The sequence below is a fragment of the Eubacterium callanderi genome (assembly GCF_900142645.1).
GTDB classification, from domain to species: domain Bacteria; phylum Bacillota; class Clostridia; order Eubacteriales; family Eubacteriaceae; genus Eubacterium; species Eubacterium callanderi.
Genome location: NZ_FRBP01000003.1, coordinates 228,416 through 343,758, shown reverse-complemented (window position 1 = coordinate 343,758; position 115,343 = coordinate 228,416). Strand labels below are relative to the sequence as shown.

General features: G+C 44.3%; 112 protein-coding genes (2 of these 112 running past the window's edge). 100 read left to right on the top strand and 12 right to left on the bottom strand.

Annotation, left to right across the window (positions count from 1 at the left end):
- From BUC22_RS05560 to BUC22_RS21260, 52 genes are all read left to right on the top strand, one after another.
- A protein-coding gene (locus BUC22_RS05560) for a sigma factor-like helix-turn-helix DNA-binding protein (RefSeq protein WP_073382551.1) crosses the window boundary here: on the top strand, window positions 1-33 show its end. The gene continues 384 nt to the left of window position 1, outside the view; 33 of the gene's 417 nt are visible here — the last part of the coding sequence; its start codon lies off the left edge, out of view; the stop codon is at window positions 31-33.
- 234 nt (window positions 34-267) lie between these two features.
- The gene (locus tag BUC22_RS05555) at window positions 268-1,278 is read left to right on the top strand and encodes a DUF6076 domain-containing protein (RefSeq protein ID WP_073382548.1); all 1,011 of its coding nucleotides are present in this window, start codon (window positions 268-270) and stop codon (window positions 1,276-1,278) included.
- Between the two features lie 68 nt (window positions 1,279-1,346).
- Window positions 1,347-1,538: a hypothetical protein gene (locus BUC22_RS05550; RefSeq protein ID WP_073382546.1), complete on the top strand. Its 192-nt coding sequence runs from the start codon at window positions 1,347-1,349 to the stop codon at window positions 1,536-1,538.
- A gap of 458 nt (window positions 1,539-1,996) precedes the next feature.
- Window positions 1,997-2,527, top strand: a complete 531-nt coding sequence (locus tag BUC22_RS05545; RefSeq protein ID WP_083591106.1) for a sigma-70 family RNA polymerase sigma factor — start codon at window positions 1,997-1,999, stop codon at window positions 2,525-2,527.
- 260 nt (window positions 2,528-2,787) lie between these two features.
- Window positions 2,788-3,096, top strand: coding sequence for a hypothetical protein (locus BUC22_RS05540; RefSeq protein WP_073382543.1), 309 nt, complete (start codon window positions 2,788-2,790; stop codon window positions 3,094-3,096).
- Window positions 3,086-4,210 carry a DUF2800 domain-containing protein gene (locus tag BUC22_RS05535; protein WP_073382542.1) on the top strand — a complete coding sequence of 375 codons (1,125 nt, stop codon included), beginning with the start codon at window positions 3,086-3,088 and terminating at the stop codon, window positions 4,208-4,210. Before BUC22_RS05540 ends, BUC22_RS05535 begins: the two co-directional genes overlap by 11 nt.
- 4 nt (window positions 4,211-4,214) lie before the next feature.
- Window positions 4,215-4,787 (top strand): DUF2815 family protein, encoded by a 573-nt coding sequence (locus BUC22_RS05530; protein WP_073382539.1) that lies wholly within the window; start codon window positions 4,215-4,217, stop codon window positions 4,785-4,787.
- Between the two features lie 57 nt (window positions 4,788-4,844).
- Entirely contained in the window at window positions 4,845-6,836 is a 1,992-nt protein-coding gene (locus BUC22_RS05525) for a DNA polymerase (protein WP_073382537.1), read from the top strand.
- Window positions 6,837-6,978: 142 nt separating this feature from the next.
- Window positions 6,979-7,197, top strand: coding sequence for a hypothetical protein (locus tag BUC22_RS05520; protein WP_073382534.1), 219 nt, complete (start codon window positions 6,979-6,981; stop codon window positions 7,195-7,197).
- Complete coding sequence (locus BUC22_RS05515; protein ID WP_073382532.1) at window positions 7,184-7,561, top strand: DUF7768 domain-containing protein; 378 nt, start codon at window positions 7,184-7,186, stop codon at window positions 7,559-7,561. The genes BUC22_RS05520 and BUC22_RS05515 overlap by 14 nt, the downstream gene beginning before the upstream one ends.
- On the top strand, window positions 7,530-9,875 hold the full coding sequence (locus BUC22_RS05510) for a virulence-associated E family protein (protein ID WP_073382529.1): 2,346 nt from the start codon (window positions 7,530-7,532) through the stop codon (window positions 9,873-9,875). The genes BUC22_RS05515 and BUC22_RS05510 overlap by 32 nt, the downstream gene beginning before the upstream one ends.
- 246 nt (window positions 9,876-10,121) lie before the next feature.
- Window positions 10,122-10,394, top strand: a complete 273-nt coding sequence (locus tag BUC22_RS05505; protein WP_073382527.1) for a VRR-NUC domain-containing protein — start codon at window positions 10,122-10,124, stop codon at window positions 10,392-10,394.
- Window positions 10,384-11,748, top strand: coding sequence for a DEAD/DEAH box helicase (locus BUC22_RS05500; protein WP_073382524.1), 1,365 nt, complete (start codon window positions 10,384-10,386; stop codon window positions 11,746-11,748). The genes BUC22_RS05505 and BUC22_RS05500 overlap by 11 nt, the downstream gene beginning before the upstream one ends.
- A gap of 56 nt (window positions 11,749-11,804) precedes the next feature.
- Entirely contained in the window at window positions 11,805-12,233 is a 429-nt protein-coding gene (locus BUC22_RS05495) for a DUF1492 domain-containing protein (protein ID WP_073382521.1), read from the top strand.
- Between the two features lie 155 nt (window positions 12,234-12,388).
- Entirely contained in the window at window positions 12,389-12,754 is a 366-nt protein-coding gene (locus tag BUC22_RS05490; RefSeq protein WP_073382518.1) for an HNH endonuclease, read from the top strand.
- Window positions 12,755-12,868: 114 nt separating this feature from the next.
- Window positions 12,869-13,441: a P27 family phage terminase small subunit gene (locus BUC22_RS05485; RefSeq protein WP_200805535.1), complete on the top strand. Its 573-nt coding sequence runs from the start codon at window positions 12,869-12,871 to the stop codon at window positions 13,439-13,441.
- Between the two features lie 3 nt (window positions 13,442-13,444).
- The gene (locus tag BUC22_RS05480) at window positions 13,445-14,227 is read left to right on the top strand and encodes an S-adenosylmethionine synthetase N-terminal domain-containing protein (RefSeq protein ID WP_073382513.1); all 783 of its coding nucleotides are present in this window, start codon (window positions 13,445-13,447) and stop codon (window positions 14,225-14,227) included.
- 12 nt (window positions 14,228-14,239) lie between these two features.
- Window positions 14,240-15,475, top strand: coding sequence for a site-specific DNA-methyltransferase (locus BUC22_RS05475; protein WP_073382510.1), 1,236 nt, complete (start codon window positions 14,240-14,242; stop codon window positions 15,473-15,475).
- Complete coding sequence (locus BUC22_RS05470) at window positions 15,468-16,946, top strand: DNA cytosine methyltransferase (protein WP_073382508.1); 1,479 nt, start codon at window positions 15,468-15,470, stop codon at window positions 16,944-16,946. Before BUC22_RS05475 ends, BUC22_RS05470 begins: the two co-directional genes overlap by 8 nt.
- Window positions 16,947-17,020: 74 nt before the next feature.
- Window positions 17,021-17,677 (top strand): virulence protein, encoded by a 657-nt coding sequence (locus tag BUC22_RS05465; RefSeq protein ID WP_073382505.1) that lies wholly within the window; start codon window positions 17,021-17,023, stop codon window positions 17,675-17,677.
- Window positions 17,661-17,891, top strand: a complete 231-nt coding sequence (locus tag BUC22_RS05460) for a DUF4314 domain-containing protein (RefSeq protein WP_073382503.1) — start codon at window positions 17,661-17,663, stop codon at window positions 17,889-17,891. The genes BUC22_RS05465 and BUC22_RS05460 overlap by 17 nt, the downstream gene beginning before the upstream one ends.
- Window positions 17,881-18,060 (top strand): DUF5049 domain-containing protein, encoded by a 180-nt coding sequence (locus tag BUC22_RS05455; protein WP_073382500.1) that lies wholly within the window; start codon window positions 17,881-17,883, stop codon window positions 18,058-18,060. Before BUC22_RS05460 ends, BUC22_RS05455 begins: the two co-directional genes overlap by 11 nt.
- A 154-nt stretch (window positions 18,061-18,214) precedes the next feature.
- Complete coding sequence (locus tag BUC22_RS05450) at window positions 18,215-18,460, top strand: hypothetical protein (protein ID WP_073382497.1); 246 nt, start codon at window positions 18,215-18,217, stop codon at window positions 18,458-18,460.
- 1 nt (window position 18,461) lies between these two features.
- Window positions 18,462-18,740, top strand: a complete 279-nt coding sequence (locus tag BUC22_RS05445; RefSeq protein ID WP_073382495.1) for an Nmad4 family putative nucleotide modification protein — start codon at window positions 18,462-18,464, stop codon at window positions 18,738-18,740.
- Window positions 18,741-18,817: 77 nt separating this feature from the next.
- Entirely contained in the window at window positions 18,818-20,410 is a 1,593-nt protein-coding gene (locus BUC22_RS05440) for a terminase large subunit (RefSeq protein WP_073382492.1), read from the top strand.
- Window positions 20,411-20,707: 297 nt separating this feature from the next.
- Window positions 20,708-22,027, top strand: coding sequence for an ATP-binding protein (locus tag BUC22_RS05435; RefSeq protein ID WP_073382491.1), 1,320 nt, complete (start codon window positions 20,708-20,710; stop codon window positions 22,025-22,027).
- Window positions 22,028-22,104: 77 nt separating this feature from the next.
- Entirely contained in the window at window positions 22,105-23,430 is a 1,326-nt protein-coding gene (locus BUC22_RS05430; protein ID WP_073382488.1) for a phage portal protein, read from the top strand.
- On the top strand, window positions 23,351-24,088 hold the full coding sequence (locus BUC22_RS05425) for a head maturation protease, ClpP-related (RefSeq protein WP_200805534.1): 738 nt from the start codon (window positions 23,351-23,353) through the stop codon (window positions 24,086-24,088). Before BUC22_RS05430 ends, BUC22_RS05425 begins: the two co-directional genes overlap by 80 nt.
- Window positions 24,089-24,094: 6 nt before the next feature.
- Complete coding sequence (locus BUC22_RS05420) at window positions 24,095-25,291, top strand: phage major capsid protein (RefSeq protein ID WP_073382486.1); 1,197 nt, start codon at window positions 24,095-24,097, stop codon at window positions 25,289-25,291.
- A 20-nt stretch (window positions 25,292-25,311) separates the two neighbouring features.
- Entirely contained in the window at window positions 25,312-25,590 is a 279-nt protein-coding gene (locus tag BUC22_RS05415) for a head-tail connector protein (RefSeq protein WP_073382483.1), read from the top strand.
- A gap of 100 nt (window positions 25,591-25,690) precedes the next feature.
- Window positions 25,691-26,023, top strand: coding sequence for a phage head closure protein (locus tag BUC22_RS05410; RefSeq protein ID WP_073382481.1), 333 nt, complete (start codon window positions 25,691-25,693; stop codon window positions 26,021-26,023).
- Complete coding sequence (locus tag BUC22_RS05405; protein ID WP_073382478.1) at window positions 26,020-26,400, top strand: HK97-gp10 family putative phage morphogenesis protein; 381 nt, start codon at window positions 26,020-26,022, stop codon at window positions 26,398-26,400. Before BUC22_RS05410 ends, BUC22_RS05405 begins: the two co-directional genes overlap by 4 nt.
- Window positions 26,393-26,725 (top strand): hypothetical protein, encoded by a 333-nt coding sequence (locus BUC22_RS05400; protein WP_073382475.1) that lies wholly within the window; start codon window positions 26,393-26,395, stop codon window positions 26,723-26,725. Before BUC22_RS05405 ends, BUC22_RS05400 begins: the two co-directional genes overlap by 8 nt.
- A complete protein-coding gene (locus tag BUC22_RS05395; RefSeq protein ID WP_073382473.1) occupies window positions 26,715-27,305 on the top strand; it encodes a major tail protein in 591 nt (196 codons plus the stop codon). The genes BUC22_RS05400 and BUC22_RS05395 overlap by 11 nt, the downstream gene beginning before the upstream one ends.
- Window positions 27,306-27,316: 11 nt before the next feature.
- Window positions 27,317-27,682, top strand: coding sequence for a hypothetical protein (locus tag BUC22_RS05390; RefSeq protein ID WP_073382470.1), 366 nt, complete (start codon window positions 27,317-27,319; stop codon window positions 27,680-27,682).
- Between the two features lie 228 nt (window positions 27,683-27,910).
- Window positions 27,911-28,378 carry a hypothetical protein gene (locus tag BUC22_RS05385; RefSeq protein ID WP_073382468.1) on the top strand — a complete coding sequence of 156 codons (468 nt, stop codon included), beginning with the start codon at window positions 27,911-27,913 and terminating at the stop codon, window positions 28,376-28,378.
- 122 nt (window positions 28,379-28,500) lie between these two features.
- On the top strand, window positions 28,501-31,326 hold the full coding sequence (locus BUC22_RS05380) for a phage tail tape measure protein (RefSeq protein ID WP_073382465.1): 2,826 nt from the start codon (window positions 28,501-28,503) through the stop codon (window positions 31,324-31,326).
- 2 nt (window positions 31,327-31,328) lie between these two features.
- On the top strand, window positions 31,329-32,000 hold the full coding sequence (locus BUC22_RS05375; protein ID WP_073382463.1) for a hypothetical protein: 672 nt from the start codon (window positions 31,329-31,331) through the stop codon (window positions 31,998-32,000).
- A complete protein-coding gene (locus tag BUC22_RS05370) occupies window positions 32,001-34,826 on the top strand; it encodes a phage tail protein (protein ID WP_200805533.1) in 2,826 nt (941 codons plus the stop codon).
- A gap of 11 nt (window positions 34,827-34,837) precedes the next feature.
- Window positions 34,838-35,020, top strand: coding sequence for a hypothetical protein (locus BUC22_RS05365; RefSeq protein ID WP_073382460.1), 183 nt, complete (start codon window positions 34,838-34,840; stop codon window positions 35,018-35,020).
- Window positions 35,001-35,288 carry a toxin gene (locus BUC22_RS05360; RefSeq protein ID WP_073382457.1) on the top strand — a complete coding sequence of 96 codons (288 nt, stop codon included), beginning with the start codon at window positions 35,001-35,003 and terminating at the stop codon, window positions 35,286-35,288. Before BUC22_RS05365 ends, BUC22_RS05360 begins: the two co-directional genes overlap by 20 nt.
- A gap of 64 nt (window positions 35,289-35,352) precedes the next feature.
- Window positions 35,353-35,763: a phage holin family protein gene (locus BUC22_RS05355; protein ID WP_073382455.1), complete on the top strand. Its 411-nt coding sequence runs from the start codon at window positions 35,353-35,355 to the stop codon at window positions 35,761-35,763.
- 1 nt (window position 35,764) lies between these two features.
- Window positions 35,765-36,751 (top strand): N-acetylmuramoyl-L-alanine amidase, encoded by a 987-nt coding sequence (locus BUC22_RS05350; protein WP_073382452.1) that lies wholly within the window; start codon window positions 35,765-35,767, stop codon window positions 36,749-36,751.
- 136 nt (window positions 36,752-36,887) lie between these two features.
- Window positions 36,888-37,100 (top strand): SHOCT domain-containing protein, encoded by a 213-nt coding sequence (locus BUC22_RS05345; RefSeq protein ID WP_073382450.1) that lies wholly within the window; start codon window positions 36,888-36,890, stop codon window positions 37,098-37,100.
- A gap of 65 nt (window positions 37,101-37,165) precedes the next feature.
- The gene (locus tag BUC22_RS05340) at window positions 37,166-38,707 is read left to right on the top strand and encodes a recombinase family protein (protein ID WP_073382447.1); all 1,542 of its coding nucleotides are present in this window, start codon (window positions 37,166-37,168) and stop codon (window positions 38,705-38,707) included.
- A gap of 1 nt (window position 38,708) precedes the next feature.
- Window positions 38,709-39,134: a hypothetical protein gene (locus tag BUC22_RS05335; protein WP_073382444.1), complete on the top strand. Its 426-nt coding sequence runs from the start codon at window positions 38,709-38,711 to the stop codon at window positions 39,132-39,134.
- On the top strand, window positions 39,131-40,702 hold the full coding sequence (locus BUC22_RS05330; RefSeq protein ID WP_073382441.1) for a recombinase family protein: 1,572 nt from the start codon (window positions 39,131-39,133) through the stop codon (window positions 40,700-40,702). Before BUC22_RS05335 ends, BUC22_RS05330 begins: the two co-directional genes overlap by 4 nt.
- Window positions 40,703-41,107: 405 nt before the next feature.
- The gene (locus tag BUC22_RS05325) at window positions 41,108-41,866 is read left to right on the top strand and encodes an SRA domain-containing endonuclease (RefSeq protein WP_013379844.1); all 759 of its coding nucleotides are present in this window, start codon (window positions 41,108-41,110) and stop codon (window positions 41,864-41,866) included.
- Window positions 41,867-41,882: 16 nt separating this feature from the next.
- Window positions 41,883-42,014 carry an NUDIX domain-containing protein gene (locus BUC22_RS22515; RefSeq protein ID WP_337926961.1) on the top strand — a complete coding sequence of 44 codons (132 nt, stop codon included), beginning with the start codon at window positions 41,883-41,885 and terminating at the stop codon, window positions 42,012-42,014.
- A 642-nt stretch (window positions 42,015-42,656) separates the two neighbouring features.
- Window positions 42,657-43,142 (top strand): hypothetical protein, encoded by a 486-nt coding sequence (locus tag BUC22_RS05310; protein ID WP_013379847.1) that lies wholly within the window; start codon window positions 42,657-42,659, stop codon window positions 43,140-43,142.
- Between the two features lie 406 nt (window positions 43,143-43,548).
- On the top strand, window positions 43,549-43,758 hold the full coding sequence (locus BUC22_RS22200; protein ID WP_013379850.1) for a hypothetical protein: 210 nt from the start codon (window positions 43,549-43,551) through the stop codon (window positions 43,756-43,758).
- Window positions 43,759-43,984: 226 nt separating this feature from the next.
- Complete coding sequence (locus BUC22_RS21260; RefSeq protein ID WP_013379852.1) at window positions 43,985-45,007, top strand: GNAT family N-acetyltransferase; 1,023 nt, start codon at window positions 43,985-43,987, stop codon at window positions 45,005-45,007.
- A 49-nt stretch (window positions 45,008-45,056) separates the two neighbouring features.
- Here BUC22_RS21260 and BUC22_RS05290 read toward each other — a convergent pair whose 3' ends face one another.
- The gene (locus tag BUC22_RS05290) at window positions 45,057-45,263 is read right to left on the bottom strand and encodes a hypothetical protein (protein WP_013379853.1); all 207 of its coding nucleotides are present in this window, start codon (window positions 45,261-45,263) and stop codon (window positions 45,057-45,059) included.
- Window positions 45,264-45,478: 215 nt separating this feature from the next.
- Between BUC22_RS05290 and BUC22_RS05285 the strand changes: the two genes are divergently transcribed.
- Complete coding sequence (locus BUC22_RS05285) at window positions 45,479-46,915, top strand: MFS transporter (RefSeq protein ID WP_013379855.1); 1,437 nt, start codon at window positions 45,479-45,481, stop codon at window positions 46,913-46,915.
- A gap of 57 nt (window positions 46,916-46,972) precedes the next feature.
- Here the strand turns inward: BUC22_RS05285 and BUC22_RS05280 are convergent, their stop codons facing one another.
- Window positions 46,973-50,170 (bottom strand): UvrD-helicase domain-containing protein, encoded by a 3,198-nt coding sequence (locus BUC22_RS05280; RefSeq protein WP_013379856.1) that lies wholly within the window; start codon window positions 50,168-50,170, stop codon window positions 46,973-46,975.
- Between the two features lie 197 nt (window positions 50,171-50,367).
- Between BUC22_RS05280 and BUC22_RS05275 the strand changes: the two genes are divergently transcribed.
- The 28 genes from BUC22_RS05275 to BUC22_RS05135 all read left to right on the top strand — a co-directional run bounded on the left by BUC22_RS05275 (window position 50,368) and on the right by BUC22_RS05135 (window position 86,178).
- A complete protein-coding gene (locus BUC22_RS05275; protein ID WP_013379857.1) occupies window positions 50,368-53,406 on the top strand; it encodes a diguanylate cyclase domain-containing protein in 3,039 nt (1,012 codons plus the stop codon).
- An 11-nt stretch (window positions 53,407-53,417) separates the two neighbouring features.
- Window positions 53,418-53,933 (top strand): C-GCAxxG-C-C family protein, encoded by a 516-nt coding sequence (locus BUC22_RS05270; protein WP_013379858.1) that lies wholly within the window; start codon window positions 53,418-53,420, stop codon window positions 53,931-53,933.
- A gap of 103 nt (window positions 53,934-54,036) precedes the next feature.
- The gene (locus BUC22_RS05265; RefSeq protein ID WP_123876043.1) at window positions 54,037-55,350 is read left to right on the top strand and encodes an HdeD family acid-resistance protein; all 1,314 of its coding nucleotides are present in this window, start codon (window positions 54,037-54,039) and stop codon (window positions 55,348-55,350) included.
- Between the two features lie 101 nt (window positions 55,351-55,451).
- Window positions 55,452-56,144 carry a tetratricopeptide repeat protein gene (locus BUC22_RS05260; RefSeq protein ID WP_013379860.1) on the top strand — a complete coding sequence of 231 codons (693 nt, stop codon included), beginning with the start codon at window positions 55,452-55,454 and terminating at the stop codon, window positions 56,142-56,144.
- Window positions 56,145-56,154: 10 nt separating this feature from the next.
- Entirely contained in the window at window positions 56,155-56,364 is a 210-nt protein-coding gene (locus BUC22_RS05255) for a hypothetical protein (protein WP_013379861.1), read from the top strand.
- Window positions 56,365-56,441: 77 nt separating this feature from the next.
- Window positions 56,442-57,290, top strand: a complete 849-nt coding sequence (locus BUC22_RS05250) for a class I SAM-dependent methyltransferase (RefSeq protein ID WP_013379862.1) — start codon at window positions 56,442-56,444, stop codon at window positions 57,288-57,290.
- A gap of 131 nt (window positions 57,291-57,421) precedes the next feature.
- Window positions 57,422-58,336, top strand: coding sequence for a YitT family protein (locus BUC22_RS05245; protein ID WP_013379863.1), 915 nt, complete (start codon window positions 57,422-57,424; stop codon window positions 58,334-58,336).
- Window positions 58,337-58,344: 8 nt separating this feature from the next.
- Window positions 58,345-59,427 carry an FAD:protein FMN transferase gene (locus tag BUC22_RS05240; RefSeq protein WP_013379864.1) on the top strand — a complete coding sequence of 361 codons (1,083 nt, stop codon included), beginning with the start codon at window positions 58,345-58,347 and terminating at the stop codon, window positions 59,425-59,427.
- 98 nt (window positions 59,428-59,525) lie between these two features.
- Complete coding sequence (locus tag BUC22_RS05235) at window positions 59,526-60,017, top strand: hypothetical protein (RefSeq protein ID WP_013379865.1); 492 nt, start codon at window positions 59,526-59,528, stop codon at window positions 60,015-60,017.
- A 148-nt stretch (window positions 60,018-60,165) separates the two neighbouring features.
- A complete protein-coding gene (gene kdpF / locus BUC22_RS22590; protein WP_073382438.1) occupies window positions 60,166-60,255 on the top strand; it encodes a K(+)-transporting ATPase subunit F in 90 nt (29 codons plus the stop codon).
- Complete coding sequence (kdpA, locus tag BUC22_RS05225) at window positions 60,252-61,937, top strand: potassium-transporting ATPase subunit KdpA (RefSeq protein ID WP_013379866.1); 1,686 nt, start codon at window positions 60,252-60,254, stop codon at window positions 61,935-61,937. Before kdpF ends, kdpA begins: the two co-directional genes overlap by 4 nt.
- A 17-nt stretch (window positions 61,938-61,954) precedes the next feature.
- Window positions 61,955-64,015 (top strand): potassium-transporting ATPase subunit KdpB, encoded by a 2,061-nt coding sequence (kdpB, locus tag BUC22_RS05220; RefSeq protein ID WP_073382434.1) that lies wholly within the window; start codon window positions 61,955-61,957, stop codon window positions 64,013-64,015.
- 10 nt (window positions 64,016-64,025) lie between these two features.
- On the top strand, window positions 64,026-64,598 hold the full coding sequence (locus tag BUC22_RS05215) for a potassium-transporting ATPase subunit C (protein ID WP_073382432.1): 573 nt from the start codon (window positions 64,026-64,028) through the stop codon (window positions 64,596-64,598).
- A 103-nt stretch (window positions 64,599-64,701) separates the two neighbouring features.
- On the top strand, window positions 64,702-67,425 hold the full coding sequence (locus tag BUC22_RS05210; protein WP_013379869.1) for a sensor histidine kinase: 2,724 nt from the start codon (window positions 64,702-64,704) through the stop codon (window positions 67,423-67,425).
- Window positions 67,415-68,110 (top strand): response regulator, encoded by a 696-nt coding sequence (locus tag BUC22_RS05205; RefSeq protein WP_013379870.1) that lies wholly within the window; start codon window positions 67,415-67,417, stop codon window positions 68,108-68,110. The genes BUC22_RS05210 and BUC22_RS05205 overlap by 11 nt, the downstream gene beginning before the upstream one ends.
- Before the next feature lie 140 nt (window positions 68,111-68,250).
- Window positions 68,251-69,456, top strand: a complete 1,206-nt coding sequence (locus BUC22_RS05200) for a BaiN/RdsA family NAD(P)/FAD-dependent oxidoreductase (RefSeq protein ID WP_013379872.1) — start codon at window positions 68,251-68,253, stop codon at window positions 69,454-69,456.
- On the top strand, window positions 69,449-71,011 hold the full coding sequence (locus BUC22_RS05195; RefSeq protein WP_013379873.1) for an NAD(P)/FAD-dependent oxidoreductase: 1,563 nt from the start codon (window positions 69,449-69,451) through the stop codon (window positions 71,009-71,011). Before BUC22_RS05200 ends, BUC22_RS05195 begins: the two co-directional genes overlap by 8 nt.
- 113 nt (window positions 71,012-71,124) lie before the next feature.
- On the top strand, window positions 71,125-71,337 hold the full coding sequence (locus tag BUC22_RS05190) for a hypothetical protein (protein WP_013379874.1): 213 nt from the start codon (window positions 71,125-71,127) through the stop codon (window positions 71,335-71,337).
- Window positions 71,338-71,683: 346 nt separating this feature from the next.
- On the top strand, window positions 71,684-72,400 hold the full coding sequence (locus BUC22_RS05180; protein ID WP_013379876.1) for an isoprenyl transferase: 717 nt from the start codon (window positions 71,684-71,686) through the stop codon (window positions 72,398-72,400).
- Between the two features lie 13 nt (window positions 72,401-72,413).
- On the top strand, window positions 72,414-73,217 hold the full coding sequence (locus BUC22_RS05175; RefSeq protein ID WP_013379877.1) for a phosphatidate cytidylyltransferase: 804 nt from the start codon (window positions 72,414-72,416) through the stop codon (window positions 73,215-73,217).
- A gap of 11 nt (window positions 73,218-73,228) precedes the next feature.
- Complete coding sequence (locus tag BUC22_RS05170) at window positions 73,229-74,047, top strand: M50 family metallopeptidase (protein WP_013379878.1); 819 nt, start codon at window positions 73,229-73,231, stop codon at window positions 74,045-74,047.
- Between the two features lie 143 nt (window positions 74,048-74,190).
- Complete coding sequence (ispG, locus tag BUC22_RS05165) at window positions 74,191-75,255, top strand: flavodoxin-dependent (E)-4-hydroxy-3-methylbut-2-enyl-diphosphate synthase (protein ID WP_041689843.1); 1,065 nt, start codon at window positions 74,191-74,193, stop codon at window positions 75,253-75,255.
- On the top strand, window positions 75,256-79,365 hold the full coding sequence (locus BUC22_RS05160; protein ID WP_013379880.1) for a PolC-type DNA polymerase III: 4,110 nt from the start codon (window positions 75,256-75,258) through the stop codon (window positions 79,363-79,365). It abuts the gene before it with no gap.
- A gap of 226 nt (window positions 79,366-79,591) precedes the next feature.
- Entirely contained in the window at window positions 79,592-81,799 is a 2,208-nt protein-coding gene (locus BUC22_RS05155) for a bifunctional diguanylate cyclase/phosphodiesterase (protein WP_013379881.1), read from the top strand.
- A 9-nt stretch (window positions 81,800-81,808) separates the two neighbouring features.
- On the top strand, window positions 81,809-82,816 hold the full coding sequence (locus tag BUC22_RS05150; protein ID WP_013379882.1) for a sugar ABC transporter substrate-binding protein: 1,008 nt from the start codon (window positions 81,809-81,811) through the stop codon (window positions 82,814-82,816).
- 222 nt (window positions 82,817-83,038) lie between these two features.
- Entirely contained in the window at window positions 83,039-83,935 is an 897-nt protein-coding gene (garR, locus tag BUC22_RS05145) for a 2-hydroxy-3-oxopropionate reductase (protein WP_013379884.1), read from the top strand.
- Window positions 83,936-83,944: 9 nt separating this feature from the next.
- Window positions 83,945-85,378 (top strand): four-carbon acid sugar kinase family protein, encoded by a 1,434-nt coding sequence (locus tag BUC22_RS05140; protein ID WP_041689844.1) that lies wholly within the window; start codon window positions 83,945-83,947, stop codon window positions 85,376-85,378.
- A gap of 134 nt (window positions 85,379-85,512) precedes the next feature.
- Complete coding sequence (locus BUC22_RS05135) at window positions 85,513-86,178, top strand: cyclase family protein (RefSeq protein WP_041689845.1); 666 nt, start codon at window positions 85,513-85,515, stop codon at window positions 86,176-86,178.
- A gap of 206 nt (window positions 86,179-86,384) precedes the next feature.
- On the opposite strand, the gene BUC22_RS05130 is transcribed toward BUC22_RS05135, so the two are convergent.
- From BUC22_RS05130 to BUC22_RS05095, 8 genes are all read right to left on the bottom strand, one after another.
- On the bottom strand, window positions 86,385-87,101 hold the full coding sequence (locus BUC22_RS05130; RefSeq protein WP_013379887.1) for a FadR/GntR family transcriptional regulator: 717 nt from the start codon (window positions 87,099-87,101) through the stop codon (window positions 86,385-86,387).
- A gap of 150 nt (window positions 87,102-87,251) precedes the next feature.
- On the bottom strand, window positions 87,252-87,878 hold the full coding sequence (locus BUC22_RS05125) for an ABC-2 transporter permease (RefSeq protein WP_013379888.1): 627 nt from the start codon (window positions 87,876-87,878) through the stop codon (window positions 87,252-87,254).
- An 11-nt stretch (window positions 87,879-87,889) separates the two neighbouring features.
- Entirely contained in the window at window positions 87,890-88,525 is a 636-nt protein-coding gene (locus BUC22_RS05120) for an ABC-2 transporter permease (RefSeq protein WP_013379889.1), read from the bottom strand.
- Window positions 88,522-89,388 (bottom strand): ABC transporter ATP-binding protein, encoded by an 867-nt coding sequence (locus tag BUC22_RS05115; protein ID WP_013379890.1) that lies wholly within the window; start codon window positions 89,386-89,388, stop codon window positions 88,522-88,524. The genes BUC22_RS05120 and BUC22_RS05115 overlap by 4 nt, the downstream gene beginning before the upstream one ends.
- On the bottom strand, window positions 89,388-89,765 hold the full coding sequence (locus tag BUC22_RS05110; RefSeq protein ID WP_013379891.1) for a GntR family transcriptional regulator: 378 nt from the start codon (window positions 89,763-89,765) through the stop codon (window positions 89,388-89,390). Before BUC22_RS05110 ends, BUC22_RS05115 begins: the two co-directional genes overlap by 1 nt.
- A 69-nt stretch (window positions 89,766-89,834) precedes the next feature.
- Window positions 89,835-90,680: an ATP-binding protein gene (locus tag BUC22_RS05105; protein WP_013379892.1), complete on the bottom strand. Its 846-nt coding sequence runs from the start codon at window positions 90,678-90,680 to the stop codon at window positions 89,835-89,837.
- Window positions 90,677-91,393: a helix-turn-helix domain-containing protein gene (locus BUC22_RS05100; RefSeq protein WP_013379893.1), complete on the bottom strand. Its 717-nt coding sequence runs from the start codon at window positions 91,391-91,393 to the stop codon at window positions 90,677-90,679. Before BUC22_RS05100 ends, BUC22_RS05105 begins: the two co-directional genes overlap by 4 nt.
- Window positions 91,394-92,009: 616 nt before the next feature.
- The gene (locus BUC22_RS05095; protein ID WP_013379894.1) at window positions 92,010-93,125 is read right to left on the bottom strand and encodes a glycerol dehydrogenase; all 1,116 of its coding nucleotides are present in this window, start codon (window positions 93,123-93,125) and stop codon (window positions 92,010-92,012) included.
- A gap of 144 nt (window positions 93,126-93,269) precedes the next feature.
- Here BUC22_RS05095 and BUC22_RS05090 point away from each other — a divergent pair, with 144 nt between their 5' ends.
- The 12 genes from BUC22_RS05090 (at window position 93,270) to BUC22_RS05035 (ending at window position 106,528) form a co-directional block, all read left to right on the top strand.
- Window positions 93,270-93,833: a GNAT family N-acetyltransferase gene (locus tag BUC22_RS05090; protein ID WP_013379895.1), complete on the top strand. Its 564-nt coding sequence runs from the start codon at window positions 93,270-93,272 to the stop codon at window positions 93,831-93,833.
- A 60-nt stretch (window positions 93,834-93,893) separates the two neighbouring features.
- Window positions 93,894-94,661, top strand: a complete 768-nt coding sequence (locus BUC22_RS05085) for a DeoR/GlpR family DNA-binding transcription regulator (RefSeq protein ID WP_013379896.1) — start codon at window positions 93,894-93,896, stop codon at window positions 94,659-94,661.
- Between the two features lie 185 nt (window positions 94,662-94,846).
- On the top strand, window positions 94,847-95,416 hold the full coding sequence (locus BUC22_RS05080; RefSeq protein WP_013379897.1) for a glycerol-3-phosphate responsive antiterminator: 570 nt from the start codon (window positions 94,847-94,849) through the stop codon (window positions 95,414-95,416).
- A 16-nt stretch (window positions 95,417-95,432) separates the two neighbouring features.
- Complete coding sequence (locus BUC22_RS05075; protein WP_013379898.1) at window positions 95,433-96,581, top strand: uroporphyrinogen decarboxylase family protein; 1,149 nt, start codon at window positions 95,433-95,435, stop codon at window positions 96,579-96,581.
- A gap of 33 nt (window positions 96,582-96,614) precedes the next feature.
- Window positions 96,615-98,159, top strand: coding sequence for an FGGY-family carbohydrate kinase (locus BUC22_RS05070; protein WP_013379899.1), 1,545 nt, complete (start codon window positions 96,615-96,617; stop codon window positions 98,157-98,159).
- Between the two features lie 19 nt (window positions 98,160-98,178).
- Window positions 98,179-98,811 (top strand): cobalamin B12-binding domain-containing protein, encoded by a 633-nt coding sequence (locus BUC22_RS05065; RefSeq protein ID WP_013379900.1) that lies wholly within the window; start codon window positions 98,179-98,181, stop codon window positions 98,809-98,811.
- A 243-nt stretch (window positions 98,812-99,054) separates the two neighbouring features.
- Window positions 99,055-100,548, top strand: coding sequence for an FGGY family carbohydrate kinase (locus BUC22_RS05060; RefSeq protein ID WP_013379901.1), 1,494 nt, complete (start codon window positions 99,055-99,057; stop codon window positions 100,546-100,548).
- Between the two features lie 101 nt (window positions 100,549-100,649).
- The gene (locus tag BUC22_RS05055; RefSeq protein WP_013379902.1) at window positions 100,650-102,371 is read left to right on the top strand and encodes an FAD-dependent oxidoreductase; all 1,722 of its coding nucleotides are present in this window, start codon (window positions 100,650-100,652) and stop codon (window positions 102,369-102,371) included.
- A complete protein-coding gene (locus BUC22_RS05050; RefSeq protein ID WP_013379903.1) occupies window positions 102,368-103,612 on the top strand; it encodes an NAD(P)/FAD-dependent oxidoreductase in 1,245 nt (414 codons plus the stop codon). Before BUC22_RS05055 ends, BUC22_RS05050 begins: the two co-directional genes overlap by 4 nt.
- A gap of 6 nt (window positions 103,613-103,618) precedes the next feature.
- The gene (locus BUC22_RS05045) at window positions 103,619-103,984 is read left to right on the top strand and encodes a DUF1667 domain-containing protein (protein ID WP_013379904.1); all 366 of its coding nucleotides are present in this window, start codon (window positions 103,619-103,621) and stop codon (window positions 103,982-103,984) included.
- Window positions 103,985-103,994: 10 nt separating this feature from the next.
- Window positions 103,995-105,404 carry an FAD-binding oxidoreductase gene (locus tag BUC22_RS05040; protein ID WP_013379905.1) on the top strand — a complete coding sequence of 470 codons (1,410 nt, stop codon included), beginning with the start codon at window positions 103,995-103,997 and terminating at the stop codon, window positions 105,402-105,404.
- The gene (locus BUC22_RS05035) at window positions 105,401-106,528 is read left to right on the top strand and encodes a hypothetical protein (protein ID WP_013379906.1); all 1,128 of its coding nucleotides are present in this window, start codon (window positions 105,401-105,403) and stop codon (window positions 106,526-106,528) included. Before BUC22_RS05040 ends, BUC22_RS05035 begins: the two co-directional genes overlap by 4 nt.
- Window positions 106,529-106,543: 15 nt before the next feature.
- On the opposite strand, the gene BUC22_RS05030 is transcribed toward BUC22_RS05035, so the two are convergent.
- A complete protein-coding gene (locus tag BUC22_RS05030; protein ID WP_073382429.1) occupies window positions 106,544-107,698 on the bottom strand; it encodes an FtsW/RodA/SpoVE family cell cycle protein in 1,155 nt (384 codons plus the stop codon).
- A gap of 128 nt (window positions 107,699-107,826) precedes the next feature.
- Window positions 107,827-109,044 carry an iron-containing alcohol dehydrogenase gene (locus BUC22_RS05025; RefSeq protein WP_013379908.1) on the bottom strand — a complete coding sequence of 406 codons (1,218 nt, stop codon included), beginning with the start codon at window positions 109,042-109,044 and terminating at the stop codon, window positions 107,827-107,829.
- Window positions 109,045-109,195: 151 nt separating this feature from the next.
- Here BUC22_RS05025 and BUC22_RS05020 point away from each other — a divergent pair, with 151 nt between their 5' ends.
- From BUC22_RS05020 to BUC22_RS04990, 7 genes are all read left to right on the top strand, one after another.
- On the top strand, window positions 109,196-110,002 hold the full coding sequence (locus BUC22_RS05020) for an amidohydrolase family protein (RefSeq protein ID WP_013379909.1): 807 nt from the start codon (window positions 109,196-109,198) through the stop codon (window positions 110,000-110,002).
- Window positions 110,003-110,425: 423 nt separating this feature from the next.
- Complete coding sequence (gene abc-f, locus BUC22_RS05015; RefSeq protein WP_013379910.1) at window positions 110,426-111,916, top strand: ribosomal protection-like ABC-F family protein; 1,491 nt, start codon at window positions 110,426-110,428, stop codon at window positions 111,914-111,916.
- 152 nt (window positions 111,917-112,068) lie between these two features.
- Window positions 112,069-112,290, top strand: a complete 222-nt coding sequence (locus tag BUC22_RS05010) for an acyl carrier protein (protein ID WP_013379911.1) — start codon at window positions 112,069-112,071, stop codon at window positions 112,288-112,290.
- 45 nt (window positions 112,291-112,335) lie between these two features.
- Window positions 112,336-112,785 (top strand): acetyl-CoA carboxylase biotin carboxyl carrier protein, encoded by a 450-nt coding sequence (accB, locus tag BUC22_RS05005; protein WP_013379912.1) that lies wholly within the window; start codon window positions 112,336-112,338, stop codon window positions 112,783-112,785.
- Window positions 112,782-114,146, top strand: a complete 1,365-nt coding sequence (accC, locus tag BUC22_RS05000; protein ID WP_013379913.1) for an acetyl-CoA carboxylase biotin carboxylase subunit — start codon at window positions 112,782-112,784, stop codon at window positions 114,144-114,146. Before accB ends, accC begins: the two co-directional genes overlap by 4 nt.
- The gene (gene accD, locus BUC22_RS04995) at window positions 114,130-114,999 is read left to right on the top strand and encodes an acetyl-CoA carboxylase, carboxyltransferase subunit beta (RefSeq protein ID WP_013379914.1); all 870 of its coding nucleotides are present in this window, start codon (window positions 114,130-114,132) and stop codon (window positions 114,997-114,999) included. Before accC ends, accD begins: the two co-directional genes overlap by 17 nt.
- Window positions 114,999-115,343: the 5' portion of an acetyl-CoA carboxylase carboxyltransferase subunit alpha gene (locus tag BUC22_RS04990; protein ID WP_013379915.1), read on the top strand. The gene runs 462 nt beyond the window's last position; 345 of the gene's 807 nt are visible here — the first part of the coding sequence; the start codon lies at window positions 114,999-115,001; its stop codon lies off the right edge, out of view. Before accD ends, BUC22_RS04990 begins: the two co-directional genes overlap by 1 nt.

The window sequence follows — 115,343 nt, the reverse complement described above, 5'->3', positions numbered from 1 at the left end:
TTAAAGAAACTTTTGGAAGAGCTATTGGGTTAAGTACCTTGTAGTAGGGGGCAGATTTTCCTTTATAAAGTGAAAGGAGATCTGTCCTTTTTAATTTTGAAAGTTAATATGAACTAGCCCTGTTATCAATCAATAAAGTTGAATTTCAATTGTTGTACTGTTACAGATTATAGGGTATAATGTTATCAATATAAAATATAAACAGTAATTGTTAACGAGTTGTGAAATGAAAAGTAAAATATCAATTGATAACAGGAGGTTAATACTATGGAGATGGATGGATTAATAGTAGATTTTGATGGAGAAAAAAATGTTGTTATGTATTGTGGGATAAAAGAATATCCGATTGGAGGCATGATTGCTGAATATGCCAGATTACATCCTACAGAATTAAAAGAAGTAATATTGGAGTATTCTCACTTAGAGGAAAAACCGTCGGAGAAGACATTAGCAGAGTTTTTCCCTTGGTTTGTTGATAAACTAAAAGAAAAAATTGGAATAGTTGCAGCAGTTATTATTACTTTTGAATTCATGGATTTAGTTGCAGACATGTGTAAGAAAGAAATGTCAAATCCTGATGAATTTTTCATAGAAATAAAGGAAGAAGATTCTATAGGAAAGTTTATATTTGAAGGTAGTGGATATAGTAAATTAGGAAAATCCACGAATAAGCAGGCATTGCTTTCTGCATATTACTGGTATGCACAGTCATATGTTGCATTTAAACATAGCTTTTTGATGCTGGCTAGTGAAGATGAATATGATGAAGATCAAGTAAATGCATTTTGGTCTATGTTTAGTGAGAATATAAATTTTCAGCACATTGATTTTCGTATAGCAAATTATGAAGGAAAGTTTCATTCTCTATATACAATCAAATCATCAATGTCATTGTTGTTATTTGAAGCAGCACATTGTATGGACAATGATGTAAAGTTTACGAAATGCGCTAACTGTGGAGAGTACTTTGTTCCTGAAGGCAGAATAGATGCAATTTATTGTGGTTATCCATCTCCACAAGATCCAAAGAGGTTATGTAGAGATATAGGGGCACAGGTTACACGAGCAAATAAGGAAAAAAATGATATTGCAACTAAAGAATACAGAAAAGTTTATATGAAATATAAGATGATAACAATAAGACATCCACAGAATCGTGATGCAAAAGAAAAGCTTTTATATCTTACGTCTGAAGTTAAGATATGGAGGGAAAAAATGAAAAATGGAATTGTCACAACCGAAAGTTTTTTGCAATGGCTGGAGCAGTTTAAAGAGTAATATAAATATGTCCAAATGGAAAGTTATTTTATTTAACTTTAGACTTTTTTAAGAGAGGAGGTTTATTAATGACAAAGAATGATTATCCAATTTATGCTGATGATGGAACTAAATTTTGTATGCGTTATCAAGGTGAAGATGGAGATCCTGTTATTGAAGGTCCGAAAGGAAAAAGATTAACAATATCTAATTTTTTAAAACAGGTATATAATCCATCAATTGCTAATAAAAATCGTGGTAAATTTAAGAAAGCACGATAACAGATGATACTAGAAATCCCTGCAATATGGCCATAGGAAGTATGAGGATTATTCCACCGAAGAAACCTATGCTGGAACGCAAGATTGCAATCCATAATCATATTGGTAAATCAGAGGAAATCAGTAAAGTAAAATTTAATATATGCGAATACTTAAGAGCAAACCGTGTGGCATGGAAACCATAGCAGAGGGAGCCTGAGTAGTTTAACCATTGGAGAAGTCCATTGATGAAACTACTTAGGTTCTTTTTTTATAAATTGTATTTGATAATCAAAATTTGTCTTAAAGTTCATCGTCTAGCTAACGATGCCCAGAGCTTTGAGACATAAACAACAAAATAAAGTCAACCCACTGGGACGGTTGGCCAGTTAAGAAGTGAGGATTCATTCTTATGGCCAATATTAGGGAAAGTCTCGTGTGGATTCTCACTTCGGTTTTTAGACCGAAGGAGGGTCTGCATGATGACAAATTTAGACAAAGAAAAGAAAAACAGTGATAAGCAGTATTTTATTCCAATGGAAGTAACAAAGGAGACAATGGATGCCTTTGGGATTAATCGTGATGATGTGGTGTGGAAAAAAATAGGGAACAAACCTGTCAGAGTAGTTATGATACCCGCTACTAAGGAGCAGTACTATGAATATATGCGCCCTTTATGGAGGGACGATAAAAAAGAACAAAGACAGGTTGAAAAGAGGATGAATGGAGAGGGGGATATTTCTCTTGATTCTCTTTATGACAAAACTGAATTCGAGTTTGCAGATTCATGTGATATCGAGGAAGACCTAATAAAAAGGGAGCTTCTAGAAGCTTTAAGAAAAGAACTTAGTGCTTTAGAAGAAATTGATAGGAAAATTATGAAGTTATTTGGTGAAGGTTATTCTGAATCAGCCATTGGTAGTGAGATAGGTATGAGTCAAAAGGGTGTGAATAAGAGAAAACAAAAGATTTTCCTGAAATTAAAAGATAAGCTTATACCATATAAATAAGCAAGATGTCTGCATCACAAAAAGTGGTGCAGATTTTTTTATAAATTTGGTACTTAAAGAATTCATTCATGTCCTTTCACTAGCAGAGGGGCAAGAAAGCTACTCGGATAGGAGGTCAAACATGACAAACAAATGTAGATCTGAAACTAAAAAATGCGTAAGTGATATCGATAGAGAAATCGTAGATACACTTCTTACCATTCAGATAGTTACAGAGAAAATCACAAGAAACTTAAGTCAAAGGAAAGGAGATGACCCATATGGTAAAAGACAAAGAACTATGTGCTCTTGCAGATGAACTTCATAAGTGTAGTGACATTCTAAAAGTAATTTCAGAAAAGTTAAGAGAGACCTTGAAATCGAAAACGGAAGCTCAAGAAACTAAGCCAGAGAAAGAACTAACCTTAGAAGATGTAAGAGCTGTATTAGCTGAAAAATCACGTAATGGATTTACAAAAGAAATTAAAGAAATTCTGGAAAAACACGGAGCAAATAAATTATCTGAAGTAGATCCAAAAGAATATTCTGAGCTACTAAAAGAAGTGGAGGTAATAGGAAATGCCAGATAAACATGCAGTGCTTTCTGCATCATCTTCAGCAAGGTGGATTGAATGCCCACCATCAGCACTTCTTTGTAAAGAGATAAATGATATTCCAAGTGAATATGCTAGGCAGGGAACTGATGCACATAGCTTAAGTGAATATAAGCTTAGGAAAATACTTGGAGAAAATGTTAAAAATCCAAAGGATAACCTAGATTATTATGATGAAGAAATGGAAGAGTCATCAGAAGAGTATGCGAGCTATGTAGCGTGCCAGTATGAAGAGGCTAAAAATTTATGTAAAGATTCAATCATATTAATCGAGCAGCACTTGGATTTTTCTAAATGGGTTCCGGATGGCTTTGGAACAGGAGACTGCATCATTGTTTCTGATGAGAAGCTGACTGTAATTGACCTAAAATACGGTCTAGGAATCCTTGTAGATGCAAATAATAACCCTCAAATGATGTGCTATGCCCTAGGAGCATTAGCTATATTTGATGGAATTTATGACATTAAAGAAATTACTATGACTATCTTCCAGCCAAGAAGAGAGCATATAAGCACTTATACCATCTCAAAAGAGAAACTTCTTTCTTGGGCAGAGAAAACTTTAATGCCACAGGCAAAACTTGCAGCTATTGGTGAGGGTGAATTTAAAGCCGGAGAGTACTGTCAGTTTTGTAAGGTGAAAGCTACATGTAGAAAACGAGCAGAATATAATCTTTTGCTTGCAAAGTATGATTTCGAGATGCCGGAGAATCTTGAAGATGATGAAATTGAAATCATCCTAGAAAAGGTAGATGACTTAGTAGCTTGGGCAGGAGATATTAAAGAATACGCCCTGAAAAAAGCGGTGGAAGGCAAGAAATGGAATGATTGGAAAGTCGTAGAAGGAAGAGCGACTAGAAAATATATTGATGAATCAAAAGTTGCAGAAAAAGTAGAAAAAGCTGGCTTTGATCCATATGAGAAAAAGGTTTTAGGCATCACTGCTATGACAAAGCTACTTGGAAAAGCAAGATTTGAAGAAATGCTTTCAGGATTAATAAAGAAACCTCAAGGTAAACCAACACTTGTGAAAAGAACAGACAAAAGATTAGAACTTAATTCAGCAAAAGAAGATTTTATGGAGGAATAAAAATATGACAATGAATTATAAGAACCCAACAAAAGTTATTACAGGACCAAAGACAAGATGGAGTTATGCAAATGTATGGGATCCAAAATCTATTAATGGTGGTACACCTAAATACAGTGTAAGCCTTATTATACCAAAGTCTGATACTAAGACAGTTGCAAAGATTGAAGCGGCAATTAAGGCAGCTTATGAAGAGGGGGAATCTAAGCTCAAAGGTAACGGAAAGAGCGTACCTGCACTTAAATCTATTAAGACTCCACTTAGAGATGGAGATTTAGAAAGACCGGATGATGAGGCATATAAGGATAGCTATTTTATTAATGCGAATAGTATAGCTGCACCTGGAATTGTAGATGCCAACCGTGAAGAAATCATTGACCGTAGTGAAGTATATAGCGGTGTATATGGACGTGCGAGTATCAACTTTTATGCCTTTAATTCCAATGGAAACAAGGGCATCGCAGTAGGGCTTAACAATCTGCAGAAGATTTCTGATGGAGAACCTCTTGGTGGAAAATCCAGAGCAGAAGATGACTTTGCAGATTATGATGAAGATACAGATGACTTTTTAGGTTAGTTAGGGTGCGGAGGAGAAAGTAAAAAGCGGACTCCTCCGCTATTTTTAGGAGGCGAAATGGAAACGATAAAAACGATGAGTATCGATATTGAAACCTTTTCTGATGTGGATCTTTCCAAATGTGGGGTTTACAGGTATGTAGAATCTCCTTTATTTGAAGTGCTCTTATTTGGATACTCTGTAAATGGAGGTGAAGTAGCTGTAATTGATATAGCAAATGGAGAGGCGATTCCTGAAGAAATAGTAGATGCACTCACAAATGAAAATATTATAAAGTGGGCATTTAACAGTCAGTTTGAAAGAATATGTCTATCAGAGTATCTAAGAAGAAATTATCCGCAGAAGTTTATAGAGTGTAGTATATCTGAAGATAGTACATCAATATATTTAGATCCTAGGTCTTGGAAATGTACGATGACCTGGTGTGCGTATATGGGATTACCATTATCACTAGAAAATGCTGGAACAGTACTAGGGCTTGAAGAGCAGAAGCTAAAAGAGGGAAAGGATTTAATAAAATATTTTTGTGTGCCTTGTAAGCCTACAAAGACAAATGGCTATAGAGATAGAAATTTACCATGTGATGCTAGGGAAAAATGGAATATATTTATAAAATATAATGTTCGTGATGTTAGATCTGAGATGGAAATTCAAACTAAATTAAAAAAGTTTCCAGTTCCAGAATTTGTCTGGAATGAGTTTTACCTAGACCAAGAGATAAATGATAGAGGAATTAAAGTTGACCTTAACATGGCAAAAAATGCCATAGCCTTTGACTCCTCTACTAGGCACACTCTAATTTCAAAACTAAAAAGTATAACAGGTCTTGATAATCCCAATAGTGTGATGCAGATGAAAAAATGGCTAAAAGAACAGGGAATTCTAGCAGAAAGTTTAGATAAAAAATCTGTAGCTAGTCTACTTGAAACAGTACCTAATAATATAAAAGAGGTCTTAGAAGTTAGACAAAAGTTAGCTAAATCATCAGTGAAGAAATATCAGGCTATGGAAAATGCAGTATGTAAGGACCAAAGAGCAAGGGGAATGTTTCGATTTTATGGAGCAAACCGCAGTGGAAGATGGGCAGGTAGACTTATTCAGCTCCAGAATTTACCACAAAATCATTTGCCAGATTTAAAAGAGGCTAGAGACTTAGTCGATATAGGAAATTATGAAGCAATGACTATGCTCTATGCTGATATTCCAGATACCTTGTCACAGCTTATTAGAACTGCTTTTATACCAAAAGAAGGTATGAAATTTATCGTAGCAGACTTTTCTGCTATAGAAGCAAGAGTCCTATCCTTTTTAGCTAATGAAAAATGGAGACGTGAGGTATTTGAAAATAACGGAGATATTTACTGTGCATCTGCATCAGCCATGTTTGGAGTTCCTGTAGAAAAGCATGGGGTAAACGCAGAACTTAGGCAAAAAGGAAAAATTGCTGAACTTGCTCTTGGATATGGTGGAGGTACTGGAGCGCTAACTTCAATGGGAGCCCTTGAAATGGGACTTTTAGAAGAGGAACTTCAGCCACTTGTAGATTCTTGGAGAGCAGCAAATTCTAATATTGTTAGGTTTTGGTGGGAAGTAGATAAATGTATAAAGACTTCTATAAAAGAAAAGACTACTACTGAAACTGGAAATATAAAATTCATATATCAAAGTGCCATGCTTTTTATTGAACTTCCAAGTGGCAGGAGGCTTTCCTATGTGAAACCAATAATAGGTGAAAATAGGTTCGGAGGAGAAAGTGTTACCTATGAAGGGATAACTACAGGGAAAAAGTGGGGAAGGATAGAAAGCTATGGACCAAAGTTTGTAGAGAATATTGTTCAGGCTATAAGCCGTGATATTTTAGCTTATGCTTTGAATAATTTATCCTACTGCCTTATATGTGCTCATGTCCATGATGAAATAATTATTGAAGCAAGTATGGGTGTGTCAGTAGATGATATTTGTAAGAAGATGGGAGAAACTCCTCCGTGGATAGATGGACTCCTTCTTAGAGCAGATGGCTATGAATGTAATTTTTATAAAAAAGATTAGACCTATTGGTTCTTAAAAGCTAGGGTTTTGTCCTTTCACTATTAGAGGGCAAAGCCCTACTTTTATATTTTTTATGAAAGAGTTAATACAAAAAAATATAAGCCCCATATGGAAGCAACTAAGATGAAGGAGGATAAATAGTATGTTTTATGTGAAAGAAAAGATAAGCGATACAGCAGAAACAAAGATTGAAATCAACGATGAGAATGTATTTTGTATATGTCCTAAATGCGGTAGAGAGGTTCAGGTAAACCTTGAAGATGTGATATCTGATGGAGAAAGTGACCTTTGTAGCACAGCTGTACTTTGCGAGGAGTGTAGTAAGAAAATGATAGGAGGGATGTCCTATGAAGAAAAATAGTAAATTTATGCCACTTATATATGTGTGTTCTCCATTTGCCGGAGACACAGATAAAAATATTTTGTCTGCAAGAAAGTATTCAAGGTTTGCTGCAGATGAGGGATATATTCCAATCACTCCACATCTTTTATTTCCACAGTTTCTTGATGATAACATTCCAAAAGACAGAAAGCTTGGTCTTAAATTCGGAAATGTGCTAATGGATAAATGTAGTGAAGTTTGGATCTTTGGAGAGCATATCTCAAAAGGAATGGAGTGTGAAATAAAGAGGGCGATAAAAAGAAAGTGCAAAATAAGATATTTTTCAGAAGAGCTGAAGGAGGTAGAAAGCAGTGCAGAAACTAAAAATTGCATATGGAAGTAGCTGCTTTGCTAAGAAGTGGACCAATAAAGAGATAAGCTTTGATGATTTATGTAAAAGACTATCTACAACAATTTATACTTCAGAGACAAAAGAAGAATACCCTAAGCTTCCAAAAAGTGAAAAGGACAGGGTTAAGGACAAAGGTGGATTTGTTGGAGGAAGCCTTAAAGGTGGAAGCAGAAAGGGTGAAAATGTAGAATGTCGCTCTATGCTTACCTTGGATGTTGACCAAGCGGATGTTGACTTTATTGATAGATTTACCATGCTTTGTTCTTTTACCTGCTGCCTTTATACAACCCATAGCCATACAAAAGAAAGTCCAAGACTTAGAATAATTGTGCCCTTATCTAGAAATATTACACCAGAAGAGTATGTAGCGGTATCCAGATATTTTGCAAGTGACTGGGAGATAGATATGTTTGATGAATGCTCCTATAGACCACAGCAACTTATGTATTGGCCGACCACACCCTCTAATGGTGATTTTGTGTTTGAAAAAGTAAGTGGTACTATTCTAAATCCAGATGATATTTTATTAGCTCATCCAGAATGGACTGATCCAACGCTTTTACCAACATCTTCTAGAGAAAGTGTAGCAAGAGGCATCAGCGATAAAAAGCAGGCAGACCCACTTGAAAAAGAGGGAATAGTAGGTGCTTTTAATAGAGCTTTTTATCCCATAAATACTGTAATCGAAGAACTGCTTTCTGATATTTATGAAACATCTGATATGGAAAATAGGTATAGGTATTTTGAATCACAAAGTCAGCCCGGTCTTTTAATTCATGAAGGGAAGTTTGCCTATAGCCACCATGCAAAAGATCCAGCCTATCTTAAACTTTTAAGTGCTTTTGACCTAGTTAGAATCCATAAATTTTATGATGATGACCCCAAGAAATCTTTTAACGCTATGTCTGAATTTGCCATTACTTTAGATAGTGTGAAACTGCAGATTGCAGAAGAGAAGAAAAAACAAGCAGAAGATGATTTCAAAAGTTTAGATGAAGAAGATGGAGACTGGAGATTAAAGCTGAAATTACAGCCTAGAAGTAAGGTTTTAGAAAATAGCGTCTGGAATGAAATGCTCATATTAAACAACGATCCTGACTTTGCGAATTTTGGATATAATGAAATGGCAAGTAGAATACAGGTCACTGGTTCTGTGCCTTGGGAAAGACCAAGAGATAATAAGTTCTGGAGGGATGCTGATACTGCTCAGATGAAAGCCTTGATTGATGTAAAGTATGTAACCTTTTCTACTAGAAATCATGATGTAGCTTTTACAAAAGTTGCAGACGATAGAAGATTTCATCCTATAAGGGATTATCTGAACAATCTTCCTGAATGGGACGGGGTTTCAAGGATAGATACTATTCTCATGGATTATTTTGGTGCAGAAAATACAAATTATACAAGGGAAGTTAGTAGAAAAACACTTGTTGCAGCAGTTGCAAGAATATATAAACCGGGGACTAAATTTGATAGCGTTTTAATTCTAAATGGTGCTCAAGGGATAGGTAAATCCACCTTCTTTTCAAAGCTTGCAGGAAATTGGTTCTCTGATAGTTTGACCTTAACAGATATGAAGGATAAATCTGGAGCAGAAAAACTTCAAGGTTACTGGATATTAGAACTTGGAGAACTTGCCGGCATGAAAAAAGCTGATATCGAGTCGGTAAAATCATTTATTAGCCGTACAGATGACGAGTATAGACCATCCTATGGAAAAACTGTAGAGAGTCATCCCAGACAGTGTATCATTGTTGGGTCTACTAATTCTGAGACAGGTTTCCTTCGTGATATCACAGGCAACCGTAGGTTTTGGCCAGTTAGTGTTAATGGTAAATCAAAGAAAAAATCATGGGAGATAACAAAGGATGAAGTGGAGCAGATATGGGCAGAGGCTGTTCATTTATATAAAATAGGTGAAAAATTATATCTTGAAGGTGATACGGCAGTACTTGCTAGATCTAAGCAAGCGGATGCTATGGAATCTGATGAAAGAGAAGGTCTTGTTCGTGAGTATTTAGACACGCTCCTTCCAGATGACTGGGACGATATGGATCTATATGAAAGAAGGAATTATCTTAGCGATAGCGGAGTATCCGGTATAGCTAAAAAGGGGATTGTGAGAAGGACTACTGTTTGTAATATGGAAATATGGTGTGAGTGCTTTGGAAAAGATGCATCTGTTATGAAGAAATCCGACTCCTATGAATTAGGTGGTATCATGCAAAAAATTGAGGGGTGGAGTAAGGCAAATATGAAGGCGGTAGCCTTTTATGGTAAGCAACGAGTTTACATTCGAACTTAATAGCTTGTTACAAAGATAAGGAACAAGAAATGAGCTTGTTCTATGGTTGTTCCAAAACTTGTTCCATCAGTAGAGTTAGTAAATTCAATAGTTATAGAGGTTGGGAACAAGTGGAACAAGAAATACCTATATAATTATTTTAGTTAATATATAGCCTAATAGTAGCTTGTTATTACGTATATACGCGCGTATAGGAATATAGAAAAACTTGTTCTACTTGTTACCTTGTTCCAGAGAGGATTAAAAATGAGAGAAAAATTTATAGAAAAAAAGCTGGTTTCAGAGGTGAAAAAGCAAGGTGGGTTATGTCCCAAATTTGTATCACCGGGGTTTGATGGTATGCCAGACAGAATTATATTAATGCCAAAAGGGAGAATTGCCTTTGCAGAGTTAAAAGCAAAAGGTAGAAAACCAAGACCTCTTCAGTTATCAAGACATAGACTTTTAAGAAAGCTTGGGTTTAAGGTTTATGTGATTGATAGTGTGACTCAGATAGGAAGTGTTCTTGATGATATATAAGCCTCATGATTACCAAAATTATGCGAGAGAATATATTGAGTCTCATAAAATATCTGCAGTATTTTTAGACTGTGGTCTTGGAAAAACGAGCATTACACTTACAGCTTTAAATAATCTACTGTTTGACTATTTTGAAGCACATAAAATTTTAGTGATTGCACCTCTTAGAGTTGCAAGAAATACATGGTCTGCTGAAATAAAAAAGTGGGATCATTTAAAAGATTTACAATTTTCCATAGTTGTAGGTAATGAAAAAGAAAGAATATCAGCACTTGAAAGTAAGGCAGATATCTATGTGATAAACAGAGAAAATATTCAATGGCTTATAGAAAAATCAAAAGTTAAATTTGATTTCGACACTGTGGTAATTGATGAACTTAGTTCCTTCAAAAATCATAAGTCTCAAAGGTCTAAATATTTTATGAAAATAAGACCAAAAGTAAGAAGAGTGATCGGTCTTACTGGTACGCCATTACCAAATGGTCTCATGGATTTATTTGGAGAATATAAGGTGCTTGATATGGGAGAAAGACTTGGCAGATTCATTGGTCAGTATAGAAATGCTTATTTTAAACCGGATAAAACGAACGGTCATATTGTTTATAGTTATAAGCCACTTGAAGGAGCAAAAGAGAGTATTTATGAAAAAATATCTGATATTACAATTTCCATGAAAGCAGTAGATCATCTTAAAATGCCAGAAATAATCAATTCAAAATACATGGTCTATTTATCAGAGAAAGAAGAAAAAAAGTACAAGGCTCTAAAAAAGGATTTGATATTATTCCTTCCAGATGGAGAAATAACAGCAGCAAATGCAGCAAGTTTATCAGGTAAGTTATCCCAAATGGCAAACGGTGCAGTGTATGCAGACAATGAAGAAGTTACAGAATTTCATGAAAGAAAGCTTGATGCTTTGGAGGATATTATTGAAGCAGCAAATGGGAATTCTGTTTTAGTAGCCTACTGGTATAAACATGATCTTAAAAGGATATCGGAAAGATTAAGAAGTAAAAAAATAGAATTTGAAAAGCTAGATACAGATGAAAGTATAACAAGATGGAATAAAGGAGATATTCCAGTTGCACTTATCCATCCAGCATCAGCAGGTCATGGTCTAAACCTTCAAGAAGGTGGTTCTATTTTGGTCTGGTTTGGTATTACATGGAGTTTAGAACTATATCAGCAAACAGTAGCCAGACTTTGGAGGCAAGGGCAGAATAATAAAACAGTTAGTGTCATTCATATACTTACAAAAAATACTGTGGATGAAAAAATTATGAACGCTTTATCAGAAAAAGACAGCAGCCAAGCATCCATTATAGATGCAGTAAAGGTAAATATGAAAATCTAAGACAATCAAAGTCAAAAAGTGACAATCCGAGAATTACGAAATCGGAGGTTATGATAATGACACCAAAAGAATATCTAAATCAAGCGTACCGTCTTGATAAAAGAATAAAGGCTGATTTAGAAGATGTTGAAAATCTTCGTGCATTGGCATCCAGCGTTTCATCACCAAGATTTGATATAGATAGGGTACAAACAAGTAGAAATCAGGAAGCTCCATTTGTTAGATCGCTTACAAAAATTATGGATTTAGAAGCAAAGATAAATGATGAACTTACACTGCTTATAAGCTTAAAAGAGCAAATGCTTGAAATGATTTCAAAATTAGAAAACATGGATGAGCAAATGGTTCTTAGATACAGGTACTTAAAAAGCATGACTTGGGAAGAAATAGGAAGAGAACTTCACGCAGGAAAAACTACTATTACAAGATGGCATGATAAGGCAATGGAGAATGCTGTTTTACCCGAAAATCCTATATGGTTATAAATTTAGGGAAAAATGGTGCGTTTTGGTACGGTTTGGTATGGTGCGAACCTATGGCTAAATGTGATATTATATAATCAGCAAAAAATATAAATAAGCCAAGCCTTGAGGGAGAAATCCTTCAGGGCTTTTCTTATGCAAAAGAGGAGGTGGAAAGCTTGCCAAGAAAGCCAAAGCGTCCGTGTTCTTATCCTGGATGTCCTAACTTAACTGATGGTAGGTTTTGTGAGAAACACCAGAAACAAGAGAACAAACGCTACGAGAAGTACGACAGGGATCCTGCTGTACGCCGTAGATACGGACGAGTGTGGAAAAGAGTAAGAGACTCGTATGTGAAGGAGCATCCATTTTGTGAAGAGTGCTTTAAGAAAGGAATTATAGTTCCTGTGGAAGAAGTACACCACATCAAGCCACTAGCAGAAGGTGGAACGCATGATAAAAGTAATTTGATATCTTTATGCAAATCATGTCATGCAAGAATACATGCCAGTCGTGGTGATAGATGGAATAAAAATAAGGGGTAGGGGGATAAAAATCTTTACCAATATAGCCCTTGGGGAACGGGCGTGGGGTCTCATGCACAAAAAGAGAGGTTCAAACAGGGTATTAAAGAAAGTAAAAATTTAAGGAGTGATAATTTGGCTAAAGACGGAACATATAGAGGAGGAAGAAGGGTCAGAGCTGGAGATAAGCCAAAGCCAGTAGCTAAAAAAATACAAGCTGGGGAAATGGTAAAGATACTAGCAAATGATATACCAGATGAATACTATGCAGAACTGGAATCAGTAGATTTACCGGAAGGGGTAGAACTTGAAGGCATGGATATGCCAAAGCCAAGTGAGTATCTATCTGCAAAGCAAAAGAGTGGCATTCCGCTTGGAGCAGACCGCATATATAAAGAAACATGGCAATGGCTTAAGGAAAGAAAGTGCGAAAAACTTGTAAATAAAAGATTGATTGAATCCTATTCACAGGCTTTTGCAAGATACATCCAGTGTGAGGAAGCTATCAGCAGATATGGAATGCTTGGGAAACATCCGACAACCGGGGGTGTGATTGCCTCTCCATTTATACAGATGTCATCAAGTTTTCAAAAGACAGCGAACCTAATTTGGTATGAGATTTATGACATTGTAAAACAAAATTGTACAGAAATTTTTGAAGAAGAAAGTAATGACCCTATGGAAAGGTTACTTAGAGGAGGAAGGTAGAAAATGATAGAAAAAGTAAATCCAATGCATCCTGATAAAATAGCAGATAGGATAGCAGGTGCAATAGTAGATTTAGCATATAAGGAAAATGAAAATCCTAAGATTGCAGTTGAAGTGTTAATTGGACACGGTGTGTGCCATGTTATTATAGAAACAACAGAAAAACTCTATCAGGCGCCAATTGAAAAAATCATTCATCGTATTGCAGGCGATGTGAAGGCAGATATTGTGATTGTTCCTCAAGATGTATATTTGACAAATAATCAAAAGGACAAGGTGCGCTGTGGAGATAATGGTATTTTTAAGGGAGTGTCTTTAACAGATCAACAGAAAGAACTATCAAAAATAGCAAGAGAAATTTATGATAAGTATCCATTTGATGGAAAGTATATTTTAGATGAAACAAGGCTTATTATCTGTCAGAGCAATGCTAAAACATTAGAACTTAGAGAAACCTATCCTCATGCAGAAATAAATCCACTGGGAGATTGGAGTGGTGGAACTGATGTAGATACAGGAGCTACCAACAGAAAACTTGGTTCAGATATGGCAGACTCTGTAACCGGTGGAGGACTTCATGGAAAAGACTTATCCAAGGCAGATGTATCTGTAAATATCTATGCTTTCCTAAAAGCACAGGAAACTGGAGAAGAAGTTAACCTCTGCTGTGCAATTGGAGATAGGGAAATTGATGGTAAGTCTTATGATGAGATTGTAAGACTAGCGAAAGAATATATTGACTCCGTAGGTGGATTTGAAAAGTTTGCCGAGTGGGGTCTTTTTTAATGGGAGGAGTTTATGGAAAAAGAAATGCAGTATTACCTAGCAGAGGTTAATGACCTTATTCCATATATAAGAAACGCTCGTACTCACTCAGAAAGTCAAGTTAATCAGATTGCTGCAAGCATAAAAGAGTTTGGATTTCTATCTCCGATACTCATAGCTGAAGATAATACAATTTTAGCAGGGCATGGTAGACTTGCTGCAGCAAGGAAACTTGGGTTAAAGCAAGTACCATGCGTTAAGGAAAGCCACCTAACCGAAACTCAAAGACGGGCATATATTATTGCAGATAATAAACTGTCTCTTAATGCAGGTTGGGATGAAGATATGCTTGCGATTGAACTTTCTGAATTACAAGGAGCAGATTTCGATTTAGACATACTTGGCTTTGATGAAAGTGAACTTGCCAGTATTTTTGAAGATGATAAAGAAGTAGAAGATGACGATTTTGATGTTGAAGAAGAACTAGCAAAGTCTCCATTTACTAAAGCAGGTGATATATGGACACTTGGTAGACATAGACTTATCTGTGGTGACTCAACAAAAGAAGAAATATACAACCGTTTGATGGATGGAAAGAAAGCAAATCTTGTAGTCACAGATCCACCTTACAATGTCAACTATGAAGGCAGTGCCGGAAAGATTAAAAATGACAATATGGATACAGACAAGTTCTATAACTTCCTACTTGATACTTTTTCTAATATGGAAAAAGTGATGGCAGATGATGCATCAATCTATGTATTTCATGCAGATACGGAAGGCTTGAATTTTAGAAAAGCATTTAACGATGCAGGCTTTTATCTATCCGGATGTTGCATATGGAAGAAACCGTCACTTGTGCTTGGCAGAAGTCCCTATCAGTGGCAGCATGAACCTTGTCTATATGGATGGAAGAAGAAAGGAAAACACCTGTGGTATTCAGGAAGAAAAGAAACCACTATATGGGAGTTTGAAAAAACAAAGAAAAATGCTGACCATCCTACTATGAAACCAATACCACTGCTTGCCTATCCGATTAATAATTCAAGTATGAGCAATACCCTTATACTTGATCCATTCGGAGGAAGTGGTAGCACCCTTATAGCTTGTGAACAAACAGACCGTTCCTGTTACACCATTGAACTCGATGAAAAGTTCTGTGATGTTATCATCAAAAGATATATTGAACAGGCAGGAACGGATAAGGATGTATTCGTATTAAGAGATGGAAAAGAATATCTATATAGTGAGGTGACTGCCGATGAGTAAGGAATTAACTCTTGGCAGTCTTTTTGATGGGAGTGGTGGTTTTTCGCTTGGAGCAAAGCTAGTAGGAATTAAACCTATCTGGAGTTCAGAAATTGAGCCCTTTCCAATTAGAGTTACCACAAAAAGGATGCCGGAAGTAAAGCATCTTGGTGATGTATCAGAAATTAAGGGAAATGAAATAGAGCCGGTGGATATTATAACTTTTGGAAGTCCCTGTCAAGATATGTCTATTGCAGGGAAAAGAGCGGGGCTTAACGGTTCACGCTCTAATTTATTTTATGAAGCAACCAGAATTATTAAAGAAATGAGGGAGAAAACAAATGGAACAAAACCAAGATATACGCTATGGGAAAATGTCCCAGGGGCATTCTCCTCCAACAAAGGGGAGGACTTCTTCTCGGTCCTTAAAGAAATCTGTGAAATCAAAGGATATAAAATTGATGAGGCTAGACCTTATAGATGGCAAAATGCAGGACTTATCATGGCAGATGATTTCTCACTCGCATGGAGGGTACTTGATGCTCAATACTGGGGAGTTCCCCAGAGAAGAAGACGCATCTATCTTGTCTGCGATTTTAATGGAAAAAGTGCCGGAAAAATATTATTTGAGTCCGAGGGCATGCCTTGGCATCTTGAAAAGAGCAAATGCCCGTGGAAAAGAACTGCCGGAGATTCTAAGAATTGCGCTCGAAGCGGGATCGAAAACCTGTGCTTAAATGACCAAGGCGGTCAGAGAATGGATGTTCATGAAGATAGATGTGGAACAATTACTGCGAGTGTAGGAAACCATCCGCCCCTTGTATTTGAAAATCATGGACAAGATTCTAGGTTTAAAGGACCGATTGATATTAGTAATACCATAGGAGCAAGCCTTGGAACTGGTGGAAATAACCAGCCTTTTGTAGTTGAAGATAAAGTGGATATATTTGATGTAAGAATCACATCAGAAAATACAAAAAATCATAGGGCTAATATCTATGAAACAGATGTGGCAAGAACAATAAATACTGGATTAAATTCACCGGATGCCAATCAAGGAGGACTTGCTATTGTCTACTCAACAAGTAAAAATTCACATCATACTGAGGCAGTGGAAAATATAGCTAATACTTTAGTTGCAAGTGACTATAAGGATCCTCCGGTGGTAAATGATACAGATGGAAAAAGATATATTGTAAGAAGACTTACTCCAAAAGAATGTGGTAGACTTCAGGGTTTTCCTGACGATTGGTGCGATAATCTTGAAAGCGAAAATCCAACAGAAGAAGAGATGAAGTTTTGGGCAGAAGTTTTTGAAACCTATAGAAAAACTGTAACCAAATCTACTAAACCAAGAAGTGAAAAACAGATAAGAAAATGGCTAGCTAATCCTCATACAGATTCAGCAGAATACAAAATGTGGGGTAATGGTGTAGCACTTCCTAATGTATGCTTTGTACTTGCAGGAATTAAGCACTTTTACTTTGAATAAAGAACAGATATAACTTGATAAATCTCTGATAGTACGGGAATATACACATACCAAAACTAAAGGAGGAAAGATAAGTGCAAGTAAAATTTAATGTTACAGGTAAAGAAAGAAAAGAGCTTGTCAAAGGGATTGAAAGAATCACAAATGAAAAATCCAAGTATTTAGGAATGCCAAGCATGGCGTATGAAATTGGAATCTTTACAATTGATAAGACGGGGACAGTTTTATGTGAAGATGATTTTGCATTAGAAAAATTGGTGCATAATCTTATCGGAGACGGCTTTATACCCGAGGAAGAAAGTAAAAGCGAACACGACGCCACACAAAGCCTTACAGTAGCAATACCAAGGGAAAAGGTAGATTTAGCCAAACTCAATAAAATTCTTGAAAATAAGGGGGATTTAATCAAGAAGACACTGGGAGTTACAAGCCTTGAGATAGAGGAAGATGAAGAAAAGATAAGTTTTCCCTGGTTTGAAAATATCGATAACGAACATCTAATGACATATACAAAATTTATTGCTGCACTTTGTAAGATGAGTGTGGGTGCGAAACGCATTAACGAATTTTCCAAAGAAGTTATAAATGAAAAATATGCCTTTAGATGTTTTCTTTTAAGACTTGGTTTTATCGGAGATGAATTTAAGAAGGATAGAAAATTACTTCTTGAAAAGCTTTCAGGATCATCAGCTTTTAGAAATGGAGGTCATAAAGATGAAGTTTCCAAGTAAAGAGGTTGTTGAAGAATTAAGAAAAAGGTATCCAGTTGGAACTAGAGTAGAGCTTGTCTTTATGGAGGATATCCAGGCACCGCCTATTGGTACAAAAGGAACAGTAAGGGGGATTGATGATATTGGCTCTATTATGGTTTCTTGGGATAACGGAAGTAGCCTAAGTGTAGCTTATGGTGAAGATTCCTGTAGGAGGGTTTCAGATGAACGATAAGGTTAAAGAACAAATCCTAGCAATTAGAAAAACAGGTCTAACAAATATGTTTGATGTAAAGGCTGTTCAGAAAATCGCCTTTGAAATGGATTTTTACGAGTTAGTTGATTTTTTAGAAGAAGATAGAAAAGCCTATGTCAATTTCATTTTGTATGGAGATGAGAAGTAGCTTTACTATGAAATTTATATTATTTATGTAATTTCCATAAGTAAAAGATGGTGTAAATTGCTATAAAAATACTACACTTTTCTTGGAAAATGACTTGCTATATCCTTCAAAGTACGGGAATATAAATATACCAAAACAAGAGGAGGAAAAAACAATGACAAAGCAAGAAATTTTTAGAGAAGCGACAAGAAAGCTAAACGAGAAGAAAGCAGCCCTTTATAAAGGAGAGCCTGAAAGAAAACTTTATGATGAAGGCAAGATTGGCTGGAACGAATACCTAAAAAGAGCCAAAGCAAGGGAAGAAAAAGAAAGAGAATTCTATAAGGAAAATGAAAACTATGAACTCTACGATGCAGGTCTTATCACCTACGATGAATTCTTAGAATTGGAGGGAAAATAAGATGAACAAAATGATATATTTAGCAAATAATTATAAGATACCAACACAGGCAACACCGGAAGATTTAGAAACGAGATGGGGTAAGGTCATAACCTTTGGAGATAGGGTGATTCTTGTAGGACACTACTATCACCCAGATGGAAATTGCTACTTTGCAGCAGTTTATGAATTCCTAGATGATGACCATTCATGCGAAGGTTTTATTGGACTAAGGGAAGTAAGCGAAGAAAGATTTGAAGATGATGGTCACGCAATTGAGTGGGCATTAAAACAAAACTGAATTTCAGAGCCTAGGCTCTGTTTCTCGTAGTAGCAGCCAAAGGGCTGTATTTTTTATGCCTAAAAGGGGGTGAGTTGATGGCAAAATACAAGACTACAAAATTTAAATTAAAAGATTCTATTTATAGCAAAGACCATGCAGATTATGCTGTAAATTTCATTGAATGCCTAAGCCATACCAAAGGCACATGGGCAGGTAAGCCATTTCATTTACTTCCATGGCAGGAGCAAATCATACGAGATTTATTTGGCGTATTAAAACCAAATGGATATAGGCAGTTTAATACAGCCTACATTGAAATCCCAAAGAAGATGGGTAAGAGTGAGCTTGCAGCTGCTGTTGCCTTACTTCTTTGTTGTGGTGATGGGGAAGAACGAGCTGAAGTATATGGATGTGCAGCAGATAGACAGCAGGCAACAATCGTTTTTGATGTGGCTGCCGATATGGTTCGTATGTGTCCGGCATTAAATAGAAGAGTAAAGATATTAGCATCACAAAAGAGAATCATATTTCAGCCAACGAATAGCTTTTATCAAGTTTTGTCTGCAGAAGCATATTCCAAGCATGGGTTTAATATTCATGGCGTTGTGTTTGATGAACTTCATACTCAGCCCAATCGTAAGCTTTTTGATGTAATGACAAAAGGTTCAGGGGATGCAAGAACACAGCCTCTATATTTTTTAATCACAACAGCAGGAACAGATACACATTCCATTTGCTATGAAACTCATCAAAAGGCTAAGGATATATTAGAGGGAAGAAAAATAGATCCTACTTTTTATCCTGTAATTTATGGAGCAGATGAAACTGACGATTGGACAGATCCAAAAGTATGGAAGAAAGCAAACCCATCACTTGGAGTTACTGTTGGAATTGATAAAGTCAAAGCAGCCTGCGAATCGGCAAAGCAAAATCCGGGGGAGGAGAATTCATTTAGACAGCTAAGACTTAACCAGTGGGTAAAACAAGCGGTAAGATGGATGCCAATGGATAAGTGGGATGCCTGCTCCTTTGTAGTAAATGAAGATGAGTTTGAAGGAAGAGTGTGTTATGGAGGACTTGACCTTTCCTCTACAACAGATATCACTGCATTTGTACTTGTATTTCCACCAATAGATGAGGAAGATAAATTTATAGTTCTTCCTTATTTTTGGTTACCGGAAGATACACTTGATTTAAGGGTAAAGCGTGACCATGTTCCTTATGATATTTGGGAAAGACAAGGATATATTCAAACGACTGAAGGCAATGTTGTGCACTACGGATATATAGAAAGTTTTATAGAAAAACTTGGAGAAAAATTTAATATCAGAGAGATTGCCTTCGATAGGTGGGGTGCTGTTCAGATGGTACAAAATCTAGAAAATATGGGCTTTACCGTAGTTCCTTTTGGACAGGGCTTTAAGGATATGAGTCCGCCTACCAAAGAACTTATGAAATTAACACTAGAACAAAAACTTGCTCACGGTGGTCATCCTGTACTTAGGTGGAATATGGATAACATATTTATTAGGACAGACCCTGCAGGAAATATCAAAGCAGATAAAGAAAAATCCACAGAAAAGATTGATGGTGCAATTGCCACCATCATGGCACTTGATAGGGCGATTAGGTGTGGGAATCAAAATACAGAAAGTGTATATGACAGCAGAGGTATTTTGTTTATGTAGTTTCAAAACTTGCTTTTGTCCGTTATTTTTGCTTTTATAATGCACAGAAGAAAGTACTAAATATAAAATAATCGCCTAAACTCTTAACAATCGCCTAAAAATATGCTGCAATTAGGCGAAAGAAAGAGGGAGTGTATTTATGTAGGTATCTGTTTTTGAAATATAGATAGGGAAGAGTCATCCTTATTTCAGAAAAATTGATTTTCTGAAATAAGATTAAGTTTAGGGAATTGATACCTCAAACTTGATAAAAATAAAAGTTTAGGGTATAATGTAATCAAAAAGGAGGGATATGGTATGTTGCACTATGAGAGAAAGTTAAAAACTAGAAATATATACCTGAATCAATTGATTGCATTTAAAGACAAAGAACCCGTAAAGATTATAACAGGAATTAGAAGATGTGGAAAATCAAGTTTATTAAAACTAATGCAGGAATATCTTTTAAATTCTGGAGTTAAACAAGATCAGATTATTGCAATAAATTTTGAATCCCTTGAATTTCAAGAGATGAATTACAAAGAATTATATGAATATGTAAAGAAAAAAATTCCAACTACAAAAAGGGCTTATTTATTTTTTGATGAACTTCAAAGGATAGAAAGATGGGAAGATGCTATAAATTCATTTCGAGTTGATTTTGACTGCGACATATATATAACTGGATCCAATTCATATCTATTGTCATCGGAATACTCTACATATTTATCTGGCAGGTATGTAGAAATAAAAATGTATCCATTATCATTTAAGGAATTTATAGATTTTCATGGATATAAATTAAAGGAATATAAAACACCAATTGGAGAAAAGAAAAAAAGAGCCGTAAATGAGAATGATGAAATTGTTGAAATCAGAGACTTATTTGATGCATATATGCGATATGGTGGTATGCCTGGGATAGCAGATGTTGGGCTTGAACAAGACAAAGCGATGACTTTACTCGATGGAGTATATTCAACTGTAGTTGTTAGAGATATCCTTGAACGCGAAAAAAGAAGAGGAGTAAGACAAATTACAGATGCAGAATTACTTAGAAAAATCATATTATTTTTAGCCGATAATATTGGGAATAATACATCTCTTAATTCGGTAAGCAATACGCTTGTATCTGAAAACATGATTCAAAATCGTGAAAGACAAGGAAAACCGGCAACGCAAACTATTGCATCATATGTAGGGGCATTAAAAGAATCATACATGTTTTATGATGTTAAGCGATTTGATATAAAGGGAAGAGAGTATCTAAGAACACTTGGCAAGTATTATATAGTGGATATTGGACTAAGAAATTATTTACTTGGGTTTAGAGATAGAGACAGAGGACATGCTTTAGAGAATATGGTTTACTTTGAATTGCTAAGACGTGGGTTTGATGTGGCAATTGGAAAAATTGATAATTTAGAGGTCGATTTTATTGCTACAAATGCAAATAAAAAAATGTATATTCAAGTAACTGAAAGTATGAAAAATGAATCGGTCAGAGAAAGAGAATTAAAACCTTTACAAAAAATCCATAATAATTATAAAAAAATGGTTATTACTTTAGATAAAGCACTTGACGATGAATATGATGGAATTCAATCTATTGATGTAATTGAATGGCTATTAAAATAAAGTAATGAGAGAACATAACGATAAGCATCTACTTCAGTAGTAGGTGCTTTTTCTATGAAAAAATAGGAGGGATGTGAATGGGAATATTAACCGGATTATTCAAAAGTAGAGATAAGCCAATAAATAGAACAAATGGAAGTGCATATAGCTTTCTAATGGAGGGTTCATCATCCGGGAGAAGAGTAAATGAACGCTCTGCTATGCAGATGACAGCAGTATATAGCTGTGTTCGTATTTTATCAGAGGCAGTCGCAAGCCTTCCACTTCATGTCTATCTACGGACAGATTCAGGAACTGAAAAAGCAATAGACCATCCGCTATATAAAGTTCTTCATGATGAACCAAATCCTGAAATGACAAGTTTTGTATTTAGGGAAACCATGATGACACATCTACTTTTATGGGGTAATGCCTATGCTCAGATAATAAGAAACGGAAAAGGTGAGGTGTTGGGTCTTTATCCACTTATGCCTGACAGGATGAAAGTAGATAGGGATGATAAAGGCAGTATCTATTACGAGTATCTGGTAAGTGATGGAGATTCCAATCTTGGAAAACAGGGAACGGTTAAGCTAAATCAAAGTGATGTTCTTCATATTCCGGGACTTGGTTTTGACGGGCTTGTCGGATACAGTCCGATTGCAATGGCTAAAAATGCGATAGGTATGGCAATAGCTACAGAAGAATACGGTGCTAGTTTCTTTGCAAATGGAGCAACGCCATCTGGAATACTTGAGTATCCAGGAACAGTAAAAGACCCACAGGCAATGAGAGAAAGCTGGTCTAAAGGTTTTTCAGGAAGTAACTCACATAAGGTAGCAATCTTGGAGGAAGGAATGAAGTATACACCGATTTCCATATCTCCCAATGAAGCACAGTTTTTAGAAACAAGAAAATTTCAAATCAATGAGATAGCTAGAATATTCAGAGTTCCACCTCATATGGTAGGTGACCTTGAAAAGTCCAGCTTTTCTAATATCGAGCAACAATCACTAGAGTTTGTAAAATACACCCTTGATCCTTGGGTGGCAAGGTGGGAGCAAGCTATTGTCAGAAGGCTATTTAGTGAAGAAGAAAAGAAAAAATACTATGTGAAGTTCAATGTGGATGGCTTACTTCGTGGAGACTACCAAAGTCGTATGAATGGTTATGCTATCGGCAGGCAAAATGGATGGATGTCTGCAAATGATATTAGAGAATTAGAAAACCTAGACCATATTCCTAGTGAAGAAGGAGGGGATTTATATCTCATAAATGGAAATATGCTCCCACTAAATCGTGCAGGAGCATTTGCAGGTGATAGAGTAAAGGAGGAAGAACCTAATGAAGAAGTTTTGGAAGTGGAAGAATCAAATGAAAAACCAAAACGAAGAGGAAGTGACAGAACGCATCCTATTCCTTAATGGAACGATAGCAGAAGAGTCATGGTTTGATGATGATGTTACACCACAGCTTTTTAAGGAAGAGTTAAATGGGGGAAATGGAAATATTACTGTTTGGATTAATTCTCCAGGAGGTGACTGTGTAGCAGCAGCTCAAATCTACAATATGTTAATTGATTATAAGGGTAATGTCACAGTCAAGATTGATGGCATAGCAGCAAGTGCTGCATCGGTTATTGCAATGGCAGGTACAAAGGTTTTAATGAGCCCGGTATCCATGCTGATGATTCATAATCCTATGACTATAGCTTTTGGGAATAAGGGTGAGATGGAAAAAGCAATCTCGATGCTAGATGAAGTGAAAGAATCCATCATCAACGCTTATGAAATTAAGACTGGAATGTCTAGAGCAAAACTATCCCATCTAATGGATTCGGAAACTTGGATGGATGCACATAAAGCAGTGGAGCTTGGCTTTGCAGATGACATCTTAAAAAGAAGTGATGCAAAGGACATGGAAGTTCCACAGGTAAGTATGATGTATTCAAAAGCGCAGGTGGTTAATTCACTTATGGATAAGTTAGCTGCTAAATGCAAGATAGAAAGTAAAGAAACAAATACAGGTATCAAGGCGGACAAGTTAATGGACCGTCTTTTTTTAATGAAAAATTGGAGGTAAAAAACTATGAGTAAGATTTTAGAAATGATTGAAAAGAGAAATAAGGCATGGGAAGGTGCTAAGGCTTTCCTTGAAAGCAAACGTGATAAAGATGGGCTTATTTCTGAAGAAGATGCAAATACCTATGATGAAATGGAGAAGAAAGTAAAAAATTATAGCTTAGAGATTGAAAGACTTCAGCAGATGGAGGCGATGGAACAAGAATTATCTAAACCTATCAATTCAGCCATTGTATCTAAACCTATGGATGGAAAAGATGATAAACCAGAGAAAAAAGGCAGAGCATCGGACGAATACAGAAAGGATATGCTTAAGGCAATCAGAAGTAACTTTAAGCAGGTCACTAACCTTTTGCAGGAAGGGGTAGATACCGATGGAGGCTATCTTGTTCCGGAAGAATATGATGAGAGACTTATTGATGTTCTAAAAGAAAACAACATTATGAGAACTCTTGGAACAAAGATTACAACATCAGGTCTTCATAGAATTACAGTAACGGCAACAAAGCCTGCAGCCCTTTGGGTTGAAGAAGGTGGTAAAATTCCATTTTCAGATGCAACATTCGGACAGATTACCATTGATGCCTTTAAACTTGTTGTAGGGGTTAAGGTAACAAATGAACTTCTTCATGACAGTATGTTCCCTCTTGAAAGCTATATTATAGAGCAGTTTGGTAAGGCAATGGGTAATGCCGAGGAAGATGCCTTCCTTAATGGAGATGGTAAGAAAAAACCTCTTGGAATTTTCCATAAAGATGGCGGAGCTATGAGCGATGTAACAACAGCAGGTGCAGTTATTTCCTCTGATGATATTATCAGTCTTGTGTATGCTCTTGGAAGACCATACCGTCAAAAGGCAAAGTTCATCATGAATGACCAGACCATTGCTATCATTAGAAAACTCAAAGATGGAAATGGAAACTATATGTGGCAGCCTTCCGTTAAGGAAGGAGAGCCTGATAGACTTCTTGGTTATCCGGTATTTACTTCAGCGTATGCACCAATAGTAGAAGCAGGAAAACCTGCTATTGCATTTGGTGATTTTTCATATTACAACATTGCAGACAGAGGAACAAGGTCAATGCAGGAACTTACTGAACTTTATGCAGAAACGGATACTACAGGATTTATCGCAAAGGAAAGAGTAGACGGGAAACTCATTCTTCCGGAAGCTGTTCATCTTCTTACTGTAAAAGCAAAATAAAGGAAGGGAGGGTGCTAGTTATGGTTGTAAGTCTTGAAGAAATGAAAAACTATCTGAGGGTGGACACAAGTGAAGATGATGATTTAATTAGCACCCTTATAAAGTCTGCTGAAAAAATGTGTCTTTCCATTGTAAGAAAAGAGGAAGATGAAGTTATCAAAGATAGTTTTGACGAATATAAGGTGGCAGTACTATACGGGACTGCCTATCTTTATGAACATAGAGAAGAAGCTGACCATCATGAACTAACGATTACGCTAAGGTCTATGCTATTTGGAGTAAGAAAGGCGGGATTCTAATGTACCCTTTCGATGAAACAAAACGAAATCAAAGATTTCTGTGTTTCTATCGCTGGGCACAAGAACATTTTTCTTTGATTTGTGTAACGGAGGTAGAAAAATGAATATAGCTTTATTAAATAAACGTATTATCATAGAAAAAAGCATAGTGGAAGTAGATAAAATCGGAAACCACAAAAATGTATGGAGTAAATATTACTCTTGCTATGCAACTATCAGCAGTGAAAGCCCAAAGGAAGAAACAAGCAGTGGTGCTATCTGGGATGAAAGTAAAATTGACTTTACTATTCGCTACAGTAAGGAAGTATCGATCTTATCTTCCATTGGTTATAGGGTTATTTTTTATGATGATATTTATGAAATTGAAGGAATTGACCACATGAACTACAGGAAGAAAAGCATAAAACTTCATTGTAAGAGGTGCGAGAGATGAGCAAGGTAAAAATTGATAGTCTTTCATCTGAAGTGATGAAGGAGCTTGAAAAATATGCTGATGTTACAACTGAAAATGTGAAAAAAGCAGTTCAAAAAGCTGGAAAGACAGTGCGTGATGAAATCAGTACTAATGCACCAAGTGATACAGGAAAGTATGGTAAAAGCTGGACGGTAAAAACTGTGAGAGAAACATCAAACAGTCTGGAACTTGTAGTTCATTCTAAAAATAGATATCAGCTCACCCATCTTCTTGAGTTTGGTCATGCAAAGCGTGGTGGAGGTAGAGTGTCTGCTAGACCACATATTGCAGCTGCTGAAGAAAAGGCTATAAAAGTATTTGAAGAAGAGATTAAGGAGGCTATTTCAAATGGATAGGTTACTTGAAATCATAAAAAGAATTGGACTTCCTAGTGCATATCATCACTTTGCTGAAGGTGAATCACCTAAGCCACCTTTTCTTATTTACATCTTGCCAGCAAGCGATAACTTTTCAGCAGATGGAAGGGTCTACTTTAAAGCAAATGAAGTTCATATTGAAGTCTATACGGACTACAAGAGTCCTGAGATAGAAGAAAAGATAGAAGCTGTGCTCGATGAGCATGGCATTTTTTATAACAAATCAGAAGTCTTTATAGAGTCTGAAAAGCTCTATGAAGTCTTATATATATTTGAAATGGAGGTAAAGACAAATGGGAAATAAAGTAAAATATAACCTTAAAAATGTTCATGCTGCAAAGCTGAAAAAAGATACAAGTGGTGCATTTACTTATGAGAGTCCAAAGCGGGTGCCGGGAGCCGTCAGTATCAGTCTTGATGCAGAAGGAGAATCAAGTCCATTTTATGCTGATGGCATTGTTTATTTTAGGTCTACTGCTAATAACGGATATAGTGGTGACCTTGAGATAGCACTTATTCCAGAATGGTTTAGAACAGAAATTCTGAAAGAAGAACTGGATAAAAATGGAGTGCTTGTAGAAAAGGCGAATGTGTCAGAAACAGAAAAGTTTGCACTATTATTTGAGTTTGATGGTGATATCAATGCAATTAGGCACGTCCTATATAACTGTTCTGCATCTCGTCCATCAATTGAATCTGAAACGAAGGAAGATACGATTGAACCTGGAACAGAAACACTATCGCTTACAGCAGATCCAAGAGAGGATGGTCTTGTAAAATCAAGAACAGGGGATACCACATCTGCTGATACCTATGCTAATTGGTATAAGAGCGTTTATGTACCACAGGCTAATTCTGAAACACCTAAGCCTTCAGGAAAATAAGGAGGAAAGTTATGCTTGAGAAAACAGTAAGAGTAGGAGAACTTGATGTAAAGTTTCGCTCATCTGCGACCATTCCAAGGCTATATAGAATTAAATTTAAGAGAGATATTTTCAAAGACCTTTCAAAGCTTGAAAAAACTTTCAAAGCACATGAGGGGTCTTTTGAAATTGATGACCTTGAGATATTTGAAAATGTAGCATACATCATGGCTTATCATGCGGATAGGAGTATTCCGGGGAATATTGATGATTGGCTTGATCAGTTTGAAATGTTTTCTATTTATGAAATCTTGCCTGAAATTCTTGAACTTTGGGGAGCAAATCTTGAGACAGAAGTTCAGTCTAAAAAAAACTTCCAAAAAGTAGCAGGGAAATGACAACGGCCCTATTTCTACTAAGGTGCGTGGAAATAGGGCTAAGTATTTCTGAACTTGATTTACTAACCATAGGTATGGTACTTGATATTTGGACAGAGAAAGCAAATGATGGAGTAAAATACAGTAAGGTTGCGGGGCAAGCTGAGTTTGACAGATTCTAATTTATCGTAAAATATGCTATAATAATCAATAAGATAAATGTGAATTTGGGGGAGGTGAGTCAATATAATGCCGCAAATGAATAAAGGTGGTAAGTTTATTTTTGGGAAGTCAACTATTCGTTTAGATGGTACTATTCAATTTCCAACGCAGGCAATAGAAGAATATAAAATTACCAATGATGATAAGATTTATTTGTTTACTGGAAGTAAAAGAACTGGTGGATTCTGTGTTACTACAAAAAAATTACTTTATCCTTCAAAATTAGGACATATATTGCAAGAAACACCATTACTTTTAGAATATACAACTAATTCAGGTGAGTTTGTGAAGTATAAAGGTAGATGGTACTGTTGGATAAGCATATCACCGGATGGTAAAATAAAATTAACAGAAGAAATGATGGGATTTTTGGGCTTACAAATAGGTATGGAATTACTCTCTATTCGAAGTAGTGATATTGCATTTACTATGGGAGCAAAAGGACCTTTATTGGAAAAATCTCTAAATTATAAAGGAGAAATTCCTATATTTTGAGAAAAGTAAAAAAAGAAATATAGATCAGAGATTCGTCTAATTAAATATTAAATTGTTTTTATGGCACTTACGTAACAGTAGGTGTCTTTTTTATCCCCATTTTTTAGAAGGGAGGTGACGGGGTGGCCAATAGAATAAAGGGAATTACTGTTGAAATTGGTGGAGATACAACAGGTCTTGATAAAGCCTTAAAAGGTGTAAACTCTACAATAAAAAATACGCAGTCACAGCTCCGTGATGTGAATAGGCTACTTAAACTTGATCCTTCCAATGCAAAGTTGCTTGCTCAAAAGCAGCAGTTACTGCAAAAGGAAATCTCTGAAACAAAAAATAAACTGGATGCTTTAAAAGAAGCAGATAAGCAGGCAAAAGTACAGCTAGAAAATGGAGAACTTGGACAAGACAAATATGATGCTCTGCAAAGAGAAATTATTGAAACAGAAAACAACCTAAAGGCACTTGAAGAAGAGGCAAAAAAAGTACCGTCAGCCTTATCTGTTTCTATGAAAGAGACAGGAGATAAAATTAAAGCAGTCGGGGATAAGACTACCGAAGTTGGTAAAGGTCTATCCACTCATGTCACAGCACCTATCGTAGCGATGGGTGCTGCTTCACTGTCTGCCTTTAATGAGGTAGATAAGGGAATGGACATTATCACTCAAAAGACGGGTGCATCCGGTAAGGCTTTAAAGGAAATGCAAGATAGCATGAAAAACCTTGCCACATCCATACCTACAGACTTTGAAACAGCAGGTGCTGCAATCGGAGAGGTAAACACCAGATTTGGTCTTACAGGTCAAAAGTTAGAAGACTTATCTGGAAAGTTTATTAAGTTTGCCCAACTTAATAATACGGATGTATCCACTGCTATTGATAATACCCAAAAGGTCATATCTGCTTTTGGCCTTAAGGCAGAAGATGCAGGAGCGCTTCTTGATACTATGAATGCTGTCGGACAAAGAACCGGCATCAGCATGGATACCCTTGCAAAGAGCATGGTAACAAACTCTGCAGCCTTACAGCAACTTGGGTTTTCAGCAAGTGATGCAGCTAATTTCTTAGGCAATGTTGAAATGTCAGGAGCAGATACATCACAGGTTATGACAGGTCTGACAAAGGCGCTTGCCAATGCGACTGCAAATGGAAAGCCTATGAAAGAGGCACTAAAAGATATCCAAGATAGCATGGTTAATGCAAAATCTGATACAGAAGGGTTACAAGTAGCCTATGAACTCTTTGGTAAAAGGGCAGGCGGAGCAATTTATCAGGCTTGTAAAAACGGCTCTCTTTCCTTTGAAGAACTAGGCACATCTCTAAAAGATAACATTGGAAATGTGGATAAAACTTTTAATGAAACCTTAGATCCTATAGATAAGTTTAAGACATCAATGAACAGTCTAAAGATTGTAGGTGCTGATGTTGGAAATTCACTGATGACAGTTCTTCAGCCAATGCTTGAAAAATTTGCTGAAACAATGAAGTCTTTAAATGAAAAGTGGAATAGCCTATCTCCGGGTATGCAACAGGCTATTGTAAAGATAGCACTTATTGCTGCAACGGTAGGACCGGTACTTGTAGTTATTGGAAAAGTCATCACTGCAGTTGGGACAATTACATCTGCTCTTGGAGGTCTTATTGGATTACTTGGAGGAACAGCAACAGCAACCACAGCGGTAGGAGTAGCAGGTGGTGCAAGTGCAGCCGGAACAGCAGCCGCTGGTACTGCAGCAGGAGGGGCAGCAGTAGGCTTTGGTGCTCTTAATGTATCCCTTCTTCCAATCATAGCTATTATCGCAGCTATTATTGCAGCAGTTGTAGCCATCATAGCAATTATTAAAAACTGGGGTGCAATTACAGAGTGGTTTAAAGGCTTATGGGAAACAGTATCAACTGCAATTATGAGTATCTGGCAAAGTATATCAGATTTCTTTAAGGGAATATGGGAAGGCTTAGTTAATATTTTTACTACAGTTTGGGAAACGATAAAAAATGTACTGACTGTAGCACTGATGTTTATTGTGGAACTTATAAAAAGTTATTTTGAACTCATAACTTTACCATTTAGGTTTATTTGGGAAAACTGTAAAGAAACCATTATGGCTGTGTGGGAGGCAATAAAGACTGTAGTAATGACGGTATTAAATGTAATTAGCACCTTTATATCTACAGTTATGAATGCCATAAAAACTGTCATTACGACTGCATGGAATGCAATCAGTAATATGATTTCAACAGTACTTAATGCTATAAAAACTGTAATTACTACAATCTTTAATGCAGTAAAAACAGTTGTAACAAATGTATGGAATGGAATCAAAAGTATAATCGGTTCTGTGGTGGATGGAATAAAGTCAAAGGTATCATCAGTATTTAATGCAGTATCAAGTACAGTAAGTGCTATCTTTAATGGAATAAAAAATACAGCCGTTTCTATTTGGAACGGTATCAAGAGTGCCATTGTTACACCGATTGAGGAGGCAAAGAATAAAGTCAAAAATCTGGTTGATGCCATTAAAGGTTTCTTTGCTGGCATTAGCCTAAAGTTACCACATATTAAACTGCCTCATTTTAGCATTAGTGGACACTTTTCTTTAGCACCACCATCTGTGCCGCACCTATCTATTGACTGGTATAAAAAGGCTATGAATAAGCCAATGCTTTTAAATGGAGCAACTATTTTTGGTAGTAAAGGTGGACATCTCCTTGGAGGTGGAGAGACGGGTCCGGAAGTTATCATGGGACTTGATACTCTTCAAAATATGACAGCCGGAGCAAATGGAGATTTGTTAAGTGTGATGAACAGAGTATTAGCCATCATGGATACCTATTTTCCACAATTTGCAGAAACAAGTATTGTACTTGACTCTGGAGAACTTGTAGGAGGAATTGCACCACAGATGGATATGGCACTTGGTAAACTGCAAAATAGAAAGGCAAGGGGGTGGTAAGCATGTATGGTATGAAAATAGGAGAATTTCATAGTTATAAAGACTTTGGACTTGTTCCAACAAGTAAGCCGGTTGTTAACTTACCATCACCAAAGCTAGAGTATCTTGATATACCGGGAAGACAAGGTGAAATTGATATAACGGAAAGCCTTACAGGTGAAGTAATCTATGAAATGAGAACAGGATCCTTCGAGTTTCTTGTTTCTGACATGGACAAGTGGCAGGAGGTTTATAGAAAACTTCTAAGCACAGTTCATGGTAAAAAGATAAATCTCATACTTGATACGGAAAAAGACTATGTATATCAAGGGAGACTTTGGGTGAGTGAATTTAAGTCAGATAAAAATTATTCACTGATTACTTTGGATTATAAGCTTGAGCCATATAAGTATAGGCTAGAAGATTTGAAAAATGGTGAATTTATTCATAGGATTGATAAAATTGCTATTACAAGTAGTAAATCCATAACGCTTACTTTTGATTCAGATATGATGATTGTACCTGAGTTTAACAATAAAACAGAAAATGTTCTAATCTTAAACTTTGAAGGAAAGAAGTTTACTTTACCTAAAGGCATGAGCAGATTTCCCGAAGTTCGTGGAAGAAAGAATTTAGTACTTTCCTTTACAGGTAGCAGTACATTAGATATCTCATATAAGAGGGGGTGGCTATAAGTGTATAAAATTATGATGGATGGGAATATCATCTATTATCCGGGTGATGAAAAAGCAGTCCTTATAAGTTCTACGCTTAATTTGGAGCTAAATACGGCAGGTTCGCTTAGCTTTATATGCCCGCCTAAAAACCCATATTATGAAAAAATCTACAATAGAAAATCTATTGTCAGTGTATACCGAGATGAAAGAGAAATATTTATCGGTGAAGTCAGAGAACAAACGAAAGACCTGCGTGGAAATAAGAAAGTCCAGTGCGTAGGTCTTTTATCATATCTGGCTGATAGTATTCAGCCTCAGATGGAATACCATAATCAGACGCCTCATCAGCTTTTATCAAGGTTTCTAGAGATTCATAATGAAAAAGTGGATGAAAGAAAAAAGATAAGGCTTGGAAGAGTTACTGTTACCGATCCAAATGATTCCTTATATCGCTACACCAATTATGAAACAACTTTCGAAGCAATTATGACAAAGATGGTAGAAAAACTTGGTGGCTACTTGAAACTAAGAAGAGAAGGCACTCACTTAATCCTTGATTATTTAAGACTTGAAGAAATGGGGAAAGCTACTAAGCAGTCCATTGAATTTGGGGTAAATCTTCTTGATTATACAGAAGACTTATCTGCAGAAGATGTGGCAACAGCCATCATCCCACTTGGTAAGGAAATAGAAGGTGATGCTAATGCTGTCCTAAAACAATATACAGATATTACTTCAGTAAATAATGGTAAGAACTATCTTGTTTCAAAAGAGGCAATAGCTGAATTTGGATGGATTTGTAAGGTAGTACGCTGGGAAGATGTGACAGTTCCTGCAAATCTTTTAAGAAAAGGCTCTGAATGGCTAAAGGATAATCAGTTTGAAAAGGTGGAGCTAAACCTTTCGGCTGTGGATTTATCAGAATTTGGAATCTCTACAGAAACTATAGAATGTGGGGATAGGGTAAGGTGCAGAGCCTATCCATTTGGAATGGATAGAATATTTCCGGTGATGAAACAGACAATTCCACTTCAAAAGCCTGGTGAAATTAAAGTGGTGCTTGGGAGTAATCAGAGTAAAGGCTATATCCAAAGTTCTCAAGATGCAGTAAGGCAGATAAAGGAAGAAGGTATTACTACAAGAAAAATAGATAATGAGAGAGTTCAAAGTGCCATTGATAATCTCAAGGCTCAGATGCATATAGGAACGGGTGGGTATAAGCTGACAGAATATGACTCTTCCGGCAGATGGTTAAGAGATTTATATATGGATACACCAGATAAAAATACGGCTACCAAGGTGCTACAGATTAATATGAACGGTATCGGAGGAAGCCATAACGGATATAAAGGTCCATATGCTGTCGGTATGACACTTGATGGGATGATTTATGGTGATAGAATCATGAGCCACTCCATTGATGCTGAAAAACTATCTGTTTCTTACACATCACAGGTTGAAAAGAAAATCATTGATTCAAAGGCTGAGGCAATTTCAGATACAGATAAGAAACTTAAAAGTTACTATACGATAAATGAAGTAAATACAAAGCTTTCTGCTACTGATAGAAAAATCGAGGCAAGCGTAGAAACCGTAAATCAAAGGCTTGAGCAAAAAAACGGAAACTATTATGGAACATATGAACCGAATTCATCAAGAGCACCGACAAATAGCTGGAATTCTGAAGTGGTAAGAAAAAGCCATATAGGAGATTTTTTCTATGATACGACCACTGGATATGCCTATAGATATATCATAAAAAAACAGGTACTTGAGCTTAAATTTAATGCAAGCTCCAGAACAGAAAGTGAGCGTTACGACTGGGTAGAGATATTTTATGAGCTTGACGGAATAATTTATGCAATACCAAGATGTGGTGGTACAAGTATCTCCGGTCAAACAGTTTTTATTCCGTCAAATAAATTTTGGCTTTACTGGAGATGTGATGGATCCGGTCATGACTACTATGGCTTTAAGGTTGACTATATAAAAAAGGCAAGTTCATATAAAGAAATAGTAGGAACAGTATCAAAACTTCCAACTGACGCGGGAGAAACAATAGAGCTTTCCGGAAGTAATTATCCTGAGTCTGAACACTCGCCATATCAGGATAACACTAGAAAACTGTGGAAATATTCATCATCTGAAAGCATCAGTTCCTCTATATATTTTGACTGGGTGAGAGTAAAGGATAAGGATATAGAGGCTGCGAAAGAAAAGGCAGAAACTGCAATTTCAAAAATATCTGTGGTGGAGGGTTCTATTTCATCAATGGTTAAAAAAGGTGAGTTCGGGACTTTTATGAGACAAAACTATTACAGTTTTTTACTTGGATTTAATGATGCCAGTAGCTATGTGCAAATTACTGCAAGGGAGATTGGACTGTACAATGGCGCAATTGACTATAGCCATAAAAGAGCCGTATTTGATGAAAACGGAAATCACTTTTATCGTGATGGAAAGTATATTGGAAAGATTGGAACTAATATATGGAAAGGTAATAGTTCACATAAAGGGCTGGTATTTGACCTTGATAGCGAAGGTAAATATATGGCTTTTTCACAGGAAGAATCAGCAAATGCAGGGAGTTATACTACCATGCTTTGTTTTTCTAGAGCAAATAGTATTTATAGCCAGTATGGAATCCATCTTGGTTGTAACCTTTATGCTCATGGATTTAAGATTGTAGATCCACAGTGGGAAACAGGATTTGGAGTGAATGCTACAATTAGCTTTGTGCAGATACTTGATATGAATTCGGATGGTACTGTATCTAGGTGGGGTTCCAATGGACGTATGGTTTTTAAGGATGGAATACTTATGGATTTAAATTATTACGGATAGGAGGATGTAAAATGGCAGAATTAATTATTAACACAAATGAAGTCGTTATTAACGAAGGGACACTGAAAAAAGATGTGGCAAAAAAGCAGGAAGTGAAGAATGATAGAAATATTATTCTTCTTGAAGAAATTAACCGAAAATTAGATTTACTGCTTAAAGATAAGGAGGGAAACAATGGAGAAACCAACCATTAATTATGCGATTGCTTATCAGAAGTTTAGAGGAGAGTTAAGTTCACATATTTCAACGTTGCAACAGAAAATACCAATTCCAACTTATATGGTTGAAGGTGTTCTTTCAAGTGTACTTGCTGATGTAAGATCTGCTGTGATAAGTGAAAATTCACTGGAAGTGGATGCTTTTAGGGAAAGTCTTGATAAATACTATGAGAATAGAGAAAAAGAACTTAATGATGAAATTCTTAAACTGAAGGCAGAAAATAAAGAAAAAGTAGAATCATAATGATTTATTTTTAGCAGTTAATAATAGCTGTTTTTTTATTACAAATTTTAAGGAGGAAATTAAAATGAAAGAATTTTGGAACATGATTCAGATTGTTTTTACAGCAGTTGGAGGATGGCTGGGATATTTTTTAGGAGGGTGCGATGGACTAATCATTGCACTTCTTTTATTTGTAGTAACAGATTATATCACAGGAGTGATGTGTGCAGTAGCAGATAAAAAATTATCCAGCGAGGTAGGCTTTAAGGGAATTTGCAGAAAGGTGCTTATTTTTATGATGGTAGGTATAGCTAACATCATCGATATGCAGATTATCAAATCTGGAAGTGTCATTAGAACTGCAGTTATTTTCTTTTATCTATCAAATGAAGGGCTATCTCTTATTGAAAACGCTGCACATTTAGGGCTACCGGTACCGGACAAACTAAAAACAGTTTTAGAACAGTTACATGATAAGGAAAGAGGAGGAAACTAAAATGAGTAATAGTAGATTAGTAGATATGACAATGCTAAGTCCAAATCATAGCGGACGCAGAAATCAGCCGATTACAAAAATTGCAATCCATCATACAGCAGGTGCTATCAGTGCAGCTACCATCGGTAATATTTTTAGACCAACATCAAGGCAAGCATCTTGTAATTATGGTATTGGAAATGATAACAAGATAGTACTTTGTGTAGATGAGAGTAATCGTTCTTGGTGTACATCATCTTCGTGGTGCGACAATCGCGCAATCACTATTGAAGTATCTAATTCCAGCAACGGTGGTAATTGGCCTGTAAGTGATATGGTTCTTGCTAAACTTATTGACCTTGTAACTGATATCTGCAGGAGAAACGGAATCAAAAACTGCACCTATACAGGGGGTAAAGATGGTGTACTTCAAAAGCATGAATGGTATGCTGCTACAAATTGTCCGGGATCATATCTTGGTAGTAAGTTCTCATATATTGCAAGTGAGGTAAATAAAAGACTTTCCGGAAATAGTTCATCTTCTGGTGGAACGAGCACTTCTTCTTTATACAGGGTAAGAAAATCATGGAGTGATGCAAAGAGTCAAAAGGGTGCTTTTAGAAGTCTTGAAAATGCGAAGAAGTGTGTAAATTCAAATTCAGGATACAAAGTGTATGATGCAAATGGTAATGAAGTATATTCAAATAAAAGCACTTCATCAAAAAGTATTGATACTTTGGCAAGAGAAGTCATTGCTGGCAACTGGGGTAATGGACAAGACAGAGTAAACCGTCTTAGAACAGCTGGATATGATTACAATGCTGTTCAAAACAGAGTAAACGCTATTTTATCTGGGAGTGCTAGTAAGCCAAGTGGCAAGTCAATTGATACCTTGGCGAGAGAGGTTATCCGAGGAGAATGGGGTAATGGTCAAGATAGAAAAAACAGACTTGAAAGAGCAGGGTATGACTATAATACAGTACAAATTAGAGTAAATGAACTCTTATAACTGAATATTTAACTATAAGCCTACTGGGGAGAAATCCTTGGTAGGCTTTATTTTTTTGTTTTTGGTTCTTAAATGAGAGTTTTATGTCCGTTCACTATTAGAGGAAGTGACCTCAAGAAAATATGGGGGTGGATATATGCAGATAAAAGAACTGACAGATATTAATGAAAATACAAATGTGATAAAACCTACAGATGAAGAGCTTCAAAGGGAATATAACTATCTTTTAGCTGAGGAACTTGCAAAGAAAATTCTCGCTAATATGCTTATTACACCGAGTGAATTTGAAAAAATCATGATAAAAAACCGCTCTAAATTTCAGCCCTTTTTATCGAAAATAGTGCCATAAATTGCTTGATATATATAGTGTTTAGAGTGATATATGTAATACCGAAAAAAGAAGGGGGTGAGACAATGAAACGGATAACAAAAATTGAACCGGTGAACAAAAAAGCAAACAAAAAACTGAAAGTTGCTGCTTATGCCAGAGTATCTACGGATAGAGATGACCAACTGATTAGTCTTGATGTACAAAAAAATCATTATGAAAAATATATAAAGGCAAGACCTAACTGGGAGTATGCAGGACTTTATTTTGACGAAGGTATAAGCGGTACGCATATGGAAAAGCGTAATGGTCTTTTGAAATTACTGGAGGATTGTGAAAGAGGAAAGATTGATTACGTTATAGTGAAATCCATCAGCAGATTTTCCAGAAATACGATAGATAGTATTGAGACAGCCAGAAAATTATGTGAAAAAGGTATTTATATTTTCTTTGAAAAGGAAAATATCGATACTGGTAAGATGGATAGTGAACTTCTGCTTTCTATATTTTCCAGTCTGGCGGAAAGTGAATCGAGGTCAATTTCTGAGAATAACAAGTGGGGGATACAAAAAAGATACCAAAATGGAACATTTAAAATAGGTTACCCTCCATATGGATATCACAATATAGATGGACAGATGGTGATAGATGAAAATCAAGCTGAAATTGTGAGACTTATTTTTTCAGAAGTACTTGTAGGGAAAAGTCCAGGCTTAATTGCAAAAGAACTTAATGAAAAGAAAATACCATCAAAACGAGGTAAGAAATGGAGTAGTGGTGTTATTCATGGAATGGTCAGGAATGAAAAATATACAGGAGATGTAATTTTTCAAAAAACTTTTACAGATGAGAATTTTAAGCATCATGTAAATTATGGAGAAAGGAATCAGTATTATGCTAAAGACCATCATGAACCTATTGTAAGCCATGACACCTTTGAAAAAGCAAATAACATAATCGAAAAAAATGGCAAAGAAAAAGGCATTGAGAAATATACAGATAAATATAAAAATCGTTATGCCTTATCTGGAAAGATTGTATGTGACGAGTGTGGGGGCAAATGGAAAAGGGTGAAGTTAAACAGTTATTTTGGATTTGCCTGTAATACTCATATTAAAAATATAAATATGTGTAGCATGAAGACAATCCCGGAAGATTCGATTAAATTAGCTTTTGCAACTATGATGAATAAGCTATCAAGTGCCAGAGAGGTGGTTTTATTACCTTTAGAGAGGAACTTAAAAAGAAGTAGTAACGATATGCAGTTAAGTCGATTAGAAGAGCTTGAAAGTTTGCTTGAGAAGAATACAGAAAGAAAAAATCAAGTGATGGATTTTTTTACAAGTGGATTGCTCGATCCTGCAGTAAATTCTGAAGAAATCATGAGACTTGAGGAAGAAAGAAAAACGATAGCAAAGGAACAAGATTTGATTAGCAAAAATTTAAGTGGTGGTCATGAAAGACAAAAGTCATTAGAAGATATTTTAAGTTATACAGCAAAGAAAAACATAATAACAGAATTTGATGATGCTTTATTTTTAAAGTATGTTGACCATATCATAGTTTACAGCAGAACAGAGATTGGTTTCGTTATGAAATTTGGACCTATTTTTAAAGAGAGGATTTAAGATGAAACATACACCATATGGATATACTATCGCTGATGGTAAGGCGGTAGTAAATGAAAAAGAGGGCAAAATACTACAAAAAATTTGTGATAATTATATTTCTGGAATGTCATTTGTAGCATCTGCAAAATCAGTTGGCCTTAAAATGCAGCATTCCAGTGTGAAAAGATTGATGCTTAATAGAAGGTATCTAGGAGATGATTTTTATCCTGCAATTTTAACGGAAGAAATCATGGGAAAAGTAGAAAAAGAACGAATCCGTCGTGAAAAAATCTTAGGCAGGGATAGGAAAAAGCAAGGGAAAATTGTAAAAGGAGTAGTGCATACAAAGTTTTTTGTTCCTAAAATAAACATCAAGTATGAAGATCCCGAAAAGCAGGCAGAATATGCTTATAGTTTAATTGAAAGTGAGGGATGCAGTTTATGATTCTTGCGAGAAATATTACCATGATTCCTGCAAGAAGAATGGTGGGTACGCAAAAACCTACAGAAAAGCCACAAAAATTAAGAGTTGCAGCATACGCAAGAGTATCTACGGAGTTTGAAGAGCAGGAATCAAGTTACGATGTACAGGTAGAACACTATACCTCTTACATTAAGAGCAATCCAGAATGGGAACTGGTAGATATTTATGCAGATGACGGAATTTCTGCAACCAGCACAACCAAAAGAGAAGCATTTAACCGTATGATTCATGATGCAAAAGATGGAAAAATTGATATGATATTAACTAAATCCATCAGCAGATTTTCAAGAAACACAGTGGATTGCTTAAAGTATACTAGAGAACTTAAAGATCTTAATATTGCTGTATTTTTTGAAAAGGAAAATATCAATACTTTAGATGCCAAGGGAGAAGTATTGATGACTATCATGGCTGCACTTGCACAGCAAGAATCAGAATCTCTTTCAGCAAATGTGAGGCTTGGAATTCAATTCCGTAATCAGCAAGGGAAAGTACAGATAAATCATAATCGATTTCTTGGCTATACCAAGGATGAAGAAGGTAACCTTGTTATAGTTCCAGAAGAAGCAAAAATCGTAAGACGCATTTATGCTGAGTATATGGACGGTAGAAGTTTTTTACAAATAAAAAGAAGTTTAGAGAAAGATAGGATATTAAATGGAGCACATAATAAAAGATGGCATGAAAGCAATATAAGACAGATACTTACAAACGAAAAATATATAGGTGATGCACTTCTTCAAAAAACATTTACACTTAATACTTTGGAAAAGAAGAGGGTAGCTAATAATGGAATTGCACCAAAGTATTATGTTGAAGGGAGTCATGAGGCTATCATTGATAGAGATGTATTTCTAAGGGTGCAAGCTGAAATTAGCAGAAGAGCAAATATATTAAACGGTGGTAAAAAGAGAATTTACAGTTCAAAATACGCTTTATCCAGTATAGTTTTTTGTGGTCACTGTGGAGATATATTTCGTAGAATAAAATGGAATAATAGAGGATGTAAATCAACGGTTTGGAGGTGCGTGAGTAGAGTTTTGAAAAAAACGAGTGGAATTGATTGCCCTGCTAAGACAATCAGAGAGGAAGATTTGCAGGCGGCAGTGCTTACTGCTGTAAATGATACATTTAATAAAAAAGAAGAAATTATTCCTATATTAATGGAGATTATTCAGGACGTTATAAATGAGGATTCACAGGAAAGCTTGGAAAAGTTAGATATAAAGATAAAGGATCTACAGGTAAAACTTCTTGAAGCAGGGAAGGAACAAAAAATAATCGATGAAATCGGAGATAAGATCATAACTCTTAGAAAAGAAAAACACGATATTATGACCAAGGCTGCCAAAAATATAGAACTTCAGGAAAGAATAAATGATATGTTTTCTTTTTTGGAAGAGCAGACACAAGCCATTACAGAGTATTCAGATACGCTGGTTAGGAGGCTTATTGAGAAAATAACTATATATGATAATAAGGTAGTTGTTGAATTCAAATCCGGACTTCAGTCTGAAGTTGAGATATAGAATAAATATTTTTAGTCCGTAGGATAGAAACTACGGGCTTTTTTGTATTTCTATGATAAAATGTAAATAATGATATTTTCCCTATTACTATAATAACTTTAGATTTATTTCCCTTTACGGTAGACATTCATAATGGTGTCTCAAGGCATGTGGAGACGGTAGTTCTGATGTCTAAGGTCAGGTAATTATGTGCGAAAAAGGCCTGATTTCAGGTCTTTTTTGCAAATATGGATATGAAAACATTCAATCCGAGGTCTAAACTAATCGCTTTACGGAAACAGGGAGATACGGATTTATCGAAAAAAGTGTGTATAGTTTAGACGCCGATTTAGATGTCAGAGAGAGTTTAGGCAGTGTATTGGATGTTGTGAGATTCGCAAGTATTGCAAAAAGGAGGATTGTGTTATGGTATTTAATCCTGGTCTAAAAATAGGACAAATATTAAAAAATACAGATATTGTCGATACGTTCAAATGTGGGAATATGGGTGGTATGAGGCGTTCAAAAACAACGAATACATTAGTGATTGTTTCTGACTATACAAAAGGAATCTACCATGATAAGTGGATTGGAGGAATTCTTCATTATACAGGTATGGGAAAATTAGGAGATCAGGATATTAACTGGGCGCAAAATAGAACTCTTGCAGAGTGTGGATACAACGGTGTTGATGTACATCTATTTGAAGTGATGGATGCTGGCGAATATGTTTATTGCGGAAAAATTGAATTGGTTAACAGGCCTTACATGGAAATACAACCAGGTGATAATGGGGAAAATAGAAAAGTATGGATGTTCCCTATAAGACCAGTTCCAGACAATGATGTAAAGAAACCGCCAATGTTTGTATTTAAAGACATGGAGGACTACAAAACGCGCGGTAAAGATGCAGACGCAGAATATGCTAAGACTGTTGCTGCAAAGAAAAAGCGCAGTTGTAAAACGTCAACTCCAATTATTCCCGTAATACATAAACCAGAGCCAAAGCCTCAAGTAGTAATTCCAAGAGACATTGTTGGAAAACAAGTGAAACATAAAGCCTTTGGAACTGGAAAAATTACTAGAATTGATGGAACAACTATAGCGGTGGCGTTTGACACTGTAGGTGTTAAGAAGATGGGTTATGAATTCTGTATGGAAAAGAAGCTGATAGAGTTCATTTGATTGGGATATGATGAGAATGATTAGAGCAGTAGCTACGGTTACTCGTAGTGAAGATAAAATATTTGCTATTGCCAGAGGTTATGGTGAATTCAAAGGTCAATGGGAATTTTCAGGAGGAAAGATTGAGAAAGGCGAAACACCACAGTAGGCATTTGTTCGTGAAATACAAGAGGAACTCGGTGCGAAAATTGAGGTTGGCAAATTTATTGACACAATCGAGTATGATTACCTGTCATTTCATTTGAGCATGTATTGCTTCTGGTGTATTGTTGCCAATGGGAAAAAGAGGCAGAGGCTTCCAGATGGCTAAGTAAGGACGAACTATATAGCATTAATTGGCTACCAGCAGACATTACGTTTATTGAAATAATAAAGAATAGCCTAATCACGTGAGACATCGATTTAGATGTCAGAGGGAGTTTAGGCGGTGGATTGCATGATATACTTGGGAGGTGTTTTCACATATTTAATATATGGGATAGGATTAAAGCGATTGACGATGAGTATTCAGAAAGTGAAATCTTTTTAAAGTATGGCTTGTCCAGTTTAATGTTGTATGAGCCAACAAGGAAAGAAATGATTAGCCTTTGGGGCGATATGATGATTCGATTTCAAACACCCAAAACAAGTATCGCTATGCAGCAGCGTGTATCAGGTGAGCGATTTGCGATACCGAAGAGGAAATCTGTTTACTTCGGTATTTCCATCAGTATAATATAACTGTCCAGATTCTTATATTGGTGGCGAGTTTAATTATCGCTATGGAAATGAAATAATAACTGATAGTAAAGTGAATCTACTAACCGTTGGGATACATCATTTTAAGCTTTATGTTAATGATGGAACATCAGATGTAGATAAGCGTTCTATTCTAAATGTTTTTGCTTTTTTAAACGGATGTCCTAATTTTGAATTTCTAAATAATACACGCGTTAATCAAAAATTGGATGACCTATATCAAAGGTTTGATTTGATTGACTGTATTCGACTCAGACATCCGAATTATTTGAAGTCTGATATAGAAAAGCCCATCTATTTAGAATTGTCAATACTTAAAAACAAACGTGGGCATAAAAACATAGTTTTTAATAAGATGCCACACGAAGGTATTTTGGATTTATATCATGCAACGCTAAAACAATTTGAACCGCTGCCAAGATGTGTTTTCTTATATAGGGTGTTTGAATATGCTGCAGTAAATCACTATAGGATTCAGTTTAACCCAGCACAATATAAACCAGAAAACGCGATGGAATATTATTTGAATAAATTATAATCCTAATTCTAATCCACTGTATTACATGGATTTTGGGAGCGAAAATGTTAAACCAAAGCTATGCAATTTCTTTACAGTCTTAAAGTCTGAAGTAAAAAGAATATTGAATGAATTGTCTACAGCTCCGTATTTATCGAATAAGACGACAAGTGAAATTATATATTTAACAGGAAGAAATTTTACAGAGCATGGGGCTTCAGGCACCCGTGGTGAACGAAACATGCACTACGATTATGATAAAAATTATCTGCAAATAAATAATGTAAATATTCTATTAGAACTCATTGCAAGATATGTTATAGAGCTACTTAATCCAGAATTGAAAAATGTGGCGGAAAGTCGAACATTATTTTATAAGGATAAGTACAAGCGATTTCTCGAAAAAAGATAAATAGAATTAACTCTCTTGGCCGTTGAAGCGGTCATCAACCATGGTAACCTTCTGCAGCATCCTGCGGACAAGGCTTTCATCAAAGATAGTAAAGGAGTGTGCAGAGATATCATAGGTATTGGCCGGTGGGGAAATGGCGATGTTGAGTTGTTTTTTGAACATACATCTGAAATAGATGATATGATGGAATTAATTGAGCAGTCTTATCGAATGCAGGCTGATTAAATTCAGAAAAGACAATTACAGTCAGATGAAATATTTAGGATATTATTTTGAGGTTCAGATAAAACGATATTATGTAGATAGATGCTTTAAGTATAGATACAAATTAAAGATGTAAATGAATTAGAATGGATGGATACCATACCTTAAAAGAAAAATGAAATTTGAACATTATCGGAAAAAATAGATTGTTTAGATTACACCTTCACTTACATAGAAAGGACACCTCATGGAAAACTTAACCCTTATCCCACCCACCAAAGCAAACAAAACAGCAATACTGGCGTTCAAAAATGAATTTTTTCAGGCCGGCGAAAGAGTCATCAACGGCAGCGCGCTTCTCGACCAGATGGATTATGAGGAGTGGCTGGAAAACATTAGAAGAAACGCAGATTCTCAAACAGTGCGGGAGGACTGGGTGGTGTCCTCGACGTTTTTGGCAGTCCGTGAACAAGATCAGCGGATTGTGGGGATTGTTGATCTTCGCCACAGTCTGGGTCAGCCTTTTCTTGCGGAATACGGGGGACATATTGGCTATGCTGTCCGCCCTTCGGAGCGCGGGAAAAGCTATGCGGTGCAGATTTTATCGCTGGCGCTGGAGGCGGCTCAGAAGCTGGGGCTTGAGGCAGTGATGCTGGGTTGCTACGCGGATAATATGGGATCAATCAAAACGATGCTGAAATGTGGTGGTGTATTAAAAGAGGAGAAGCCTTATATTGATGGAAAGCCCATGTGCATTTATTGGATTACCATCAAGGAGGGACCTGTCCGCAGGCTCATAGAAAAAGATACGGAACGTGCAGCGGAAATCGTCAACCATTGCTGGAAAACCACTTATGCGGGCTATGTGGACCCTGTGCAGCTCGGTGAAGTGTGGTGCGGCAAACGCAGTGAGGCCATTAAAGACGAATTCCGGACAAACGGGCTGGAGAATTATGTGTTTGACGAAAAAGGAGTAAAAGGCATACTCTCCTGCGGCAAAAGCGCAGATGCGGATAAGACTGATGCATTTGAGCTCTGGCGGATTTATGTTGATCCGGCGTTTCAGGCGCAGGAGATTGGTAGTAAGCTGCTGGCGTTTGGAGAAGCGTTGGCAAAAGAGCGGAATTATCAGGAAATGGTTATCTGGGCCTTTGAAAAAAATAAAAATGCCTGTAGGTTTTATAAAAAGCATGGCTACAAACCAGATATTACGCAGCATCTGGGTGAAAATTTTAATGCTGAGGGGCTCAGATTTATAAAGTCCTTATAAAAAATCCCTTGTCAATAAAAGACAGGGGATTTTTACTTTGGCCGGTTAGTTAATTTTCAGATTTGACGGCTTCCAGTATTTCAGCGATACCGGTTGCGCCCCATTTTACACAATATGGAATCGAAAAAGATTCATCATGAAACGCATTGAGTGCTTCAAGCGTTTCCGGGGACAGCTTGGACATAATGGCTTCTAAGGCTTCAAAATGTTCATTTATTTCTTTAAGACGGACCGTGTCATTTTCTTTGATTTTCACAAAGTTACCTCCTGAAAGTGTTTAGCGATACTTTTCTTTTCTTTATTTTAACACGGTCTGCCTAAAACCTCAATGGCAGGCGGCCCTGAAATTTTTCAGAATATTTTCAGAATTTGTATGATAGAATGTTGTTTCAAAAAGGTATATAGTATTAAACAAAAAAGATTTCAAAAGAATGAATGAAAAGCACATTTTAGCAGAAAAGGGATGAATAAATGAGTAAAAACAGGACATATGGTAAGTGGAGCATTCTGTTCACTGTGTTGATTATGACTTTTATGGTGACGTTGGATGGAAGTATTGTGAACGTGGCACTTCCGGTCATGTCTGGCGAGCTGAATGCAAGCATGGGGGATATCGAATGGGTGGCCAGTATCTATCTTGTGGTCACCTGTGCCACGATTTTGATTTTTGGCCGATTGGGCGATATGATCGGCAAGGTTCGGATTTTTCAAATCGGGGTCATTCTTTTTACTGTTGGATCATTGCTGTGCAGTATTTCCGGTACGCTGCCGCTCTTAATTGGCGCAAGGGTGGTACAGGGACTGGGCAGTGCGGCAGCCCTCGCCAACAATCAGGGAATCATTACAGAGTCTTTCCCGCCCGATGAGCGGGGAAAAGCCCTTGGGTTTGTCAGCACCTTTGTGGCGCTGGGGAGCATGACCGGCCCGACCCTTGGCGGGATGATTCTCACGGTGCTTCCTTGGACTTATATTTTTTTGATCAACATACCGGTTGGGGTGCTCTCCTTTTTAATCGGCCTGAGAACGCTGCCGAATAAAAAACCGGCAAAGCCAGGACGTCTGGACGCAAAGGGCTCGGTTTTACTGCTGCTTTCAATACTGTTGCTGTTCGGCTCGTTTACCTTGCTGCAGAATGGTGTGAGTCTTCCGATTATCATCGGCATTATTGCCGGTGCGGTTTTTCTGGCATTATTTATTATGGTTGAAAAGCGGATGGACGATCCGCTGGTTCCCATCGGCATTTTCAAGAACAAGATGTTTTCCCTGAATCTTTTTACCATGCTGACAGCCTTTGTCGCCATTGGGGCAAACAATATTATCATGCCCTTTTATCTCCAGGACGCCCGGCAGTTCAGCCCTGGAATGGCGGGACTTTTGATGACGGTTATCCCGCTGATCACAGCGGTCATGGGCCCCATCAGCGGTACCATGTCTGACCATATCGGCAGTGAGCTGCCAACCATGATCGGCCTTATCTTTACGACGATCGGGCTGGCGCTGATGACAATGCTCGGCATTGATACCACCATAGCGGTGATTATTCTTTTTCTCGCTGTTATCGCGGTAGGAAGCGCCTTGTTTCAGTCTCCCAACAACTCTTTGGTTATGGGCAGTGTCTCCCGGGATGAGCTGGGTCTGGTAGGCAGTCTGGCGGGACTGGTGAGGAATATGGGCATGTCGGTGGGAATTACTGCCGGTACATCTCTGCTGTACAGCCGGATGAGTGATATGGCGGGCTACCGGGTCACCAATTATATTCCTGGCCAGCCGGACGTCTTTTTATACGGCCTGCGCTCGGTCTACATCATGCTGGCGGTTGTTGTGTTCGTTGGAGCCTTGTTAACCATTATCCGTTTTGTCTATGCAAGAAAGCAGGAGAGAAAACAGGTTGCTCAGCAGGAAAAATAGAACAGAAAACCGGTGAATACAGGTAATTGGATGTACTCACCGGTTTTATTAATGCGCTCAGGATAAGAGGTCGATAAGGCTGATCTGCTTGCCTTCGTTTGGATTCTGGGGTTTCCCTGCGGATTGGCGTTTCAGCACAGCCTCTGGCAATTCGTTTAGAAACGGCGAAGGCTCTGACGAGGTGGTGAGGATCAGTTCATCTTTTGCCCGGGTCATCCCGACAAAGAACAGCCGCCGTTCCTCCTGAATATCGGATGGCAGCTTGCCGATTTCCAGAGGCATTATGCCTTTTTTTGCGCCGTAGAGGAATACAATGGGGAACTCCAGTCCTTTTGAGCCGTGGAGGGTCATGAGGGTAACCGCGTCTGAGGTATAGACTTTGTTCGCGCTTCTCTTCAGGTCGCCTTCCTCACCGAAGGTCAGTGTATCCATGAACTCGGCCAGCGTTTTGTAAAAGACGGTCATATCCAGAAATTTTGTGAAAGCCTTGCTCTCGTTCAGTCCGAGCTCGGCAGCCCAGTCTTCTAAAAGTTTTTGTGGCTTTGTGCGCTTTGTTTTGGACTGGTACTTTTCCTTCAGATAGCCATAGGGGCAGCGGCTGGTGTCAATCTGATCAGGTGTTTTAATCAAAATATCAGCGGTTTCCTCTGGGAGATCCCAGAGAAGCTTCAGGCACATTCTGAGGGAAAGCTGGTCTTCGGGGTCGAGGAGTGTCCTGAAGAAGCAGACGGTTCCCCGGACATTCCGATCTGTAAGAAAATCATCTCTGCCGGTAATAACATAGGGAATGCCCTCTTTTTTCAGGCAGGTTTCGAGCATTTCGGCCTGCTTGTGCGTACGGTAGAGCACGGCAATATCTGAAAAACTACGCATGGTCTGGCTGTCCTGGCGGTTATCGGCGGTTTCGGTGTCCAGCATGTCGATCCCCCCGATGAGCCGGTTGATTTCACGGGCGATAAAGATTCCCTCTGACAGCTCGCTGGGAGCGCTCACCAGTTTGAGCGGGGTACCCTTTGACTGGAAAGGCTGTATTTCACGCTTTGCGCCCTCGTTGTGGTTGATGACCTGACAGGCTGAGGTGACAATTTCCGGAGTGGAGCGGTAATTGTGCACAAGCCGGATGGTCTGGAGCTCTGGGTAATCGGCGGACAGGCGGTCAAAGCATCGGGCGTCTGAGCCACGGAAGCCGTAGATGGACTGGTCCGGATCACCGATGACGAAAAGCTCTTTGCCACCGCGGTTCCAGGCTTTGATGAGTTCAAATTGGATGGGACTGATGTCCTGGAATTCATCGACCAGTAAAAAGCTGTAATGATTCTTGCGGATGCTGTTTTTATCTTCATCTTCCAGCATCACAAGTGTTTCGGAGAGAAGGTCATCAAAATCCAGGACAGATAAAGCTTTAAGCTGCTGACCGTAATAATCAAAGGCGGCTTCTGAGAGGATACCGGATCCTTTTGAAAGTCCGGTTTTCATAAGGGAAACTTCTTTCAGAAATTGCTTTGCGGAAAGGCTTAGGCCAAAATGGCGGATGGTTTCCTCGGCGGTTTCAAGGGTTTCAAATGCATCAGCCAGTGTAAAACCGCCCCGGTGTTCCTTTAAAAGTTTATGGCAAAGGCTGTGAAAGGTTCCGATGTTTACCTGTCTGGCGGATCGTTTTCCAAGCACCTTTTCAAGCCGTTCCCGCATTTCGGCAGCGGCCTTATTTGTAAAGGTGACGGCGGTGATCTCCGTTGGCTTAACGCGCCGCTCATTGAGTAAATGAAGGATACGGGAAACCAGGGTTTTGGTTTTTCCGGTTCCCGGACCTGCAATGACGGCGATGGCTCTCCGCGCTGTTATGACAGCTTCCTGCTGTTCTGCGTTTAGCAATTCTGTCACAATGGGATGTGGAGGCTGGCCTGTTTCAGGTTCTTCGGGTTTGCCTGCGGCGGGCAGCTGTTTTGCGCTCTTTTCTTTCCGGGGCATCTGCGCCAGTTCTGAAGACGCAAAGAGGCTGACCTGGCCGTCAAGGGCGTTCAACTCAGAATCGTCAATAAGTTTGACCTTGCCGTATTCGCCGTCGTAACCGGGGATTCGCTCGACTTCACCCTTTCTGAGACGGTTAATGCCTTCCGAGATGAGAAAGCCCGCTGCTTTTTTGATGTCCTCGACGGGTGTCTCGCGAAGAATCAAAAACTCTGGTCCCAGCTTTTTCAGCATTTCCATGTAATCTTTTTGCACTTTCACACTGGCTGCTGAGCGTCCTGTGGAGGCAGCGATGACTTCCGGAAGTGGGACAAGGCTTTCGTAGGGGCGGGCATTTTTAAGAACATAACCATCCTCCCGGTCCGCGAGCTGCTCAACACGGTGGGAGACACCGATGGTCAGCTTTCTGCCGCAGACCGGGCATTTCCCATTGTAGGGTTCTGCCTCCTGTGGGCTTAAGCACAAATGGCATTTCCGGTGTCCGTCATAATGATACTTTCCTTCTTCGGGGAAGAACTCGATGGTCCCTGCCAGTCCTTTACCTTCCTGGATGGCGCCGGAGAGCCCTTCATAGCTGAGCTCAATGTCCATTAAATTGGCTTCACGCCCCAGCTTGGCGGGAGAATGAGCGTCAGAATTTGAGATGAGCTGATAGCCGTCGAGGGCGGAAAGACGCCAGTTCATGGGAGGGTCAGAGGATAAGCCGGTTTCCAGGGCATGGATATGGGGTGTGAGATCCTCAAAGCATTCTTCGATGGTATCGAAACCTGAGAAAGCACCGAAAAGGGAAAAATGCGGCGTCCAGATATGAGCGGGAATATAGATGGCATCCGGGCAGGTTTCAAGCATGATCTCCAAGAGGTCGTGGCAGTCAAGCCCCAGTATAGGCCGTCCGTCGGAATGAATATTACCGATGGCCTCCAGCTTTTTGGCAAAGAGCTCGGCGGTTTCAATGCTTGGCAGCAGAATAACGCTGTGTACCTTGCGCACTTTACCATTTTTTTTGTAGATTGAGCTGATCTCGCCGGTGATGACAAAACGCGGGTCGGTTTTGACGCCTGGAGTATCATCTTTTAAGCGGAAATCTTTTTTTAAGGTATAGAGGCCTGATTCGGCCCGCTCAAGTTTTTCCTTTAATTCTTCCCGCCACGCCGGGTGGGTAAAATCGCCGGTTCCCAGAATATCAATACCCTTTCTTCTAGACCATAGATCCAGATGCTCTGGCGTGCACTCCTTGCTGGTGGCTCTTGAGTAACGGGAATGTATATGTAAATCTGAAATAAACAAAAATGATCACCTGCTTCTAATTAAGATATGCTTAATTATAGCCTTTTTCCCCTGAATGTACAAGGGAATAGAGGCTGACAGCCAATGGCTTTTTTATTTTGTCAGCTTTTATTCTTTCTTAGTAAATGTTATAATAGAATTAATTTATTTGTAAACAATTAAAACAGATGATGAGGATAAATAAGGATGTGAATCCAATGGACAAACGAAAAAAATATAAAGAACGTTTATTACAAATTGATCAAGATTTATTTGAGCTTAAACCGCTGTTGATCGATAATAAAACATTAAAGGAAAATGCTGATTATCTGGCAGAATTTTTAAAGCGTTATCTGCCCATAAACCAGCTGGCGCTGGCGCAGATATCCAATGAAGGCGGCATAATGGAAAGTGCTTTCTGGAAAAATGACCGGAATGAGGATTTTTGGATGGCAGTTATTCATGAACACATGGATAAATGGCAGAATGAAAAGGACAGCCTGTCAGATTTTGATACAGTGGATACAGGCACCGGGAAAGCCTCCGTTTATGTGTTGTTTCCAGTGGCCTGTGAGGATAGACTTGCGGGGGCTCTGCTTGTGCATAAGCCTGAAAAGACAGGGTTGTGGAGCGAGGAGGAAATTGCCCTTCTGAAATTAATGGCGTCCACGATCAGCGTGGCGCTCATCAACCGTGCCCGTTATGAGGAGTATGCCCTTCAGGGTTATGTTTTCAATGAGATGATGGACAATACCAGCACAAATATTTATGTCACCGATGTTGAGACCAACGAAATACTCTTTATGAACAAGGCAATGCAGAAGTCCTTTGAAATTGAAAAGCCTGAGGGGAAAATCTGCTGGCAGGTTCTTCAGAAGGGGATGGAAGGCCCCTGTCCTTTCTGTCCTGTGCCCGGGCTTTTGAAGGATGAGGACGAGCACCCTTCTGTTGTCTGGGAGGAAGAAAATACGCGAACGGGCATTACCTATAAAAATTATGACAGCTTTATGCAGTGGACAGACGGGCGCACGGTTCATTTCCAGCAATCCGTAGACCATACAACTACCCGCCAGCTTGAAAAGGCGGCTGCCACCGACGAGCTGACCGAGCTGCTGAACCGGCGGGCCGGAAAGCTGGCGCTGGACCATACGCTCAGCCAGGCAAAACGGGATAAAATCAGGGTGATTGTGGGTATGTATGATGTCAACGACCTTAAGGAGGTCAATGATACTTATGGACACGCAGAAGGCGATGTTTTGTTGAAGACCATTGCCAGGAATATTAAGGAATGCCTGGCGCCGCAGGATTACACATTCCGGCTGAGCGGTGATGAGTTTATCATTGTTTTCAAGGATACTGACCTCACAGCCTCTAAGGAAAAGGTGCGGCGTGCCAGAGAGCGGATACAGCTTTTTAAGGAGAAGCACCAAAAGCTCTACGAAATGAACTTCTGCTGTGGTTATGAGGAGGTTGAGCCCGATGACCAAAGGACCATCACAGAGATTCTGACAAATGTTGATGAGAAAATGTATGAGAAAAAAAGGCTGTTCCACATTCAAAAGGCAGAAGAAAAGTACCAAAAGGAGGGAGAAAAGCAGGGGCGGACAAAGACCTTTAGCTATGATAAAGAACATCTTTACGATGCGCTGGTCCAGAGTACGGATGATTATATCTATGTGTGCAATATGAAGACGAACACCTTCCGTTATTCTAAGGCGATGGTGGAGGAGTTTGACCTTCCCGGCGAGGTGATCGAAAACGCTGCTGCGGTTTGGGGAGCGAGGGTTCACGATCTGGATAAAAAGGCCTTTCTCGAATCAAATCAGGAAATAACAGACGGCAGGACGGACTGCCACAGTGTCGAATACCGTGCCAGAAACCGCAAGGGCGAATGGGTGTGGATGCGGTGCAGAGGCCATCTGGAGCGTGACGAATCCGGCGAACCAACGCTTTTTGCCGGCATTATCACAAATCTGGGAAAGAAAAACAAAATAGATCACCTGACCGGGCTTTTTAATAAGTTTGAATTTGAGGAAGAAATCGAGCGGCTGATCAGTACAAAGCCGGATCAGCCCATTGGGATAATGATTTTGGGAATAGATGAGTTTAAGCGTATCAATGATCTCTATAACCGAAGCTTTGGCGATGAGGTCATACGGATTATCTCCCAGAAGATTCAGACATTTCTGCCTCCGGATGCCACGGTCTACCGGATGGATGGCGATGAGTTCGGTATTATTCTCAGAAATGGTACGGTGCATGGACTGGAAAACATTTACGGGAAAATATACCAGGCTGTTAACCATCAGCAGGAGTTCAACGGTAAGAAATTTTATTGTACGCTCTCTGCCGGGTGCACCCTTTACCCATTGGACGGCAAAACCTATCTTGATTTAATCAAATATGCGGGGTATTCATTGGAATACGCTAAAAATAAAGGGAAGAATCAGATTGCCTTTTTCTCAGAGGATATCCTGATTGGAAAAACCCGTCAGCTGGATTTGACCGAGCTGCTGCGCGAAAGTGTGGAGCAGGGTTTTGAAAATTTTGAAGTCTATTACCAGCTTCAGGTCAATGCTGATACGAGAAAGATAAAAGGAGCGGAAGCGCTGGCACGATGGAAATGTGAAAAGTACGGGCAGGTACCACCAGACCAGTTTATCCCGATTCTGGAGGAAAGCGGCCTTATTATCCCGGTCGGCAAATGGATCTTTGAACAGGCGCTGGGCGCTTGTGCCCGCTGGATAAAAAAAGACCCGGATTTTGTCATCAGCGTTAACCTGTCCTACGTCCAGCTTGAGGACGCCGGGTTCATCGATTTTATGGAGCGGACAGTGCTGAGCAGCGGCGTTCCCCCGGCGAACGTGGTAGTAGAGATGACGGAAAGCTACATCGCCTCAAATATAAACCGGGTCGAAGGGATCTTTGACCGGATACGCAGCTTCGGTATGAAAATCGCTATGGATGATTTTGGAACAGGTTATTCCTCGCTTGGAATCCTGAAGAAAATTCCGGCAGACATTGTGAAAATTGACCGGATATTTGTAAAAGATGTTCAGACAAGCCATTTTGATCTGACCTTTATAAAATTCATTGTGGAGCTGTGCCATGATGTGGGGATTGAGGTCTGCCTGGAGGGGGTGGAGACAGAAGGCGAGTACGAGGCTGTAAAGCCCCATGCCGTTGATTTTATACAGGGATATCTTTTTGGAAGACCTGTGCCGGGAAGTATTTTTAAAGAACAAAATTTTAGTTAGGGAGTGTAAAAATGGAAGATCAGGAAAAAAAGGATCAAATTTTCAGTTATGCGGTTGAGAATTTTAAAAACGGACTAAACTGTGCAGAGTGTGTTTATGACGCTCTGATCAGGGCAGGGGTGCTGGAGGTTCCGTCTGAAACGAGAGCGATGTGCACAGGTTTTGGCGGCGGTATCGGGCTCAGCGGTTATACCTGTGGAGCACTTTCCGGTGCGGTTATGGCAAACAGCGCCATATACGGCCGGCCAGACCCATGGGCAGTACCGGATGAGGAAAGGGGCCACGAAGTGGCGGCCAGGTATTACCGGCGTTACAACAAAATGGTGCACGATTTTGAGGCGGCCAACAGCGGGGTGCTCTGTCGGGAAATTTGTTCAAAATATGATGACTGGCACAGCAAAGACCGGAAAAAGGCATGTCTTAAGCTTATCGGCGCGGCGGCGGTGATGGCCTATGAATATTTACAGATGCCCCAGGAAGAAGCCTTTGAGTTGCCCTATGGCGAAAACATGGGAGAAATGAAGTAAAAAGTAACCGCTCCGTCTTAAATTCTTGAAGAAGTCTTGAAGAAATGGCGGGGCGGTTTTATTGTATAATAAATTTGATAAACTTATGATTAAGGGGAGCATTATGCATACATTAAAGAATGTCGCGCCGGTGATCTGGATCATTATCGCTGTCTTGGTTTTGTGCGCGGGCCTGATCCTGATTTTTAATACGACGCTGGCCTGGAGTATCATCGAATGGAGCGTCGCCGCCCTGATTCTGGCGGTTGGGTTGATTTACCTGTTTTCGGTTTTTATTAAAACAACGGAGCAGAAATTAAAGGCCCTTGGAATCGGAGCTCTCTGTGTTTTGGGCAGTGCCGCTCTCTTTGCCATGCCACGTTTAATCGGCGGCACCTTTGGTCTGGTGTCCGCGGTTCTGGCCATTATCATTGGCCTGCTGGTGCTGTTGAATGCCTTTAAGCTCCGCAGAGACGGGGCGGGTTGGACAGGCACACTGATTACAGCGGCCGCTTATCTTGCCATTGGCTTCGCCATGTTCTTCGCGGAATCAGGCGGGCGTTTGTTCAGCGTGCTGCTTGGCCTGTATTTTGTTGTTTTTTCTTTCAATATTTTTGGGGATGCGCTGGTTTCCTTAATGGGAAACAATACAGCAGCTCAAAAATACAAACGGAAGGTCCGCGTTCCGCTGCCGACTTTTATCGCAGCGTTTTTGCCGATGAAAATGCTGAGGACTGTCAATCATCTGGTGGAGGAGGATCCTGATGAGCTGCTGTTGGTTGAGCGGCCTGAGCAGCGTCATGAGCCGGATATGGAAATCTATATTCATACGAGAGAGGGTTTTATCCCAGGCATGGGACATGTGGACATCGCTGTCGGCGATCAGGTATACACCTATGGAAATTATGATGATGCCACATGGAAGCTGGGAGGCTTCTTTGCAGACGGCGTAATGGTTGAAATGGACCGCGAGACACACATACGCATGTCGCTGGAGGTTGAGAAAAAAGTCCTGATGGTCTATGGCCTTGCTCTGAAGCCTGAGCAAAAGAAAGCTATTTTAGAGCGTATCGCAGCATTAAAAGCGGATATGATTCCCTGGGAACCATTGGCACAGCAGGCAGAAAAGGGTGAAATCGAAGGAAATCCAGAGGATTATCAGGATGTTGCGAGCCAGACCTATCGCAATTCCAGAGGACGTTTTTATAAATTTAAAAAGGGGAATCCCTTTAAAACTTACTACGCGGTGGGTACAAACTGTGTAAAGCTCGCAGACAGCATTGTCGGGCAATCGGGGATAGATCTGCTGCGTGTAAACGGGATCATCACGCCCGGCACCTACCTCGATTATCTCGATAGCCTCTATGAACGTGGGGATTCCATAGTGGTAGCGCGAAAGCTCTATTATCCGGAAAACAGTGATGCCGGCAGAGAATAAAGAAAAACTCAAGGTTTCAGGCTGTTTCCGGGCTTTGGTTTTGATTTATTTTTCTTTATACGTTATAATAGCACTATTATAATGTTAAGTGGGGAATAAAAATGCAGTGGACTGAGAAGGATTATCGAAAGATGGACACTGCCATCAAAAAAGGATATGAGTTTTTTTCAGAGAGCCCTGAAAAATCCGTCAACTACTGGTGGCAGGTATGGACTAAAATCAACAATTATAACCAGAAAAACGGAAGCCGCAGCTTTTACACTGTGCTGGACGGCTGGTCCGGCTGGGATACGTCACCTGTTACGTGGATGACTGATTTTGAGGATGCCTTTGTCAATTACGGACGGCTGGATCAGCGGATCACCTACTGTGAGACTATGCTGAAGAATTATGACGATATCAGCAATGTCAGCCGACGGATTATCAATAATACCCTGGCCTCCGCCTATCTGGAAAAAGGCGATCTTAAAAAGGGCGATGCCTTTTACAGAGAGCTGATGAAAAATCCGGAAAGCGATTTGACGGTGTGGGTTAATTATGCCAGGACCTTTACGAACGGGGTAAGGCATGAGAACGATTTTGAAAAGGCCGCGGGTATTCTGGAGGAGGGCGAAAAACGCCTGAAAAACCACGAGGTCAGCCCCATTGGCAGCAATGACCTTTACAGCGCTCTGGCAGATACTTACGAGAAATTGGATATGCCCGACAAGGCAGATAACGCCCGGTCAAAAATCAAGGGCGATGCGGCTAAAAAAGAATCCTTTTTTACAAGGCTCTTTAAAAAGAAAAAATAGGAGAACTGAAATGACAGAAGAACGATTCAAAGAGATATTAGATGCCTTTTTAGGCGATCCTGATTTAATGGCAAGTGTAAATGTAGCGCCGACTTTTGAAGCCGGTTATGAGCTGGTTGCAGAAAAAATGCCGGGTTTAAGCCTGGAAGAGTTTACTGAAGCCATGAACATGCTCCGCCAGGTGATGCTGGCAAACGCAGGAAATACCAGCGTTCAATAATTTCCGGAAGATCAGGAGGCCTTCGCTTATAAACGGAGGCCTTTTTCATTAGAAAAAGACGAAAGAGAGGAGAAAAATTGTACGAAAAATTAATGGATTTTGTGCGGCAAAAGCCAGAGGTCTACGCGCCGGGAACTTCAAAGTTCTGGGATGATCCGCACATTTCCAAACAGATGCTTAAAGCCCATCTGGAGCCGGAGATCGATTCAGCCTCCAGAAAGCACAGCTTTATAAAAAAATCGGCCGCGTGGATCGCAGGGCTGAAAGCGCCGGAGGGGAGCCAGCTGCTGGACCTTGGCTGCGGGCCTGGCCTGTACACGGAGTTATTTGACGCAAGCGGCTTTACCGTTACAGGGATTGACCTTTCACAGCGCTCCATTGAATATGCGGGAGCTCAGGCGGCTTTAAAGCAGAGGCGCATTGAGTACCGATGCCAGAATTATCTGGAGATTGATTATCAGGAAGCTTTTGACATCATCACCTTGATCTACTGTGATTACGGTGTTTTGTGCCCTGCTGACCGGGGGCAGCTGCTAAAAAGAATAATAGGGGCACTGAAGCCCGGAGGGCTCTTTATCCTGGATGGCTTTACAGAAAAATTCTGGCAGGATGTCCCAGTAAAACAGGAGATTTCTTATGAGGAGAACGGATTCTGGTCTCCGGATGCCTATGTATGCCTGAACAGGAATGCGCATTACCCTGAAACTAAAAACACACTGGAGCAGAGCATTATCATTACAGCGGATGAGTGCCAGTGCTTTAATATCTGGAACCAGATTTTTACGAAAGCTTCGATGGAACAGGAATTAAGCAACGCAGGATTTAACACGGTCATGTTCTTTGATGATGTGTGCGGAGCACCTCTGTCAGAGAACAGTAAAACAATCTGTGCGGTAGCCCGGAAAGCACAGGCTTTTAAGCGATGAGACAAGTATCTTGTCTCTTTTTTATTACATGAAAATAGATATAAAGAAAACTTTAGGTTAATGGGGTTTCCGCGCCACAGCTAAAATGTTATAATCGAAGTCAGTGAGTTCAAAATAAAGGAGACAGTAGGATGAAGACAGAATTAAATAAAAAAATGCCCTTTGGGGGGTGCTCATTAAAGGATTTTGGCATGATCGCAGTCGGGTCATTTTTGTTATCCCTGGGCGTCAGCTGGTTTGCAGACCCGGCTGGCCTGGTCGTAGGGGGGATCAGTGGTCTCGCCATTGTTGTAAAGGCGGTAACGGAGAGCTGGTTTGGTTTTGCGGTACCCCTTGCAGTTACGAACCTTGTCCTCAATGTTCCCCTGTACATCATCAGCCTGAAGCAGAGAGGCTTTGGGTTTATACAAAAATCCATCTACGCGGTTTTATTGATGACGCTGTTTTTGTGGGTGGTTGAGTACATTCCCAATATTTTTGATTTTAAGGATGATTTATTGCTGGCGGCGCTGGCGTGCGGTGTATTATCTGGCGTCGGCATTGGTATGGTAATGCGCGTTAACGGAACTACCGGCGGGACAGAAATGCTGGCGGCCATCGTCAAATATATCCATCCCCATTTCCCCATTGCCAAGCTGATTTTTTTTATTGATGCGGCAATCATCGCCCTTGGCTTTTTCATTTTTGGGCCGGAGCGGACGGTTTACGCGGTCATCAGCGTTTATGTATGCTCAAAAATTATTGACAGCATGCTGGAGGGCGTCCATTTCGCCAAGGAGGCTTTGATTATCAGCGAAAAGAGCAAGGAAATATCGGAAGCGATTTTTGAGTATCTGGACCGCGGCAACACCGGTATCCCCATCAAAGGGATGTATACCGAGGAGCAAAAGGAAATGCTGATGGTGATTGTCTCTCAGAAGGAAGTCGTTCAGCTGCGCCAGATTGTGACAGCCATTGATCCCAGAGCATTTTTAATTATCGGTGATGTCCATGAGGTGCTGGGCGAAGGCTTTAATGAAGACTACGATGAGCTGAGCCTGAGCTAGGAGACGCTATGAAGAGGAAATACATTAAAGTGGCCGGCCTGCTGATGGCTTTGTGCGTGGTGGCTGTGAGCCTGGCAGGCTGTGGAAAGGAAAAGGTGGTAACCCGTACGGATTTTGCGCTGGATACAGTGATCACCATCGCAGCCTATGGACAGTCGGATGAAGGGATTCTAAAAGAACCTTTTAACCGGATCCGTGAGCTTGACAACAAGCTTAATGCTTTTTCAGAGGACAGTGAGATTTCTAAAATCAATGCCGCCGCCGGCCAGGAGCCTGTGGTGGTGTCGGAGGATACCTTTAATGCTGTAAAAGAAGGGCTTGAGTACAGCGAAAAGACAGGTGGCGCTTTTGACATCACCATTGGGCCGCTGGTGGATTTATGGAAAATTGAAGCGCCGGGAGAAGGTGTTGTGCCTGAGCAGCCCGCTATTGATGCGGCCAAAGCCTTTGTGGATTACCGAAAGGTGGTGCTGGATGAAGCCGCGCATTCAGTGTTTTTGGAAGAACCGGGAATGAAGATTAACCTTGGGGCCATTGCCAAAGGGTATATCGGCGATGCGGTAAAGGCGGTGCTGCAATCGGAGGGTGTAGAGCGGGCCATTATTAATCTTGGCGGTAACGTGGTACTGATCGGCGGCAAGTCAAACCGAGAGCCCTTTACAGTGAGTCTGGAGGACCCTGAAGACCCCTTGAGCAACGGCAGCATCAGTGATGCGTCGACCCTTGGTGTTTTAAGAGAGAGGGATAATTCCATTGTTACCTCAGGGGATTATGAGCGCTACTTTATCGGGCCGGACGGTAAAAGGTATCACCATATTCTGGACCCTAAAACAGGCTACCCTGCGGAGTCAGGCCTGCACCAGGTCACAGTGATAACAGATACATCGGCCGATGCCGATGCGCTGTCAACCGCTTTCTTTGTGATGGGGCTGGACCAGGCCATGACTTATATTCGTGAAACGGAGGGAATTGAGGCTGTTTTTGTGACAACGGACAACCGTATTGTAGCGACAAAAGGGATGGAGGATACTTTTGTCTTTGATGAGGGGAACCATGGTGGCCAGTACACACTGGAATTTACAGAACCTTGATTCAAAATACGCATTTATTAACAAAACCTTTATGAGCTTTTGAATATAATAAAAGCTGAAAAGAGAAGCCACAGGATGTGGTGGAAAAGAGGGTAAAAATGAATGCGGAATTTACTGAAAAAGCAATCACAAAACAGGTAAGTAAGTGGCAGGTAAGCTGTCAGGCTTTTGCCGGAACACAACTGGAAGAGCTGGCGGCTATGACAGCGCTATGCTATAAAGACGACAACAGCGATATGGGACAGGCAGTTTATAGACAAGTATGCCAGCATTACCCTAATGCGGATGCCATTTTTAAAAATACCGGCTGCAGGTGGGTTGGTTATAATGATAAAACAGGCCTGAGCGGTGTAAATATTGATGGAAATATTATAAGGAAGGGCAGCGCCGACGCTGTGCAGAATTATTTTCTGGCGCTTGGACACGCGTTTCCAGATGCCTGTATACTGGCAGAAAAAGCAGCCCGCACACTCGGCCATAAAACAGAGGTGATCTGCAAGAATGGCAGGGTTATTGGGATGGTCACGCTGGTGTTGGAGCAGGCTGTCCTTTCTAAAAATCAAAAAAATGAAAATGCTTTATCCGCCTGAAAAAGAGAGATGAAAAGAGTGCTTTTCATCTCTTTTTTATGTGGTGGGACAATCGTAACGAAACATTAATGGCAATATACACTTTCTTTACACTATCTTTATTTCGGCGCGGGTATAATGCTAACATCGAAAGGGGTGAAGAAGTGTTATGGAAATTATAACGATCATCACTGGTGTTCTCGGATTAGGATTAATGGGATATCTGTTTTATGTCTTATTCAGAGGTGAAAATTTATGAGCAGCGCGTTCATTCAGGATATCATCTTTCTCGTCGCTGTTATAGGGCTTGGGTTTCCTATAGGAAAACTGACCTATAAAATTATGGAAGGCGGAAAGATAAAATTTCTAGGTTTTTTAAGACCGGTGGAGCTTTGCGTATACAAAGCAATGGGTGTTGACGAGAACAGAGGAATGAGCGGCAGACAGTATGCTATTGCCACCCTCCTGTTCAGTCTCTTCGGTTTGCTCTTTTTAACCGCGTTGCTGATGTGCCAGGGCTTTCTTCCCTTTAACCCCGAAGGATTGCCGGGGTTGAGCTGGGATCTGGCATATAATACTGCGGCGAGCTTTGTAAGCAATACGAACTGGCAGGCCTACAGCGGTGAGACAACACTTTCCTATTTGTCACAGTTTCTTGGATTAACGGTTCAGAATTTTGTATCTGCGGCAACTGGGATTGCGGTTTTGTTTGCCTTGATCAGAGGATTCATCCTCAAAAAATCAAAAACGGTCGGGAATTTCTGGTGTGACCTGGTAAGGACAGTTCTGTATTTGCTACTGCCGCTATCCCTGATCGTTGCCATTATTCTGATGTCCCAGGGCGTTGTGCAGACACTGGCGCCATACGCTCAGGCAGCGTTTTTGCAGGGAGGCGGTTCTCAAATAGTTCCTCTGGGACCAGCAGCAAGTCAAATTGCCATTAAACAGCTGGGTACAAACGGCGGCGGCTTCTTTGGCGTTAACTCCGCCTTTCCGCTGGAAAACCCAACGGCGATTTCTAATTTTGTGGAATGCTGGGCGATCATTGTCATTCCGGCGGCTCTATGCTTTACTTTTGGAAAAGCCGTAAAGGACAGTAAGCAGGGGCGGAGTATTTTGATTGCCATGACGCTGGTATTTATTGTGGCTTTAACATTGACCACCATGAGCGAATACAATCTTGGCCCGCAGTTCAATAATGTAGAATCTTCTGCCAGCATTGAAGGGAAAGAGGTTCGGTTTGGAGCGGGCGGTTCAGCGCTCTGGGGGGTAACCACCACAGCAGCCTCCAATGGATCGGTGAACTCAATGCACGACAGCTTTACGCCGCTTGGCGGAATGTTTCTTATGTTTATGATGCAGCTGGGGGAAATTATCTTCGGCGGCGTTGGGTCAGGACTTTATGCAATGCTGGCCTTTGCGATCCTCGCGATTTTTATCGCGGGGCTGATGGTTGGGCGCACACCGGAATACCTTGGTAAAAAAATAGAGCCCTATGACATGAAAATGACTTGTGTTATCCTTCTGGTCCCGCCGCTGCTCATACTGGGGGGGACGGCCATTGCCACCATGATGCCTCAGGCATCTGACTGGCTGACGAACAGCGGAGCACATGGATTTTCGGAAATCCTTTATGCCTATACCTCCGGCGGGGCCAACAACGGGAGTGCCTTCGCGGGTTATGCGGCCAATAACGTGTTTAACAATGTAATGATCGGCTCAGAAATGCTGATCGTACGTTTTATTCCGATGGCAGCAGTTATTTGCCTTGGCGCAAATCTGGCGTCAAAGAAAGCAGTGCCCAAAAGCGATGGTACACTCAGTACCACAGGCCCCATGTTCGTGGGGCTGCTGATCGGTGTTTTCCTGATCCTCGGTGCGCTCAGCTTTTTGCCGGCACTGGCCCTCGGCCCAATTGCGGATTACTTTACCATGCTATGATGTGAAAAGGTGAGAAAATGAAGAAAAAAAGTATGTTTAACAAAGACATTATGAAGGACTCTCTTGTCCAGTCTTTAAAAAAATTAACACCGCGCGTGCAGATCAAAAACCCTGTCATGTTTGTTGTATACCTCGGAGCCATACTCACATCCGTTTTATTTATTCTGTCACTCTTTGGTATCAGTGATGCTCAGAGTGGCTATACGCTGGCCATAACTGTTGTTCTGTGGCTGACAGTCCTCTTTGCCAATTTTGCCGAAGCACTGGCGGAGGGCAGAGGTCGCGCTCAGGCAGAAAGCCTGAGGAGCAGCCGGAAAGATGTAATGGCGAGAAAACTGAAAACAGCGGATGCTAACGCTGATTATATAGAGGTCAGGGCCTCTGAACTAAAAAAAGACGACATTTTTCTGGTAAAAGCAGGAGAACAGATTCCAATGGATGGCGAGGTTATCATTGGCGCGGCGTCAGTTGACGAGAGTGCCATTACCGGAGAATCGGCTCCGGTAATCCGCGAATCGGGCGGAGACAGGAGCGCTGTGACAGGCGGCACCTCGTTGGCGTCGGACTGGCTGGTGGTTCGTGTAACAGCCGAAGCAGGTGAAACTTTTCTGGACAAAATGATCGCCATGGTAGAAGGTGCTTCCAGAAAGAAAACGCCCAATGAGGTTGCTCTTCAGATTTTGCTGGTAACCTTGACCATTATATTTTTGGCCATTACGATTACGCTGTTTCCATTTTCAGGATTTGCCGCGGCGCAGAGCGGACAGGGCGAAGCGGTTTCAATCACTAACCTTGTCGCCTTACTGGTCTGCCTGGCGCCAACCACCATCGGCGCGCTGCTTTCCTGTATTGGGATTGCGGGTATGAGCCGTTTGAACCAGGCTAACGTGCTGGCAATGAGCGGCCGCGCCATTGAAGCAGCAGGCGATGTGGATGTTTTACTTTTAGACAAAACGGGTACCATCACCCTCGGAAACCGCCAGGCCAGTGAATTTTTACCAGTAAAAGGCGTGAGTGAAGAAGAATTGGCCGATGCGGCACAGCTGGCTTCTCTGGCAGATGAAACGCCAGAAGGCCGCAGTATTGTGATTTTGGCCAAGGAGAAATTCAATATCCGGGGTCGGGATATGGAAAAGCTGAACGCGGATTTTGTGGGGTTTACAGCCAAAACCCGCATGAGCGGGATCAATTATAATAATAATGTTATCCGGAAAGGCGCGGCAGACGCCATAAAAGAGTATGTGATGGTAAAGGGCTATCCGTATCCGGATGAATGTGAAAAGATTGTTGAAAATGTTGCAAACCAGGGCGGTACGCCCTTGGTAGTGGCTAAAAACGGACAGGTGCTGGGCGTTGTCCACCTGAAGGATATTATAAAAAACGGCGTTAAGGAACGGTTTGATGATTTGAGAAAAATGGGTATTAAAACCATTATGATCACCGGTGATAATCCCATGACGGCCGCGGCCATTGCGGCTGAAGCGGGCGTAGATGATTTTCTGGCTGAGGCCACACCGGAAACCAAGCTTGATTTAATCAAGGATTACCAGTCCAGGGGCTATCTGGTTGCCATGACCGGTGACGGCACCAACGACGCCCCGGCACTTGCCCAGGCGGATGTAGCTGTTGCCATGAATACTGGCACACAGGCTGCCAAGGAGGCTGGGAATATGGTGGACCTGGATTCCAGCCCCACCAAGCTGATAGAAGTCGTGCAGATCGGAAAACAGCTGCTGATGACCCGGGGGTCATTGACGACCTTCAGCATTGCCAACGATGTGGCCAAGTACTTTGCCATTATTCCGGTTCTGTTTTTTGCCATTTATCCTCAGCTCTCGGCCTTGAATTTTATGGGGCTGACCAGCGGTACCAGCGCCATGCTCTCGGCCATCATTTATAACGCGCTGATCATTGTCGCATTGATCCCGCTGGCTTTAAGAGGGGTTAAATATCAGGAGCAGCCTGCCGGAAAGCTGCTGCGGCGCAATATGCTGGTCTATGGGCTGGGAGGGCTTATCGCGCCCTTTATAGCCATCAAGCTGATTGATATGCTTCTGACCATTTGCGGTTTAGTGTGAGGTGAGTAAAATGACTGAAAATAAATCGGTAGTGAGGCCAGCTGTTGTCGGATTTTTGATACTGACGCTTATTACAGGGGTTATTTATACCTTCGTGTGTACAGGTATCGGACAGCTTTTGTTTAACCATAAAGCAAATGGAAGTATGATTACTGGAACGAGCAATGGGCAGGAGGTACAATACGGTTCTGAGTTTTTGGCCCAGCCTTTTACAGACCCCAAATATTTGATTGGCAGACCCTGGAATGACGGAACACCCACAAACCTAAACCCGGTTGGCGATGAGCAGGAAGCGCTGGTTCAAGAAAGAATCGACTGGTGGCATGGGCTGGACCCAGAGAATAGCGCAGACATTCCAATGGAGCTTGTCACCGTGGGCGGCAGCGGCTATGATCCGGAAATCACCCCGGCAGGGGCGGAGTACCAGGTGGCACGCATCGCGAGAGAACGGGGCATCAGTGAGGAAAAGGTGAGAGAAATCATTACTGCCAACACGAAAGACCGTGCTTTTGGCGTGCTGGGTGAGCCGACAGTCAATGTGTTAAAAGTAAATTTAGCACTTGATGGTATTGAAACAGAATAATCGTCTATGATAGTATTTAGGGATAGAGGAAGCTCTATCCTTTGAGACGTTGGAGGATATATTGAGAGATAAAAGAGAGACAATGTCATAGTGGAGGTAAAATATGGATTTTCAGGATGAACGTCCAAATCCGGAACGTTTACTAAAAGAAATAAATGAGGAAGAACGGCGCAGCCGAGAAGATGAAGAGGGTATTGGACATCTGAAAATCTTTTTTGGCTATTGCGCGGGTGTGGGTAAAACCTATGCGATGCTGGAGGAGGCCCAGCAGCTTTATAAGAAGGGTGTGGACGTACTGGTAGGCTATGTGGAGCCACATACCCGGCCAGAAACCATGGCGATGCTTGAGGGCCTGCCAGCAATTCCGCCTCAGGTAGTGGATTACAAGGGTATTACCCTCAGAGATTTCGATCTGGATAAGGCGCTGGAAAAAAAACCAAAAGTCATTATCGTTGATGAGTTTGCCCATACCAATCCTGAGGGCTTCCGCAATAAAAAGCGCTATCAGGATATTGAGGAGCTGCTGAATGCGGGAATTGACGTATATACCACAGTCAATGTCCAGCATATTGAAAGCCTGAACGATGTGGTCGGAAGTATTACCGGGATCATCGTACATGAACGCGTGCCGGATTATGTTTTTGACAAAGCAGATAAAATCAAGCTGGTGGACATTGATCCCGAGGAGCTTCTGAAGCGTTTTGAGGAGGGCAAGGTCTACGCGCCGGAAAAGGCCGATCTGGCGAAAAGGCGGTTTTTTACCGTTGAGAATCTGAACGCCCTGCGTGAAATCGCTATGCGTAAGGCAGCGGACCGCATTGTCAGCGGCGCTGGGAATAAAAAGAAAAAGGTGCCGTTTTCCAAGATGCTGGTATGCGTAGGGCCGTCGCCGTCCTCAGCGCATTGTATACGGACCACAGCCCGAATAGCCGACGCTTTCCATATTCCGTGGGTAGCGCTGTATGTCAAAACCTCAGACCGGACCTATGCGGATATCAGCGAGCGCAAGAACCTGCAGGATAATATGAACCTGGCCGAGCAGTTGGGGGCAGAGATTGTCACCATGCAGGGCGATGATATGGCCATGGTTATATCAGAGTATATCAAGCAGTCCGGAATCACCAATGTTGTGATCGGCAAGGGAAGAAACAAGCCCAATCCCTTTAAAGAGGATCTGGAAGATCAGCTTTTAAGCATGAATCCTGGCATCGAGATACACATTGTGCCGGACAGCCAGGCCGAGAAAACCAGTGGCGGTATCCCCAAAAAGCGGCTTAGCTGGCTGAGTAAGCGAATTTTGAGCCTGCACTTTTCATTGAAGGATTTTGGAAAAACGGTTTTGACGCTGGTACTGGCAACCGCGATCTCATTTGGACTCAGGGAGCTTAATCTGGGTGATCAGAATATTATCATGGTTTATCTTCTCTCGATTTTGGTGATTTCCAGGTTAACCGTTGGATATTTATATGGCATATGTGCGTCAGTTTTTGGTGTACTGCTTTTTAATTTTTTCTTTACAGAGCCCTACTTTACCTTTAACGCCACCAATCCCACCTACCCGGTGACTTTTATTGTCATGCTTCTGGTAGCGTTGATGACCAGTGCGTTAACCAATGGGATTAAGGTTCAGGCCAAAATGGCAGTGATGAATGAAAGGCGTACTGAGATTCTCTATGAGCTGAGCAAAAAGCTGCTGATTACCCGCGGGCTGGAGAATATTGTGACGCTCACCAACGAATCCCTGACCTCTATTTTTGAGCGGTCCGTTATTTTCTATACGCAGAATCCAGATGAAAAGAACCGCGGAACCTTTATGCAGGGACCAGAGGAGACAAGCGGCGCTTTCATGCAGTCCAAGGAGGAAGAGGCAGTGGCGCACTGGGTTTTCCAAAATAAAAAGGCCGCCGGAAATGGGACAGATACGCTGGTAGGCGCAAAGGGCTTTTATATGCCGGTTGTTTCGCAGGGCAGGGTTTTAGGCGTCATTGGCATTTCCTGTGTCGAGGAAATGCTTCCGCCAAAACGGCGGGCGTTTTTAAAAATGATCGTATCACAGGTTGCCATGGCCCTTGAGCGGCAGCGGCTTTCTGATGAACAGGGAAAAGCCCGGCTGGAAACAGAAAAGGAAAAGATGCGGAGCAATTTTCTCAGAGCCATCTCCCATGATCTGCGGACACCGCTGACCGGCATTTTAGGCTCCAGCTCAGCGCTGCTTGAAAATATCGGAGAATTGGATATCTCTACACAGAAAAAGCTGTTGCGGGATATCAAGGACGATTCTGAGTGGATTATCCGTATGGTTGAGAACCTGCTCTCGGTGACGCGAATCGGCGAGGGAAAGGTTGATTTGAAGAAGCATCCCGAGGCGGTGGAGGAGATTGTCGGCGAGGCCGTCGCCATTATCCGCAAGCGGTTTGACCATACGGATATTAAGGTTGAGGTGCCTGATACGCTTCTGATGGTATCGATGGACGGCACATTGATTGAGCAGGTCATGATTAACCTGATGGAAAATGCCATAAAATACGCAGGCTCTCATCCTGTTTTGGATGTAAAGGTGCAGAATTTAGGAAAAAAAGCCCGTTTTATCGTGGGTGATAATGGAGAGGGAATATCCGAAACCATGCTGCCACACATTTTTGAGGGCTACATGGGCGATGAAGAAAAAAGCAGTGATTCGCGCCGTGGCATGGGGATTGGTCTGACCATATGCAAATCCATTGTTGACGCCCACGGCGGAACATTAAAAGCTAGAAATAAACAGGAAGGCGGGGCGGAATTCAGTTTTGAACTGCCCGTGGAGGAGGATGACAATAATGAGTCATAAAGCACTAGTACTTTTGGTTGAGGATGAAAAGGGAATAAGGAATTTTATATCCACTGTTCTCGATGTTAATAATTACCGTGTTGTGGAGGCCAGAGACGGGAAGGAAGCCCTTGAGCTTTTTACCTCTCGGTGCCCAGATTTAATCCTGCTGGATCTTGGTCTCCCAGATATGGACGGCATAGAGGTTTTAAAAACGATCCGGGGATGGTCGGGCATACCGATTATTGTCGTTTCAGCAAGGGGCCATGAGCGTGAAAAGGTTGAGGCGCTTGATCTGGGAGCAGATGACTACATCACCAAACCCTTTGGGACTTCGGAGCTGCTGGCCCGTATCCGTACAGCTATGCGCCATCAGCAGGTAACGGTGGATGTACCGGAGCGCACAATTTTTTCTGTAGGAGACCTGACCATTGACTTTGATAAAAGACTGGTCACCCTGAATAATAATCCAGTCCATTTTACCCCTATCGAGTATAAAATATTGGAGATTTTGACCCAGTATCCCGGAAAGGTGGTTACCTATGACCAGATTATTAAAGATATATGGGGACCTTATACCAACGAAAACCAGACACTTCGGGTAAACATGGCAAACATCCGCCGGAAAATTGAAAAAAACCCCGCAGAGCCAAAGTATATTTTGACTGAGGTGGGCGTGGGCTACCGATTTGTAGATGAAATTTGAGTTTAAAAAAAGATTAAAAAGCTTCAGTGTGCTCCAGAGTGCGTTGAAGCTTTTTATTTTAAAAGGAAGGCGGCAGGTTTCCTTGCGCCGTTTTATAAAAATAGGTATAATATTACATTATTAAAGACAGGTGAATGATCATGGAAAAATATATGAACGACCTCATTATTATCGGCGGCGGGGCGGCCGGCCTGGCGGCGGCGGTCGCAGCCAAACGCTCAGCCCCGTCTATGCAGGTCACAGTGCTTGAAAAAAAAGATAAACCAGGCAAGAAGCTCAGAGCCACAGGAAACGGCCGTTGTAATATCACCAATACCGCGCTTGCGACAGCGCCGTCCACCATTGCTTTTTTTGAGTCACTGGGAATTCCTGCGCGGGAGGACAGCGAAGGAAGAGTCTACCCCTTTTCAGAAAGCGCGCCGGGTGTGGCAGAGATTTTCACAGACCAGCTGAAGGTCCTCGGCGTGAAGCTCCAGACCAACGCTCCAGTCAGAGCGATTTCGGTTGAGAAAGGATGTTTTGCCGTAGAAACAGAGAAAAAACTGTTTTTGGGAAAAACAGTGATTTTGGCGACTGGGGGAAAGGCGGGGCCTGCCTATGGCTGTAGTGGCGACGGGTATACATTGGCAAAGGCTTTGGGGCATCATGTGACAAAAACACTGCCGGTTTTGACGGGGATCTGCTGTGAGGACCTGCCCGAAGCCTTAAAAGGCATCCGGGTAAAGGGAAAGCTGAGCCTGATCTGCCGTGATAAGGTGGTCTTTTCAGAGCATGGCGAGGTGCAGTTTACGGATTATGGCATTTCAGGGATCTGTGTTTTTAATCTGAGCCGCTATTTAAAATATCTGGGTGAGGAAAAGCTTGAACCTTATACAATCGTTCTTGACCTTGCACCGGAAAGAAGCTTTGCCGCAATGCTTTCTTCATGGCGCCGGGACACGGTGCTTGGGGAGAAAGCCTGTGTAGACGCTGTATCAGGAATTATCAAGCCGCCGTTGGCAGACCTGCTGCTTAAGCAGGCGAACATAAAGGAAAAAAGAAAGCTGTCAGAGCTTTCAGTGTCCGAGATATCTGCCCTTGATGGGCACTTGCATCGTCTGCGTTTTAAGCCGGTTTCCACAATGGGCTTTAAGATGGCCCAGTGCACAGCGGGTGGTATCGCAGCCGCTGAGGTGGATGGAAAGACACTGGCGTCAAAAATAGTGCCGGGTCTTTATTTTGCCGGAGAAATTTTGGATTACGACGGCCCCTGCGGCGGTTATAATCTGGATCATGCTTTTAATACGGGGCGCTGTGCCGCTGAGGCAGCAGTAGCTGCTATCCTGCAAGGAGATCATCATGTATAATTATCGAATCACCAATATCCGTCTGGAACTGGATCAGGACTGGAGTGTATTGCCTGAAAAGGTGGAAAAAGCCTGCGGCCTTCGTCATGGAACACTGGCTGAATCGGACATTGCTGTCCGCAAGGAATCCTTGGACGCCCGGAAGAAAAAAGATATTCACCGTGTGATCACCCTTGATTTTAAATATGCTGGAAAGCTCCCTGCGCGTGGGAAAAAAAGAGTATCACCGGCGCCGGATTTAAGGCCAAAAGCCATTATATCGGGAGAAAAAAAGCTGATGGGACGGCCTTTGGTGGTTGGTTTTGGTCCATGTGGTATTTTTGCCGCACTCTCGTTGGCTGAAGCAGGCTATGCACCCATTGTTGTGGAGCGGGGCTGCCCCATGGAACAGCGTGTGGCCGATGTGGATGCTTTCTGGAAAGAAGGAAGGCTTGATCCTGAATCCAACGTGCTGTTTGGAGAGGGCGGAGCCGGAACCTTCTCCGATGGCAAGCTGACCACTGGAATCAAAGACCCTCATATCCATCAGGTGCTCACTTCCTTTGTGGCAGCCGGTGCGCCGGAAGACATCGCCTATTCTCAAAAGCCGCATATCGGGACAGATATTCTACGTAAGGTGGTAGTGGCATTGAGAAAACGCATTGAGGCCGCAGGCGGAGAAATTCATTTTAACACGCAAATGACAGGCCTTGAAGAAAATGAGAATGGCGAGTTGATGTCCGTTGCGCTGAAGACAGGAGAAAAGAAATGGCAGCACCGCACAAATGCTGTTGTGCTGGCTTTAGGACATTCTGCGAGGGATACGTTCCGCACTTTAAAGGATATGGGGATTCCGATGGCGCAGAAGCCGCTGTCTATTGGGGTACGGCTGGAGCACCCCCAGCGTATCATTGATCAGGCCCAGTACGGTGATCAAGCCGGTCTGCCTCCGGCAAGCTATAAGCTTTCCTGCCGCGCGCAGAATGGCCGGGGGGTTTACTCTTTCTGTATGTGTCCTGGCGGTGAGGTGGTGACCGCCTCCACACAGCCGGGTATGGTCTGTGTCAATGGCATGAGTAACCGAAAGCGTGACAGCGGCATTGCCAATGCCGGGATTCTGGTAGACGTCCGGACAGAGGATTTTCCGTCAGAGGATGTCTTGGCAGGCGTTGAGTTTCAGGAGTATTGGGAGCGGCGTGCCTTTGAATATGGAGGCGGCCGGTTTGCGCCGCCGAGGTGCAGCTTTGGAGAGTTTCGCGATAATACTGGAAGGGGGCCGGAGGTGGCAGCATGCCTGCCGGATTTCGCCGTGGAAGCTCTGAGAGAAGCCATACCCGTATTTGGAAAACGGATAAAGGGGTTTGACTCAGACAGCGCGTGCGTTACAGCCGTGGAGACCCGAAGCTCATCACCGGTGCGTGTTCTCAGAAACGAGGATTACGAGAGTGCGCTTAGAGGGCTCTATCCTGCCGGAGAAGGGGCAGGATACGCCGGTGGAATCACCAGTGCCGCCTGTGACGGACTGCGGGTGGCCGAAGCCATCATCAAAAGATTCGCGGTGCGTAAGGAAGAATAATATCAGGCACCTTGGTAAAAAAAACACATAACACGCTTACATTTTATCTTTAATGACTATGGGGTTTATGCTACACTTAGCTTATAAATTTGTTTAGTGAGGAGATGCTTAATATGTTAGGAAAGAAGCCGATTTTGAAATTTGTCAAGGTACAGGGTGAGGACGCGCCAACTGAATTTCTGGAAATGGAGCTTACGGAATTCACCTGGCCAAAAGGCGGTGTCGGCATTTGTCCGGTATGTGGCGCTAAAGTAAATGGCAATGGGAAAGACTGGATCTGTGAAAACGAAGAATGTGGTCTGCATTTAAACGGTCCAATTTTTTAGCGGGTAAAAGAATGCCTCTCGGGGCATTTTTTTAATGCCCGATAAAGTAAAAACCCCTGGTATAATACCAGAGGCCTTTGGGAAATGTGTGAAAATGAGAATTATATTGTATAATATAGCACGTTTTACGAAAAATGTAAAGAGCTCTTGGATAAAAAATAACATATTTTTTATTAAGTATAACATTAATATAATAAGGTTTGTTCTATATAGGCAATGGTTTTTGAATGTTAACTTTATTTTGAAGCTTAAACAAAAGATAAATTATCAATCTGTCCGAACTGTTAATTTACAAAAGGGATCAAATAGATTATAATGTTACAAGATACAATGAATGAGGTGTGACATGGGAATAGAAGACTATAATATATCAGAAGAAAATATGCCAGTGCATATTGCCATTATTATGGATGGCAATGGCCGTTGGGCAAAGCAGCGCAGAAAACCAAGGCTGTTTGGCCATAATGCCGGGATGAAGGCATTACACAACACGGTACACCTGGCCTCTGATATGGGAATTAAGATACTGACAGTATACGCTTTTTCTACAGAAAACTGGAAGCGCAGTCAGGAAGAGGTCGACGGATTAATGCGGATCGCTGTCGAATATTTTATGAAGGAAATCGCAGAGTTGCACCGCAACCATGTACAGGTTCGGATCATCGGTGAAAAAAGCCGTCTGCCAAAGGATGTCCAGAAATCAGCGGATAACGCGGAGTCTCTGACAAAGGACAATGACGGTTTGATTTTAAACGTCGCATTAAATTATGGCGGACGGGATGAAATTGTGCATGCAGTCAGGGAAATCATGGAAGAAGGGACAGCGCCGGGGGATGTGACTGAGGAGATGATCTCAGCCCATCTGTATACAAGAGATCTGCCGGATCCGGATATTATGATCCGGACAGGTGGTGAAAGCCGGCTCAGCAATTTTTTGCTTTGGCAGAACGCTTACACGGAGTTTTTCTTTGATGATATCTGGTGGCCTGATTTTGACGACGATGCCTTTTATAAGCTGATAGAGGCTTATCAGCAGAGAAACAGACGCTTCGGCACGGCTTAGGCAGGAGGTTGAGATGCAAAAGAGAGTATTGACGGCGGTTGTTGGATTGCCGGTTCTTTTCGGTTTGCTCTATCTGGGTGGTTACTTTCTCTTTGTGGCCTGTCTCGTGCTTTCTGGAGTTGCTTTGATTGAATTCTCAAACGCCTTTAACCGGCAGCTTGAGAACAAAATCAGCCTGCCCTTTGTTGAGATTTTGAGTGTGATCATTCTGGTATCGATGAAGCTGGATTATTATTCGCTGATGCCAACTCTGATGGTCGTTCTGATCATTGTATTCTGTTTTGAAATATTAAATGGAAAAACAGATATTTACCGCGGGATTATAACATTTTTTGGATTGATTTACATTCCAGTGCTGTTTGGTTATCTGATGATGTTTGAAAACATTAAACTGGGCATCTACTATATGTGGATGGTTTTTGTCATTGCGTTTTCAACCGATACGGCGGCCTATTTTGTCGGGCGCGCCATCGGTAAAACCAAGCTGGCGCCAGAGATAAGCCCTAAAAAGACCATCGCCGGAGCAGTTGGCGGTTTAATCGCCTCGGCTGTGTTTATGGTGCTTTACGGCATCATTATGAAATTTGGTTTTCAGATGGATCTGCCGGTTTATTTATACGCGGCAGTCGGCTTTGTAGGGTCTATTGCGGGCCAGTGCGGCGATTTGACAGCCTCCATGATTAAACGTAAGATGGGAATTAAGGATTTTGGAAAGATACTGCCTGGACATGGCGGCATTTTAGACCGCTTTGACAGCATTCTTTTTATCATTCCCCTTGTTTATATTTTCGCGACCTACACCGCTGGACTTGCGTGAGGTATTAAAAGATGAGTATATTAACAAATGTATTGATGGTTCTCTTGACACTGCTTATTTTATCGGTTCTGGTAGTTGTTCATGAATGGGGCCATTTTATTGCAGCCAGAAAAACTGGCGTCTTCGTTGAGGAGTTTTCCATTGGGATGGGGCCTCTGATTTACGCTAAACAGGGTAAAGAAACCCAGTTCTCGATTCGCGCGCTGCCCCTGGGCGGCTTTTGCAAAATGCGCGGAGAAGGAGACACCGGCGAAGAGGATGAAGAGACGGCCGCCGAGGAAGCGGCAGTGCGTGAGCCGGTGGACCCGGATGATCCGAGAAGCTTTTCCAATAAAACAAAGGGACAGCGCTTTATCATTCTGGTGGCCGGGGCGGCAATGAACATTGTGTTCGCCTTTGTGCTGCTGGTATTGATCTACCTGTTTAAAGGAGCCAACATTCTGCAGGCGCTGGGCCTTGGCCTTACGACAACCGGAAAGTTTGGGATTACCATTTACCAGAGCCTTTACATGCTGGTGACCGGGCAGGTAGGAATGAATGATGTGGCTGGCCCAATCGGCATGGTCAGCATGGTTCACGATTTTTTCCAGTATGGAATCATTGCGCTGATGTCCTTTACGGCCTTAATTTCAGTCAATTTAGGGGTGATCAATTTACTGCCGCTTCCGGCGCTTGATGGTGGACAGATCATGATCATCATTATTGAAAAGCTGGTTGGACGGGACCTTGATCCTAAAAAGGCCAACATGATCAATTACATCGGCTTTATGGCCCTGATGCTTTTGGCGGTGGTCATAGCGGTAAATGATGTGATGCGGATAATGGGTTGAGCAAGAAGAGCCGCGGCCTTGCCGTGATTCAGTTTCTATTTCAGGCCTGTTTAGAAGTGAAGTATAATTACGTTTTGCCCCAATGAAGCAGCAGTGAATTGGGGCTTTTAATTTTGAAAATATTAATGAGTAAGGTGAAAAATATGGAAATACGACGTCATAAAACCAGAGAGGTACCCATCGGAAACCGGAAGATCGGGGGAGATAATCCAATTCTGATCCAGTCCATGACCAATACAGACACAAGGGACGTCCAGGCAACTGTGCGACAGATAAAGGATCTGGAGGCAGCCGGCTGCGACATTGTGCGGGTGGCGGTGCCCGATATGGAGGCAGCAAGAGCCATCGCGAACATAAAAAAACAGATCTCTATTCCACTGGTGGCGGATATCCATTTTAATTACGAGCTGGCGCTGGAGGCTGTTAAAGGCGGGGTGGACAAGCTCCGGATCAACCCTGGAAATATTGGGGATAAGGAGAAGGTACGCCTGGTGGTGGAGGCGGCCAGAGAAGCGGATATTTCCATCCGTATTGGGGTAAACGCAGGCTCTCTGGAAAAAGAACTGCTTGAAAAATACGGGCGCCCTACACCGGAAGCAATGGTGGAGAGCGCTGAAAAACATATTGCCTATCTCGAAGAGCTTAATTTTAACAACATTGTGGTATCCATGAAGGCATCGGATGTGCGCTTTACCATTGACGCCTGCACGCTGTTTTCCCAGAAATATGATTATCCAGTGCATTTGGGCATCACAGAAGCTGGGGTGCTGCGGACTTCGGCCGTTAAGTCAGGCATCGGTATCGGCTATATGCTGTTGAGCGGTATCGGGGATACCATTCGGGTCTCCATCACAGGCAATCCAGTGGATGAAATTTACGTGGCCAGAGATATTTTAAAATCTATCGGTTTGTACCAGAGCGGAGAGGGTATGGTCGAGGTCGTGTCGTGTCCGACCTGTGGACGCACAGAGATTGACCTGATCGGCATCGCAGAGGAAATGAACCGCCGGCTCGTGCATGTCAAAAAAGACTTGAAGGTCGCGGTGATGGGTTGCGTGGTCAATGGCCCGGGTGAGGGGAAGGAAGCAGACATCGGCATTGCCGGTGGAAAAGGAAAAGGGGTTCTTTTTAAAAAAGGGGAAATCTTTAAAACAGTGGCAGAGGATGAGATTATTGATGCCCTGATGGAAGAAATCGAAAGAATGTAGGTGGACGCCTTGAATCCGATTATACATAAACAGAATGATTTAGAAGAACTCATAAAGAAATATGAGCTAAAGCCCCAGCGTGTCGAGGTGAATTCTGCGAGCCAGGAGCTGGTTTTTACTTTTAAAACCCGAATCCCGGAGTGTGACAGCATTTCGGTCCAGCGGGAGCTCGTGGATATTTTTGATTACACTAAGAGCCTGAGTGTCATTATTTCGCCAGAGGCTGAGGGGAATAATGAGGCTGGGGCTAAGAAATCAGTCCACAAGCTCATGGAAAACGTGGATTACGACGCTCTGGCTAAAAAGAAAGAGGACGCGCTGAACAAGCGGTTAAAGGTCATAAAGGATACGCCGCCGGCTAAGGCTGGCACCGGCTCGCCGGGGAGAAAGGATGGCAAAGAGGAGGAAGCCCGTGTGCTGGGCGTTGGCGAAGTTGTCATGGGGGACAAGATCAAGCGTCCAGCCCAGTCCATGGGAGAAATTGACTTCAGTACCGGCGCGGTGCTTGAAAGCACCAACATTGTGGTCAGCGGCCGTGTCTTTGGCATTGACTCAAGAGAAATTACGGATAAAACAACTCTCTTTACCTTTAACATTACCGATGAACATGGCAGTGTCTCCTGTAAGATTTTCGCCCGGAAGAAGAATGTGGGCATGATCAAGGAAAATCTGAAAAAGGACCGCTGGTTTAAGGTTGAGGGGAATATCAATTATGACGAGTACTCCCACGAAAAGGTGCTGACGCCCAAAAATATGGAGGTAGCCGCAGCGCCGGTGCGCCGTGACAACGCAGAAGAAAAGCGCGTCGAGCTTCACCTTCACAGCCAGTACAGCTCCATGGATGCAGTGAGCAAGGTAGCTAAAATCATGAAGCAGGCCAATGACTTTGGCCACGACGCCATCGGCATCACCGACCACGGAGTGCTCCAGGCTTACCCTGAAATGATGTCCCTGAGCAAAAAATATGGTATCAAGGTGCTGTATGGCGTGGAGGGCTACCTGGTGGACGATGACCAGTACATTGTAACAGGGGAACAGAATGAAAGCTTTGAGGGTGAATTTGTATTCTTTGACCTTGAGACCACTGGCCTGATTCCCGGTAAGGACAATATTATTGAGATTGCTGCTGTCAAAATTAAAAACAAGCATATTGTGGACACCTTCTCCAAAATCGTCAATCCACACCGGCCTATTCCACCGTTTATCACCAATCTCACCGGGATTACCAATCAGATGGTTGAGGACGGCGAAGAGGAAGAAGCTGCGGTTAAAGCCTTCTGCGAATTTTGCGGCGATCTGATCCTGGTGGCACACAACGCAAAATTTGATATGGGTTTTATGGAGATTGCGCTGAATGCGCACCACCTGGAAAACAACATCACCTATATTGACACGCTGGCAATGTCCAGAACACTGATTCCAACCATCAACAAACATAATCTCAAAAAGCTGGCGAGCTATTTTAAAGTGGACATGGGGCACCATCACCGGGCGCTGGACGACTCAGTATGCTCGGCGAAAATTTTTGTCAAGCTGATGGAGCTGGCTCAGAAACGGGATGTGGAAGAGGTCGCTGGGCTTAATGGCCTGATGGATGTGGAACAGATCATAAAATCTGGCGATACCTATCATATTATCATCTACGCCAAAAACCAGGCGGGGCTGAAGGATCTGTACAAGCTGGTTTCTGAGGCACATATCAATTATTTCTACAGACGCCCGAGGATACCAAAATCCCTGTTGGCGGCTCACCGGGAAAATCTGATTATTGGCAGCGCCTGCGAGGCTGGAGAGCTGTACAAGGCAGTGCTGAAAAATGTGCCCAAAAACCGACTGGATGAAATCGCTGATTTTTATGACTACTTTGAGGTACAGCCTCTGGGAAACAATGAATACCTGCTTCGGAATGAGACCGTCCACTCCATGGAAGAGCTGGCAGATGTTAACCGGCGGATTGTCGAGCTTGGGCGGGAAAAGGGCAAGCTTGTGGTTGCCACCGGGGACGTCCATTTTGTGGACCCCAGTGACGCCTATTTCAGAGAGATTCTGCAGGCTGGCCAGGGCTACAAGGATTCTCATGAGCAGCCGCCGCTTTACTACCGCTCGACCCAGGAAATGCTGGACGAATTTACCTATGTGGACCCGCAGACCGCTTATGAGCTGGTCGTTACCAACCCGCGCAGGGTGGCGGAACTGTTTGACGATGTGAAGCCCATACCCGATGGCACCTTTCCTCCCATCATTGAGGGATCGGATGACGAGATTCGGGATATGGTTTATAAAAAGGCCCATGAGATGTACGGTGACCCGCTGCCGGACATTGTTGAGCAGCGCGTGAAGCGAGAGCTGGACTCCATTATCGGCAACGGCTATTCGGTTCTGTACCTGATCGCCCAGAAGCTGGTACACCATTCCCTGGAGGATGGTTACCTGGTAGGCTCCAGAGGATCAGTCGGTTCGTCACTGGTTGCCATGCTCTGCGGGATCACAGAGGTTAACTCTCTGGCGCCCCACTATGTCTGCCCGAACTGCAAGCATTATGAGTTCTTTGACAGCACAAAGGTGGGGGTGGGGCCTGACCTTCCCAACGCTGACTGTCCGGAATGCGGCCATCCCATGAATAAGGACGGTTTTGATATTCCATTTGAGACCTTCCTTGGCTTTGAGGGGGATAAGGAGCCGGATATTGACCTTAACTTTTCGGGCGAAAACCAGCCGGAGGCCCACCATTACACCGAGGTGCTCTTTGGCGAGGGCAAGGTCTACCGCGCGGGAACCATTGCGACGCTGGCAGATAAGACAGCCTTTGGCTATGTGAAAAATTTCTTTGATGAAAATGGCGTTACCGCGCCCAGAGCAGAGATGGAACGTGTGATTGAGGGCTGTGCGGGCGTTAAGCGTACCACAGGCCAGCACCCCGGCGGGGTAATGGTTGTGCCAAAGGATAAGGATATCTATGATTTTACGCCGATCCAGTACCCGGCCGATGACCGGGACTGCGGCACCATGACCACCCATTTCGATTACCATTCCATTTCCGGGCGTCTCCTGAAGCTCGATATTCTGGGTCATGATGACCCGACCATGCTCCGTATGCTCAAGGACATTACAGGACTTGACCCCCAGGAGATTCCGCTGGACGACGAAAAGGTCATCAGCCTGTTCACAGGCACCAGTGCCCTGGACCTGAAGGATGATGATTTTGACATCCCCCTCGGTACCTGCGGTATCCCTGAGTTTGGGACCAACTTTGTCCGTCAGATGGTGCTGGACACCAAGCCCACAGCCTTTTCAGACCTGATCCGTATTTCCGGCTTATCCCACGGCACAGACGTCTGGACCAACAATGCGCAGGACCTTGTGCGTTCTGGAACTGCGACCATCAAGGACGTTATCTGTACCCGTGACGATATTATGCTCGGACTGATCTCAATGGGACTGGCGCCTAAGGAATCCTTCAGCATTATGGAGCATGTCCGTAAAGGGAAGGGCCTGACAGAGGATGAGGAAGCGTATATGAAGGAAAATAATGTACCGGCCTGGTACATTGATTCCTGTAAAAAAATCAAGTACATGTTCCCTAAGGCCCATGCGGCAGCCTATGTTATGATGGCCTTCCGCATCGCCTACTACAAGGTTTATTACCCGTTGGCTTACTACGCCACCTATTACAGTATCCGCGCCAAGGAATTTAATTTGGAAAAGATGACCAACGGCAAGGAGACTGTCAAGAAAACACTGGCGGAAATCCGCTCTCAGGGGAACAAGGCCAGCAACAAGGATCAGCAGCTTCTGACTTCGCTGGAGCTGGCGCTGGAAATGTACTGCCGTGGCTTTGGCTTTAAAAATGTGGATGTCTACGAGTCCCACTACAGCGAGTTTAAAATTATTGGCAATGATTTGCTGCCACCGCTCAACGCCATTGACGGCCTGGGTGATAAGGCGGCCATGCAGATTTATGAGGAAGCCCAGAAGCGGCCCTTCATCTCCAAGGAGGATCTGCAGACCAGAGCCAAGGTCAATAAATCCAATATCGAAAAGCTTGAGCAGTTTGGCTGTCTGAGCAGCCTGCCAGACTCCAATCAGATGAGCTTTTTAACCATGATGTAAATAACAAAAACAGCAGCACGCCAATGGCCGGCTGCTGTTTTTATATTCGGACGTATAATAAAAAGATACGGAAATTACCGAAAACGTTTCTAAATAAAGGTGATTCTTTTCACAAGATGTGTTATAATAAGACATCATTTTAAGGTATAATCGGCAATTGTATCGGAAGATTATAACGTGAGTGTAAAAGAAAGAGGCCTTAAAAGCCTGTTGAGGTATTAGCAATATGAGTAAGAGGTTGTCGCGGGTCGCCTTGATTGCGCTGATTCTTTTGCTGTTTATCGCGGTGTTTTTTTTGATGCGCTATGTGCAGAATCTGCTGTACTCAGATGTGCGGATCAACCTGACTGAGGTGGTGACTCAAAATAAGGATGTGGTTACCAGCAAGCTGAAGGTTGAGGTCAACAATCTGGACAATGTATCTAAACAGCTAACCGACCGGCTGAGTCAGGAAGGCTCTGCGGATGGAAATGCGCTCAAATCAGCTTTTTTAAGCTATATTAGGGAGAACCCAGACCCGGATCTTTTTATCGCGGATGGCGCGGGAAACGCTTATTTTACGGATGGCAGTAGTGTCAGCGTAGCGGGACGGAAATACTTCCGGCTGGCTCTGGAGGGGGTTCAGAATATATCCGATAAAACAATCTCCCGTATCACAGGTGAAGAGATGTTTGCGATTAGTGTTCCCATGTACTTTAAAAATCAGATTATCGGAACGATTCAGAAGCAGTATACTCCAGAGGAAATGTATAATCTGTGCTCACTTTCTCTGTTTTCAGATCAGGGCTCAATGTATATTATCAACAGTCAGGGATATATTTTAATTGGTTCAGAGCAGGAAGAATACAACAAGGAATCTGACAACTACTTCCGAAGCCTTTATCAGAAGGGTAACCAGGAGGCCTCCCGGAAGCTGGAGCAGGGGATCAAGAATGAACAGGCAGGCTTTATGGAGACGACTGAGGATGGCGAAAGGATTTTCTCAGCCTATACGCCAGTGGAGGAGATCCATGACTGGTACCTGATTTCGAGCATACCGACCAGCGCAGTATCACCAAACGCCAACATGGTGGTCAAAATGTTTTATGTGATCCTCTGTGTGGTCGTTGGTGTACTGGGGGTCATCATGTTTGTTTTTCTGGCCTATAAGAACAGACAGCAGGCCAATCTGCGGAGAATCGCCTTTGTGGATACAGTGACCGGTGGGAACACCTTTAATAAATTTACGGTCGATCTTCAGGCTGCGCTTGCAGCCAATCCGGAGCATCCGGGCTATTTGATGACCTTTGACGTCGATAATTTTAAGTATGTCAACAATTACTATGGATTTGATGTGGGCGATAAAATTCTCCGCCATATCTACGATAAGATGGCTGAGCAGATGAAGCCCGGAGAGAGTCTCGCCCGAATATCCGGTGACCATTTTATCGTACTGCTGCAAGAGGCCGCGCCTGAACGCCTGAATGGGATGCTGAAGGCGTCTATGGAAAATGATCAGGGGGTTATGCTGTACTATACGGCTGGAGTTTACGAGATCGCAGACCCGGATGAGAGCATCAGTCTGATGGTCGACAAGGCCAGCGCAGCCGCACAGGTCAATAAAGGGATGATGCGCAAGGAAATCGCTTTTTACTCCGTCCAGTTCGACGAGCAGATGATTGAGAGCGAGCAGCTTAAACGCTCGGTGGAACAGGCCCTGACCAACGATGAGATTGTGCCTTTCTTCCAGCCAAAGGTCAATATCAACACTAGAGAAATCGTCGGAGCAGAGGTGCTGGCGCGTTGGATCACCAGGGAGGGTAGGCTCCGCTCACCGGCTGAGTTCATCCCGCTGTGTGAGAAGACTGGCCTCATCACCGAGCTGGACATGATTATTTTCGAGAAAACACTGGCGTTTTTGAGGATGAATCTGGATGAGAAGGTGCCGTGCGTGCCCATCTCCATTAACTTTTCGAGGCTGCATCTGCTGGATGATGGCTTCTTTGACAAGATTACAAGACGGATTCACCAATACAATATTCCGCCAGAGCTGATTGAAATCGAGCTGACAGAAAGTGCGATTTTTGATAATCATGAGATTATATCCGAATTTACAAACCAGCTTCACCAATACGGCCTTCAGATATCCATGGATGATTTTGGCTCTGGCTATTCTTCGTTAAATATGTTGAAGGATATCCCCATTGATGTTCTGAAAATTGACCGCGCTTTCCTGGAGGAAACCTCAGACAGTAAAAAGCAGCGTGTCATTCTCTCCGCCATTGCCCATATGGCAAAACGCCTGGACATCCGGGTGGTGGTCGAGGGCGTGGAAACCATTGAAAATGTTAACCTGATGAAGGAATTTGGCTGCTACATTGCGCAGGGGTATTATTTTGCCAAACCAATGGATGAAGAATCTTTTGGGAAAATATATAAAGAAGGGATATTATAGGAAAACAGGATGAAAAAATTTCTGTGCTGTCTGGGCAGCCTGTTGCTTGTGGCAACATTATTAAGCGGCTGCAGTACAAAGGAGGATGCGGTGAAAATAGGCGTGTCCTTTGGTGTTGGAAGCGCCTCACGCTGGCCTCTGGAGCAGGGGTATATGGAGGAGCGCGCAAAGGAGCTGGGTGATGAGATAGAGGTGCGGCTGAACACCACCGATACGCCTAAAACCCAGCAGGAGGACTGTTTTGAGATGATTGACAGCGGGATTGACGTATTGATTCTGACCCCGCGGGATGTCAATAATACCGAGGAGATTTTAGCCTATGCTAAAAAGAAAAACGTTAAGGTCGTCAACTATGCCCGAGTGGTGCTTGGAGACAATGTGGATCTGTTTGTCGGCTATGACAGCGGACGCATTGGGCAGAGCATGGGGCAGTACCTCAGCGAAAAAGTCTATGAAGGGGATTATATTATCCTGAGGGGTGATTCCGGCGATTATAATGCCACGCTTCTTTACGAGGGTGCCATGCGCTATATCGACTCGATCAGAGGAAGCATCAATATTATTATGGATGAGGCTGTTCCCGGCTGGTCTGCCGATACGGCAAAGGAAATGGTCAAGAACGCTGTGGCCCAAAATGGGAACCGCGTCAATGCTATCCTTGCGCCCAATGACAAGCTGGCAGGAGCCTGCGCTGATGCCCTCACAGAGTTGGGAATCACCACACCCGTTGTGATTACCGGTATGGACGCGGAGTTAGACGCAGTCAAACGTATTGTCGATGGTAAGCAGGATATGACAATTTATATGGACCTGAAGGATCTGGCCCGAAAAGCTGTGGAGGAAGCGGATAAAATGGGCAGAAACCAGAAAGTTGACGTCAACGCAGACTTCGACAACCAGGGTGAGAGCACAGTTGCCTCCTACCTGATAAACGGCCAGGTGGTCACGAAACAGAATATTGATAAAATCCTCATTGACAAGGGTTATTATACAAAAGAAGAGGTTTATGGGAACTGACCGGTTTCCAGTAATGAAAGAAAGGTGATTAAGTGCATCTTTCTTTTTTTATTAAGATTTATAAAAAAGACTTGACAAAATGGGAAGAGGGCTTTATTATTTAGTTATGAAAAGCAATACATAGGACGTTCTTCGTTACACATTTAACAAATGGCGTTCTATTAAAAATTTTAGTTATAAAGGTAGGATGACCTACTAAGAAAACAGAAAAGAGGTACTGAAATGGATCGTATGGTTGGTTTTATCGGACTAGGTATTATGGGAAAACCAATGGCTAAGAACCTGGTTAAAGGAGGGTGCAGCCTGCTGGTAAACGATTTGAACGGGGACGCAGTAAAGGAACTGACAGATATGGGCGCTCAGGCGGCAACACTGAAAGAGATTGGCGAAAAATGCCCGGTTATCTTCACCATTCTTCCCAATGGCGCCATTGTCCAGTCGGTATTATTTGGGGCTGACGGCGTGGCAGAAGGCGTCAAAGAAGGCAGTGTTGTTGTGGATATGAGCTCTGTGACACCTACAGAATCCAAGGTTTGCGCCGAAAAACTGGCGTCTCTGGGGGTTGATTTCCTGGATGCTCCGGTAAGCGGCGGAGAACCCAAGGCGATCGACGGGACGCTGGCTTTTATGGTCGGCGGCAAACAGGAAGCCTTTGACAGGATGGTCCCTTATTTTGACATCATGGGCGCATCGGCACTGCTGGTCGGCGGAACCGGCAGCGGTTCTGTTACAAAGCTGGCCAATCAGGTCATCGTTAACCTGAACATCGCAGCTGTATCGGAGGCACTGGTACTGGCCACAAAGGCCGGGGCTGATCCGGAGCTGGTTTACAAGGCGATCCGGGGCGGCCTTGCGGGAAGCACCGTCCTCGACGCCAAGGCGCCGCTGATGATCGACCGCAATTTTGTACCCGGCGGTAAAATTTCCATTAACCTGAAAGATATTAAAAACGTCATGGCAACCGCTCACGACATTGACGTTCCGCTGCCCATGAGCAGCCAGCTGCTGGAAATCATGCAGGCCCTGAAGGTAGACGGCCATCTGGAAGATGACCACGGCGGCATTGTACAGTATTTTGAAAAGCTGGCCGGTGTCGAAGTAAAACGGAAGGAACAGTAGGTGAGTGATATGGCAGAAAGATTAGAGGCATCCATTTTAACAACCTTTAAGCCCATTGACGAGAAAGCCGTTAACGCACAGCTCAATGAAGCCTTGAAGGGCTTTGACCGCAAAATTGTGGTTCTGGACGACGACCCTACCGGGGTACAGACCGTCCACGATATTTCCGTCTATACCGACTGGTCGGTCGACAGCATGCGCAAGGGCTTTGACGAGGAAAACAGTATGTTCTTTATCCTGACCAACTCCAGAGGGCTGACGGCTCCCGAGACCACAAAGGCTCACCGGGAAATGGCTGAGAACATTTTACAGGTGGCAAAGGAAACCGGCAAGAAATTTGTCGTGATCAGCCGGAGCGATTCGACCCTCCGTGGTCACTATCCGCTGGAGCCAGAGATTTTAAAGGACGTCATTGAGTCCGGCTCAGACCAGAAAATTGACGGCGAAATTATCTATCCCTTCTTTAAAGAGGGCGGCCGCTTCACCATCGGCAACGTTCATTATGTACAGGAGGGCGATGTGCTGGTACCGGCGGGCGAAACCGAGTTTGCAAAGGACAAATCCTTTGGGTACAAGGCGTCCGATCTGGGTGAGTGGTGCGAAGAAAAGTCCGGCGGTAAGTACAAGGCCGGGGATGTAACCTTCATTTCACTGGAGGATCTGAGAAATCTGGAAATCGACAAGATTGCAGATCAGCTCATGCAGGTGAAGGATTTCAATAAAATTGTGGTCAATTCCATCGACTATGCAGATGTCAAGGTTTTTGCCATCGCATTGGTAAAAGCCATGAATCAGGGTAAAAACTTTATATTCCGCTCAGCCGCAGCCATCACAAAGGTACTCGGCGGCGTGACGGATAAGCCGATTCTCAGCCATGACGAGCTGATTTTAACAGAAAACAGGAATGGTGGCATCATTGTTGTCGGTTCCCACGTCAACAAGACGACCGCACAGCTTGAGGAGCTGAAAAACTCGGACAAACCTATTGAGTTTATCGAGTTCAACCAGCACCGTGTACTGGAAGAAAACGGACTGGAACAGGAAGTAGAACGGGTCGTGTCCATTGTGGACGCAGATATTAAGGCTGGTAAAACCGTCGCTGTCTATACCCGCCGGGATCGCTTTGACCTGGATACTGACGATAAGGATGAACAGCTTAAGGTGTCTGTCAAAATATCTGACGCGGTCACCAGCATCATCACCAACCTGTCTGTGCGCCCAAACTTTATTGTGGCCAAGGGCGGGATTACCTCCAGTGACATTGGCACGAAGGCACTGCGGGTGCAGAAGGCCAATGTCATGGGCCAGATTAAACCGGGGATCCCTGTATGGATGACCGGGGAGGAAAGCAAATTCCCAGGACTGCCCTACGTGATCTTCCCGGGCAATGTAGGCACCAATACCACACTGAGAGAAGCTGTTGAGACCCTGATGGGTGAATGATTCGGGCGGCCTGTCTGGTAAAAATACCGGGCAGGCGCCCACAAATAAGCGTTTTACTGAAATCGCAGTCATAAGATTATTGGCGGAAAGTGGTTCCGCTTAATAAAATAAAAAATTTATATGAGGTGAACTTTATGAACATTTTCTTATCCTATCCATTGGACCCGAACGATTTAGCATGGCCAGGCGAACCGGTCATCAAAGTAAGACAGTGTACTGAAATCGGTGATGAAACCCCGTTCAACAGCTTTATGTCCGAGCTGCCAAACCACTGCGGCACCCACTATGATGCACCGAAGCATTTCAATCCAGACGGACTGAGAATCAATGAGCTGCCCATTGACTACTTCGTGTTCAAAAAAGTACTGCTTTTGGATATTCCGAAAAATGCCTGCGAAGGCGTAACCATCGAGGATTTAAAGAAGCATGAAGACGAAATTCAGCAGGCAGATCTGCTGCTGATCCGCACCGGCTTTGGCGAAGTAAGAAAAACGGATCCTAAGAAATATCAGATGGAAGGCCCATTCCTGACACCGGAAACCTGCCTGTATATGGTCAATACTTACAAGAACCTGAAATGCGTAGGCTTTGACTTCCTGGCAATCGGCTCGCCCTGCAATGATCTGGCAGCACCGGCTCACCAGAATCTCTTAGGCCTGAACACTGAAAAATTCATCACTGCAATCGAAGACATGAACCTGTCCGAATTAAAGGGAAAAATTAATTTTGTTGTTGCCGCTCCGCTGCGCATCGTAGGCGTAGACAGCAGCCAGGTCAGTGTGATTGCAGACTTAGATTAGAGACCTCTTTAAGACGGTGGAGCAGAGGGGACATTGTTGTTAAACCGTTTTGAGTTAGTGACACTTTAAATTGAAAATGGAGAATGGAGAATTCAGGAACGCTTTAGCTGGCGCTGTAGCGATTGAGACTGCGGCCCCTGGCTGCGTTTAACCAAATTTGCGCCGCAAATTTGTTCCTATAATTCTCCATTCTCCATTTTACATTCTCAATTGTCTTTGTCGTGCCAGAAAGTCATGCTCTTTTCCACTGCGGCGTCGATGCTTTTCACGTCCTTTTCCTGAATGCAGCGGAGGATTTCCTTATGGTAGCCCTCAGCCTTGTCAAAAAGCTCCTGGGTATTGATGGTATCCTCAATGGACAGGGAAAAGATCTCATAGATGCCGTTGACCAGCTTGGAAATATAGGGGTTGCCGCAGATATCGGCAATGGCAACGTGAAAAGAGTAATCCAGATAGGCGGCTTTTTCCTTGTCGCCGCTCTCATAGGACCTGCGGATATCCTTGATGATCTGGCTCAGGTGGACGATGTCGCCGTCGGTGGCCTTTTTCATGGCTGTACGCAGGACCATCTCCTCCATACACTCCCTGAATTCCACCATGTCCGGGTCACTTTCGGCCTGAAAGATGATACTGTAGATAATGGGGTTGAAGACGGTGGGGGCAATGTGATCGCACACATAGGTGCCGTCACCGCGCCGGATGTCGACCACGCCCAGTGCGGATAAAATTTTCATGGCCTCACGCAGGGAGTTTCGTCCTACGTTCAGCTCTTCCATGAGCTCAAATTCGCTGGGGAGTTTTTCCCCTACCTTAAATTGTCCGGTAGAAATGGCTTTGACAATCCGGTCGATAATCTTGTCAACAATGGAGGAGTTATCAATGGGTGAAAGGGCATTTGCCGGTTTTTTTCTGTCGCTTGGCATAATTTCAAATCTCCTAAGGTCATTTAGTAGGATGTTTGGACATCCTGTTTGTACCTTATTATAACCTACCGGCAAATAATGAGCAAATGTTTATTTAAGAATCAGCGCATCAAACAACAAGCTGTAAAAGGCCACAGACCGCTGTTTTAATTACAGATCTTTGTTCAAAAAGATATGCCTTGAAATCAAATAGGACAGAAACACAAACGCCAGCACAAATAACGGGGAGCACCAGGCCAGCAGGGTGAGGGTCTGGGCTGAGGGCAGTTTTAGCGCAGGCAGATAGCTGCTTAAAAACGTCAGACCTACAGTGGGGATGAGAACAGTAATCATCATGATAAAACGGGCCTTTTCGGTTCCGAATTTATAGATAAAGGGTGTGATCAGCCCGCCCAGAAATAAGGCGACCAGCAAAGAGACAAGCGTGCTGATGAGAATCTCCTGCATGGGCAGGTGGATGATCAGGCCCACAATAAGGCTGAGGGCCAGTGTGATAACCGTGCCGAAGGCGCACAGCAGAAGAATGAAAAGGTACTTGCTTTTCACGAGGTCGGCCCGGCTCAGGGGCAGGGACAGGGCGAATTCGTTCCAGTGGTTGTAGCTGTCATAGCTGAAGCTGCTGAGAGAGCAGATCATGATCAGAATCGCATTGACCGAAGCAAAAATACTGACCGAGGTCATGCCAAAGGCCATAAAAATGTACAGCACCATGAGCACAGCCAGTATTCTGAAATACCGGCGCAGGCCGAGAAATTCTTTGATGATTAAGCCTTTCATTTTTGGTCTCCTTATAAATCTTTTTTCAGAAAGATCAGCTTGGATATCATATAAGAGCCGATAAAAAACAGAGCGGTCAGGATCGGTAAGGTATACACGGAAACCGCGGCAATGGTTTCTTTGGCGGGTAAAACGATGCAGCCTTTTTCAGCCAGCAGTGAAAAAATATAGCTGAGCAGAAAAGGAACAAACGCGCAGACAATCATTATATAGCGCGCTTTTTCCAAACCAAATTGATAGATAAGCGGGGTCGTGATCGAAAGATATGCGAGCGCAAAGCTGACCGAAGCAAGGGCGTTTTTAATGACCGCGCTCAACCCGGCATTGGCAGAAGCGTTGATGATCAGGTTGACCAGCACAATGATGAGTGTGAATGCCAGAGATAATAAAAGCAAAAAGGCATACTTGCTTTTCACCATCTCCAGACGGGATACAGGCAGGGTAACAGCGAATTCATCCCAATGGTTATAGCGGTCATAGCTGAAGCTGTTGAAAGCACAGAATACAACGAGAAGCGCGTTGACTGCTGAGAAGAATGCTACAGAGTGTGTCAGTAAAGCCATGACAATGTACAGTGCAAGTAAAACACCAATAATTTTTAAATACCGGCGCATGGCCAGAAATTCCTTGATGACTAAGCCTTTCATTTTTGGTCTCCTTTGGTGTAGAACAGCATGATCTCCTCCAGGCTGGGGGGATCAATGATCATGTCCCGGTAGCGGTTTCTCACGGCCGCTGGATTTTTGACCAGGGCCTGGACGTCAAAGCTGGAGCGCTGGATACCCACCACGTCTGTGAGGGTGAGGGTCTCAAACTGATTCGGGCTGCACTTGACAATACCGTGGCTTTCGATGAGCGCGTCCTTGGGCTCGCTGAACAGAATCTGGCCGTTGTGGATAAAGGTGATGTAGTCGGCCACGCGCTCCAGATCGCTGGTAATGTGAGAGGACATCAGGATGGAGTGATCCTCATCCTCGATGAATTCCTGGAAGATGTCCAGTATTTCGTTGCGCACGACCGGGTCTAGCCCGCTGGTGGCCTCGTCCAGAATCAGGAGTCTGGGCCTGTGGGACAGGGCGGCAGCGATGGAAAGCTTCACCTTCATCCCTTTGGAGAGGTCCTTGAGCCGTTTGTCTGCGGGAAGCCTGAAGCGTGAGAGGTAATCCTCGAACAGGGCCTTATCCCAGGTTTTATAGATGTTTCCCATAATCCTTGTGATTTCAGGGGGGCGGAGGTCATCGGGAAAGTTCTGGTCGGCAAAAACAACACCCAGTTCTTTTTTGATGTCTTTTTCATTCTGTGCGGTGTCTAGCCCCAGAATCTGCATGGTGCCGCTGTCGGGGCGGATCAGGCCCAGCAGTGCCTTGATGGTGGTGGTTTTACCCGCGCCGTTTTCTCCGATAAAGCCCATGATACTGCCGGAGGGCAGGCTGAAGCTGACGTCCTTCAGGGAAAAGCCAGGGTAATGTTTGCTGAGGTTTTTAATTTCAATGGCGTTTTGAGTGTCCATTAGCTGTCTCCTTTATAGAGTAATGTGATGAGTTCGGTGAGCTCAGAAAGGGTGAGGCCGCAACTCTTTGAGAGGTCAATGGCCTGTTCCAGCAGATCCTGTATCTGCCGGTAGTTTTCTTCACGGATGAACTCGGTATTCTTCTGGGCGACAAAGCTGCCTTTGCCCGGAGCGGTCTCGATAAAGCCGTCCTGTTCCAGATCAGCGTAGGCCCGCTTGGTGGTGATGACGCTGATGCGCAGCTCCTTTGCCAGAACGCGCATGGAGGGCAGCGCGTCGCCGGGTCTTAGCTCGCCTGTAATGATCTTATTTTTTATCTGCGTGGTGATCTGCTCATAGATGGGCTTCCCACTGCTGTTGCTGATGATAATATCCATGGATGATCCTTTCGAAAGTTATACTGTATATATACGATATATACAGTATATACTCGCTTGAAAGGTTTGTCAAGAAAAAGTTTTAAAGGCAGTGGACAGCATCTCCCGGGCCCTTGCCATCTTTTCCTCGTGCTGTGCCTGTCTCTGGCTTTGGCCCTCGAAAAGCATGGGGCAGCACATTCCTGTGATGCGGTCATAGATGCGGCGTGTGGCCATGCTCTGGGGATGACTGAGCTGCTCGGGCGTCAGGTTGGTGGTGATGATGGTGGGCTTGCCGCTTTTATACCGGGCGTCGATGAGGCTGTAGATCTGCTCCAGGGTGTATTCGCTCTGTCTCTCAATGCCGAAATCGTCGATGAGCACCAGGTCATAGCCGGCCAGGCGGTCATAGTAGGCATTACGGCTCCGGTCTTTATCGAACTCGCCGGGCATGTCGTCTCTCAGCCGGGTGAGACTGGTGCCCAGGACGTTATAGCCCTTGTCGTCCAGGGCGTTTACGATACAGCCGGCGGTAAAGGTTTTTCCAGTGCCCACATCGCCGTAAAACAACAGGCCGATGTTCTCTCTGAGGTTTTCCTCAAACTGCGCCACGTATCGCTTTGCCTTTTCGATGGCCCCGGGGCAGGCGCCATTGTCGGCCTCAAAGGTCATTCTGCGCAGGGCGGGGTCGTGAATATGGGATGCTTTTCGGATTTTCTGCCGCTCTGCCTCCTGGTGGGCCTTAAACGCGCGGTCACGCTGGTCGCGGGCTTCGGTTCTGCACTGGCACAGGCAGGATACTTTTTTTGGGGTGGCGCCAAAGGCCACCCATGTCTCCATGGGGGTGTGGCAAAGCGGACAGTGTTTGAGTCCGTTCTCCATATAGAATTCCGGGCTGCCGGCGTTGGGATCGGGGATTCTGACTTCAAAATTCACAGGCTTTCTCCTTTGCTTGCGGTGTAATCTGGAATGGGGCTGTTTGGCTGTTCATGCCGCTTTTCCGAGTCTCTGCGGTAAAAGCTGAGAATGGTATGGTAATGGCTTCTGTAGCGCTTATTGGCGGCTTTCTGGCCGATTTGGCCAATGTACTCGTTCAGTCTTTCGATGTAGCGCACGGTGTCCGCCTCGCCCAGGCGTTCCCTCAGCTTTATCCGTTCATCGGAGGTGAGGGTGACAAAGTCGCCGTAGCACTCTTTTAGCTGGTCTGGTTTGCTTTGGTTTGGTTTATTTAATGTGTCCGGTTTGCTAACCAGTTTGTTATCCGGTTTACTAACCGATTTGCTGTCCGGTTTGCTAACCAGTTTAGTATCCGGTTTACTAACTGGTTTGTTGTCCGGTTTTTCGTCTTGTTGGAGCATGCTGGAGACTTGAACCAGATCGGTAAGCTGATAGGTACCGCATTGGTCCCTGTGCCCATTCGTATAAGCCAGGAAACCACCTTCACAGAGCTCCTTACGCGCGGCCTGCATCCGTGTCAGGCTGAGGCTGCTGAGGCCGCAGATCACTGAATTGGCCGCGGTAAAGCGGTCTGGGAAATACAGGTCGTTAGCGTACTCCAGAAGAATGGCGTAAAGGGCAATGGCATTGGACGAGAGCGGGCTGGCCAGACGCTTTCTTCGATAAGCGTTGAGCTGTTTGAGATAATCCATATTTTTTCCTCCTCTTGAGATGCTTCTACTATATACATACCGAGTTTTTTGAAAATGGCAGGGTGTTTCATTGATCATTGTAAAAAATGCTTCTACTACATACATACTTTTTTTGGCAGAAATAACAAACATTTGGTTTAAGTGAATTTATTATAAAATGAAGTATAAAATACTTTTAAAAATGTTTTTGCGATTCAGTGCTAAATGAGCAACTTTCATTTGTCTTTGCCCTTATTCACGTGTAAAGGCCTCTATCTATACAATCGAAATAAAAGAGAAATAGTTCCCGCTTTTTTTGTCCAGAAAGGGTAAAAATTTGTGATATTAAAAAAAGACCGTATAAAAACGGTCGCAGTGTGTAGACAAATGCTATCATAAACAGGCAGAACGTGAATGAGAGGACTGTTAATTGAAAATTGAAAATGAAAAACCTCTTTTACTGCTGCAAAAGCGATTAAGACAGCGGCTTATGGCCGCTATTTCATTCAAAATGCGCGGCGTTTTGTTCCTTTAGCTGTGCATTAGGTTCGTTCCCCAAAGTTATTCTAACTTTGGACTCACCGTCATTCTCCGTTCTCAATTTTCCATTAAAACAGCCTCTGGATTTAACCTTGAATCAACCTTCCGCCTTCCACTCCCGGCCCATCGCGTCAGCGGCCAGGATGGCATGGTAGATGATTTCAGGGTTAACGGTGACAGGCTCGGCGGCGATGTGCTTCGCCTTTGCGGCGCGCTCGGCTACCAGGCGAAGGTCAGCCTCCATACGGGCATCCAGGCCGATTTCGGCAAGGGTGACAGGCAGGCCCACGCTGGTGGAAAAGTCCAGAACCTCCTCGATTTCGGCTTTTGGGCGGTTTTCGAGCACCAGCTGGCACAGGGTGCCAAAGGCGACGATCTCACCGTGTGTGTAATTCCGGCAGGCCTCCACAGCGGAAAAGCCGCTGTTCAGCGCGTGCGCTCCTGCGCAGCCCACACATTCCACGCCCAGCCCGCTGAGCAGGGTGTTGGCCTCGATAATGTTTTCAAGGGCCTCGGTACAGGCCCCGGCTTCGGCAGCCTGTTTGGCCTTCAGGCCGTCCTCAAGCAGCACCTGGTAGCACAGCTCAGACACCGCCATCCCTGCCAGGGTCGTGCGGTAGCCCTTTCCAATGCGGTTGGCAGTGTTGGACTCCAGATGCGCCCGGGCTTCAAAATAGGTGGACAGCGCGTCGCCCATCCCAGATACCAGCAAACGGATGGGCGCTTTGGAGACGATTTTGCTGTCGACCAGAATGAGGTCGGGGTTGCGCTTGAAATAGATGGTTTCAGCGTGGACGCCTTCCTCGGTGTAGGTGACCGAGAGCGCAGAGGTCGGTGCGTCGGTGGCGGCAGAGGTCGGGGCAATGACAATGGCTGCCGATACCGCGATGCCGGTGTATTTGGCCGCGTCGATGGTTTTGCCGCCTCCGATCCCCACAATGACATCACTGCCGTTTTGAGAGGCGATGGCTGCCAGGCGTTCAAGCTCGGTGATGGTGGTTTCGCCGCCGAATTTAACGGATTCGATGGCAGAGCCGGCAGCCTCAAAGGCTTCCTTTAGGGATGGGGAAAGGGTGTCGTAAAAAAACGGGTCAATGATGGCAAGCACCTTTTTCCCGTAGTCGGCTGTATAGTCCTGAAGGCGCTCAAGCTCGCCGTAGCCCTGAATGTAGCGGCTGGGAGAGCCAAATGCGCGCGTGGTTGATGTAAGCATGTGTAAAAACCTCCTGATTCGTATAAAGTTCAGGGCTATTATACCATAAAGCCTTTGGAAATTGGACCTTTAAAACCTAAAAGAAAACCGATACACAGGCTTGTAATCGTGGTATAATAGGCTAAAAGAAAGTGAGGGATTCATATGAACCATCAGGGAACGCGTAGAATCGAAACCGAGCGCCTGGTGCTGCGTCAGTTTTCCATTGACGACGCAGAGGCCATGTACCTGGGCTGGGCAGGAGACCCAGAGGTTACCCGATTTATGAGCTGGCCCACCCACGAGAGTCCTGAGGACTCCCAGGCCATCATCGAAAAGTGGCAGAACGACGCCATTTTACTGAGTGATTACAACTGGTGCATCACGCTGAAGGAAACCGGCGAGCCCATCGGAAGCATTGGCGCTGTCCGCGTCGATGAGGCGGCTGAGTATGTGCATGTGGGCTACTGCATCGGCCGGAAATACTGGAACCAGGGGCTCACATCTGAGGCGCTGTCAGCAGTGATCCGTTTTTTCTTTGAGCGGGTGGGGGTTAACCGCATCGAGTCTCTGCACGCGGTGGAAAACCCGGCGTCCGGAAAAGTCATGCAGAAGTGCGGTATGACAAAAGAAGGGGTGCTCCGGGAATACAATGTGAGCAATTATGGGCGCTGCGACGCGGCCGTTTACAGCATTCTGCGCCGTGAATGGCAGGGAACAGCCCGCTGAACCCCTTGCGCAGGCATGAAAGAAATGGTATAGTGTTGGTAGAAAAGGGCGGTGAAGTGAATGCTGCATGTAGAACGCAGAAAAGAAATACTCAATAAAATCCTGAAGGAGGGTTCCGTAAAGGCCGACGCGCTGGCAAAAAAATACGAGGTGGGCGTGCCAACCATCCGGAGGGATTTAAAATACCTGGCAGAGGAGTACGGCATTGAACTGACCTACGGAGGCGCCTATGCCAAGGAAAGCCTGGCAAGCCAGACCACTGTGGAGATGAACATTGCCCAGAAGAAGCTGCAAAACCTGGATGAAAAACGGATCATCGCGCAAAAGGCGGCAAGGCTGATTAAGGATGGGGACACCATCGCGCTGAACTCCGGAAGCACCGTCGAGCTGGTTCTCGATTATCTGGAGGATATGAAAAGCCTGAACGTCATAACGCTGTCGCTGAATGTGGCCCTCAAGGCATCTACCGTAAAGGGTGTGAATGTCTTTATGCCCGGCGGGCGGCTGCGCAGCATTTCCGGCGCTTTTTACGGAAAGGACGCAGATGATTTCCTCAGAAAGTTTAACATTGACAAAGCCTTTATGGGGGTTTTGGCTGTTTCCATTCCCAAAGGCGTGACCCACAGCTCGCTGGAGGAGATCGAGGTCAACCAGACGCTGGCCGAGATCAGCCAGAAGTGCTATCTCATGGCCGACTATACCAAGTTCGATAAAATATCCCTGGCCAAGATGTTTGACCTGAATATTTTTGAGGCCTTTGTTGTCGATGGTAAAGAACCCGAAATTTACAGGGAATATGCCCGGAATAACGGGATTGACATTCTGTAAAATCGTAAAAGATTTCTTAATAACAGAAAAAATCGTTGACATCGATTTACAGACATGCTATTATGAAATAAATTAATACGTATTGGTTTGAGATTGTAGAAACCGCAATAAATAAATGGGAGAGCTGTCCCGTTTGTTTATGGCGGTTTTTTTCTATCTTAAATCATTGGAAAGAGGCCACTCCAATGATCACAAAGGAACAAATGAAGACTTTTAAGGCATACCCGGTTATCGCCGCTGTGCGGACGCCGGAGAATTTCAGGAAGGCTCTCGACTCTAAGGTTCGGGTGCTGTTTATGGTAGGAGGCGATTACTTTAAGGCAGAAAATTTGATTAAGGAATTTAAAGAACGAAATGGACTGGTATTCCTGCACATGGATCTGATTGAGGGCATTGGACGGGACATTGGCGGCATCCGGCACGCGGTGGAGCGCACTGGGATCGATGGCGTCATCTCGACCAAAAGCCATATTCTGAAGCTGGCGGCTAAGGAAAATCTGATCACCGCGCACCGGATATTCCTCATGGACAATCAGGCGCTGGAAAGCGGTATCAACCTGTTTAAGGCGTCGAAGCCAGATATTATCGAGCTGACGCCAGGGCTGATCCCGCGGATCGTGCGCAAGGTAAGCAGTGAATTTGAACAGCCTGTGATCACAAGCGGGCTGGTTTCAAAGCCGAGCGATGTAAAAACAATGATACAGGCAGGCGCCATGAATATTGTGTGCAGCTGCGAGGCGCTATGGAATTTGTAAAAAAGGAGAGACAAGAATGAATTCGAGAGAACGTGTGATGGCAGCGGCCAGCCACCAGGAGCCCGACCGGGTGCCTGTGGATATGGTCCTGACCATTGATGTATACAGAGATATGAAAAGGCTGCTGAAGATGGACCATCTTCCAGACACCCCCCGGATGGGCCACTGGACCGATGTACAGATGCCGCTGGAGATGATCCAGGCACTGGATCTGGACATGTACTACATTTCGCCGAGATCGGCAAAATCAGCCCATTCCAGACAGTTTGAGGACGGCAGCTTTACCGACGAATGGGGCTGCTACTGGAAAAAGACCATGATCGACGGCGGACATTTTTACTTTGAACTGCAGAACCCGCCCCTGGCAGACGCCACCATCGAGGATCTGGAAGATTATGAATGGCCGGACCCCAGCGACCCCAAACGTTACGAGGGCCTGCGCGAGGAAATGCAGATGGTCCGGGACAAAAGCGATCTGGCCATTCTGGCAAAATTTGCCGGCGCGGTCTTTGAGGTGGCGACCTATATGCGCGGCCATGAGCGCTGGTACCGCGACCTGGTCAACAATCAGGAATTTGCCCACGCGCTGCTGGACAAGGTCTGTAAAATACAGAAAGAAATCGACCGTGTCTGTATCGACGCTGTCGGTGAATACGTGGATATTCTGCGCCTGAGCGGTGAGGATCTGGGCACACAGGATAGCCCGCTCATTTCACCGAGAACCTTCCGGAAGGTGGTAAAACCACATCTCGAGGAGCTTTGGGTAAGCGCGAAGACAGAGCTGCTTAAGAAAAATCCGCAGGGTAAGGTCATGCTGCACAGCTGCGGCTCCATCCGCCCCTTTATCCCGGACCTCATCGACTGCGGCATCGACATTCTGGACCCGGTACAGCCAGGCGCCAACCATATGAACCGTTACGAGCTGAAACAGGAGTTCGGCGATCAAATCGTATTCCACGGCAACATTGATATTCAGAAAATACTGCCCTTTGGCACAAAGGACGAGATCACCGGGGAAGTGCGCGATGCCATTAAGGCGCTGGCCCCTGGCGGCGGCTTTCTGCTGTCACCGGCCCACAATGTTCAGAGCGATGTGAGTGCGGAAAACCTGGTGCACATGATCGAATGTGCCCACGAATTCGGCGTCTATCCCATTCAATTGTAAGCGAATAAAAAATAATTTTTGGAGAGAGTAGAGATGAAAAATTATATTAGTGGAATCGATATTGGAACGACCGGCGTAAAAGTGATTATTTTTGACATGGAGGGCGCCACAGTCGGCAGCGCTTACCGTGAGTATCCCTGTACCTTTCCGCAGTCAGGATGGGTCGAACAGGACGGAGAGATGACCTGGCAGCAGACCTGTGAGGCCACCCGGGAAGCCATCGCGAAAGCAGGCGTCGATCCTGCGGAAATCCGCGCCATCGGCCTTTCCACCCAGCGCTGTACCTTTACCCCGGTGGATGAAGCCGGCATGCCGCTGCGGTCCGCCATCTCCTGGCAGGACAGCCGTTCCTTTGAGGAATGTGAGGAGATCGGCCGCCTGGTGGGCGCGGAGCGCTATTATGAGATCACCGGCCTGCCTGTGGGCACGACCTGGTCGGTCAGCAAGATCATGTGGATCAAGAAACACCAGCCGGAAATTTACGAAAAAACCTATAAGTTTGCCATGGATCAGGAGCGTATTTTAAACAAGCTCGGCGCAGAGGGCTACTTTGAGGACTGGTCCAACGGCTCCCTCCAGGGACTGATGGACATCAAAGCTTTTGAGTGGAGCGATGAGCTCGTAGACGCTCTGGAGCTTGACAAATCCAAGCTGCCCGACCTGGTGCCTTCGGGCAAGGTGGTTGGAAAAATATCCAGAGAGAGCAGCGCCCTCACAGGCTTTGCCGAGGGAACCCTTTTGGTTTCGGGCGGCGGCGACCAGCAGTGCGCCGGCATTGGCGCAGGTGCTGTGAAAAAAGGCACCATTGAGGTGACCATCGGCACCGCAGGCGTCACTCTGGCCTATATGGACGAGCCCATCTACGACGGCAGCATGCGCCTGCCCTGCTCGGCCCATACCGTAGCGGGCAAGTGGGAAACAGAAGGCCTGCAAAACGCAGCTGGAAGCTCCCTGAAATGGTACCGGAACGAATTTGCCGTACCAGAGATTGAAAAGGCAAAGGCCCTGGGCGTCGATCCCTACGACCTCATCAACGAACAGGTCGAGGCCATCGCCCCGGGCAGCGACGGGCTCATCTGTATCCCGTATTTTGCCAGTTCAGCCGCGCCGAACTGGGACCCCTTTGCGCGGGGAACCTTTATCGGCCTGACCCTGGGCCACAGCCGGCAGGCCATGGCACGGGCCATTATGGAGGGCGTTACCTACGAAACCCGCGAAATCATTGACCAGATGATCACAAATGGCGTCGAGGTCAACGCGATTGTACTGAGCGGCGGTGCCGCAAAATCCGACGTCTGGAATCATATTCAGGCAGATATCTATGGCAAGACCTGCAGTATTCTGGCCGTAGAGGAGGCCACAGCACTGGGTGCGGCAGTTCTGGCGGCTCTGGGCGCAGAGCTCTACGCGAACGTGAGTGAAGCTGTTGCCCACATGGTGAAGATTGTGGCGGTCTGTGAGCCGGATATGCAGCGGCACGCGCTGTATAATGAATATTTTGAAATATACAAGGATGCCTACCAGGCACTGAGAAAGGCAGACGTCTACGAGCGCCTGGTGAAGCTGGCATTAAAATGAGAAAACAGAGGAGACAAGAATGAATCTATTAGATCAGATTAAAAATGCGGTTTATGAAGGATTAGAGGATGAGACGTCCGCCATGGTGCAGGCGGCAGTGGACAAGGGAACCAGTCCGCAGGCCATTCTGGATACCATGATGGAAGCGATGGAGATGGTGGGAGAGGAGTTTAAAAACGAGGAGCTCTATATACCGGAGGTGCTGTGCTCATGCTACGCCATGCAGAACGGGTCAGAGGTGCTGAAGCCTCTGCTTTTAGAAAACCAGCAGACCGCTACTGGAACCATTGTGCTGGGAAGCGTAAAGGGAGACATGCACGATATTGGCAAAAACCTGGTAAAAATGATGTTTGAGGGACGGGGCTTTAAAGTCGTGGATATCGGCATTGATGTGCCCGAGGAGCGTTTTGTGGAGGCCGCTGTGCAGGAAAAGGCCGATATTGTGGCCTGCTCTGCCCTGCTGACCACTACCATGCCCGAGATACCCAAAATTGTTAAGGCTTTTGAGGATGCGGGCGTCCGGGAACAGTTTAAAATTATGATTGGCGGAGCGCCCATCACGCAGGATTTTTGCGATAAAACAGGCTGTGACGCCTTTGCTAAGGACGCGGGAAGCGCTGCCGAGACAGCCGTACAGATCTGCCGGAATTAACAGGATTTAAGCACACTGTGGAGACCAGTGTGCTTTTTTAATTGTAAATTTTGAAAAATTTAAAAATTAGTTGACAAACCATCAAAAAGCATATAATATTAACATAAAGTCAATACAAAATACATAAAAAGTGAATATGTAAAGCATTTACAGGCGAAGGAGGAAAGGAGGTTTCTGACAGCAGGGCTGAGCATAAGGAAGACAACTGAATAATCATTTTTTGAGGAGTAAAGGAGTAAAAAAATGAAAAACTATGTTTTAGTCATTGACGAAGGAACAACTGGTACAAGAGCACTGATTTTTGACAAGGATTTTAATATTGTATCCCAGTGCTATGAAGAATTCACACAGTACACACCGAGTGCGGACAAGGTTGAACACGATGCCATGGAAATTTATGACAAGAGTGTTCGGATGTGTAAGGAAGCCATGCTGTCAGGCGGCGTGGCGCCAGAAGAGATCGCGGCCATCGGCATTACCAACCAACGGGCTACCTGCCTGGTCTGGGATAAAAATACCGGCGTGCCGCTGTACAACGCCATTGTCTGGCAGGATAACCGCACCGCGGCCCTGTGTCAGAAAATTAATGACAGTGAATGGGGAGAAAAAGCGCGCAAGGCCACAGGCTGGACAGTAGCGCCGGTTTATTCCTCCCTGATGCTGCACTGGTATCTTGAAAATGTGCCGGAAATCAAAGAAAAGATCGAATCCGGCGAAGCGCTTTTTGGCACCATTGACACCTGGCTGATCTGGAAGCTGACCGGCGGAAAGAGCCATGTGGTCAGCTATTCTAACGCCTCTGTTATGGGCAGCCTGGACTTAAGCACAGGAGAGTGGTATACCGAGTTCTTAGACTATCTGGGAATTTCAACCGATATTTATCCCGAAATCGTGAGTGACTCCGGCAACTACGGCACCACAGAGCCGGATATTTTCGGGGCAGAGGTTCCCATCTGCGGCGCCATTGCCGACCAGCACGCCGCGCTTTATGCCCAGGGCTGCCGTTCCAAGGGAACCTGTAAAATCACCAACGGTACGGGCTCATTCTTAGATATCAACATCGGCGATGAATGTGTCGTATCCGACCAGGGCTTAAACACGGTTATTGCCTGGAAGATCGGGGATGAAATCAATTACGCTCTGGAAGGCTTTGAAGCTGTTACGGGCTCAGCTGTTCAGTGGCTGCGCGACGGGCTTCAGGTCATTGACAAATCCAGTGAATCGGAACCGCTGGCACGGTCAGTTGAGGACTCTAACGGGGTATACTTTGTACCTGCGCTGGCTGGCCTCAGCGCACCCTATCACGATCCCTATGCCAGAGGAACTATTTTTGGCATCAGCCGCGGCACCACCAAGGCCCACATTGTGCGGGCAACGCTGGAGGGGGTCGCCTATCGCTTAAAGGATATTCTGGACGTTGTCGAAAAGGAATCTGGCGTAAAAATGACCGATATCCGTATTGACGGCGGAGCATCGATGAACGATTTGCTGGCGCAGCTCATGGCTGATATGCTCGACGCCCGTGTCGACAGACCTCTATCCGTCGAAGCTACCAGTCTGGGCGCAGCCCAAATGGCCGGTCTGGCAGCAGGCCTCTGGACCGAAGCCGATTTTGACAAGTCTCTTGAAATCGATAAGTACTTTGAGCCGGCCATCACAGATGAAAAGCGCGAAGCGCTTTACGCAGGCTGGCGTGAAGCCATCGAGCGCTCCGTAGGCTGGCGTAAGCAGGCATAGTTTTGTTTAAAGAAGAATAAATGCAGAAAGAGGTAACGGGGTAAGGCGGACTGTCCACCTGACCCCGTTCCTCTGCCTGAAAGCAGAAAGGAGAGACAATCGTGTCCGATTGTGTTGCACAATTTTATCAGAAACTAGAGGATGATCCGTCCTTAAAACATTACAAAATTGAAGCCAGCGCCGACGCGCGCGGGGTGATCACCCTGACTGGCGAGGTGGATGTCTGGCAGCATGTGGTTGACATCGGCCACGCGGCTGGAAAAAGCGGCGTGAAAGGGGTCATTAACAAGCTGACCGTCAAGGGGGCAGAGATGGCCCGGAGAGACCGGACAGAGGACCTGAAAAAGGCGGAGGCAGCCGGCGTGATCGACCAGGCGGATATTGTAGTTATCGGTGCGGGGGTAACCGGCAGCGGTATTGCGAGAACCCTGGCAAAATACAATAAACGCATTATCGTGGTCGAAAAAGCCTCAGATGTGTCTGAGGGAACCTCCAAGTCAAACAATGGGATGATCCACTCAGGCTACGACTCAAAAGCAGGCTCCCTGAAGGCCCTGCTCAATGTAAAGGGCAATGCCATGTACACACAGTGGCAGGAAGAACTTCATTTTAAAATGAACCGCTGCGGCTCCTTTGTAGCAGGCTTTGACGCATCAGACGACGCCTATCTGGAGCAGTACTATGAGCTGGGAAAAAAGAACGGTGTGCCTGGCATTGCCATTTTAAGCGGCGATGAGGCCAGAGCCATTGACCCAGCAGTCAACCATGATGTGGTAAAGGCACTGTGGACCCCATCGGCAGCCTATGTTGAGCCCTACGAGGTGGTTGAAGCTCTCATGGAAAACGCCATTGACAACGGGGCAGAGCTTATGCTGAATACAGAGGTGCTGGGCTTTATCAGAGATGGCGCCCGGATAAGCGGCGTGGTCACCGACAAAGGGATCATTGAAGCCGCCTGTGTGATCAACGCCGCGGGCCTGTATGCCGACGAAATCGCAGAGCTGGCAGGCGACCGTTTTTACACCATTCATCCGCGCCGTGGCACGCTGGTGATTCTGGATAAAAAGATCGGCAAAACCACCAACAAATGTTTTATTGGCACACCGCCTAAAAACTTTACCAAGGGCGGCGGCCCGACCCAGACACCCGAGGGCAACCCAGTGTGGGGACCCTCAGCCATCGAGGTGCCGGAAAAAGATGATTTGGCCGTAGATGAAGAAGATTTGCGCTTTGTCATGGAAAAAGGCAAGCATCTGACCGAGGGGGCCTCCGAAAAAGATATTATCACCTATTTCAGCGGCTGCCGGGCTTCCAATTATATTGAGGATTTTATCATTGAAGCGTCTGAAGTGCTGGATAACTTTATCCATGTGGCAGGCATCCAGTCTCCCGGGCTGGCATCCTCACCGGCCATCGCGGAACGGGTCGAGGGTATTTACACAACGCTTCACCCTGAGGCCGCTGTGCGTGAGAATTATGACCCCATCCGTCCGGCGCACAAGGTGTTCAGAGATTGCACACTGGAAGAAAAGGAAGCGCTGATTGCAAAAAATCCGCTGTATGGCCATGTGATCTGCCGCTGTGAAACCATCACCGAGGGTGAGATTGTGGACGCCATACACGGTAAAATACCAGCCACAACCGTGGACGCGGTGAAGAGACGTACCCGGGCAGGCATGGGGCGCTGTCAGGGAGGCTTCTGCGGCCCGAGGGTTGTAGAAATCATTGCCAGAGAGCTGGGGATCGCGCCTGAGGAAGTCACTAAGCGCGGCGCGGGCTCAGAAATGCTGACTACAGCATCCAGAAAGGGGGAAAAAGAATGAACCGGATACAGACAGACTGCGCCATTATCGGCGGCGGCCCGGCAGGGCTGGCAGCAGCCGTAGAAGCGCACAGGGCAGGACTTGACACTCTGATTATTGAACGGGACCTTTCCCTCGGCGGTATTCTGCAGCAGTGTATCCACGATGGCTTTGGCCTGCTGCGGTTTAAACGCCGTATGACGGGAGGCCAGTATGCCCAGGCTTTTATCGACGAGGTAGAGGCCGAGGGAATTGAAGTCAAGCTGGACACCATGGTGCTGGAAATCCGGCCGGATAAGACTATTTATGCGGTCAATGAAAAGGATGGCCTTCTTGAGATCAAGGCCAAATCTGTTATTCTGGCCATGGGCTGCCGTGAACGCACGCGCTCACAGGTCATGATTTACGGAACGCGTCCCGCTGGGGTACTGACTGCCGGAGCGGTTCAGCGCTACATTAATATGGAGGGCTATCTGCCGGGTAAGAAGGCTGTGATTTTAGGCTCAGGAGACATTGGCCTTATCATGGCAAGGCGTATGACGCTTGAGGATATCGAGGTGAAGGGCGTCTATGAGATTATGCATACCGAGGGCGGACTGACCCGAAATATTGTCCAGTGCCTTGAGGATTACAACATACCGCTGCATCTGGGCACAACCGTGACCAAGATCCACGGCAAAGACCGGATCGAGGGCGTTACTGTCGCAAAGGTAGACGAACACCTCAAGCCCATCGCAGGAACCGAAGAATATATTGACTGTGATCTTCTGGTGCTTTCGGTCGGCCTTATCCCTGAAAATGAGCTCAGTGAACAGCTGAATATTGAAATGGACCCGAGAACACGCGGTCCGGTGGTGGACGAGCAGATGATGACCTCCGTTCCCGGTGTCTTTGCGGCAGGTAATGTGGTCACAGTGTTTGACCTGGTGGACTATGTCTCCCAAACCGGAGAGATGGCGGCCCGCGGCGCAGTCCGCTACATAAAGGGTGAGACCGGAGGTAATGAGTACCGTGCTGTGGAAGCCGGCGATAACATCAGCTTTGTGGTTCCCCAGAAAATAAGCGGGACAGTTGGAGAAGTTCCGGTCTTTATGCGGGTCAGAAAGCCTGACGAAAAGGTAAGGCTGGTATTTAGCCAGAATGGGCAGTCCCAAAAGCTGAAAAAACACGCGGTGGTCAAGCCGCCGGAAATGGTCTGTGAGGTCATTGACCTCGGCAAAACAACAGACGGCCCCATCTGTATCAGCGTGGCAAAGGAGTGATGGAAAATGGAAAAAAGAAATTATACCTGCATTGTCTGCCCCAAAAGCTGCAAGGGTGAGCTGACCATCAAGGATGATGGTACCTTTGAAACCGCTGGCTTTGACTGCAATAACGGGAAAAAATACGCGGTCAATGAGTATACCGATCCCAAACGGATGCTGACCACAACGGTTGCAATAGAGGGCGGTATCTTTAACCTGCTGCCTGTGGTCAGCAGTGAAGAAGTCAGTAAAACGAAGCTCAGAGACTGCATCCATGCCCTTTACGGCATTGCAGTGAAAGCGCCGGTCCGGGCGGGCGATGTAGTGGTCTCGAATATTTTGGACACAGGTGTTGACATTATAGCGGCACGTGACATTAAAGCAAAGTAAGGAGAATACAATGAAAGAAAATACCCACGATTTTTTGAAAGCGGTTCAGGAAGAGCTGCCAGAGGTTACCGTGCTCCGGCGCGAGGAGGAACGCCTTATCTATGCCCATGGCTGTTATCCCAGAGAGTATAAATGGCTGCTTCAGGGGCCTTACAAGGTTCTGCCAGAAGCCATTCTCATGCCTGGAAGCACTGATGAGGTCAGCCGGATCATGGCACTCTCTCAGGAGTACAGCGTCGGTATCATTCCTTTTGGCGGCGGCTCTGGCATTGTGGGCGGCAGTATTGCTGAAAACCATGAGGTCATGCTCGATATTAAAAATTTAAAGGAATTTGAAATTAACCTTGTCAACTGCACTGCTGTGGGCGGCGCGGGCCTGACCGGGGCAGATTTTGAAAACATGCTGAACGAAGCAGGTTATACCTGCGGCCAGTACCCACAGTCTTTCCAGAGCGCCGTGCTGGGCGGCATGGTCGCCACGCGCGCCATAGGAACCTTCTCTACCAAATACGGTAAGATGGACGATATGGTTAACTCCCTTGAGGTGGTGCTGCCAAACGGACATGTGCTGAACACACACAAAACGCCGAAGGCATCAACCGGGCCAGAGCTGGACCAGCTGTTTTTGGGCAGCGAGGGTGTATACGGGATTGTCACCAAAGTGGAAATGAAAATTTATCCAGTAGCCGAAAAACGCTATTTTGAAGCCTTTACCTTTAACCGTACCGAGGACGGTCTGGAAGCCATCCGCCAGTTTGTCCAAAACAATGTCCACCCGGCAGTGGTCCGTCTTTATGATGAAGAGGAAAGTGTTCCTAAAATGGAAAAATACGGCTTTGAAAAAGGCCACGTTTTTCTGGTCATCGGCTACGAAGGTCTGGAAAAGCAGGTGGATCTGGAACGGGAATACGTTCATCATTACTGTGCCTTAAATGGCGGTGTGCCTAAGGGGCCGAAGCCGGGCTATGACTGGTTCCACTCACGTTTTTCCACGAAAAAAATGCTGGATCACGACGCTATGAAGGGCGGCACAGCCGATGCCATCGAGGTGGCGGCACCCTGGGACTGCATCGCCGATGTGTGGCGTGAAATGCGCAAAGCCCTTGAGCCCATGTGCGAAAGCGTTGACTGCCACTTTTCACATGTATACCATACTGGCGCCAGTGTTTATGTGATCTTCCACGCCCAGACCGGCGGTGACGATTACGACGGTGAAAAGCGCTATATGGAATGTCTGGACACTGCCATCCGTACCAGCCTTAAATACGGCGGCAACGTCTCACACCACCACGGCAGCGGCAAAGCCAAGGCTGAATATTTACCCCTGGAGCACGGTGAAGCAGGTATCGAGGTCATGCAGAAAATCAAGGACGCCCTTGACCCCAAGGGATTAGTAAACAAAGGAGTGCTGGGATTATGAGAGAATTTACATTAGAACATTACGAAGACAAGCTGAACCACCAGGTGATCCATATGGACCAGGCTGTGTGCTATTGTCCGGAATTCCGGGCGAGCCATATGCTCCACGACTATCCCTCCCGCAGGCTTCAGCTGGCACGGGCGGTTTTCAAAGATGAAATGGCTCCTAACGACTACATCGCGGGGCTGGTATTCCAGAGTATCCTGTCACGCCAGGGAGAGCGCTGGCAGAACTTTGGCGAAAACCCCGAGGATTTGACAGACGTCATGATCCTCAGCCGTGAGCTGATGTTAAAAAAGGGTTTTGGCACCCAAATCGCCGAATCGCTTAAAGATACCCTGAAGGCAGGCGGTGGACATATCCTGAAAACCGACGCAGAGGCACTCAGACAGTGGCAGGAGGCTGTCCCGGTGCTTGAGGGCAGCGGTAATTTTCTCTTCCTGGACGACGCCACAGCCACCATCGCCGCTGACAGCGCGTCTGGGCTGGGCCAGTGGTTTAAGGCGAGAGGCATTGCCTTTGAGCCGGAGACCGCGCCGGTTTTTGCAGGCTGGGAATACTTTGCCTACGGTATGGTGGAAGAGGGGATTAAATATCTGGAAGGCCTGATCAGCGGGCTTCAGGAAAAGGGGATAGAAGTCGTGTATACCCTTTCGGGCCAGACCACCTATCTGCTGACACAGTTTGCAGAAAAGCTGGGGATCAGCGTTCCCTTTGAGGTGGTTTACCTTCCTGACGAGCTGAAGCTGCTTAAAATCGAAGCGCCCTCTTACTTTTACGGCGGCAGCTTTAACTGTCGTTTCCTGAGAAACGGCCAGGCCCTCAATGCGCTTGCCATCAACAGCGACGAGACACCAATCGCCACCAGTATGGAATTTTTACCATTGCTGAAGGCAGATAAGCGCGTCAATGTTTTAAATATCTGGCAGAAACCCCTTGGCGCAGAATACCACCTGATCGGTTTTGACGCGGAGATGGCAGCGCTTATTCAGAAAGATGCCCTCGCAGATATTGAAAAAGCCGGAGCAGAGCAGATTGTCGTCTTTGAGCCCTATGCCTATGCGGCGTTAAAGACAGCGATGCCCGACAAGACAGTCCTTTACTACCTTGAATGTTTACAATAAAAAAGAAACAGCTTCTCAGAGTTTTTCAGAGAAGCTGTTTCTTTTTACGCTCAGAATAAAGCCCGCACAGAGAAAAGCGCCCATAAGTGAGGAGCCTCCGCTGCTGAAGAATGGGAGGGGCAGCCCGATAACCGGCATCAGTTCAAGGTTCATTCCGATATTGATCACCGCTTCAGCAAGAAAAAGGGTAAAGACGCCAACAGCGATGGTGCGTCCTCTGAAGTCATGGCTTCTTATGCCGATGGACAGGGTTTTGTACAGAATGCCTGCCAGCAACAAAATCAGGATGGCACAGCCCGCAAGACCCATGACCTCAGCCAGATGCGAAAAGATAAAATCATTATTAGCGGCGGGAATGTAGGTCGTATCGGGTTTGAAAAGGCCCAGACCAAAGAGCCCGCCTGCATTAATGGCGGCCAGCCCCTGGTTTTGCTGGTATAGAATGGACTCCAGCGTCAGGCTGTCCAGCCTTCCGGGGGCAAAAACTGCCAGTATACGTGCCCTCTGGTAACCGGCCATCAGCTGCCAGACGATCGGCACAGCTGCCAGTGCCGCAGCCGCAGTGCCGATAAAATAACGCAGCTTGTGCTTAACCGACAAAAACATGACCAGCCCCGTGACAAAAAAGATCAACGCGGTGCCATCGTCACCCTGAAGGTGAATCAGGACAACCGGAGTCAGCAGATGGGCGATCAGAGCGGCGACTGCCAGGGGGGCATCGGTATGGCGCACTGCGTACAGATGGAGAGAAAAAGTCAGGATAAAGCTTGATTTTGCCAGCTCGGTGGGCTGAAGGGCCAGGCCGAAGGGCAGGCGTATCCAGCAATAGGCGCCGGTATCGCCGGGGCTTACGCCAAAAGGGCCGGCACGCAGAAAGGTCAGCAGCACCAGCAGCCAGATCGCAGCCGTGTAGGTTATCCAGAGCGGTGTCATCCGGTGATAGTCCATACGGCTTATGATCAGGGCGCAGGAGAGACCTGCCGCCACAGCCAGCAGCTGGATCAGGGCTACACGATATTTTACAAGAAATTCCCAGAAGCCGGGAGCAGGGGCAGGGGAGACGCTGTTGCACCACGAAAGGAGCAGCGTGACAGACAGCAGTGAACAGGCTGCTATCAACAGAAGATAAAAACCATCGGTGTCTCTTAAAAATGCTTTGAGCTTAGCCATGCCGCGCCTCCTCCCTTTTATGGTCTAGTTTACGCCTGAATACTTGTAAAAAACTGTAATTTATTTAACGCTTCAGAAAAAATCAATAAAAAAGCAGGCAATTTATATGCCTGCTCATATTTGTTTCCTTACTCTGGCTGCTCAGGAGTAACCAGCTCTTCAAGCATGGCGACACATTCGTCATAATCCATGATTTTGGGGACTGGATAGGTTGGGTTGGCTTCCTTGAGCACACGCTTGGCCAGCTCAGGAATATCCTCGATGCGCAGCGCATCAATGGTTTCCGGAATCCCCATATTGGCGTTCATTTCCTTAATCCGGTCGATAAAGCGATAGGACAGAATTTCCTCGCTGTCCCAGGGTTCGCCAAGGCCGGCGCACAGGGCGAGCTCAGAAAGTTTTTTCTGGGCCGCGTCTCTGGAAAACTCCAGAATGTGCGGCAGGATAACTGCGTTGGCAAAGCCGTGTGCCACACCGTAAAAGCCGCCTAAATTGTGGGCGATGGCGTGGACATAGCCCACATAAGCCCGGGTAAAGGCAAGACCTGCGTCAAAGGAGGCGACAGACATATTCTGGCGAAGCTTCAGGTTAGAGCCGTCTTTGTAAACTGCTTCCAGATCACGCATAATGACCTCGGTAGCCGCGAGCGCTTTTTCCTTGACAAAGGGCGCGTCATAGTGGCCGATATAGGCTTCGACGGCATGTGTAAGCGCATCCATGCCGGTGCTGGCGGTGAGAGCCGGCGGCAGGCCGACCATGAGCTCAGGGTCCAGCACGGTTGCCAGCGGCACGAGCTTGGGGTCGTTGATGGCAAATTTTTCGTGATTTGAGGTATCGGTAATAACCGCACAAACAGTGGCCTCAGAGCCGGTGCCTGCCGTGGTAGGAACGGCAAAGAACGGCGGGAGGCGGTGTGTCAGCTTGAACAGGCCCTTCATTTTTGGGATCGGCTTGTCATTGGTGACCTTGGCGGCCACGATTTTAGCGCAGTCCATGGAGGAACCGCCGCCAAAGGCAATGACACCGTCACACCCTTCGGTATAGTAGGCTTCCAGCCCGTCATAAATATTTTCGAAGGTCGGGTTGGGCTGAACGCCGTCAAAGACAGAGTAGTCGATGCCTGCTTTTTTAAGGGCTTCAAGAAATCCGTCGAGCAGTCCCATCTCCATTAAAGGTTTATCAGTAATAACGAGCGCTTTGTGCACATCACAGAGCGAAATAATTTCCGGGAAACGTTTGACCATTCCAGGGCCTACCAGGCTTGGTGGAATGGGGAGCTTGAGTACATTTAATACACCTTTCATCATAATATGCGATGTCCGGTACGGAATCGTCATCAGGTTCATAAGATTCACTCCTTCACTTTGTTATAGTCTCATTTTAAACGCTAAAAGTGTGCTGGTCAAGGAGAATTAAAAAACTGTTAAAAATATTGGGATTGCGGCAAGGAAAAATCAAGGTTATAATAAGTAGAAAAGATTAACTGAGGTGAAAGTTATGTTAATAGATACACATGTCCATCTGTTTCCGGACAAGCTTTGCCCGAAAACCATTGAAAAGCTGGCAAAGACCGACCCCAACCACCATCTGACCTATTATGGCGACGGGAGCCTGGGCTGTGCGGAAAAAAATATGAAAGAATGGGGCGTTGATCTGGGCGTCATGCTGCCCATCGCTACCAATCCGCACCAGCAGAAAAGCGTCAACGATTTTGCAGCCTATGTCCAGAATCACAGCGATGCGTTTATCAGCTTTGGCACTGTCCACCCCGATGCGCCGGACTATCTCTTCGAGCTTAGCCGTATTGTGGAAATGGGATTTCACGGCATAAAGCTCCACCCCGATTACCAGGGGTTTTTCATCAATGAAAAGCGGCTGTACCCGATGTACCAGGCCATCAGCGACCGAAAGCTGCCGGTGGTCTTTCATACCGGATATGACCCCATCTCACCCGGCTGCATCCATGCCACGCCAGAGGCCGTGGTGGAAATGGCACGGCAATTTCCAGAGCTGACCATTATCGCCGCCCACACCGGCGGTCTGTACTTTGGCAATCCGCCGCAGGATATTTATCTGGATACCCCCAACGTAACCTTTGATACGGCCATTGCCTCCTATACCTTTGCCCCTGAAGCCTACAGGCGTCTGATTGACATCTACGGCGCCGAACGGTTTATCTTTGCCACTGATAACCCCTGGGGAGACGCGGCCAAGGATCTGGCATTTTTTGAGGCAGTGGGCCTGACCCGGGATGAAAGGGAGATGATCTGCCACGAAAACGCCGAAAGGCTCATTGGCATTTGACAGACCGTGTTGACAGCAGCACAGAATGCTGTTATAATAACTTCGAAATCTAAAAGAGAACAGGAGATGTGAAGATGCGTAATTTTTCTTGCTAAGTATTTTAATATGGAAGTGTACCAATCCGCTTTGCCGGGTCTTTTTGGTGTGCTTCAGCAAGAAAGATAACGATCTGATCGCTCATAAAATATAGACAGAGGAGACAGACAAATTCTGTCCGTCTCGGTATGTCAGGATACTTTCCTGATGACATCTGTGCATTTTTTGAACCGCAAGAAGGTTATGCTTTCTTGCGGTTTTTTGACGTTTCGTCCAAATTTGCCAGCGAATAAGAAGCATTGGCGGATGATCGGTATCGAAACGAACGCATGATGCAGAGAATGGTTTTCGCGGCATCATGTGATCCTTTTTATCAGGAGGTTAAGTATGTCGTTAATAAATGTATCAAATCTGACTTTTGGCTACGACGGAAGCTATGATACGATTTTTGAAAAAGTGTCCTTTCAGCTTGATACCAACTGGAAGCTGGGCTTTACCGGGCGCAACGGTAAAGGGAAGACTACTTTTTTAAAGCTTTTGATGGGCCAGTATGAATACAGCGGTACCATTGCCGCGTCGGTTGATTTTTCTTATTTTCCCTTTAAGGTTGAGCAGAGAGAGCGGAATACCATCGACGTGGTGGATTCACTAAGCGGAAATTACGCGTTTTGGGAGCTCCAGAGAGAGCTCTCCATGCTGGAGGTTGACTACGATGTCCTGTACCGGCCTTTCAGTACATTAAGTGAGGGAGAACAGACCAAGGTGCTGCTGGCGGTTCTCTTTCTGAGAGAAAACCAGTTTTTGCTCATTGATGAGCCCACTAATCATCTGGACATGGCATCCAGAGAGCTGGTGGGACAGTACCTGAACACCAAGCGCGGGTTTATCCTGGTCTCCCATGACCGCTATTTTCTGGACCAGTGCGTGGACCATATTCTGTCCATTAGCAATACGGATATTGAGGTGCAGCGGGGAAATTACACATCATGGGCGGAGAATAAAGAGCGGCAGGACCAGTATGAGCTGGGGGAAAATGAAAAGCTGAAAAAAGAAATCGCGAAAATGACCGCGGCAGCCAGACGGACCGCCGGATGGTCAGACGCTGTGGAGAAAACAAAGAAAGGCGCGAGCCGAAAGCTTGTGGCAGGTCTGAAGCCAGACCGCGGCTATGTGGGGCATAAGGCCGCAAAAATGATGAAGCGCTCGAAGGTTACAGAGGCGAGAAAGGAAAAAGCCATTGAGGAAAAGTCAAAGCTGCTGAAAAACATTGACTGGGCCGATGAGCTTGCCATCAAAACCCTGAGCTACTCTAAAAACAGGCTGATTGAAGCCAGAGGGCTTTCCATCACCTATGAGGGCACAACGGTTTTTGAGGATGTCAGCTTTGAGGTGAACCGGGGCGACCGGGTGGCCCTCAGCGGTAAAAACGGATGTGGAAAATCCAGTATCCTGAAAGCAATTCTGGGTGAGAAAATCTGCCACACAGGGGATCTCATCATTGGAACACACCTTGAATACTCTTACGTCTCCCAGAACACCTCCTTTCTGGCCGGGAGCCTGAGAAATTATATCCGTGAAAACAGCCTTGACGAGAGCCTGCTTAAGACGATTCTCAGAAAACTGGGCTTTTCCAGAGAGCAGTTTGACAAACGCCTTGAGGACTACAGCAGTGGTCAGAAAAAGAAGGTGCTGCTGGCAGCAAGCCTGTGTAAACCGGCCCACCTCTATATCTGGGACGAGCCGCTGAACTTTATTGATGTGCTGTCCCGCATACAGATCGAGCATTTGATCTGTCAGTATCAGCCGACCATGCTTTTTGTGGAGCATGATCGAATGTTTATGGAAAATGTGGCGACAAAAGTGGTGGCGCTGAGATGAAAAAGGGCGGTGCGAGATTGTTTTATCTTAAAAGTATTTAAGAAATGCGAATGAAATCGTAGCCTAAAAATATTTTAATATAAAACTATTTACAATTGAAAACATTTCGGATATACTTTTAACCTGTAAGTAATTTTAAGGAGGACGTAATTGTGTTAGAACAGGTTAAAGAAATTATTGTAGAAGCGATCAATGTAGATGAGGATTTAATTGTACCTGAAGCAAAATTGCAGGAAGACCTCGGCATTGACTCTTTATCTGCCGTTGAACTGGCCATGGAACTTGAAAACGCATTTGATATCCGTATCGAAGACGACGCATTGGCAAATTTAAAAACAGTTCAGGATATTCTGAATATCGTTGAAAATAAATAAGGGGCTGGGGAGCAAGCTCCCCGGTACCCACAGGCAGGTAAACGGATGAACATTAACGAACTTGAAAAAATAGTCCAGATCTTTGACAGCTCCGCCCTTTCAAAAATGGAGCTGCAGAGCGGGGACGTTACCATAAAATTAGAAAAAGGAACAGAGAGTGCCGTCGTGGCCGCAGTGCCGGCTGTTAAACAGACAATGGTTCCGGCGGCAGTGCCGGATGCCAGTGCGGCTGAAGTCTGCGGGGAAGCCAAAGGCCATTGGGTGAAATCGCCTTTGGTAGGTACCTTTTACCGTTCCAACATCAAAGACGGAGAACCGCTGGTAAAGGTAGGGGATACCGTCAGGAAGGGAGACCTTCTGTGCATTATTGAGGCCATGAAGATGATGAATGAAATCCGCAGCGACCGCGACGGCGTCATTACAGCCATCAATGTTGATAATGAAACCATGGTGGAATATGATGAAAAAATCATTTGTATTGGAGAGGTCCAATGATTGAACGTATTTTAATCGCCAACCGCGGAGAAATCGCCGTCCGGATTATTCGGACCTGCAAGGAAATGGGCATCGAAACGGTGGCGATTTATTCGACAGCAGACAAGGACGCGCTGCATGTACAGTACGCCACCAAGGCGGTGTGCATCGGCGGTCCGAAATCTGATGAAAGCTATCTGAATATGCAGCGTATTTTAAGCGCCGCCTGTCTCACCGGCTGCGATGCGATCCATCCGGGCTTTGGGTTTCTATCTGAAAATCCAGCCTTTGCGCGTCTGGTTGAACAATGCGGGCTTATTTTTATTGGTCCGGACGCCGATGTCATCGAGATGATGGGCAACAAGGCAAGAGCCAAGGAAACCATGATCGAGGCTGGAGTGCCTGTTATTCCCGGTTCCAGAGGTGTGGTAGAGCTGGACGAGGCCTTTCAGGTGGCCAGGGACATTGGGTTTCCAGTGCTCATTAAAGCCAGAAGCGGCGGCGGGGGTCGTGGCATGCGCATCGCAGAATCCGAGGAGGATTTTATTGACGCCTATACCACAGCCCGGGCAGAGGCGAGGACAGCCTTTGGCGACGACGGCGTCTACGTCGAAAAGGTCGTGCAGAGCGCCAAGCATATCGAGGTACAGCTTCTGGCAGACCATTACGGCAATGTCCTGCATCTTTTTGAGCGGGACTGCTCGCTTCAGCGCCGCAACCAGAAAATTGTTGAGGAAGCCCCATGCTGCTGTCTTCCAGAAAAGATACGGGAGGCTATGACCGCCGATGCGGTTAAGGCCAGCCGCTACGTGGGCTACAACAGCGTTGGAACCATTGAATTTCTGTGGGACGGCGCAGAGCGTTATTACTTTATGGAAATGAACACCCGCATACAGGTTGAGCATACCATCAGCGAAATGATCACAGGCATCGACCTGATCAAGCAGCAGATCCGCATTGCGGATAAGAAAAAGTGCAGCCTGAAACAGGAGGATATCCACTGTCTTGGCCACGCCATCGAATGCCGGATTAACGCCGAGGATGTGAGCGCGGATTTTGCCCCAAGACCAGGACATATCAGCTTTCTGAACCTTCCGGGAGGCAGAGGTGTGCGTGTCGATACAGCCATCTACAACGGCTATGATATTCCGCCCTATTACGATTCCATGATCCTAAAATGCATCACAAACGGTGAATCCCGTCTGGAGGCCATTAAGAAAATGCGGATCGCTTTGGAAGAACTGATCGTTGAGGGTGTTCCCAACAATGTGGAATTTTTATATGTGCTGATGCATGAGCCGGAATTTATCAAGGGCCGCTTTGACACCGGCTATGTCGATACCTTTGTACAGGAGCTGAAGGATAATGGAACAATCGTTTAAGGAAAGAAAAAACAAGCTGACGCTGTTCAAGACACTGCGCCACGCCATCAAGGAAAAGCAGGGCCGTGACATACCGGACAACGTGTTTATTACCTGTCCGAAATGCAAGGCAAGCACCCCCTCCGAATCGCTGATGCACGACCTGTATGTCTGCCCCGAATGCGGCTATCACTACAAGCTCAGCGCCAGAGAGAGAGTACGCCAGATCTGTGACAGAGGGAGCTTTTCAGCCATTGATAAAAATCTGGTCAACGTGGATACCGACGCCTTTCCAGGCTATACAGAGAAAATTGATTCCTGCCAGCGCCAGACGGGCATGTCTGAGGCGGTACTGACTGGCATTGGGAAAATTGGCGGCAAAAAGACAGCTGTGGCTGTCATGGACAGCCGTTTTATGATGGCCAGCATGGGCAGTGCCGTTGGCGAACGGATCACGCGTCTGATCGAGCTTGCCGCTAAAAAAAGACTCCCCCTTGTAATCTTCTGTGCCTCCGGAGGCGCGCGGATGCAGGAAGGAATCATCTCCCTTATGCAGATGGTTAAAACCAGCGCAGCCCTTGAACGCTTTTCAGAAGCCGGCGGTTTTTACCTGAGTGTTCTGACCAATCCGACCACCGGAGGCGTCAGCGCCAGCTTTGCGACGCTCGGGGATATTCTCATCGCTGAGCCGGACAGCCTTATCGGCTTTGCAGGCAAGCGTGTGATTGAGAATACCATCAAGGAGAAACTTCCGGAGAATTTCCAGAAGGCAGAGTTTTTGCTGGAAAAGGGCGCCATTGACGCCATTGTGCACCGCAGCCAGATGAAATCAACCATCGAAAAGCTGCTGGTCCTTCATGAGAGGAGAGGTTGATGACAGAAGAAAACAAAAAACGGACGGCCTGGGACAAGGTGATGATGGCCAGACGTCCGGAACGCACCCGCGCTCAGGCCTATATAGACGCCTTGTTTGACGGCTTTATGGAACTGCACGGCGACCGCCTGTATGGTGACGATCAGGCGCTTCTGGCGGGCGTTGGTTTTTTTCACGGCCAGCCGGTTACCATTCTGGCACAGAATAAAGGAACCAACCTCCAGGAGAACCTTGACCGCAACTTTGGAATGATGAACCCCGAGGGTTACCGCAAGGCGCTGCGTCTCGCGAAACAAGCCGAAAAATTCAAACGGCCGGTCATCACCTTTGTAGACACCTCCGGC

Coding starts and splice junctions, on each gene's coding strand:
- BUC22_RS05130 (WP_013379887.1), bottom strand. CDS start 87,101: ATGCCAAGCGACAGAAAAAAACCGGCAAATGCCCTTTCACCCATTGAT.
- BUC22_RS05420 (WP_073382486.1), top strand. CDS start 24,095: ATGAGTAAGATTTTAGAAATGATTGAAAAGAGAAATAAGGCATGGGAA.
- BUC22_RS05415 (WP_073382483.1), top strand. CDS start 25,312: ATGGTTGTAAGTCTTGAAGAAATGAAAAACTATCTGAGGGTGGACACA.
- BUC22_RS05525 (WP_073382537.1), top strand. CDS start 4,845: ATGGAAACGATAAAAACGATGAGTATCGATATTGAAACCTTTTCTGAT.
- BUC22_RS05335 (WP_073382444.1), top strand. CDS start 38,709: ATGAAACATACACCATATGGATATACTATCGCTGATGGTAAGGCGGTA.
- BUC22_RS22515 (WP_337926961.1), top strand. CDS start 41,883: ATGATTAGAGCAGTAGCTACGGTTACTCGTAGTGAAGATAAAATATTT.
- BUC22_RS05270 (WP_013379858.1), top strand. CDS start 53,418: ATGGAAGATCAGGAAAAAAAGGATCAAATTTTCAGTTATGCGGTTGAG.
- BUC22_RS05210 (WP_013379869.1), top strand. CDS start 64,702: ATGGATTTTCAGGATGAACGTCCAAATCCGGAACGTTTACTAAAAGAA.
- BUC22_RS05450 (WP_073382497.1), top strand. CDS start 18,215: ATGACAAAGCAAGAAATTTTTAGAGAAGCGACAAGAAAGCTAAACGAG.
- BUC22_RS05025 (WP_013379908.1), bottom strand. CDS start 109,044: ATGAACCTGATGACGATTCCGTACCGGACATCGCATATTATGATGAAA.
- BUC22_RS05070 (WP_013379899.1), top strand. CDS start 96,615: ATGAAAAATTATATTAGTGGAATCGATATTGGAACGACCGGCGTAAAA.
- BUC22_RS05475 (WP_073382510.1), top strand. CDS start 14,240: ATGGAAAAAGAAATGCAGTATTACCTAGCAGAGGTTAATGACCTTATT.
- BUC22_RS05135 (WP_041689845.1), top strand. CDS start 85,513: ATGAACATTTTCTTATCCTATCCATTGGACCCGAACGATTTAGCATGG.
- BUC22_RS05405 (WP_073382478.1), top strand. CDS start 26,020: ATGAGCAAGGTAAAAATTGATAGTCTTTCATCTGAAGTGATGAAGGAG.
- BUC22_RS05255 (WP_013379861.1), top strand. CDS start 56,155: ATGACAGAAGAACGATTCAAAGAGATATTAGATGCCTTTTTAGGCGAT.
- BUC22_RS05035 (WP_013379906.1), top strand. CDS start 105,401: ATGAGAGAATTTACATTAGAACATTACGAAGACAAGCTGAACCACCAG.
- BUC22_RS05030 (WP_073382429.1), bottom strand. CDS start 107,698: ATGGCTAAGCTCAAAGCATTTTTAAGAGACACCGATGGTTTTTATCTT.
- BUC22_RS05385 (WP_073382468.1), top strand. CDS start 27,911: ATGCCGCAAATGAATAAAGGTGGTAAGTTTATTTTTGGGAAGTCAACT.
- BUC22_RS05440 (WP_073382492.1), top strand. CDS start 18,818: ATGGCAAAATACAAGACTACAAAATTTAAATTAAAAGATTCTATTTAT.
- BUC22_RS05240 (WP_013379864.1), top strand. CDS start 58,345: ATGAAGAGGAAATACATTAAAGTGGCCGGCCTGCTGATGGCTTTGTGC.
- BUC22_RS05150 (WP_013379882.1), top strand. CDS start 81,809: ATGAAAAAATTTCTGTGCTGTCTGGGCAGCCTGTTGCTTGTGGCAACA.
- accC (WP_013379913.1), top strand. CDS start 112,782: ATGATTGAACGTATTTTAATCGCCAACCGCGGAGAAATCGCCGTCCGG.
- accB (WP_013379912.1), top strand. CDS start 112,336: ATGAACATTAACGAACTTGAAAAAATAGTCCAGATCTTTGACAGCTCC.
- BUC22_RS05555 (WP_073382548.1), top strand. CDS start 268: ATGGAGATGGATGGATTAATAGTAGATTTTGATGGAGAAAAAAATGTT.
- BUC22_RS05080 (WP_013379897.1), top strand. CDS start 94,847: ATGATCACAAAGGAACAAATGAAGACTTTTAAGGCATACCCGGTTATC.
- BUC22_RS05045 (WP_013379904.1), top strand. CDS start 103,619: ATGGAAAAAAGAAATTATACCTGCATTGTCTGCCCCAAAAGCTGCAAG.
- BUC22_RS05410 (WP_073382481.1), top strand. CDS start 25,691: ATGAATATAGCTTTATTAAATAAACGTATTATCATAGAAAAAAGCATA.
- BUC22_RS05480 (WP_073382513.1), top strand. CDS start 13,445: ATGATAGAAAAAGTAAATCCAATGCATCCTGATAAAATAGCAGATAGG.
- BUC22_RS05530 (WP_073382539.1), top strand. CDS start 4,215: ATGACAATGAATTATAAGAACCCAACAAAAGTTATTACAGGACCAAAG.
- BUC22_RS05505 (WP_073382527.1), top strand. CDS start 10,122: ATGAGAGAAAAATTTATAGAAAAAAAGCTGGTTTCAGAGGTGAAAAAG.
- BUC22_RS21260 (WP_013379852.1), top strand. CDS start 43,985: ATGGAAAACTTAACCCTTATCCCACCCACCAAAGCAAACAAAACAGCA.
- BUC22_RS05345 (WP_073382450.1), top strand. CDS start 36,888: ATGCAGATAAAAGAACTGACAGATATTAATGAAAATACAAATGTGATA.
- BUC22_RS05115 (WP_013379890.1), bottom strand. CDS start 89,388: ATGGACACTCAAAACGCCATTGAAATTAAAAACCTCAGCAAACATTAC.
- BUC22_RS05360 (WP_073382457.1), top strand. CDS start 35,001: ATGGAGAAACCAACCATTAATTATGCGATTGCTTATCAGAAGTTTAGA.
- BUC22_RS05110 (WP_013379891.1), bottom strand. CDS start 89,765: ATGGATATTATCATCAGCAACAGCAGTGGGAAGCCCATCTATGAGCAG.
- BUC22_RS05325 (WP_013379844.1), top strand. CDS start 41,108: ATGGTATTTAATCCTGGTCTAAAAATAGGACAAATATTAAAAAATACA.
- BUC22_RS05205 (WP_013379870.1), top strand. CDS start 67,415: ATGAGTCATAAAGCACTAGTACTTTTGGTTGAGGATGAAAAGGGAATA.
- BUC22_RS05400 (WP_073382475.1), top strand. CDS start 26,393: ATGGATAGGTTACTTGAAATCATAAAAAGAATTGGACTTCCTAGTGCA.
- BUC22_RS05500 (WP_073382524.1), top strand. CDS start 10,384: ATGATATATAAGCCTCATGATTACCAAAATTATGCGAGAGAATATATT.
- BUC22_RS05375 (WP_073382463.1), top strand. CDS start 31,329: ATGTATGGTATGAAAATAGGAGAATTTCATAGTTATAAAGACTTTGGA.
- BUC22_RS05390 (WP_073382470.1), top strand. CDS start 27,317: ATGCTTGAGAAAACAGTAAGAGTAGGAGAACTTGATGTAAAGTTTCGC.
- BUC22_RS05430 (WP_073382488.1), top strand. CDS start 22,105: ATGGGAATATTAACCGGATTATTCAAAAGTAGAGATAAGCCAATAAAT.
- BUC22_RS05090 (WP_013379895.1), top strand. CDS start 93,270: ATGAACCATCAGGGAACGCGTAGAATCGAAACCGAGCGCCTGGTGCTG.
- abc-f (WP_013379910.1), top strand. CDS start 110,426: ATGTCGTTAATAAATGTATCAAATCTGACTTTTGGCTACGACGGAAGC.
- BUC22_RS05170 (WP_013379878.1), top strand. CDS start 73,229: ATGAGTATATTAACAAATGTATTGATGGTTCTCTTGACACTGCTTATT.
- BUC22_RS05425 (WP_200805534.1), top strand. CDS start 23,351: ATGAAGAAGTTTTGGAAGTGGAAGAATCAAATGAAAAACCAAAACGAA.
- BUC22_RS05260 (WP_013379860.1), top strand. CDS start 55,452: ATGCAGTGGACTGAGAAGGATTATCGAAAGATGGACACTGCCATCAAA.
- BUC22_RS05285 (WP_013379855.1), top strand. CDS start 45,479: ATGAGTAAAAACAGGACATATGGTAAGTGGAGCATTCTGTTCACTGTG.
- BUC22_RS05075 (WP_013379898.1), top strand. CDS start 95,433: ATGAATTCGAGAGAACGTGTGATGGCAGCGGCCAGCCACCAGGAGCCC.
- kdpB (WP_073382434.1), top strand. CDS start 61,955: ATGAAGAAAAAAAGTATGTTTAACAAAGACATTATGAAGGACTCTCTT.
- BUC22_RS05515 (WP_073382532.1), top strand. CDS start 7,184: ATGAAGAAAAATAGTAAATTTATGCCACTTATATATGTGTGTTCTCCA.
- BUC22_RS05245 (WP_013379863.1), top strand. CDS start 57,422: ATGAAGACAGAATTAAATAAAAAAATGCCCTTTGGGGGGTGCTCATTA.
- BUC22_RS05355 (WP_073382455.1), top strand. CDS start 35,353: ATGAAAGAATTTTGGAACATGATTCAGATTGTTTTTACAGCAGTTGGA.
- BUC22_RS05330 (WP_073382441.1), top strand. CDS start 39,131: ATGATTCTTGCGAGAAATATTACCATGATTCCTGCAAGAAGAATGGTG.
- BUC22_RS05545 (WP_083591106.1), top strand. CDS start 1,997: ATGATGACAAATTTAGACAAAGAAAAGAAAAACAGTGATAAGCAGTAT.
- kdpA (WP_013379866.1), top strand. CDS start 60,252: ATGAGCAGCGCGTTCATTCAGGATATCATCTTTCTCGTCGCTGTTATA.
- BUC22_RS05095 (WP_013379894.1), bottom strand. CDS start 93,125: ATGCTTACATCAACCACGCGCGCATTTGGCTCTCCCAGCCGCTACATT.
- BUC22_RS05215 (WP_073382432.1), top strand. CDS start 64,026: ATGACTGAAAATAAATCGGTAGTGAGGCCAGCTGTTGTCGGATTTTTG.
- BUC22_RS05495 (WP_073382521.1), top strand. CDS start 11,805: ATGACACCAAAAGAATATCTAAATCAAGCGTACCGTCTTGATAAAAGA.
- BUC22_RS05455 (WP_073382500.1), top strand. CDS start 17,881: ATGAACGATAAGGTTAAAGAACAAATCCTAGCAATTAGAAAAACAGGT.
- BUC22_RS05470 (WP_073382508.1), top strand. CDS start 15,468: ATGAGTAAGGAATTAACTCTTGGCAGTCTTTTTGATGGGAGTGGTGGT.
- garR (WP_013379884.1), top strand. CDS start 83,039: ATGGATCGTATGGTTGGTTTTATCGGACTAGGTATTATGGGAAAACCA.
- ispG (WP_041689843.1), top strand. CDS start 74,191: ATGGAAATACGACGTCATAAAACCAGAGAGGTACCCATCGGAAACCGG.
- BUC22_RS05180 (WP_013379876.1), top strand. CDS start 71,684: ATGGGAATAGAAGACTATAATATATCAGAAGAAAATATGCCAGTGCAT.
- BUC22_RS05040 (WP_013379905.1), top strand. CDS start 103,995: ATGAAAGAAAATACCCACGATTTTTTGAAAGCGGTTCAGGAAGAGCTG.
- BUC22_RS05155 (WP_013379881.1), top strand. CDS start 79,592: ATGAGTAAGAGGTTGTCGCGGGTCGCCTTGATTGCGCTGATTCTTTTG.
- BUC22_RS05120 (WP_013379889.1), bottom strand. CDS start 88,525: ATGAAAGGCTTAGTCATCAAGGAATTTCTGGCCATGCGCCGGTATTTA.
- BUC22_RS05350 (WP_073382452.1), top strand. CDS start 35,765: ATGAGTAATAGTAGATTAGTAGATATGACAATGCTAAGTCCAAATCAT.
- BUC22_RS05435 (WP_073382491.1), top strand. CDS start 20,708: ATGTTGCACTATGAGAGAAAGTTAAAAACTAGAAATATATACCTGAAT.
- BUC22_RS05520 (WP_073382534.1), top strand. CDS start 6,979: ATGTTTTATGTGAAAGAAAAGATAAGCGATACAGCAGAAACAAAGATT.
- BUC22_RS05235 (WP_013379865.1), top strand. CDS start 59,526: ATGAATGCGGAATTTACTGAAAAAGCAATCACAAAACAGGTAAGTAAG.
- BUC22_RS05265 (WP_123876043.1), top strand. CDS start 54,037: ATGCATACATTAAAGAATGTCGCGCCGGTGATCTGGATCATTATCGCT.
- BUC22_RS05550 (WP_073382546.1), top strand. CDS start 1,347: ATGACAAAGAATGATTATCCAATTTATGCTGATGATGGAACTAAATTT.
- BUC22_RS05445 (WP_073382495.1), top strand. CDS start 18,462: ATGAACAAAATGATATATTTAGCAAATAATTATAAGATACCAACACAG.
- BUC22_RS05140 (WP_041689844.1), top strand. CDS start 83,945: ATGGCAGAAAGATTAGAGGCATCCATTTTAACAACCTTTAAGCCCATT.
- BUC22_RS05460 (WP_073382503.1), top strand. CDS start 17,661: ATGAAGTTTCCAAGTAAAGAGGTTGTTGAAGAATTAAGAAAAAGGTAT.
- BUC22_RS05195 (WP_013379873.1), top strand. CDS start 69,449: ATGTATAATTATCGAATCACCAATATCCGTCTGGAACTGGATCAGGAC.
- BUC22_RS05540 (WP_073382543.1), top strand. CDS start 2,788: ATGGTAAAAGACAAAGAACTATGTGCTCTTGCAGATGAACTTCATAAG.
- kdpF (WP_073382438.1), top strand. CDS start 60,166: ATGGAAATTATAACGATCATCACTGGTGTTCTCGGATTAGGATTAATG.
- BUC22_RS05100 (WP_013379893.1), bottom strand. CDS start 91,393: ATGGATTATCTCAAACAGCTCAACGCTTATCGAAGAAAGCGTCTGGCC.
- BUC22_RS05085 (WP_013379896.1), top strand. CDS start 93,894: ATGCTGCATGTAGAACGCAGAAAAGAAATACTCAATAAAATCCTGAAG.
- BUC22_RS05175 (WP_013379877.1), top strand. CDS start 72,414: ATGCAAAAGAGAGTATTGACGGCGGTTGTTGGATTGCCGGTTCTTTTC.
- BUC22_RS05340 (WP_073382447.1), top strand. CDS start 37,166: ATGAAACGGATAACAAAAATTGAACCGGTGAACAAAAAAGCAAACAAA.
- BUC22_RS05190 (WP_013379874.1), top strand. CDS start 71,125: ATGTTAGGAAAGAAGCCGATTTTGAAATTTGTCAAGGTACAGGGTGAG.
- accD (WP_013379914.1), top strand. CDS start 114,130: ATGGAACAATCGTTTAAGGAAAGAAAAAACAAGCTGACGCTGTTCAAG.
- BUC22_RS05395 (WP_073382473.1), top strand. CDS start 26,715: ATGGGAAATAAAGTAAAATATAACCTTAAAAATGTTCATGCTGCAAAG.
- BUC22_RS05275 (WP_013379857.1), top strand. CDS start 50,368: ATGGACAAACGAAAAAAATATAAAGAACGTTTATTACAAATTGATCAA.
- BUC22_RS05125 (WP_013379888.1), bottom strand. CDS start 87,878: ATGAAAGGCTTAATCATCAAAGAATTTCTCGGCCTGCGCCGGTATTTC.
- BUC22_RS05020 (WP_013379909.1), top strand. CDS start 109,196: ATGTTAATAGATACACATGTCCATCTGTTTCCGGACAAGCTTTGCCCG.
- BUC22_RS05365 (WP_073382460.1), top strand. CDS start 34,838: ATGGCAGAATTAATTATTAACACAAATGAAGTCGTTATTAACGAAGGG.
- BUC22_RS05060 (WP_013379901.1), top strand. CDS start 99,055: ATGAAAAACTATGTTTTAGTCATTGACGAAGGAACAACTGGTACAAGA.
- BUC22_RS05200 (WP_013379872.1), top strand. CDS start 68,251: ATGGAAAAATATATGAACGACCTCATTATTATCGGCGGCGGGGCGGCC.
- BUC22_RS05535 (WP_073382542.1), top strand. CDS start 3,086: ATGCCAGATAAACATGCAGTGCTTTCTGCATCATCTTCAGCAAGGTGG.
- BUC22_RS05065 (WP_013379900.1), top strand. CDS start 98,179: ATGAATCTATTAGATCAGATTAAAAATGCGGTTTATGAAGGATTAGAG.
- BUC22_RS05050 (WP_013379903.1), top strand. CDS start 102,368: ATGAACCGGATACAGACAGACTGCGCCATTATCGGCGGCGGCCCGGCA.